The following is a 113,222-nucleotide window of genomic DNA, read 5'->3' as shown; positions in this document are numbered from 1 at the left end:
ACATGGCGGCGGTGGTCGGGCCCAATGGCTGCGGCAAGTCGAACATCATCGATGCCGTGCGCTGGGTGATGGGCGAGAGCTCGGCGAAAAACCTGCGTGGCGAGTCGATGACCGACGTCATCTTCAACGGCTCCACCAGCCGCAAGCCGGTGAGCCAGGCCAGCATCGAACTGGTGTTCGACAACTCTGACGGCACCCTGGTCGGCGAATACGCGGCCTACGCGGAAATTTCCATCCGCCGCAAAGTGACGCGCGACAGCCAGAACAGTTACTTCCTCAACGGCACCAAGTGTCGCCGTCGGGACATCACCGATATCTTCCTCGGCACCGGCCTTGGCCCGCGCAGCTACTCGATCATCGAACAGGGCATGATCTCCAAGCTGATCGAAGCCAAGCCCGAAGACCTGCGTAACTTTATCGAAGAAGCTGCCGGCATCTCCAAGTACAAGGAGCGCCGTCGTGAGACCGAAAACCGTATCCGCCGCACCCATGAAAACCTCGCCCGCCTGACCGACCTGCGCGAAGAGCTGGAGCGCCAGTTGGAGCGCCTGCACCGCCAGGCCCAGGCCGCCGAGAAGTATCAGGAATACAAGGGCGAAGAGCGTCAGCTCAAGGCACAACTGTCGGCCCTGCGCTGGCAGGCGCTGAACGATCAGGTCGGCCAGCGCGAAGCGATCATCGGCACCCAGGAAATCAGCTTCGAAGCCCTGGTGGCCGAACAACGCAACGCCGACGCCAGCATCGAGCGCCTGCGCGACGGGCATCATGACCTGTCCGAGCGCTTCAATCTGGTGCAGGGCCGCTTCTATTCGGTGGGCGGCGACATCGCCCGGGTTGAGCAGAGCATCCAGCACGGCCAGCAACGTCTGCGCCAGTTGCAGGACGATCTGAAGGAAGCCGAGCGCGCGCGCCTGGAGACCGAGTCCCACCTCGGCCACGACCGCACCTTGCTGCTGACCCTCGGCGAAGAGCTGGACATGCTCACCCCCGAACAGGAAATCACCAGCGCCGCTGCCGAAGAAGCCGCCGCCACTCTGGAAGAATCCGAGACCACGATGCACGGCTGGCAGGAGCAGTGGGACACCTTCAACCTGCGCTCCGCCGAACCGCGCCGCCAGGCCGAGGTGCAGCAGTCGCGCATCCAGCAACTGGAAACCAGCATGGAGCGCCTGGCCGAGCGCCAGCGTCGCTTGCAGGAAGAGCGCGTGCTGCTCGCCGCCGACCCGGAAGACGCGGCGATCCTGGAGCTGAGCGAGCAACTCGCCGAAAGCGAAATGACCCTCGAAGAGCTGGAAGCCAGCGAAGAACAGCAAGTGGAGCGCCTGGAGCAATTGCGTCAGCAACTGCAACAGGCGACCCAGGCCCAGCAACAGGCCCAAGGCGATCTGCAGCGGCTCAACGGGCGCCTGGCGTCCCTCGAAGCCTTGCAGCAGGCCGCGTTGGACCCTGGCACCGGCACCGCCGAATGGCTGCGTGACCAGCACTTGGCCGAACGCCCGCGTCTGGCGGAGGGTTTGAAGGTCGAGGCCGGTTGGGAACTGGCGGTGGAAACCGTGCTCGGCGCCGACCTGCAAGCGGTGCTGGTGGATGATTTTGCCGGCTTCGACCTGGCCGGTTTTGCCCAGGGCGATCTGCGCTTGCTCAGCCCCGCCGCCGATGGCGCGCGCGTGCCGGGCAGCCTGCTGGATAAAGTCGAGGCCGCACTTGACCTGGCGCCGTGGCTGGGCCAGGTCAAGCCGGTGGAATCCCTGGAGCAGGCGCTGGCCCAGCGCGGTCAACTGGGCGCCGGCGAAAGCCTGATCAGCCGCGACGGCTATTGGGTCGGCCGCCACTTCCTGCGGGTGCGCCGCGCCAGTGAGGCGGAAAGTGGCGTATTGGCCCGTGGCCAGGAAATCGTCAAGCTGATCGCCGAGCGTGAAGAGCGCGAAGCCACCCTGGAAAGCCTGGAAACCGAACTGCAGACCCTGCGCGCCACCCAGCGCCAGCAAGAGACCGGCCGCGAACACCTGCGCCGCCTGTTGCAGGACGAAGCGCGCCAGCAGGGCGAATTGAAAGCCCAGTTGTCGGCGAGCAAGGCCAAGGTCGAGCAACTGACCCTGCGCCGCACTCGCCTCGACGAAGAAGTGGCCGAGATGGGCGAGCAGCGCGCCCTCGAACACGAACAGATCGGCGAGGCGCGCCTGCAATTGCAGGAAGCCCTCGACAGCATGGCCGTCGACACCGAGCAGCGCGAATTGCTGCTGGCCCAGCGCGACAGCCTGCGCGAACGCCTCGACCGCGTCCGCCAGGAAGCGCGCCAGCACAAGGACCACGCCCACCAGTTGGCGGTGCGCCTCGGCTCCCTGCGTGCCCAGCACGATTCCACGCGCCAGGCCCTGGAGCGCCTGGAGATGCAGTCCGAGCGCCTGACCGAAAAGCGTGAGCAACTGAGCCTCAACCTGGAGGAGGGCGAAGCGCCCCTGGAAGAGTTGCGGCTCAAGCTCGAAGAACTGCTCGACAAGCGCATGACCGTCGACGAAGAACTCAAGACCGCGCAAATCGCCCTGGAAGACGCCGACCGCGAACTGCGCGACGCGGAAAAACGCCGCACCCAGGCCGAGCAGCAATCCCAACTGATTCGCGGCCAGCTCGAGCAACAGCGCATGGAATGGCAGGCCCTGACCGTGCGGCGCAAAACCCTGCAGGACCAACTGCTCGAAGACGGCTACGACCTGCACGGCGTGCTCAACACCCTGACCGCCCAGGCCAACGAGAAAGACGCCGAAGAAGAACTTGAGCGGATTGCCGCGCGTATCCAGCGACTCGGTGCGATCAACCTCGCTGCCATCGACGAATACCAGCAACAGTCCGAGCGTAAACGTTATCTGGACGCCCAGGACGCCGATCTGGTGGAAGCCCTGGACACCCTGGAAAACGTGATCCGCAAGATCGACAAGGAAACCCGCAACCGCTTCAAAGATACCTTTGATCAGATTAACGGCGGTTTACAGGCGTTATTCCCAAAAGTTTTCGGTGGCGGCAGCGCTTACTTGGAACTGACGGGCGAAGATCTACTCGATACAGGGGTAACGATCATGGCGCGGCCTCCGGGCAAGAAGAACAGCACCATCCATTTGTTGTCCGGCGGCGAAAAAGCCCTGACCGCATTGGCCCTGGTGTTTGCCATCTTCAAGTTGAACCCGGCGCCGTTCTGCATGCTCGATGAAGTTGACGCGCCACTGGATGACGCTAACGTTGGACGTTACGCACGCCTGGTCAAAGAGATGTCCCAGACCGTGCAGTTCATCTATATCACCCACAACAAGATCGCCATGGAAATGGCGGATCAGTTGATGGGGGTGACGATGCACGAGCCGGGCTGTTCGCGATTGGTGGCGGTGGATGTCGAAGAGGCGATGGCGATGGTGGATTCCTGAGCCATGCCGGCAACGAAGATTATCAGCGCGATGTAGGGCGGTTTACCGGTCTGACGAAAGTGGCAAATTGGCATATTTGTTCAAGGCATTTTGACAGACGGTGTAAAGTTATCTTTGGTCGTGCTAGTTTAATGTCAATTTTTCGTATGCGTGGGCAAAACGTCAGTCAGAACATAGAGTTGGCGCCACGTTTTAAAGCGGTTTGCACGGTGCTAAACCCCTTATTTTTCAGCATTTTTTATTAGAGGCACGGGATTACATGGAAATCGGTCTGCGCGAGTGGCTGATCGTCATCGGCATTATTGTCATTGCCGGTATTCTTTTTGATGGCTGGCGCCGTATGCGCGGCGGCAAGGGCAAGCTCAAGTTCCGTCTGGACCGCAACCTGTCCAACTTGCCCGACGACGACGGCAGCGCCGAGCTGCTGGGGCCGCCCCGTGTGCTGGATACCCACAAGGAACCGCAACTGGACGAACATGACTTGCCGTCCATGAGCGCCCCTGTGCGCGAAGCCCGCGAGCCGTCCTCCAAGCGTGGCAAACGTGGCAGTGCCGCCGCCGCCGAGCCGCATCAGGGCGACCTGAACCTGGGCGTGGACGACGGCCCGAGCTTCAGCAGCCGCGATGACGATTTCCCTGACGAGAGCCCGGCCAAGAGTGCGCCGCGCCAGTCGGTGAACGATCAGCCGGCCGCCGAAGAAGTCCTGGTGATCAGCGTGATCTGCCGCGACGCCGCTGGCTTCAAGGGCCCGGCACTGTTGCAGAACATCCTGGAAAGCGGCCTGCGCTTTGGCGAGATGGATATCTTCCACCGCCACGAAAGCATGGCCGGTAATGGCGAAGTGCTGTTCTCGATGGCCAACGCGGTCAAGCCGGGCACCTTCGACCTGGACGACATCGACCTGTTCAGCACCCCGGCCGTGAGCTTCTTCCTCGGCCTGCCGGGTCCGCGTCATCCGAAACAGGCTTTCGACGTGATGGTTGCCGCAGCGCGCAAGCTGTCCCAGGAGCTCAACGGCGAACTGAAGGACGATCAGCGCAGCGTCCTGACCGCCCAGACCATCGAACACTACCGTCAGCGCATCGTCGAGTTCGAGCGTCGCGCCCTGACACAGAAACGCTGAGGTTTGGCCTCAAGCGTTGTCGATAGAATAAGCGCACCAACATTTGAGCAGCTTCGGCTGCTCTTTTGCTTTATGAGAGAACACCCATGACCGCCGCCCACACCCGCATCCTCGAATTGCGCGCTGAACTGGATCAGCACGACTACCGTTATTACGTCCTCGACGAGCCGAGCATCCCGGACGCCGAGTACGATCGCTTGTTCCAGGAACTCAAGGCCCTGGAGGCCGAGCATCCGGAGCTGGTCACGCGTGATTCGCCGACGCAGCGGGTCGGCGGTGCGGCGTTGTCGGCGTTCACTCAGGTCAAGCATGAGATTCCGATGCTCAGCCTGGGCAACGCCTTCGATGAAACCACCATGCTCGAGTTCGATCGCCGGGTGACCGAAGGCCTCGACCTGCCGACCGGCGACCTGTTTGGCGGCGGTGCTGTGGTGGAATACAGCTGCGAGCCGAAGTTGGATGGCCTGGCGGTCAGCCTGCTGTATCTGAACGGCGAACTGGTGCGCGGCGCCACCCGGGGCGACGGCACCACCGGCGAAGACATCAGCGTGAATGTGCGTACCGTGCGCAATATCCCGTTGAAGCTGCACGGCAGCGGCTGGCCGGCGACCCTGGAAGTGCGCGGCGAGGTGTTCATGTCCAAGGCCGGTTTCGAGCGCCTGAACGCCTCGCAACTGGAAGTCGGCGGCAAGACCTTCGCCAACCCGCGCAACGCCGCCGCCGGCAGCCTGCGCCAGCTGGATTCGAAAATCACCGCCAGCCGCCCGCTGGAGTTCTGCTGCTATGGCATTGGCCAGGTGACGGCGGATATCAGCGACACCCACATCGGCAATTTGCAGCAGTTGCAGAAGTGGGGCATGCCGATCAGTCATGAGCTGAAACTGGCCAAGGGCATCCAGGAATGCCTGGACTACTACCGCGATATCGGCGAGCGGCGTAGCAACCTGCCCTATGAAATCGACGGCGTGGTGTTCAAGGTCAACAGCATTGCCTCCCAGCGCGAACTGGGTTTCCGCGCTCGCGAGCCGCGGTGGGCGATCGCGCACAAATTCCCGGCCATGGAAGAGTTGACCGAGCTGCTCGACGTGGAATTCCAGGTCGGCCGCACCGGCGCCGTCACCCCGGTGGCGCGTCTGAAACCGGTCAAGGTCGCGGGTGTGACCGTGTCCAACGCCACCCTGCACAACATGGATGAAGTGGCGCGGCTGGGCCTGATGATCGGCGACACTGTGATCATCCGCCGCGCGGGGGACGTGATCCCGCAGGTCGTCTCGGTGGTCACCGAGCGCCGCCCGGCACACGCCCGCGCGGTGCATATTCCGGAAAGCTGCCCGGTGTGCGGCTCCCACGTCGAGCGCACGCAACTGGTCAAGCGCAGCAAGGGCAAGGAAACCGTCAGCGAAGGCGCGGTGTACCGCTGCGTCGGTCGCCTGGCCTGCGGGGCGCAGCTCAAGCAGGCGATCATCCATTTCGTCTCGCGCCGGGCGATGGACATCGACGGCCTGGGCGACAAGACCATCGAGCAATTGGTCGACGAAAAACTCATCGCCTCGCCGGCGGATCTGTACATGCTCAAGTACGAACAGATCATCGACCTGGAAGGCTTCGCCGATGTCTCCAGCAAAAAGCTGATCAGCGCCATCGAACACAGCAAGACGCCGACCCTGGCGCGTTTCATCTACGCCCTGGGCATTCCCGACGTGGGCGAGGAGACCGCCAAGGTGCTGGCGCGCTCCCTGGCGTCCCTGGAGCGCGTGCAGCGCGCTTTGCCGGAAGTGCTGACGTACCTGCCGGACGTGGGCCTGGAAGTGGCGCACGAGATCCACAGCTTCTTTGAAGACCGCCACAACCAGGACGTGATCGGCGCGCTGTTGGCGCCGGACAAGTGCGGCCTGCAACTGCAGGACCAAGGCGACCTGAGCGCGGAGTTCGCCGCCAGCACCACCCTCGGCGGTTTGCTCGACAAACTCAACGTGCCCAGCGTCGGCCCCGGCGCCGCGCAGAAACTGGCGGACAAGTTCGGCTCCCTCGAAGGCGTGATCAAGGCCGACTGGCTCGATATGCGCCAGGCGCTGCCCGAGAAGCAGGCCAAGGCCGTGCGCGAGTTCTTCGATAACCCCGACCACGCCCAGCGTGCCCTGGCCATCGAGCAGCAACTCGAGGAATTCGGCATGCACTGGCAGAGCGCGAAAAAAGTGATCGAAGGTTTGCCGGAGGCGGGGCACACCTGGGTGCTGACCGGCTCGCTGGAGCGGATGAGCCGCGACGTGGCCAAGGACAAGCTTGAAAGCCTCGGCGCCAAGGTGGCCGGTTCGGTGTCGGCGAAAACCTATTGCGTGGTGGCCGGGCCGGGTGCCGGTTCGAAGTTGGCCAAGGCCAGCGAACTGGGCCTGAAGGTTCTGGACGAAGACGCCTTCGTGGACTTTCTGGCTCGGCACAACATCACCGTCTGACAACTTCTTGTGGTGCGGGCGCTTGCTCCCGCTGGGCTGCGAAGCGGCCCTTCGAAGAAAGTGGAACGATCCCGGGCGCGAAATGATCTAGTCTTCGTCACCCCGGGAGAGATCGCCATGTACCGCTTCTTCGAGCAACTCAGTTCGCGCATCGCCGCACCGTTCACGGCCGAATCCTCGCGCAACAGCAAGGTCTGGCAGTGCCGGTGTGGCCAGTCGCTGTTCTTTCGCAACAGCCAATGCCTGGCCTGCTCGGCGCTGCTCGGCTACCCACCGCAACAAAGCCGCCTGTCTTCATTGCACGCGGGCCCGGTCGCCGACACTTGGCTGCTGGACGACAACCCCGACGCCGGCGCTTTCCGCCGCTGCGCCAACCTCGACAGCCCGGCCGCCTGCAACTGGCTGATTCCCGCCCACAGCACCGCCGCGCTGTGCGTGGCGTGCAGCCTGAATCGCACCATTCCCGACCTGTCGATCGCAGAAAACCCCGAGCGCTGGGGCAAGGTCGAGACCGCCAAGCGCCGGCTGGTGGCGCAACTGATCAGCCTGGGCCTGCAGGTCGTGCCCAAAAGCGTCGACGAAGACAACGGCCTGGCCTTCGACTTCGTCGGCATCGACCTGGAAGGCAATGCGCCGACCACCGGCCATGCCAACGGCCTGATCACCCTCGACATCAAGGAAGCCGACGACGCCCACCGCGAAAAAATCCGCGTGCAGATGCGCGAGCCGTACCGCACCTTGCTCGGCCACTTTCGCCATGAAGTCGGCCATTACTATTGGGATCGGCTGATCGCCAACAGCCACTGGCTTCCAGCGTTTCGCCACCTGTTCGGCGACGAACGCGCCAGTTACGCCGACGCCCTCGACCAGCACTACCAGAACGGCCCGCGCGCGGATTGGCACCACACCTGCGTCAGCGCCTACGCCACCATGCACCCCTGGGAAGACTGGGCCGAAACCTGGGCGCATTATCTGCACATGATGGACGCCGTCGACACCGCCCTGGGCTTCGGCATGAGCGCCCGCGAAATGGACCTGGATTACCAGCCGTTCCCCCGCACCACCCTCTACGACCCCGAACACCCCGGCGGCGCGGCGTTCCTGTCATTCGTCAACGCCTGGATCGAACTGGCCGGCATGCTCAACGAACTGTCCCGCGCCATGGGCCAGCCGGATTTCTACCCCTTCGTACTGCCACCGGCAGTGATCGCCAAGCTGCACTTCATTCACCTGGTCATCCAGGAAGAGGGCGGCAGGGCGGATGAGGCCCTGCAGGCACAGGCATGAAGGAGAGATCCGGGCGGTTAGGGCAAGTGCTTGAACCTCTTCATTTTTTAATCCCGCACTAACGGTTGTAACTTCCGATCAGATCGGTACAATGGCGCGGCTTGCCGAGAGGCCAGCGTCGTTATGGTGACCCCATCGGTCCCCCCGCAACGATTACCCGTGAACCTGGTCAGAGCCGGAAGGCAGCAGCCACAGCGGGAACATTGTGTGCCGGGGTGTGGCTGGTGGGGTTGCCTCCATAACGCTCCTCCTTGCCGTACCTCTTCTGTTTCACATCCTTCCAGCTTCTTTTCAGTCATCTGCCGTTGTTTTACTGCGCAGCGTATGACGGCTATTCCACACCGTTAAAAAGCCCTGCTGGACAACCTCAAAGCACCTTGTTAGTTTCCGCCGGCCACTTGTTTCAGAGTATGACAATGGTGCTGATTTGATATTGAAGTGCTATCACTTCTTTAACTAACAAGGATGTCTGTGATGAAAAGCCTGCAAGGGTTACCCCGTCTTATCAGTGCTTCAGTTGGCGCGCCCGGTAAAGCCCGTAACTTGCCCGCCGATGTTCAGTGCATTCAGTATTTATTCAATTTGATCATCCCCAAGATGGGGTTTCCGTTGGCTGAAAACGGCAAGTGCGACGGCCAATTGGTGCAGTGCATCAGCCAGTATCAGTTCCGCCATCTCAAGTACGCCCATCCCGATGGCGTGATCGACCCCACCGGCCGCACGTTCAACAGCCTGATCGAGGAAGCGGTGAAGGTGCCGGTGAAGGCCTTCCCGACGATGCGTATCCCGAGCTTTCTCAATGTGTTCGGCAACAACAGCGGCGATGCGGTGCAGGCCACGGTCAATGTGTACCTGGACCGCATGCGCGCGATGGTCGAGGCCGAGCGGCGCAATCGGCAGTTGATACTTCAGGCCACGTGCGACGGGGGCATTACCCTGAGCGATAGCGACTTCCAGAACGCCGCTACGCAGTTGGGCAATGGTATTTCCGTCAATATCATCAGGGCCTTCGCCACCGTGGAATCGGGTGGGCGTTCCGGGTTCGGCCCGGCCAAGTTGCCGGTGATCGCCTTTGAGGGGCACCAGTTTCGCAAGTACACCAAGCGTATCTACGACCAGGCGCACCCGTTGCTGTCGTACCCCTACGTCAGAAAGGCCGGGCCGCAGTGGCAGGTCAATAACAAGGATCAGATCAAGGCCTGGGAAACCATGGCCACCGCATTTGCGCTGAATCAGGAAGCTGCCTTGATGTCGGCGTCATGGGGCATGTTTCAGATCATGGGGTTCAATTTCGCGGCATGCGGTTACACAAGCGTATTTGAGTTCGTTGCCGCATTAAAAGTTAATGCCGGTAATCAACTAAAGGCTTTCCTCGCCTTGTGCAGCCACAGCCCGGCATTGATGAAAGCCATGAAAGCCAAAGACTTTACCGCCATGGCCCGTAACTATAACGGCGAGGACTACGGCAACTATGATGACCTCATGAAAAAAGCCTACGACGCACTTGAGAGGAAAAAATAAGATGATCCGTTATCTCGCGATGGGTGTGTTGTCGTGGTGTGCCGTGGCGCCGGTATTCGCCGGTTCCGCTGTGTTGCATTCGGGCAAGTACGAAGGGTTGATGCTGGCGGTGACGCCCGAGCATCAGGTCGAAGGTTTCTACGCCGAAGAACTGGGCGAGGGCGTGACCCGTGGTTGCGCATTCTACCTGCAGGGCCAGCCCGACGCGTTGACCACCTGGCTTGACGATGCCTACCCCGGCAGCGTGGCGCCTTCGTCCGACGGCGTGACCCTGACCGTCGAACAGGGTCGTCAGCATCCCGGTTGCATCAGTGTGTTGATGCCGGAAATCGCCACCGGCCTGGACCTGAGCCAGACTGCCAACAAGCCATGGATCGGCCTGGTGACCGTGTCCGCCGACAAGGCCTACTTGCTGAAGACCCCGGGCGCCAAGGCGGCCAAGCGTGCGTATATCGTCAAAGGGGATGTGGTCGGCGTGCTGGCGTTCAAGGACGGCTGGGCCCAGGTCGAGTTCGTCAATGCTCAGGATCGGTCGTTCATCGGCTGGATCAGCCAGGATCAGTACGCGCGATTGGCTGCCCCGAAAAGCTGATGTTCGCTCAGGGTTGGCCGAAGGTTTCGCGCAGCAGCCCTGCGAATGCATCACGGGCCAGATGTCGCTGGGTGTCCTTGTGCCAGAACAGCAGGTTATCCACGGCCGCCAGTTCTTCGAACCGGTATGACGCCAGCTGATTGGCCTGCTCATAGCGCGCCAGAATGCCCTCCGGCGCCAGCGCCACGCCGATCCCCGCGCTGACGCAGCCGATGATCGTGCCCCAACTGGCATAGCTGGCGATGGTCGGCTTGAAGTCATGGGGCTTGACCCAGTTTTCCAAGGCGGCGCGATAAGGGCAGCCAGGCGGCCAGACGAGCAGGGTACGCCCTGCCAGGTCCTCGGCACGCTTGATCGGTGCGCTGCAGGCGCTGGCGATCAGCACCAGGCGTTCGCTGTAGACCACGCTGTTTTCGAGCTTGGAGCGTTTGTTGCCGGCGGCCACCAGCGCCACGTCCAGGCGGTGGTGTTGCAGGTCGTCGAGCAGTTGGCCCCAGGCGCCGGTCACCAGTTCGAGGCTGACGTCGGGGTAGCGTCGATGGTATTCCGCCAGCAGCGGTGGCAGGCGGCCGCTGGCGCAGGACTCCACCGCGCCGATCCGCAAGGTGCCCCGCGGGATAGCGTTGGCGTCCACCGCGCGTTTGGATTCGTCCACCAGGGCCAGGATGCGTTCGCAGTAATCGAGGAAGATTTCACCGGCGGCGCTGATCGCCAGCCCGCGTCCGGCACGGATGAACAGCGGCGTGCCCAATTCGCTTTCCAGCTGTTTGATGCGCGTGGTGATGTTCGACGGCACGCAATGCAATTGCGCCGCGGCCTGAGCCACGCTGCCGGTTTGCGCCACGGCTCGCACCATCTTCAGTTGGGCCATTTCCATTGCTCAGTTCCACTGATTTCAGAAGTCAGAAACGCTTAATTGTCCTACGACGTGACCCGGCCAAGACTGGCGGCATTCCTTCTCTGTTTCTGGATGCCGTTGATGAATTCCCCGTCACGCCTAAAGCTTACGCTAGTCATCGCCAGCGTGATCCTCTGCTGGGCCTATTCGCCGATTGGCGTACACATGGGGTTGCGCAGCTACAGTCCGGGTCAACTGGCGTTGCTGCGATTTTTGATTGCCTCGGTGTTTATGGGCGGCGTCGCGTTGGTGCTGGATATCGGTCGGCCGCGCCTGCGAGATGTGCCGTGGTTGCTGGTGCTGGGTTTTTTCGGGGTGTTCCTGCATCACACTTGCCTCAACTATGGGCAGCAATGGGTCACGGCGGCGGCGTCCAGTGTGTTGGCGCAGTCGGCGCCGCTGTTCAGTGTGCTGATCGCGTTTTTTTGCTTGAGGGAGCGGGTCAGTGTCTGGCGCTGGAGCTGTGTGTTACTGGGGTTGCTTGGCGTGCTGGTGGTGATCTGGGGTGAGCAGGGCGTGGGCGACATCGACCCGCGTGGCCTGTTGATCCTGCTGGCGGCGGTGTCATGGAGCGTGTATTTCGCCATCCAGAAACACTGTGCCCACCGCTACAGCCCGCTGACCCTGGCGTGCTACATGGTGTGGTCGGGCACCTTGATGCTCTGCGTGAACCTGCCAGGCCTGCCCGCCGCCGTGGCGCAGGCGCCCTGGCCGGAAAACCTGGCGGTGCTGGTGCTGGGCATTTTCCCCAGTGCCTTGGCGTACCTGGCCTGGGCTTATGTGTTGAAGCATGTCGAGGTCACCCGTGCATCGGTGGCGATGTACTTGATTCCGCCGGTGGCCATGGCGATGGCGGCGATACTGCTGGGCGAGCACGTCGCCGGGCAGGTGATGCTCGGCGCGATGATCGTGCTCGCCAGTGTGGCGGCCATCAGCCTGGAAGGCCGTTGGCGGCGCGGCTCAGTTGCTCATGCAGAACGCGCGCAACCGATGACCGTCGAGGTCCTGGGCGACAAAGGTGTAGCCAAAGTCCAGGACGGTCGGTGACTGGATGATCGTGGCGCCCCGCGCCAGCCATTGGGCATGCAGGGCATCCACGGCGGCGTTGTCGGGCAGGGGGAAACCCAATTCGCCGCCACCGCCCGTGACCTGGGTGGCCGGCTCTACGCTGTGGCGCGACCACAGGCCGAGCTTGACGCCATTATCGAGAATGAACAGGGCGAAGGTCGGGTTCAATTCAACCGGTGGCTTGTCCAGCAGGCGGCTGTAGAAGTTGGCGCTGGTGGCGGGGCTGTCGACATACAGCAGGAAGTATTGGGCGACGGCGTTCATGGAGGCTCCTTGAGGACGGGGTGGTTGAGCCCAGTCTAAAAGGCGGCGCTGTCAGTTCTTGTCAGGAGCGTGCAGGGGCACGGCGTTTTCGCCGGTGTACAGCTGGATGATGTCGTCGATTTCGCCTGACATCTTCATCCGCAGCAGGGTGCGCAGGATTTGTTGCACCGGCAGGTCCGGGTCGTTGCGCACGGCGCAGCCCAGGCTTTGCTCCTCGATGACGGCGACTTTGTGCAGTCGCTGTTCCATCGGCAGGTGCTGGTTGAAGCGGTCGACGATCCATTCATTGCTCACCGCATACTTGAAGCGCCCGGCCACCAGTTTGTGCAGCACTTGTTCTTCGCTGCGGGCGTCGTCGCGCCTCAGTTGGCCTTTGGCGAACAATGGGTCGAGCGTGGGGTAGCGGTAATTGAGCACCGTTCCGATCGACTGCGGCGCCAGCCGGGCCAATTGCACCGGCTGGTTGCGGACGCTGACCAATACGTTGCGCTGGACCAGCAACGGCAGGCTCCAGAGGTAGTCGCCAGACAGGTTGTCGAGCCAGGCCTGGGCGACATAACAGCGCACATCGATGTCGCCATGGGCCATGGCTGCGGCAATGCGCGCCCGCGCCAGTACGTGGAACTCGGCCGGGCGGCCGACCTGGGTGGCCAGGCTCGACATCAGGTCATACAAAATACCCTGGGTGGGCTGGCCGTCCTCCACTTGCACCATAGGCATCGCCCAACTGTCGGAAACCGAGAAACGCAACGGTGCGGGCGCCGCAAGGCTGGCGGTGGTGAGCATCCATAAGGCGCCCAGGACTACGCGCATACACTCTCCGGGTTCAGGCCTTTTCGGGGCCGCTCAGGCAATCTTAGGCAGATAAGGCAAGCGTGCCGGATGCAATTTCCCCCTTGCTCCGCTAGCATTACCGGCTTCCGCTTCTCAGTTGCGACGGTTTTCGATGAGTTATCAGGTTCTTGCACGTAAATGGCGCCCGCGCTCGTTCCGCGAAATGGTCGGCCAGACCCATGTGCTCAAGGCTCTGATCAATGCCTTGGACAGCCAACGGCTGCACCACGCCTACCTGTTTACCGGTACTCGCGGTGTCGGCAAGACTACCATTGCCCGAATCATTGCCAAGTGCCTGAACTGTGAGACGGGCATCACCTCGACGCCCTGCGGCACCTGCTCGGTATGCCGCGAGATCGACGAAGGGCGTTTCGTCGACCTGATCGAGATCGACGCCGCGAGCCGCACCAAGGTCGAAGACACCCGCGAGCTGCTCGATAACGTGCAGTACGCGCCGAGCCGTGGCCGCTTCAAGGTCTACCTGATCGACGAAGTCCACATGCTTTCCAGTCATTCGTTCAACGCATTGTTGAAAACCCTGGAAGAGCCGCCGCCCTACGTCAAATTCATCCTGGCGACCACCGACCCGCAGAAACTCCCTGCAACGATTTTGTCGCGGTGCCTGCAGTTCTCCCTGAAAAACATGACCCCGGAGCGCGTGGTCGAGCACTTGACCCACGTGCTGGGTGTCGAAAACGTACCGTTCGAAGACGACGCGCTGTGGCTGCTCGGCCGTGCCGCCGATGGTTCGATGCGTGACGCCATGAGCCTCACCGACCAGGCCATTGCCTTTGGTGAAGGCAAGGTCATGGCCGCCGATGTGCGTGCCATGCTCGGTACCCTCGACCACGGCCAGGTGTTCGACGTGCTGCACGCGCTGATCGAAGGCGACGCCAAGGCGTTGCTCGAAGCCGTGCGCCACTTGTCGGAACAGGGTCCGGACTGGAACGGCGTGCTCTCGGAAATCCTCAACGTGCTGCACCGCGTCGCCATCGCCCAGGCCCTGCCCGAAGGCGTCGACAACGGCCACGGCGACCGCGACCGCGTGTTGGCCCTGGCCCAGGCGTTGCCGGCCGAAGACGTGCAGTTCTACTACCAGATGGGCCTGATCGGTCGCCGCGACTTGCCCCTCGCACCAGACCCGCGTGGCGGCTTCGAAATGGTCCTGCTGCGCATGCTGGCCTTCCGCCCCGCCGACGCGACGGACGCGCCGAGACAGCCGCTAAAGCCAGTGGGGATCAGCCAGGCCACAGTTGATTCCGCCAAATCAGTGGCTGGCGCGGCGGTGGTCGCGCCAGCGGTTGCTGCGCCTGCGCCGGTTGCGCCGGTGCCTGAGCCGGTGGTTGTCGCGCCGGTGATCGCGCCGGTGCTGGTCGTCGAGCCCGAACCGGCCCCGGTGGTCGACCTGCCCTGGAATGCCCCGGCAGAGGCTGAACCCGAGGTTGAGCTGCAGCCCGCCGTGGAGCCCGTGCTGGAAACCGCCGGCGAGCAGCCCGAGCTGACGCCGATGCCTACGCCAATGCCGGACAGCGTGGTACCGGATGCGCCGGAATGGGTCAGTGCGCCCGTCCCCGAGCCGACCGTCGCCCAGGTGGACGCCGCAACGCCCGGCATCGACCTGGACGACGAACCGCCGCTGGACGAAGACTACATCGAGCCGGACATCGATTCGGCCTACAGCTACCTCGACGAACTGGCCAGCGAACACACCGCCGAGCCGGCCCCCGAGCCCGAAGCGGAACCCGCTGCCGCGCCGGCCACCGGCCTGGCCCTGCAATGGCTGGAGCTGTTCCCGAAACTGCCGATTTCCGGCATGACCGGCAGCATCGCCGCCAACTGCACCCTGATCGCCATCGAGGGCGACCACTGGTTGCTGCACCTGGACCCGGCCCACAGCGCCCTGTTCAACGCGACCCAGCAGCGCCGGCTCAACGATGCCCTCAACCAGTATCATGAGCGCACGCTGAGCATCACCATCGAGTTGATCAAGCCCGAGCAGGAAACCCCGGCCCAGGCCGCGACCCGCCGACGCCTCAATCGCCAGCGCGAGGCTGAGGAGTCGATCCACGGTGACCCGCTCATCCAACAATTGATGCAACAGTTCGGCGCGGTCGTCCGTCACGATACTATTGAACCTGTCGAAGCCCCGGTGCCCCAGGCGTCATGACACCGGGCTACTTATTGATCCACGTACTTTTGAGGTGATTCCCATGATGAAAGGTGGCATGGCCGGCCTGATGAAGCAGGCACAGCAGATGCAGGAAAAGATGGCCAAGATGCAGGAAGAGCTGGCCAACGCCGAAGTCACCGGTAAAGCCGGTGGCGATATGGTCAGCGTGGTGATGACCGGTCGTCACGACATCAAGCGCGTGAGCATCGACCCGAGCCTGCTCGAAGGCGTCAGCGATGACGACCGTGAAGTGCTGGAAGATCTGTTCGCCGCGGCCGTCAATGACGCAGTGCGCAAGATCGAAGCCAACAGCCAGGACAAAATGTCCGGCGTGACCGCTGGCATGCAACTGCCACCGGGCATGAAACTGCCGTTCTGATCGGCCAGCCTTGGCTAGACTGGAATGCCAGGCATCGCGCCTGGCATTTTTTTTTGGCTGTTTTCCCCTGCGTAGCGGCTACGCAAGGGTAACTTTGTCGAACCTCGGTGCCTTGGCCAGTGTCTGCACTTGATGCCATTGAATTCGACCCTCGATAACGGAGCCCCCCGATGCCTCAAGAACCGATGCTTAACCAGCGCATTGTCCTGGTCTCGCGCCCTCACGGCGCGCCAACCGCGGAAAACTTCCGCCTCGAACGTGTGACCCTGCCGGAACTGGCAGACGGCCAAGTCCTGTTGAAGACGCTGTACCTGTCCCTCGACCCCTACATGCGCGGGCGCATGAGTGATGCTCCGTCCTACGCCGCTCCGGTGGAAATCGACGAAGTGATGACGGGTGGCGCTGTCAGCCGTATCGAGCAGTCGCGCAACCCGAAATTCGAAGCGGGCGACCTGGTGGTCGGCTCCACCGGCTGGCAAAGCCACAGCATTAGCGACGGTCGCAACCTGATGCCGGTGCCCAACGGTCTGGCCAGCCCGTCGATGGCGTTGGGCGTGCTGGGCATGCCGGGCATGACCGCCTACATGGGCCTGATGGACATCGGCCAGCCCAAGGCCGGCGAAACCCTGGTGGTGGCGGCCGCGTCCGGTGCGGTGGGCTCGGTGGTGGGCCAGGTGGCCAAGCTCAAGGGCCTGCGCGTGGTGGGTGTCGCGGGCGGGGCCGACAAGTGCCGTTACGTGGTGGATGAGCTGGGCTTTGATGCCTGCATCGATCACAAAAGCGAGAACTTCGCCGATGAATTGGCCCTGGCCTGTTTCAAGGGCGTGGATATTTACTTTGAAAACGTCGGCGGCAAGGTGTTCGATGCCGTGCTGCCGCTGCTCAACCCCAAGGCGCGGATCCCGCTATGCGGGCTGATCGCCGGCTATAACGCCCATGAAGCGCCCAGCGGCCCTGATCGACTGCCGGCGCTGCAACGCACCTTGCTGACCAAACGCGTGCGTATCCAGGGCTTTATCGTGTTCGATGACTACGGCGATCGCCAGCCGGAATTCCTCAGCGCCATGGCGCCGTGGGTACGCGACGGCAAGATCAAGTTCCGCGAAGACATGGTCGACGGCCTGGAACACGCGCCTCAAGCCTTTATCGGTTTGCTCGAAGGACGCAACTTCGGCAAGTTGGTGGTGCGCGTCGCGCAGGATTGAGCATTTGACGCTAATCCGGGGCGCGGGTATAAACCGCGTCTCGTTGTTTTGTCGGACCCTTCGCCCATGAGCTTCAGCCCCCTGATTCGCCAACTGATCGACGCCCTGCGCACTTTGCCCGGTGTCGGCCAGAAAACCGCCCAGCGCATGGCGCTGCAACTGCTGGAGCGTGATCGCAGCGGCGGCACCCGGTTGGCCCAGGCCTTGAGCCAGGCCATGGAGGGCGTTGGTCACTGTCGCCAGTGCCGCACCCTCACCGAGGAAGAACTCTGCCCGCAATGCGCCGACCCGCGTCGCGATGACACGCTGTTATGCGTGGTGGAAGGGCCGATGGACGTGTACGCGGTGGAACAGACCGGTTATCGCGGGCGCTATTTCGTGCTCAAAGGCCATCTGTCGCCGTTGGACGGCCTGGGCCCGGAAGCCATCGGCATTCCGCAATTGGTGGCGCGGATCGAAGCGCAGGGCACGTTTACTGAAGTGATCCTGGCCACCAACCCGACCGTGGAGGGTGAAGCGACCGCGCATTACATCGCCCAACTGCTGAGCAACAAAGGCCTGGTCACCTCGCGGATCGCCCACGGTGTGCCGCTGGGTGGCGAGCTGGAGTTGGTGGACGGCGGCACCCTGGCGCATTCGTTTGCCGGTCGCAAACCCATCGCGCTTTAAGCCACGCGGCAGGTCAAGGTGTGGGAGGGGGCTTGCTCCCACATGGGTTGTGTGGTGTCGGTGATAATCCTCAACGCTCGCTCAGCGCAAATTGCGTCAGGCAAAACGTCGGAATCCCCATATCTTCCAGGCGTTGCGTGCCACCCAGTTCCGGCAGGTCGATAATCGCCGCCGCTTCGAACACCTTCGCGCCCATGCGCCGCACCAGGTTCGCTGCGGCGATCAGCGTGCCGCCAGTGGCGATCAGGTCATCGAAGATCAGCACCGAGTCGCCTTCACACAGGCTGTCGGCATGCACTTCGAGGAAGGCTTCGCCGTATTCGGTCTGGTAACCCTCGGCCAACACGTCGGCCGGCAGCTTGCCCTGTTTGCGGAACAGGATCAGCGGTTTGTTCAATTGGTAGGCGATGATCGAGCCGATCAGGAAACCCCGGGCATCCATCGCACCGATATGGCTGAAATCGGCTTCGACGTAGCGGTGGACGAAGGTGTCGGCCACCAGGCGCAGGGCCTTGGGCGACTGGAACAGTGGCGTGATGTCACGAAAGATCACCCCAGGCTTGGGGAAGTCGATGACAGGGCGGATCAGGGATTTGATGTCGAACGAATCGAAGGTCATCGTCGCAGAGTCCAGGGGCGGAAAACGGACTCGAAGTATACCTTGCGGCCTGGCCGATTGGCGCGGCCGCAAGTGTCTGGATCAGCCCTCCAGGGAGCCGCCCGCCAACGCACACAGCTGGATCGGGTCGAGGATGTGTACTTCCTTGCCTTCGGCGGCAAGCAGTTCGTTCTGCTGGAAACGGGTAAATACCCGGGACACGGTTTCCACCGCCAGGCCCAGGTAATTGCCGATTTCATTGCGCGACATGCTCAGGCGGAACTGGTTGGCCGAGAAACCACGGGCACGGAACCGCGCCGACAGGTTGACCAGGAAGGTGGCGATGCGCTCGTCGGCGGTTTTCTTCGACAACAGCAGCATCATTTGCTGGTCGTCCCGGATCTCGCGGCTCATGACACGCATCAGTTGGCGGCGCAGCTGCGGCAGTTGCAGGGCCAGTTCGTCCAGGCGTTCGAAAGGAATTTCGCACACCGATGTGGTCTCCAGTGCCTGAGCCGACACCGGATGAATCTCGGTGTCCATCCCCGACAACCCGACCAGCTCGCTCGGCAGGTGGAAGCCGGTGATCTGCTCTTCGCCACTGTCGCTCAGGCTGAAGGTCTTCAATGCACCCGAACGTACTGCATAGACAGAATCGAACTTGTCGCCCTGGCGATATAGAAACTCGCCTTTTTTCAGTGGGCGTCCACGTTTAACGATTTCGTCCAGCGCATCCATGTCTTCCAGATTCAATGAAAGTGGTAAGCAGAGGGGGGCCAGGCTGCAATCCTTGCAATGGGCCTGGCTGTTAGCGCGCAGCTTAACGGGCTCGGACATTTCTTAAATCCTTGTGGGAAAACACACATAAGACATAAGGGTAACGCACTGTGGGTAGAAGAGGCCAGCATGGACGAAAAACCGATGCCGGGATAAAGATTATTGTATCGATGCCGATACAAGTCAGTGTCCCTTAGAGCCTGGAGGCTCACATCATGCTTTCCATCGGTGAAAACTCTGCTGCCAAGCTGCCGGTTCCGGCGGTTCGCGAGCCCAAGGACCTGGTGGCGGAGGCTAAAGAAGCCAAGGCCGCCAAAGCACTTGAGGACGCCACCTCGGCGCCGCTGCGTCCGGCCAAGGCGGTCGAGGGCGTGACCGTGACTATTTCCGGAGCGGCGTTGAAGGCGGCGGGTACCGCGAAGAAAGCCAACAGCGATATCGAAGAGAGTGGCCTGCCGGATAACATTCAGCAGACGCTGAAAATGATCCGTCAGATCAAGGAGCAGATCGCCAAGAAACAGGCCGAGCTGGCCGCAGTGATGGCGGACACGAGCCTGACGCCTGACCAGGCGCGGGTCAAGGCCAGCAACCTGCAAGCCTCACTCAGCGCACTGCAGGCGAGCCTGGTGACCGCGCAAGCCTCGCTGGCCAAAGCCATGAAAGGCCTGAGCGGCGAAGACGCCATGAAGGCGGCCTCCCTGGCGATGGCATAGAACCTTCAGATCACCCGCGAAAAGCGCTGCCGGTTCTGATGTTCCAGGTAGGCATCGAACACCATGCACACCGAGCGCACCAGCAGCCGCCCGGCCGGTAGAACGCGAATGCCTTGTGCGTCCAGTTCGATCAGGCCGTCGTCGGCCATCGTTTCGAGTTGCGGCCAGATCTCGTCGAAGTAGCCGCGAAAATCGATATTGAACGCCTGTTCGATCTGCTCGAATGTCAGGCTGAAATTACAGATCAATTGCTGAATCACTTCCCGCCGCAACCGATCGTCCGTGGTGCAGACCAGGCCGCGGTTGGTCGCCAGTTGCGCGTCGGCCAGGGCGTTCTGGTAGCTATTGAGGTCGCTGGTGTTCTGGCAATACAGATCGCCGATCTGGCTGATGGCCGACACCCCGAGCCCGATCAGGTCGCAATGGCCGTGGGTGGTGTAGCCCTGGAAGTTGCGTTGCAGGGTGCCTTCTTCCTGGGCAATGGCCAATTCGTCGTCCGGTAGCGCGAAGTGGTCCATGCCGATGTAGCGGTAGCCGGCGTCGGTCAACTGTTCGATGGTGGTTTGCAGCATCTGCAGTTTTGCCGCCGGGGACGGCAGGTCATCGGCGTTGATCCGCCGCTGAGGCATGAAGCGTTCCGGCAAGTGCGCGTAGTTGAACACCGACAGGCGATCCGGTTGCAACTTGATCACTTCTTCCACGGTGCGCGCGAAGTTGATCGGGGTTTGTTTGGGCAGGCCGTAGATCAGGTCGATATTGATCGAGCGGTACTGCAAGGTGCGCGCGGCATCGATCACGGCGCGGGTTTCTTCCAGGCTTTGCAGGCGATTGACCGCCCGTTGCACTTCCGGGTCGAGGTCTTGCAGACCGATACTGACGCGGTTGAAGCCCAGCTCGCGCAGCAGGCCCATGGTTGCCCAGTCGGCTTCGCGCGGGTCGATCTCGATGCTGTAGTCGCCGGAATCGTCATCGAGCAGGTTGAAATGCTTGCGCAGGCAGGCCATCACCTGGCGCAGTTCGTCATGGCTGAGAAAAGTCGGGGTGCCACCGCCGAAATGCAGCTGCTCCACGGTCTGTTTCGGATCGAGGTGGCAGGCGATCAGTTGGATCTCTTGTTCCAGGCGCTGCAGGTAGGGCTGGGCGCGGCCGCGGTCCTTGGTGATGACTTTGTTGCAGGCGCAGTAGTAGCAGATGTTGGCGCAGAACGGCACGTGCACATACAGCGACAACGGGCGTGCAGCCTTGCGGCTGTCGCGCAGGGCGTGGAGCAGGTCGAAGGAGCCGACCTGGCTGTCGAATTGCACTGCGGTGGGGTAGGACGTGTAGCGTGGCCCCGCCAAATCGTAGCGATGAATCAGGTTGCTGTCCCAACGAATGGCGTCGAGCATGCGGGCGTTCCCCCGGATAGACTAGTCGGCCGAGTCTAGGGGCGTGGCGGATATGGCATCTTGATTTGCGTCAACGGGGAGCGGCGCTATGCCACATGGCCTTTTAGTGGCCCATTAGCCAGTGCTGATGGGGGCCGGGCAAGGTCCAGATACCGAACAGAATCACCAGCACGCCGCCGGCGGTACGCACACTGCGTTTGCGCAATAATGCCGTGACGCGTTCGGCGGCCAGCCCGGTCGCCAGCAGCACTGGCCAGGTACCCAGGCCGAACGCCAGCATCAGCACCGCACTGTCCAGCGCATTGCCTTGGCTGGCGGCCCACAGCAGGGTGCTGTAGACCAACCCGCACGGCAACCAGCCCCACAGCGCGCCCAACAGCAGGGCGCGGGGCAGGCTGGACACCGGCAGCAAACGGTTGGCAACCGGCTGGATGTGCCGCCACAGGCCGCGACCGAGGCTTTCGATGCGGGTGAGGCCGCTCCACCAGCCGGCCAGGTACAGGCCCATGCTGATCAGCAGCAGGCCGGCCAGCCCGCGCATGAACATCGCCGCCGGGCTGTTGGCCACGGCCCAGCCGGCCAGGCCGATCAGCAGGCCGGCGGTGGCGTAGCTGAGGATGCGCCCCAGGTTGTACGCGAGCAGCAGGCGGAACCTGCGGCTGCGTTGCTCCTTGGGGATCGCCAGGGTCAGCGCACCCATCAGGCCGCCGCACATGCCCAGGCAATGGCCGCCCCCCAGCAGGCCAAGGATCAGCGCGGAGACCAGCAGCGGCGCCAGATCAAGCATGGGGCGGATCTTTCGGGGCGGCCGGGGGCTCGGGGCTGTTGGCCTCGTCGACGGCGGCCAGGTGGTTTGGGTCCTGATCGTCGAACAGCACGCTGTGGGCCGGGCCGTCGAGGTCGTCGTACTGGCCGCTGTCCACCGCCCAGAAGAAGATGTAGATGGCGATGGCCACAATCAGCAGCGCCGCCGGAATCATCACGTATAAAGCTGGCATCTGCACTCCATGCCCGCGCGGCTCAAGCCGGCAACGGGCGGGTTACTGAGGGGGTGCTGGCGGTCGGCGCGCTCGGCAGGCGAGTCAGGCGCAGGGCGTTGAGCACCACGGTCAACGAACTGAGGGACATGCCGACCGCGGCCCAGATCGGCGTGATCCAGCCGAGCGCGGCAAACGGCAGCATAAGGCCATTGTACAGCCCGGCCCACAGCAGATTCTCCATGATCACCCGACGGGTGCGCCGCGCCAAGGTAAACGCTTGCACCAGGGCGTCGAGGCGGTTGGACAGCAGCACCGCGTCGGCGCTGGTTTTTGCCAGGTCGGTGGCCGAGCCCATGGCCACGCTGATATCGGCGGCGGCCAGCACCGGCACATCGTTCACCCCATCGCCGAGCATCAGCACTTTGCGCCCTTCTTTGTGCAGTTGTTGCAGCACTTGCAGCTTGTCATCGGGGCGCAGACCGCCGTGGGCTTCGTCGATGCCCAGTTCGGCGGCGACGCTGGCGACCATCGGCGAACTGTCGCCCGACAGCAGCAGCGTGCGCCAACCGCGTGCCTTGCAGGCCGCCAGCAGGGCCGGGGCGTCGCTGCGCAGGCGGTCATCCAGGACGAACCAGGCGAGGGCGCCGTCGCGGTCGCCCAACAGCAGCCATTGCCCGGCTTCATCCGGCGCGGCGGGGATCGGGCAGCCGCTGAGTTCACACACATAGCCCGGCTGGCCGATGCGCAGTTGACGTTCGCCCACCCAGCCTTCCAGGCCGAGGCCGGGGGAACTGAGCACTTCGTCGGCGGCCAGGGGCGCGCGCCCGAAGGCGCGGGCGATCGGGTGTTCTGAGCGATTTTCCAGGGCGGCAGCGAGGCCCAGGCACTGGTCGCTGTTCAACGCTCCCAGGGGGCGGATCGCACGCAGCGCCAGGCGCCCTTCGGTGAGGGTGCCGGTCTTGTCGAAAATCACCGTGTCGATCTGGTTCAGGCCTTCCAGCACATGGCCGCGGGTCAGCAGCAGGCCGAGTTTGTGCAGGGTGCCGGTGGCGGCCGTCAGGGCGGTCGGCGTGGCCAGCGACAGCGCGCACGGGCAGGTCGCCACCAGCATTGCCAGGACGATCCAGAACGCCCGCGACGCGTCCAACTGCCACCACAACAGGCCGATCAGCACGGCGGCGACCAGCGAGCCGAGCAGGAACCACTGTGCGGCGCGATCGGCGATTTGCGCCAGGTGCGGTTTCTCGGCCTGGGCCCGCTCCAGCAGGCGCACGATGGCGGACAGGCGCGTGTCATGGCCCAGGGCGCGCACTTCGACGGTCAGCGCGCCCTCGACGTTGAGGGTGCCGGCCGTTACCGCATCGCCGACTTGACGCGGTTGCGGCAGGTATTCGCCGGTGAGCAGGGATTCGTCGATGCTCGACTGGCCGTCGAGAATCACCCCGTCCGCCGGCAGCACGGCACCGGGATGAACCAGCACGCGGTCGCCCAGGGCCAGCTCGGGGAGCAGGATGCGTTCGCTCTGGCCTTCAGCGTTCAAACGCAGGCATGAGGCAGGCAGCAGGTTGACCAACTGCGCGGTAGCGGCGGCCGTGCGTTCGCGGGCCCGCCGCTCCAGGTAGCGGCCGGCCAGCAGGAACAGCGCGAACATGCCCACCGCATCGAAATACAGTTCACCGACGCCGGTGATCGCGGTCCAGATGCCGGCCAGGTAAGCCCCGCCAATGGCCAGGGATACCGACACGTCCATGGTCAGGTGGCGGGTGCGCAGGTCGCGCATGGCGCCCTTGAAAAACGGCGCACAGCTGTAGAACACGATGGGCGTGGTCAGAAACATCGCGACCCAGCGCAGGATGACGTGCAGTTCGGCGCTCAGGTCGATATTGAATTCCGGCCAGGTGGCCATGGTCGCCATCATCGCCTGGAACCACAGCAACCCGGCAACGCCGAGTTGGCGCAAGGCCAGACGGTTTTCGCCGGCCAATTGCTCGGCGGCGCGATCTGCCTGATAGGGGTGGGCGGCGTAACCGATATGGCGCAGCTCACTGAGCAGTTGGCTCAGCGGCAGTTGCCCGTCGGCCCAGCGTACCTGCAGGCGATGGTTGGACAGGTTCAGGCGCGCCTCGGCCACGGCGGGCAGGCTGCGCAGGTGTTTTTCGATCAGCCAGCCACAGGCCGCGCAACTGATGCCTTCCATCAACAGCGTGGCTTCGGCCAGTTCGCCATCGTGGCGCACGAAGGGTTTTTGCACATCGGCGCGGTCGTACAGCGCCAGTTCGTCGACCAATTGCACCGGCAGTGCCTCGGGGTTGGCCGAGGCTTCGCTGCGGTGCTGGTAATAGCTTTCCAACCCGCCCGCCACGATCGCTTCGGCCACGGCCTGGCAGCCCGGGCAGCAGAGTTCGCGGCGCTCGCCGAGGATCACGGCGGTGAAGCGGCTACCGGGTGGAACGGGCAGGGCGCAGTGGTAGCAGGGGGTTGGGGTGGTCATGGCGTTAGATCTTTGGTGGCGGGTAGGGCCTCATCGCGGGCAAGCCCGCTCCCACAGTGGATCGCGGTGTCCATGTGGGAGCGGGCTTGCCCGCGATGCGTGAAGCGCAGCCTGTTTACTTCTTCAGGTCTTCAGCACCCTGCAGCGGTTCATCCCCGAGCAGCAAGTCCTTGTCGTGGTTGACCTGTTCTTCTTCGAACAAGCGCCAGGTCCTGTCGCCTTCCACGCCGAGCAGTTCGACGAAGCGCCGACCTTCGACCTTGTCGGTGACCTGGCCGATGTAGCGACCGGGTTCGCTGTCGCTGCGGGCCAGGTTGATCTTGCGGTCCTTCTCGGGCTGAGTCGGCGAAATCAGGTTCAGTTCCAGGGTGCTCGGGTTGCTGTAGCCGGTGAGGTGCAGTTCGACTTCACCGGTCAGCTCATCCAGATGCACCTTGGCGCGCAGTTGCAGGGTCTGGGCCAGGCGTTCGCGGTCCAGGGAGCGGTTGATGCCTTTGCCGGCCTCGTAGTAGTTGTCGTTGACCAGATTGTCCGGGTTGTTCACTGCAATGGTCACCATGGACAAGGTCAAGGTCACCGAGCAGGCCAGGATACCAATGATGATCCAGGGCCAGAGGTGCTTGTACCAGGGGCTTGCGGCAGTGGCTACGGGCATTGTTCAGCTCTCTCGTTAACGAACTTGTGGGCCGATGAATCGGCTCTTGGCTTCAATGTGGACGCTGGCGTCATCGGCATCCTTGAGGATGAATTTCACCTCGTTGGTGCTCGACGGCAATTGCTCCGGCGCACTCGACAGTTCGACCGGCATGCTGACGATGTCGCCGGCAGCCACCTTGATTTCGCGGCGGCCTTGCAGCTTGAGGTCCGGCAGCCCGGCAGCATCAAGCACATACGTGTGGTCGCGCTGGTCTTTGTTCATGATTTTCAGGCTGTAGACGTTCTCGATCCGTCCTTCAGCGTTTTCGCGGTACAGCACACGGTCTTTGCTGACGTCGAAACCCACCAGCGGACGCATGAAAAATGCCGTGGCCAACAGGCTCATCATCGCCAGCAATACCAGCGCATAGCCGATCAGGCGCGGACGCAGCTTGTGGGTTTTCTGCCCCGACAGGTTGTGCTCGGTGGTGTAGCTGATCAGGCCGCGCGGGTAATCCATCTTGTCCATGATGTTGTCGCAGGCGTCGATACACGCGGCGCAGCCGATGCATTCGATCTGCAGGCCATCGCGGATGTCGATGCCGGTCGGGCACACTTGCACGCACATTGTGCAATCGATGCAATCGCCGAGGCCCTGGGCCTTGTAGTCGGCGCCTTTTTTACGCGGGCCACGCACTTCGCCACGACGTGGGTCGTAGGAGACGATCAGGGTGTCTTTGTCGAACATCACGCTTTGGAAGCGCGCATAGGGGCACATGTAGATGCACACCTGCTCGCGCAGCCAGCCGGCGTTGCCGTAGGTGGCGAGGGTGAAGAAACCGACCCAGAAATACGACCAGCCATCGGCCTGGCCGGTGAAGAAGTCGAACACCAGTTCGCGGATCGGCGAGAAATAACCGACGAAGGTCATGCCGGTGACAAAACCGATCAGTAGCCACAGCGTGTGTTTGCTGAACTTGCGCAGGAACTTGTTGGCGCCCATCGGCGCCTTGTCCAGCTTGATGCGCTGGTTACGGTCGCCTTCGGTGACTTTTTCGCACCACATGAAGATCCACGTCCACACGCTTTGCGGGCAGGTATACCCGCACCAGATGCGCCCGGCGTACACCGTGATGAAGAACAGGCCAAAGGCCGCGACGATCAGGATGCCCGAGAGGAGGATGAAGTCCTGGGGCCAGAAGGTCGCCCCGAAAATGAAGAACTTACGTTCCGGCAGGTCCCACCACACGGCCTGGTGGCCACCCCAGTTCAGCCACACCGTGCCGAAGTAGAGCAGGAACAGACCGGCGCCGCCAAGCATGCGCAGGTTGCGGAACAGGCCCGTGAAGGCGCGGGTGTAGATTTTCTCTCGCGACGCGTAGAGGTCGACACCGTTGTTGGAGTTTTTGGCAGGTGGAGTAACGTCTTGTACCGGTATTTGGTTGCTCATCATTGCATCCCACGGCGGTGGAGATTTGCCTCGGCCAGTACGTGCCGGTCGGGGTCAAATGAAGGGTCTTGCAGTGGCGTAATGATACGCCCCCGATGACGCGCAAAGGGTGCGACCTTTGGTCGCGTTGGGGGAAATCAATTGATGGTGTAGGTGACGTGGATCAATTGACTTGTGAAGTATGGACGGTTTTTGCGCGTGGAGCGGTCATTCGTCCCATGGGTTAATCAGTGAAACGCCGCTGGATTTGAATTCACTGACATTGCGCGTAACGACGGTTAACCCATGAACCAGAGCAGTAGCGGCGATCAGCGCATCGATTTCATTGGCCCGGTCAGGAACATGCAGATGTGCACAACGTACATGGGCAGGCTTGCCGCGATCGGTGATAAAAACCGGCCCTATGCGGGCGGCTTTTTTGGCACCGCTTGTGTCTTGGTTGAATTCGCGGCTTGAGATGGTAGTGATGGTCATGGGATCGCCCTCCCTTCGTTAGACTCTATGTAGCTACGTAACTACCGGTGTGCCGCGCGTGGCAAGCCCGGTGCAGCAAGCGGTGGGTGTATTTCATTCTGGCGATCTATCGCAGTGGCAAAAATTATTGCCGAGGCTGCCTTTGACATGTTCTCTGTACAGCATGTGATCAATTTCTACGTCTAAAGCCCTCGCTAAATTATGAGGAGTCAAATACCCCAAAATGTGCGATCTCCGAAATATATCGATGTAGGTTGAATGCTACTGCGGTTGTAGGAAATATTTATATACAGATGCTTTTTTGTTGAAAAGGAACGGAGCGGGCGTTTGTGCCACAAATAATATGCACATAAAAAGTGGTCATTTACTTGAGGTTTTTAATGAGTAATATTAACGGGGTTTCTAATAGTCCTGTAGTTACAGTGCCTCGCGCTTCGGCACCTTCGATAACTCCAGCTCCCACAAATCATCTCAAAACCTCCACCAGTGAAGGTTTGGTTTTTCTTCTGCGTACTTCTTTTGAGAAATTTTCCGATCCGAGTGAGCCGGGCGTTATCAGCAGGGAGTCGCTGGCGAAGAAAGCGTATTCTCCTGAAGGTAACAGTGACAGTATCTACGAATCACAACTGGCACGGGAGGTTTTAGAGCGGAATCGCCTGTTTGAACAGTTAGATGGATTTGGCGAGCATAAACAAGATGGGAAGATCACCCAAGAAAGTCTGGGTGCTTTTGAGGCAAAAGAAAACGGACGATTCAGTACCATGAACGATAAGGATATTGGGAGGTACTTTTTTGATAATTTTAATGATTTTAGATATCTGGATCCCCTGAGCGAAAGTTATCGCGAAGAGCTGGGAGTACCAACGTTGGAGAGTGCCGCAACTTCGTCGACGTCCGGTTCAGAAAAAAAGATGTTCGCACGTGAACTCTTAGGTCGTCCTGAACTGCTGGAGCAGTTGGGACTCGGATATAGGAGTGCGAGGGTTACACGCGGTGATGTCGAGCAAGCTCTTCCAACTATCAAGTAGGTGCGTGAAAAACTTAGATAGTTGCTGAGCGAGGCAGTTATAGCTGCCAGAAAAAAGCCCCGCCAGTTTGTACTGTACGGGGCTTTTGTGTTTCTGATGAAGCTTACTGCTCTTGAGCCTTCTTATCCCCATGGGACAAGCTGTAAACATATGCGGCCAGCAAATGCACCTTGTCGTTACCTTGCAGTAGTTCCTGTGCAGGCATCTGGCCCTGGCGGCCGTAACGGATGGTCTGCTGCAGTTGGGCGAAGCTTGAACCGTAGATGAACGCGCCCGGGTGAGTCAGGTCGGGTGCGCCCATGGCGGGCGTGCCTTTACCGGCCGGGCCGTGGCAGGCCACGCAGTTGGCGGCGAAGAGTTTCCCGCCGTTGGCCACATCGGCCTTGGCGCCTTCCGGCAGTTTGCGGCCGTCGAGGTTGGTCACCACGAAGCCCGCCACGTCGGCCACGCCCTGTTCGCCGATGACTTCGGCCCAGGCCGGCATCACCGCGTGGCGGCCTTTCATGATGGTTTCCTTGATGGTCGCGGGCTCGCCGCCCCAGCGCCAGTCGGCGTCGGTCAGGTTAGGGAAGCCGTAGGCACCCTTGGCGTCCGAACCGTGGCATACCGAGCAGTTGGACGCGAACAGACGGCCGCCCATCTTCAGGGCCTGCGGGTCTTTGGCAACCTCCTCAATCGGCATCGCGGCGAATTTGGCGAAGATCGGCCCGAACTTGGCGTCCGACCTGGCCATTTCCTTTTCCCACTCATGCACGCCGGTCCAGCCGGTCTGGCCGTTGGCGAAGGCGGTCTGCTTGTCGTTGTCGAGGTAGTTGTAGCCCGGCAGCAGACCTTTCCAATTGCCCAGGCCGGGGTACAGCACCAGGTAGCCGAGGGCGAAGACGATGGTGCCGACGAACAGCATGAACCACCATTTCGGCAGTGGGTTGTCGTACTCCTCGATACCGTCGAACGAGTGGCCGACAGTCTCGTCCGTTTGCTCGGCGCGCTGGCCCTTGCGGGTCGACAGCAGCAGCCAGGTCAGGGCGAAAATGGTACCCAGACTGAGGACTGTGACGTACAGACTCCAGAACGTAGTCATTCTTTGTTACTCCTAGAAGCTTGCTCGACGTGCTTGATGGCTTCGGGGTCATCCGCAAAGGGCAGCATGGTTGCGTCGTCAAACTCCGACTTGCGCTTGGGGCTGAACACCCACAGCGCCAGGCCGATAAAGGCCACCATCACGACAACGGTGCCCAGGCCACGAATCATCCCGATATCCATGAAGAATCACCGTTTGCTTTTGATGATGGTGCCAAGGCCTTGCAGGTAGGCCACCAATGCGTCCATTTCGGTCTTGCCCTTCACGGCTGCGGCTGCACCGGCGATGTCTTCGTCGGTGTAGGGCACGCCCAGGGTGCGCAAGACTTCCATCTTCTTCGCGGTGTCCTTGCCGTCGAGCTTGTTTTCCACGAGGAACGGGTACGCCGGCATTTTCGACTCAGGCACAACGTTGCGCGGGTTGTACAAGTGCGCGCGTTGCCAGTCATCGGAGTAGCGTCCGCCGACACGGGCCAGGTCCGGCCCGGTACGCTTGGAACCCCACAGGAACGGGTGGTCCCACACGCTTTCACCGGCCACGGAGTAGTGGCCATAACGTTCGGTTTCGGCGCGGAACGGACGGATCATCTGCGAGTGGCAGCCGACACAGCCGTTGGCGATGTAGATGTCGCGGCCTTCCAGTTCAAGGGCGGTACGCGGTTTCATGCCTTCGACCGGCTTGTTGGTCACGTCCTGGAAGAACAGCGGAACGATCTGGGTCAGGCCGCCGATACTCACGGCGATGACCATGAAGAAGGCCAGCAGGCCGATATTCTTCTCGACTACTTCGTGCTTCATCAGTGGGCTCCCACAACGGCGATCTTGGCGGCGGCTTCGGCTTCTGCAGGGTCGGAGGCACGCACGGTGCGCCAGACGTTGTAGGCCATGAACAGCATGCCGGAGGCAAAGAACGCGCCGCCCAGGGCACGGACGATGTAGCCCGGGTGGCTGGCTTGCAGCGCTTCGACGAAGGAGTAGGTGAGGGTGCCGTCATCGTTGATCGCACGCCACATCAGGCCTTGGGTAATGCCGTTGACCCACATCGAGGCGATGTAGAGCACGGTGCCGATGGTGGCCAGCCAGAAGTGCGTATTGATCAACCCGACGCTGTGCATCTGCGCACGCCCGAAGATTTTCGGGATCATGTGGTACAGCGCGCCGATGGAGATCATCGCTACCCAGCCGAGCGCACCGGCGTGTACGTGGCCGATGGTCCAGTCGGTGTAGTGCGACAGCGAGTTGACGGTCTTGATCGCCATCATCGGCCCTTCGAAGGTCGACATGCCGTAGAACGCCAGCGAAACCACCAGGAAGCGCAGGATCGGGTCGGTGCGCAGCTTATGCCAGGCGCCCGAGAGGGTCATCATGCCGTTGATCATGCCGCCCCAGCTTGGCGCCAGCAGGATGATCGACATCGCCATGCCCAACGACTGTGCCCAATCCGGCAGCGCGGTGTAGTGCAGGTGGTGCGGACCGGCCCAGATGTACAGGGTGATCAGCGCCCAGAAGTGGACGATGGACAGACGGTAAGAGTAGATGGGACGTTCGGCCTGTTTCGGCACGAAGTAGTACATCATCCCCAGGAAACCGGTGGTGAGGAAGAACCCCACGGCGTTGTGGCCGTACCACCACTGGATCATCGCATCCGTCGCTCCGGCGTAGGCCGAATAGGACTTGAACAGGGTGACCGGCAACGACGCATGGTTGACGATGTGCAGCATCGCCGTCACCAGGATGAAGGCACCGTAGAACCAGTTACCCACATAGATGTGCTTGGTCTTGCGCTTGGCGATGGTGCCGAAGAACACCACCGCGTAGATCACCCAGACAATCGCGAGCAAAATGGCGATGGGCCATTCCAGCTCGGCGTATTCCTTGGTGGTGGTGTAGCCCAGCGGCAACGAGATGCCGGCCCCGACGATCACGGCTTGCCATCCCCAGAAGGTGAAGGCGGCGAGGCCGTCGGAAATCAGTCGCGTCTGGCAGGTTCGCTGCACGACATAGTAGGAGGTGGCAAATAATGCACATCCGCCGAAGGCGAAAATCACCAGGTTAGTGTGCAGCGGGCGTAGGCGGCCGAAGGTCGTCCATGGCAGGCCGAAATTCAATTCCGGCCAGACCAGTTGCGAGGCGATGAAGACCCCGAGCCCCATGCCAAGGATCCCCCAGACCACCGTCATGATGGCGAACTGGCGGACTACCTTATAGTTATAAGCAGTCGGACTGATTGCTGTGCTCATTCTAAGGTTCCACGGTTTAGGTTTTTTTATAGGTAAAAATCGGTCGCAAGTATGTAGAAACCGAGGTGCCATTGCAACGCAAGGGTGACCTGTGTCAATGCGTGCCACGCCAGATTCTGCGCCCTTTCCATGTTTGATGTAAGGACAAAATCCGAAATCAAAAACTGATCGATCGGACAGGAATTTTTGCGTGACGCGTCGGCGGGTGACTCGCTGTGTGTCGACACGCTGCTGAAGCGATGAACGGTCAGTGGCACGACAGCCGGTCGCTGCCAGCCTTTGCGCCTGTCATCCCTGCAGAAGTATGCAACCCAGCGCGTGCAAGTCGACCGTCGACCGGTCTGTACCGATCCGCTGTGCAGACAAGCGTAGACCCGAATGGCAGGAGGGGAAAGCAGTGCTTTGGAAGGGTGCGACACTTGGTCGCGTAGGAGGGTTGAGCTACCGCCCCCGGATCAGGGGCGGCAGTTCAGGGGTGGAGCGTTACTCTGCCTGGCGTTGCGGCGTTGCGCCGTCAGCGTTGTGGGAGAGGCTGTAAACATAAGCGGCCAGCAGGTGAACCTTGTCATTGCCTTGCAGCACTTCCTGCGCCGGCATCTGGCCTTGACGGCCGTGGCGAATGGTTTGCTGCAACTGCGCCAGGCTGGTGCCGTAGATAAAGCCGCTTGGCTCGGTCAGGTTCGGCGCGCCCATGGCTTCGGTGCCGTGGCCTTGCGGACCGTGGCAGGCCACGCAGGTGGTGTTGAACGTGGCTTGGCCGGCGACCAGGTCAGCGCCGCTGTCGGCTGGCAGTGGCAGCTTGGCCAGGTCGTGACGCACATAGGCCGCGACGTTTTTCACACCGTCTTCGCCCAGCACTTCGCCCCAGGCCGGCATCGCCGCGTGGCGACCGCCCATGATGGTGGTCTTGATCGCCTCGGCGGAACCGCCCCAGCGCCAGTTATTGTCCGCCAGGTTCGGGAAGCCATACGCGCCCTTGGCATCCGAGCCGTGGCACACCGCGCAGTTGGAGGCGAACAGGCGCCCGCCCATTTTCAGCGCTTGTGGGTCTTTGGCGACTTCTTCCACTGGCATGGCCGAGAATTTGGCGAAGATCGGCCCGAACTTGGCGTCGGCCTTGGCCATTTCCTTGTCCCATTCCTTGGTCGAGGTCCAGCCACCTTCATAGCCCGGCAGGACGCCTTTCCAGTTGCCCAGGCCCGGGTAGAGGATCAAGTAGCCGACGGCGAACAGCAGGGTGCCGGCGAACAACATGAACCACCACTGAGGCAGCGGGTTGTCGTATTCCTCAATGCCGTCGAAGGCGTGGCCCATGGTCTGGTCGACACTGCCCTTGGTCTCGCCCTTGCGGGTGCCGAACAGCAGCCAGGTCAGGCCGATCAGGCTGCCGATGGTCAGTACGCAGATCCATGTACTCCAGAAGGTAGTCATGGCCGATTGCTCCTTGTTGCAGGCGCTTCTTGAGCGTCGGATGGGGTGGCGGTGGGTTCGTCGGCAAACGGCAGCAGGCGTGCCTGCTCGAATTCCGCATTGCGTCGGTTGTTGAATACCCACAGCGAGAGGCCGATAAAGGCGATGGCGACGACTAGCGTGCCGAGGCCGCGGATGGTGCCCGCATCGAATTCAAATCCCATGGCTCACCTCTTGCTCTTGATGGCGGTGCCGAGGACTTGCAGGTACGAAACCAGTGCGTCGATCTCGGTCTTGCCCTTGAGGCTGGCCACTGCGCCGTTGATGTCGTCGTCGGTGTAGGGCACGCCGAGGGTACGCATCACTTTGAGCTTGGCTTCGGTGTGGCTGCTGTCGAGCGGTGCCGTCACCAGCCATGGGTAAGCCGGCATTTTCGACTCAGGCACTACGTTGCGCGGGTTGTACAAGTGCGCGCGGTGCCAGTCGTCCGAGTAGCGTGCGCCGACGCGCGCCAGGTCTGGCCCGGTACGCTTGGAGCCCCACAGGAACGGGTGATCCCAGACGCTTTCGCCCGCAACCGAGTAGTGCCCGTAGCGCTCGGTCTCGGCACGGAACGGACGGATCATCTGCGAGTGGCACTGTACGCAACCTTCGCGGATGTAGATGTCGCGGCCTTCCAGTTGCAGCGCGGTGTAGGGCTTCATGCCTTCCACCGGTTTGTTGGTCACGTCCTGGAAGAACAGCGGGACGATCTGGGTCAGGCCGCCGATGCTCACGGCAAGCACCATCAGCAGCATCAGCAGGCCGACGTTCTTTTCAATCGTTTCGTGTTTCATCACTGACTCCTCAGGCCGTCTGCGCGGCAGGGGTGGCTTCGACAGGTTGTGCCGAGCGCACGGTGCGCCATGTGTTGTAAGCCATCAGCAACATGCCGCTGAGGAACACCGCACCGCCCACCAGTCGCACGACGAAGCCAGGGTGGCTGGCCACCAGGGTTTCGACGAAGGAGTAGGTCAAGGTGCCGTCTTCGTTGATCGCACGCCACATCAGGCCCTGGGCGATGCCGTTGACCCACATCGAGGCGATGTAGAGCACGGTGCCGATGGTGGCCAGCCAGAAGTGCGCGTTGATCAGGCCGACGCTGTACATCTGCTCGCGGCCGAAGACTTTCGGGATCATGTGATACAGCGCGCCGATGGAGATCATTGCCACCCAGCCGAGCGCGCCGGCGTGTACGTGGCCGATGGTCCAGTCGGTGTAGTGCGACAGCGAGTTGACGGTCTTGATGGCCATCATCGGCCCTTCGAACGTCGACATGCCGTAGAACGCCAGCGAGACGACCAGGAAGCGCAGGATCGGGTCGCTGCGCAGCTTATGCCAGGCGCCCGAGAGGGTCATCATGCCGTTGATCATGCCGCCCCAGCTTGGTGCCAGCAGCACCAGGGACATCACCATGCCCAACGACTGTGCCCAGTCCGGCAACGCGGTGTAGTGCAGGTGGTGCGGACCGGCCCAGATGTACAGGGTGATCAGCGCCCAGAAGTGGACGATGGACAAGCGATAGGAATACACCGGACGTTCGGCTTGCTTGGGTACGAAGTAGTACATCATCCCGAGGAAGCCGGCAGTCAGGAAGAAACCTACTGCGTTATGCCCATACCACCACTGCACCATGGCATCCGTCGCACCGCCGTACAGCGAGTAGGACTTGGTCAGGCTGACCGGGATTTCCAGGTTGTTGACGATATGCAGGATGGCCACGGTGATGATGAACGCACCGAAGAACCAGTTACCGACATAGATGTGCTTGGTATTGCGCTTGGCCACAGTGCCGAAGAACACAATGGCATAAGCCACCCAGACGATAGTGATCAGGATGTCGATCGGCCATTCCAGCTCGGCGTATTCCTTGGAACTGGTGTAACCCAGTGGCAAGGTGATCGCTGCCAGGACAATGACCAGTTGCCAGCCCCAAAAGCAGAACTGCGCGACTTTCGGCGCGAACAGCTGGGTTTGGCAGGTGCGCTGCACCGAGTAGAAGGAGCTGGCAAACAGCGCACAACCCCCGAAGGCGAAGATCACCGCGTTGGTGTGCAGCGGGCGCAAGCGGCCAAAGCTGGTCCAAGGCAAGTCGAAGTTGAGTGCAGGCCACACCAATTGAGCCGCGAGAAAAACCCCGAGCCCCATGCCGACGATGCCCCACACCACCGTCATAATCGCGAATTGGCGGACCACCTTGTAGTTATAGGCGGTACTTAAAGTAGTGTTCATGGTTCCCCATCCACGGTTCAACCCAAGCAAATGCGACACTTGGGCTGGAGTTATAGGCAGACTAAAAAGCGAGGTAAGCATGGGCAAAGAGCACAAGGCCAGTATTGACGGGGATCAATGGGCACGGTGTGTGCAGGAGCATGGCTGGCTGTGGGATATCGCCTCGGGTGCGCCAGCACATACGCCTGTGACGCTGATCCTGGCCCACGGCGCTGGCGCACCGATGGACTCATCTTTCATGAACGACATGGCTGCGCGCCTTGCCAGGCATGGCGTCAATGTGGTGCGCTTTGAGTTTCCCTACATGGCCCAGCGCCGGTTGGACGGGGGCAAACGCCCGCCCAACCCGGCGCCGAAACTGCTGGAAAGCTGGCGCGAGGTGTATACCGAGGTGCGACGCCATGCCGCTGGGAAACTGGCCATTGGTGGCAAGTCCATGGGCGGGCGCATGGCCAGTTTGCTCGCCGATGAATTGGAGGCCGATGCCTTGGTGTGCCTGGGCTATCCGTTCTATGCGGTGGGCAAGCCGGAAAAGCCGCGAGTCGCGCATTTGGCCGGGTTGAACACGCCGACATTGATTGTGCAGGGCGAACGCGATGCCTTGGGTAATCGAGCCGCGGTGCAGGGATATGACTTGTCACCGAGCATTGAGGTGCTGTGGCTGGCGGCGGGGGATCATGATTTGAAACCGTTGAAGGCTTCAGGGTTCAGCCATGAGCAGCATTTGGAGGCGGCGGCGGTGCGAGTGGCTCAGTTTATCGGCGCCTGTTAGAGCGCTATCGGGGGCAAGCCCCCTCCCACATGAGGTGTACGCGGTTAAATGTGGGAGGAAACAAGCCCTCTCCCACATTCGACTGCATTCCAAGGTATGTACGCGGTTAAATGTGGGAGGGGGCTTGCCCCCGATAGCGGTTTAACGGTTAAAACGCTCTACCAGCGAATACTGAGTATTGGCGGTAACAGTAAGCTCTTCACTCAACTGCGCCGAGTTCAATGCCTGTTCCGAGGTCTGGTCCGCCAACAGCGCGATGGTGCTGATATTGCGGCTGATCTCTTCGGCCACCGAGCTTTGCTCTTCCGTGGCGGCGGCGATCTGGGTGGTCATGTCGGTGATGTTGGCCACCGCTTCGCTGATGCCCACCAGTGCCTGGTCCGCTTCCATCACCCGCGCCACGCCTTCTTCGGCCTGGCGATGCCCGGCGTCCATGGTTTGTACGGCAGCGGCGGCGGTCTGCTGCAGCTTGGCGATCAGGGTATGGATCTGCCCGGTCGATTCAGCGGTACGCTGCGCCAATTGGCGGACTTCATCGGCAACCACCGCAAAACCACGGCCCATCTCACCGGCACGTGCCGCTTCGATCGCGGCGTTCAAGGCCAGCAGGTTGGTCTGGTCGGCGATGCCTTTGATCACGTCGACCACGCCGCCGATTTCATCGCTGTCCTTGGCCAGTTGGGTGACCGTCACGCCGGTCTCGCCAACCGCGGCCGACAGCCGCTGAATCGCCTCGCGGGTTTCCCCGGCGATATCGCGGCCGCGCCCGGTCAGGCGATTGGCTTCCTGGGTGGCATCGGCCGTGCGCTGCACATGGCTGGCGACTTCCTGGGTGGTCGCCGCCATCTGGTTGACCGCGGTAGCCACTTGTTCGGTTTCCACACGCTGGCGTTCCAGGCCGCTGGAGCTGTTGTGCGCCAGGGTGTTGGACTGCGCCGCCTGCTCGTTGAGGTGTTCGGCGGTGTCCTGCAAGCGCGTGAGACAGGTCTTCAGACGTGCCTCCTGGCTGAGGATCGACATTTCCAGTCGCGCCTGGGCGCCACGGCTGTCGGTATACATCTGCGCGATCAACGGGTCGGAGGTGGTCTGTTCGGCCAGGCGCAGCAAACGCTTGAGGCCGCGCTGTTGCCAGCTCAGGCCCAGCAGGCCCAGCGGCACCGACAACCCTGCCGCGAGGGCAAAGCCCCAGTGGGAATTGAGCGATGCGCCAATCATGAAGCTCAATTGGCTGACCAGAATAAACGGCAGCCAGTCCTGCAGCACCGGCAGCCACTTGTCCCGCCGGGGAATGGCGGGCTTGCCCTGATTGATGCGGTGGTAGAGCGCTTCGGCCCGGCGGACCTGCTCGGCGGTGGGCTTGACGCGCACCGATTCATAGCCGACCACCTGGTTGCCATCGAACACTGGCGTTACATAGGCGTTGACCCAGTAGTGATCGCCGCTCTTGCAGCGGTTCTTGACGATGCCCATCCATGGCAAGCCTTGCTTGAGCGTGGACCACATGTGTGCGAACACAGCCGCCGGAACGTCCGGGTGGCGTACCAGGTTATGCGGGGCACGCACCAATTCGTCGCGGGAGAAACCACTGATTTCGACGAAAGCGTCGTTGCAATAAGTGATGACACCCTTGGCATCTGTGGTGGAGATCAACCGTTGCTGAGCGGGGAAGGTACGTTCGCGCTGGGTAACGGGCTGGTTATTACGCATGGTTATTCAATCCGCAAGGCTTTCAAGGGGTATCGGCGGTGGCGATCATTTATTTAACTTATTTTCGTAATAATCAGCCGGCGAGCATTGGGTAGGAAAACAGTCCGAAATGCAGCAAATTCAGGCCGAAATGCGTGGCAATTGCCGCACCCAGGCCGCCAAAACGATAAGCAAGGCCATAACCGGTCCCGGCGATGCTGGCCAGCAGCACCCACTGCCAGCCCGCGCTCAGGTGCGCCAGGCCGAACAGCAGCGAGGCCAGCAGCAATGCGAGGTTTTCGCCGTAGGGCAAGTGTTTGAGGCGCTGGCTCAGGCCGCCCTGAATGTAGCCGCGAAACAGCGCTTCTTCCACCAGCGTCACCAGCAACAGGTTATTCAGCACCCACAGCCACGCCTGCTCCGGCCACTTCGGCGCCCAACTGATGATCCCCAGCAACGCCGCGCCGCCCAGGGCTGCGATGGCCGTCAGCGCCAGCGCCAGGGCGGTGACGCAGATCGACAGGCGCAATGAACGCCGCGCCACAATCCACGGGCAGGCCAGCAACAGCCAGAAACCGATCAGTGGTTTGTCCTGGTTGAGGTACATCGAGAAGGGCACGGCATCGGCGCTGAAACGCTGGGGTGCGATACCGCGCCCGTTGTAGAACCCCGGCAGCCAGTGCATCGCCAGGCCCAAGGCCAAGACGATGAACAACCCGTGGCCGACGTAGCGCGCCCACGGGGTACGTTGTTGGCGTACCGCATACCCGGCGATCAACAACAGCGCCACGGAGATGGCCGCGAGCACACCCAGTTGGCCGTAGAGCAACGCCAGTGCATAGCCGATGGACAGGAGGACGAGATACACCCAGGGCAATGCGGTCATGTGACATCCTTGGAAAAAACTGCTCGGTAGTATAGCGAGTGGGTTCCGGCGCCAAAATGAAAATGCCGTCACGCGAAAAGGGCGCTGCCGGAGCGATTGCAAAATATGTCGGCGGTTGGTTATAGTCGCCGCGTCTTCACCTCCTCAAAAGATCAGCCCATGCCTGCATTCCTGTGCATAGCGGTAGTCGATTCAGCGTCCAGCGCTGTGGTCGTGCCGTGCGGGAACCTGCAGCCTGCGCAGATCAGCCACTACCCCCCACCTGTCAGTAGCACGCCGGTGTACGCAGTCGTATCACCGCCGGGTGTTGGCATTTCGGGCTGATCAGCTGATTGCTGTTGCCCTATGCCCGCCTGAAAAAAACCTACTGAGTTTCAGCCTTGCTTGGCTGAATCGGCTTTTTTGCCTGATTACAGGTGGTAACCATGTCTGTTATGTCGAAACAATCCGTGGCCGCGGCGGCCTCGACGAGCCTGTTCGTATTGCTGTGGAGCAGCGGGGCGATTTTCTCCAAGTTGGGCCTGGCCCATGCGTCGCCCTTTGCCTTTTTGCTGATCCGTTTTGCCATCGCCCTGGCGGGGTTGGTGATGCTGGTACCGATCCTCAAGCTGAGGCTGCCACAACCCGGCAAGCCGCTGTGGTATGCGGCGGCGACGGGGCTGGTGTTGTTGGGGGCGTACCAGATTTTCTATCTGCTGGCCCTGGACCTCAACGTCACGCCGGGGATGATGGCGACCATCATGGGCGTGCAACCGATCCTGACCGTGGTGCTGATGGAGCGCCAGCGTTCCTGGCGCCGGATGTTCGGCCTGGGCCTGGGATTGGCCGGCTTGATCATGGTGGTGTACCAGGGCATCGGGTTGTCGCGGATGTCTCTGGCCGGGATGTTGTTCGGTTTGCTGGCCCTGGCAAGTATGACCTTCGGCTCGATCATGCAGAAGCGCATCACCGATAACCCGTTGGGCACGCTGCCCGTGCAATACCTGGCCGGGTTGGTGTTGTGCTCGGTGTTCGTGCCGTTCCAGCCGTTCCACTTCGAACACACCGCCAGTTTTTACCTGCCGGTGCTGTGGATGGGCCTGGTGGTGTCGCTGCTGGCGACGCTGTTGCTGTACCGCCTGATCGCCCGCGGCAACCTGGTCAATGTCACCAGCCTGTTCTACCTGGTGCCGGCGGTGACGGCGGTGATGGATTACCTGATCTTCGGCAATCGGCTCGCGTGGTTGAGCTTACTGGGGATGGGGTTGATCATCATTGGTCTGGTTTTTGTGTTCCGTCAACGCTAACCAGCGGACACGCTGTAGGGGCAGGCATGCTCCTACAGCGCTTTGGCCAATTTCCCCGGCCGCAACACCAACCACAATGCCCCCGCGATCAATATCCCGCCATACAGATGCGCCATCGACAGCGGCTCATCCAGCAGCAACGCACCCCACAGCACCCCGAACGGCGGGATCAGGAAGGTGGTGGTCATCGATCGCACCGGGCCAATGGCTGTCAGCAGGCGAAAGTACAGGACGTAGGCAAACGCCGTACACATCAGCCCCAACCCGAGCAACGACAACCACACGTGCCAGCCGCCCCAGCTTGCCGGCGGATGAACGATGGCGCTGTAGGCAAACAGCGGCAGCAGGAACAAGGTCGCGCCGAGCATGCTGCCCAGGGCCGCGAGCCGACTGTCGAGCCCGCCGCGCTGATCCAGCCAGCGGCGCGCGAGAAACCCGGCAAAGCCGTAGCAAGTGGTGGCCAACAGGCAGGCCAACGCGCCCATCAACAATTCCAGGTCAAACGCCACCGGCCCGGCGCGGGTCAGCACGCCCACGCCAAACAGGCCCAGGCACACCCCGGCGACTTTCGATGGCGTCAGACGTTCGCTGAAAAACAATCCGCCAATCAGCACGCCCATTAACGGCGTGGTGGCATTGAAGATCGCCGAGTAACCCGCCGGCAACACCTGGGCCGCCACGGAGTACAGGGTCGCGGGTATGCCGGAGTTGATCACGCCCAGCAGCAGGATGGTCTTGAACTTGCCTTGGAAGTCCCAGTTCACGCGCATCACCGCGAGCATCACCAGCAACCCGGCGGCGGCAATCGACACGCGGAAGAACGCGGTCGGCAGCGTGCCGATTTCCGGGGCGATAATACGCATGAACAGGAAACTCGCGCCCCAGATCGCGGCCAGCCCCAGCAGGTATAGGGTGTCGACAGGTCTCACGGAAAACTCCTACATCAATCGGACGGCGAGTGTTGCCCAGCCTCCGGCTCGACACAATCGCTGATTACCGGAAAAACCGCGTCACCGGCCTCTGCTGGCCAATTTGCGCGGGGGGCAGCGCTGAGTGTTTCCAGCAACGCCCATCAATCGGCGAAATGAACGAAAGTCCACAAACCAACATGCTAAATGACTGCTTCTCCTGCCTGCATTCACTGGCTAAGCTCTGGGCTTCCAGATACCCGTCCGAGGTTTCCCGCATGTCGCAGCGCACACCCGCCCTCGCTATCGCCCAGATGATCCTCGATGGCTTCGACGATTACCGCGAGCACTTCCGCCAGATCACCGATGGTGCCCGTGAACGTTTCGAAAAGGCCCAGTGGCAGCAGGGCCAGGCGGCTTCGGCGGCGCGTATCAACCTGTATGAGGAGAAAGTCAGCGAAGTGACGAGCCGCCTGCGGGCGAGCTTCGATGACGCCACCCTGATGGACATCGAGGCCTGGCCGTTGGTGAAAAGCGCCTACATCGGCCTGATCGACCTGCGCTTTGACGATGAGCTGTCCGAGACCTGGTACAACTCGATCTTCTGTGGCCTGTTCAGCCATGACCTGATCAGTGACGGCTGCATGTTCGTCCACACCACGCGGCCGAGCCTGCGCCGGGCGAGGGCGGCGCAAACCCGGGTCTACACCCCAGTCGGCAAAATTTCCGACATGCTGGCGCAGATTTTCGCTGATTACAGCTTCAGCGAACCTTACGCGGACCTGCCGGCCGACCTGCGCCGCCTCGAAGTGCAACTGCGCGAGAACCTGCCCGACTGGGTGTGCAAGGACCCTGAGCTGAAGGTCGAGCTGTTTTCCTCGGTGCTCTACCGCAATAAGGGTGCCTACCTTGTCGGACGCATCTACACCCGCGACGAGCAGTGGCCCCTCGTGATTCCGCTGCTGCACCGCGAAGGGCAGGGCATCCAGATCGACGCGCTGATCACCGACGAAGCCGATGTGTCGATCATTTTCTCCTTCACCCGCTCCTACTTCATGGTCGACGTGCCGGTGCCGGCGGAGTTCATCGGTTTTCTCAAGCGCATCCTGCCGGGCAAGCACATTGCCGAGCTGTACACCTCGATCGGCTTCTACAAGCACGGCAAGTCGGAATTCTATCGCGCGCTGATCAACCACCTGGCCACCACCGACGATCAGTTCATCATGGCTCCCGGTATCCGCGGCATGGTCATGAGCGTGTTTACGTTGCCGGGCTTCAACACGGTGTTCAAGATCATCAAGGACCGCTTCTCGCCGTCGAAAAACGTCAGTCGCGCCACCGTGATCGAGAAGTACCGCTTGGTCAAAAGCGTGGACCGCGTCGGGCGCATGGCCGATACCCAGGAGTTCGCCGATTTTCGCTTTCCGTTGAGCAAGTTCGAGCCCGAGTGCCTGGCCGAATTGCTCGACGTGGCCGCCAGCACCGTTGCCGTCGAAGGCGACACCGTGCTGATCCGCCACTGCTGGACCGAACGGCGCATGACCCCGCTCAACCTCTACCTCGACAACGCCAACCCCGCCCAGGAACGCGAAGCCTTGGAAGACTATGGCCTGGCGATCAAGCAACTGGCGGCGGCGAACATTTTCCCCGGCGACATGCTGCTGAAGAACTTCGGCGTCACCCGCCACGGCCGCGTGGTGTTCTACGACTACGACGAGATCTGCTACCTCACCGAAGCCAACTTCCGCCACATCCCCGCGCCCCGCACGCCGGAGGATGAAATGGCCTCGGAGCCCTGGTACTCCATCGGCCCGCTGGATGTGTTCCCCGAAGAGTTCCCGCCGTTCCTGTTCGCCGACGCCGGCCAACGCAAGCTGTTCGATCAACTGCACGGCGAGTTGTACGATGCCGACTACTGGAAGGGCCTGCAGGACGCGATTCGCGCCGGAAAGGTCATCGATGTGTTTCCGTACCGGCGCAAGGAACGCGAGAACGAATGAGGGGCGCGCATGCCGGCGGTTTTCTGCGACAATCCGCCCCCTGCATAAATAGACGACCAAAACGCACCTGATGACTGACCAAGCGCCCGCTATCGACCAACTGCTGAAAAACCTCGATCACGCCATGCTCGCCGACCGCCACCGTTTGCGGCGGCAGTTGCTCGAGCTGCGCAAGAAGCCCGATGAGGAGAAGCTGGCGCAGTGGGTGACGCGCATGCAGGCGTCCTGCGCCCAGGTCACGGCGCGGCGCGCCAGCCTGCCGCTGATCCGCTACGACGACAGCCTGCCGATCGCCGCCAAGCGCGACGAAATCAAGGCGGCGTTGCTCAAGCATCAGGTGCTGATCATCGCCGGCGAGACCGGTTCGGGTAAGACCACCCAGTTGCCGAAAATCTGCCTGGAGATCGGTCGCGGCCAATACGGCCTGATCGGCCACACCCAGCCACGTCGGATCGCAGCGCGCAGCGTCGCCAGCCGGGTTGCCGAAGAGTTGGCCACGCCGCTCGGCGCACTGGTCGGTTATCAGGTGCGCTTCGAAGACCAGAGTGATTCCAACACCCTGATCAAGCTGATGACCGACGGCATCCTGCTGGCGGAAACCCAGAACGACCGCTACCTCGAACGCTACGACACGATCATCGTCGACGAAGCCCACGAACGCAGCCTGAACATCGACTTCCTGCTCGGCTACCTGAAAACCCTGCTGCCGCGTCGCCCGGACCTGAAAGTCATCATCACCTCGGCGACCATCGACCTGGAGCGCTTCTCCAAGCATTTCGACGATGCGCCGATTGTCGAAGTGTCGGGCCGCACCTTCCCGGTGGACACCTGGTATCGCCCGCTGACCCTGGAACAGGACGAGGAGGGCAACCGCGTCGAGGACGACTTGACCGTCGACCAGGCGATCCTCGCCACCCTCGATGAAATCGCCGCCTACGAGCGCAGCGAGCGGCGCAGCCCTGGCGACGTGCTGGTGTTCCTGCCGGGCGAGCGCGAGATTCGCGATGCCGCCGACATGCTGCGCAAGGCCCAGCTCAAGCACACCGAGATTTTGCCGCTGTATGCGCGCCTGTCACCGGCCGAACAGCAGCGCATTTTCCAGTCCCACCCCGGCCGGCGCGTGGTGCTGGCGACCAACGTCGCCGAAACCTCGCTGACCGTGCCGGGCATTCGTTATGTGATCGACAGCGGCACCGCGCGCATCAGCCGCTACAGCTACCGCGCCAAGGTGCAGCGACTGCCCATCGAGGCGATCTCCCAGGCCAGCGCCAACCAGCGTAAAGGCCGCTGCGGCCGGGTCGAGCCGGGGATTTGCATCCGCCTGTACAGCGAAGAAGACTTTATCGGCCGTCCGGAATTTACCGACCCGGAGATCCTGCGCACCAACCTGGCGGCTGTGATCCTGCAGATGCTGCACCTGCGCCTGGGCGAAATCAGCGACTTCCCGTTTATCGAACCGCCGGACGGCAAGGCCATCAGCGATGGTTTCAACCTGCTGCAAGAACTGTCGGCGGTCGACCGCAACAGCCAACTGACCCCGCTGGGCCGCCAGTTGGCGCGCCTACCGGTGGACCCGCGTATGGGCCGCATGCTGCTCGAAGCCGCCAAGCTGGGCAGCCTGCAGGAAGTGCTGATCGTGGCCAGCGCCATGTCGATCCAGGACCCGCGCGAGCGCCCGCCGGAACGCCAACAGGCCGCCGACCAGGCCCACGCACAATGGAAGGACGCCGATTCGGACTTCGCCGGGTTGGTCAATCTGTGGCGTGGCTTTGAAGAGCAACGCCAGGCACTGACCGCCAGCCCGCTGCGCAACTGGTGTCGCAAGAACTTCCTCAACTACCTGCGCCTGCGCGAGTGGCGCGATTCCCATCGCCAGTTGAGCCTGATCTGCCGCGACATGCAGCTGACCGTCAACAAGGAACCGGCCGACTTCGCGAAACTGCACAAAGCCGTACTGTCGGGCCTGCTCAGTCAGATCGGGCAGAAAACCGAAGACGGCGATTACCTCGGTGCGCGTCAGCGGCGCTTCTGGATTCACCCGTCGTCGGGCATCGGCAAGAAACGTCCGCAGTGGCTGATGACCGCCGAGCTGGTCGAAACCACCAAGCTGTACGCACGCATGGTGGCGAAGATCGATGCCGACTGGATCGAACCGCTGGCCGGGCACCTGATCAAGAAAAACCACTTCGAACCGCATTGGGAGAAGAAGCGCGGCCAAGTGGTGGCGTTCGAGCAGATCACCCTGTTCGGGCTGATCGTGGTCGGGCGCCGGCCGGTGCATTACGGGCCGGTCGACCCAGTGGTGTCGCGCGAGCTGTTTATCCGCGAAGGCCTGGTGCGCGGCGAAATCCAGTCCCGGGCCAAGTGCCTGACCGCCAATCAGCAGTTGCTGGAGCAGCTCGACGAGCTGGAAGCCAAGGCGCGTCGGCGCGACATCCTGGCCGACGAAGAGACGCTGTACGCGTTCTACGATGCGCGCTTGCCGGCGGAGATCCACCAGACCGCGACGTTCGACAGCTGGTACAAGGTCAACAGCCAAAAAGACCCGCAATTGTTGATCATGCGCGAGGAAGACGTGCTGGCCCGCGACGCCAGCGAAGTCACCGCAGCGCATTACCCGGACACCCTGCACCTGGGCGATCTGGCGCTGGCCTTGAGTTACCACTTCGAACCCAATCACCCGCGTGACGGCGTGACCTTGCGCGTGCCGGCGCCGCTGTTGCCGGCCTTGCCCGCCGAACGCCTGGAATGGCTGGTGCCGGGGGTGATCGAAGCCAAGTGCATCGCCCTGGTGCGCAACCTGCCCAAGGCCCTGCGCAAGAATTTCGTGCCGGTGCCGGACTTCGTCAGGGCCGCCCTGCAACGTATCGAATTCGCCCAGGGCTCGCTGCCCCAGGCGCTGGGGCGCGAACTGCTGCGCATGACCGGCGCGCGCGTCAGCGATGAAGCCTGGGCCGAGGCCGCGCAGCAGGTGGAAAGCCACCTGAAGATGAACCTGGAAGTGGTCGACGGCCAGGGCAAGTTTCTCGGCGAAGGCCGCGACCTGGCCGAACTGACCGCGCGCTTTGCCGAGGCCAGCCAGGCCGCGTTGGCCGTGCCGCAAACGGCAAAAAGCCAACAGCCGGTGGAAGCCAAGGTGTTCGCGGCGGTGGCCGAGAAGACCCAGCAAAAGATCGCCGGGCTGTCGATGACGGTGTACCCGGCGCTGGTGGAAGAAAACGGCACGGTCAAGGAAGGACGTTTCTCCACCGCCGCCGAGGCCGAGTTCCAGCACCGTCGCGCCTTGCAGCGCCTGCTGATGCAGCAATTGGCCGAACCGGCAAAATTCCTGCGCGGCAAATTACCCGGCCTGACCGAGCTGGGCCTGATGTACCGCGAGCTGGGGCGCATCGAGGCGCTGGTGGAAGATATTTTGCTGGCCAGCCTCGACAGCTGCGTGCTGGAAGGCGAAGCCAGCCTGCCGCGTGACGGCGCCGGGCTGGCGGCGCTGGCCGAGCGCAAGCGTGGCGGTTGGACCGAACACGCCGAGCGCCTGGCGCGCTTGACCCTGGACGTGTTGAAACTCTGGCACGGCCTGCAAAAGCGCTTCAAAGGCAAGATCGACCTGGCCCAGGCGGTGGCCTTGAACGATATCAAGCTGCAACTGAGCAATCTGGTTTATCCCGGCTTTGTGCGGGAAACTCCGGCGCAGTGGTTCAAGGAGTTGCCGCGTTTCCTCAAGGCGATCGAGCTGCGTCTGGAAAAACTGCCCAGCCAGGTGCAAAAAGATCGGGTGTGGAGCGGCGAGCTGGCGGGCCTGTGGGCGCAGTACCAGAACCGTTTGAACAAGCATGCCCAGGAAGGCAAGCACGACCCCCAGCTAGCGCTCTATCGCTGGTGGTTGGAGGAATATCGGGTGTCGTTGTTTGCCCAGCAGTTGGGCACCCGGGTGCCGATTTCCGACAAGCGCCTGAGCAAGCAATGGAGCCTGGTCGAAGCGTAATCACACCAATGGGCAATGGCGCTTATCCGGGATATGGCGCCAAATCCCCAGGGTTGTGGCAAACTTCGCGGTTATAAATGCCGGGAGCGTCGTGATGGGCTGGTGTGCAGCCGCGGCGCGATGGAATAAAGCGTTGCCAGTTTGATGCCCGCTGGACGGAATCAAACGACTTACAGTTTGGTACGACGGTACCAATATCTTCTGCCTGACAGATTTAGAGGAACGACCGTGCATAACGTCGTCATCAGCGGCACTGGCCTGTACACCCCGGCCAACAGCATCTCCAACGAAGAGCTGGTGCAGTCTTTCAATACCTACGTGCAGCAGTTCAACACGGAGAACGCCGCCGCCATCGAACGCGGTGACGTGCAGGCGCTGACCGAGTCCAGCGCAGCCTTCATCGAGAAGGCGTCGGGCATCAAGAGCCGTTTTGTGATGGACAAGGACGGCATCCTGGACCCGCAGCGCATGACCCCGCGCCTGCCCGAGCGCAGCAACGACGAATGGTCGGTGCTCTGCCAGATGGCCATCGGCGCCGCCGAACAGGCCCTGCAGCGCGCCGGCAAGACCGCCGCCGACATCGACGGGGTGATCGTCGCCTGCTCCAACCTGCAACGCGCCTACCCGGCCATCGCCATCGAAGTCCAGGAAGCCCTGGGCATCGCCGGTTTCGGCTTCGACATGAACGTGGCGTGTTCCTCGGCGACCTTCGGCATCCAGAACGCCGCCAACAGCATCAAGCTGGGCCAGGCCCGGGCGATCCTGATGGTCAACCCGGAAGTCTGCACCGGCCACTTGAACTTCCGCGACCGCGACAGCCACTTCATTTTCGGTGACGCGGCCACTGCGGTGATCCTCGAGCGCGCTGACCTGGCGACCTCCGAGCACCAGTTCGACGTGGTCAGCACCAAGCTGCTGACCAAGTTCTCGAATACCATCCGCAACAACTTCGGCTTCCTCAACCGCGCGGCGGAAGAGGGCATCGGCGCGCCCGACAAGCTGTTCGTGCAGGAAGGCCGTAAAGTCTTCCGGGATGTCTGCCCGATGGTCGCTGAGTTGATCGGCACGCACCTGGCGGAAAACCAGTTGAACGTGAACGACGTGAAGCGCTTCTGGTTGCACCAGGCCAACCTGAGCATGAACCACCTGATCGTGAAGAAGCTGCTGGGGCGTGAAGCCACGGTGGAAGAAGCACCGGTGATTCTCGACACCTACGCCAACACCAGTTCGGCGGGTTCGGTGATCGCGTTCCACACTTACCAGGACGACCTGCCCAAAGGCGCCGTGGCGGTACTCAGCTCGTTTGGCGCCGGCTATTCGATCGGCAGCGTGATCCTGCGCAAACGCTGATCCTGCGGCTCGCCGCGGTCAAATGTGGGCGCTGGCAAACCAGCCCCCACACCGATCGCGTTCTCACTTGGAAACCGAGGTCTCGAATGGCAGTAGCGGACGACGCGCACCTGCTTGAACGCTTGCTCAAGGGCGAGCAGCGGGCCTACAAGGAATTGGTCAGCCAATACCAAAGCGCCATGCGCGCGGTGGCCTATGCGATTGCCGGTCAGCGTCATGCCGACGAAGTGGTACAGGACGCCTGGCTGTCGGTGGTACGCAACCTGCCAAAGTTCGAAGGGCGCTCCAGCCTCAAGACCTGGCTGCTGACCATCACCGCCAATGCCGCCAAGAGCCGCTACAAACAGAATCGTCGCGAAGTGTTACTCGATGATTTGCCCTCGCCCCACGGCACGATCGGCGATGAGCGTTTCAGCGCGGATGACGGTCACTGGGCGGTCGCCCCTTTTGCCTGGCACCAGGACACCCCGGAAGCCCTGCTTACGGAGGACGAACTGCGCAAATGCCTGGAACATACGTTGCTGAGTTTGTCGGAATTGCAAAGCAGCGTACTGGTGCTGCGTGAACGCCAGGGCCTGGAGTTGGAGGAGATTTGTAATCTTCTGACGCTTTCGCTCTCCAATGTGCGGGTGCTGTTGCATCGCGCACGGCTTAAAGTCTTCGCCACGGTGGAGCATTTTGAGGAAACCGGCGAATGTTGACGTGTAAAGAGCAAGTGGCGCGTTCCAGTGACTTTCTCGATGGTCAGTTGACCTTTCGCGAGCGGCTGCTGGTGCGTCATCACTTGATGTTCTGCCCTAATTGCCGGCGTTTTATCCGTCAGATGCGCTTGCTGCAGGCCACATTGCGGATCATGCCGCAGGCGCCGGTACAGGATGTGGATGCCTTGGCTGAACGGCTGGCCGCCGAGCGGCGCAAGGATCAGTAACGGCGGGGGGAAGACAGACTCGCGTGGGGGAATCGGACGGATGATGGGGACCGATTCACCCACGCCAGGCTGTTACAGCCACCCCGGGCCATCCTGGCCCAAGGCGTGTCGCACTTACAGTTAGAACTTGGCTTCAGCATCCAACTGCAGGGTGTTGGTGTTGGCATCACGCTGCGTGCGGCTGGCGTAGTCAGCCTTGGTCAGGAAGTACGTGGCGCCGACAGCGAAGTTCTTGTCGATGTCGTAGCTGACCTTCATCTTATGACCGCGCGAACCGGTGGTGCCGTTGGCGAAGTCCGAATCGGTGAAGGCGCCTACCACAGCGTTACGTTGTGTATCGCGGTAGTTGTAGTCCAGGTTGAAACCGAACACCTTGGACTTGGCACCCAGCAACCAGGCGGTGTCCTGATCGTTGGAAGCATCGTTGTTCTTCACGTACTGACCGTAGAACGCCAGCGGCACGGCCAGGCCACCGATGTCGGCTTGGGCAAAACCTTCGTACAGACGGAATTGTTCGTTCGCCGAGTTGCCGTTGACCGCCAGTGCACAAGGCGTGGTGCTGCTCGTACAGGTGCTGTTTTCGTCGTTCTGGTAGGCGTAGATACTGCCGCCCAGGGTCATTTTCAGGTTGTCGGTCACCGAGAAACGCGTGCCCAACTGGCCGGAAGTCAGGCGCAGGTCGTGGCGGAACTGCACGCCGTCGCCGTCGACGTTGTCCTTGAGGTTGTAGTTACCGAGGCTGCCGAACAGCTCGGCGCTGCTACCCAGCGGGTATTTGTAGGTCAGGGCCAGACCTTCCGGGTTGATATCGCTATCCCAGATCACGTCGCCCATGTTCACCCATGGCTGGAGCATCTTGCCGCCGATGACGTGCAGGTTCTTGATCTGCTTCGGGTGGTAGTCGATGTAGCCGAGGTCCAGCCAGATCGACTTCTTGTCGAAGTAGTTGTCCTGGTCCTGGTTGGTGGAGCGCGCATCGTCGCTGCTGCCGGTGGCGATACGAATGCCGGTGTCGACCTGGTCGTTGATCTCGGTGTAGGCGCCGAGACGGGCACGGATACGCTGACGGTCCTTGTCACGGCCACCGTTGTTGGATTCGCCCTGGATCTTCACGGTTTCCTGACGGAAGCGCACGTCACCCTTGAACTGGGTCTTGGCGGCCCAGGCAAGTTTCTGGTCGAACACGCTCAGGTCGTTGGCTTTTTTCGCGGTGGCCGCGATCTGTTCGTTGGTCTCTTGTTGAGCTTGCTGTGCGATCTGCTTTTCTTTCTGATCCTTGGCCAGCTCAGCTTGCAGTTCAGTGTACTGCGATGCCGAGATTTGACCGTTGGCCTTGAGCATGTCGAGCAATTTAGCGTCGACTGCAGCGCTGGCCGGAACGCTCAGGGCCAGCAGCAAGCCGCCACAAAGGGCCGCCGCAGTTTTAGTGGAAGCAAGACGCATATCAATCTCCGAAAGTGAGGAGGGATGGCAAACCATCCAGGACACAACCGACCGATGACGGACGGAAAAAATAACTGCCGGGGTAGAACCAGGCGCGCTAAAAACAGGCGTCAGTATCGCGATCGTTTATGACGGCGCAGTGGCGAACTGATGTCAGGTAGATGACAAATTATTTATGAACGGAACTATTGGTTTAGAGCCTTGTCCGGCGATTTGGAGGTGTGTCGGCAGCGGCGATAAGCGATACTCGCGAGGCTTTCACGCCCTGAAGTAGTGAGGATGCCGATGCCGCTGCAACGCCTGGACAGCCTGTCCGAAATCGCCCCGCAGGCCTGGGACGCCCTGGTGCCGCAGGCCCAGCCCTTTGTGCGACATGCGTTCCTGAGCGCGCTGGAAGACAGCGCCAGCCTCAGCCCGCATTCGGGTTGGCAGCCTGAGCATTTACTGCACTGGGACGGTGATCGGCTGGTGGCGGCATTGCCCGGTTATCGCAAATGGCATTCCTCTGGCGAGTACGTCTTCGACCACGGTTGGGCGCAGGCCTGCGAGCGGGCCGGTATCGATTACTACCCCAAGCTGTTGGTCGCCGTGCCGTTCAGCCCGGTCAGCGGCCCGCGCCTGTTGGCCGCCAGCGCCGAAGACGGTTTCGAGTTGCTTGGTAGCCTGCCCGGTTACCTGGAAATCGAAGGGCTCTCCAGCGCCCATATCAACTTCACCGACCCGCTGGCGGATGACGCCCTGGCCCGACAGCCGGGCTGGTTGCCGCGCCTGGGCTGTCAGTTTCACTGGCAGAACCGCGGCTACCGGGATTTCCAGGACTTCCTTGACGCCTTGAGTTCGCGCAAGCGCAAACAGATGCGCAAGGAACGCGAACAGGTGGCGGGGCAGGGCATCGAGTTCGAATGGTTGCAAGGCCATGAACTGAGCGAGGCGCAGTGGGATTTCGTCTACGCCTGCTACGCCAACACCTACGCGGTGCGCCGCCAGGCGCCGTACCTGACCCGTGCGTTTTTCAGCCTGCTGGCCGAACGCATGCCCGAAGCGATCCGCGTGGTGCTGGCCAAACAAGGCACGCGCCCGGTCGCGATGGCGTTCAGCTTGATCGGCGGCGACAGCTTCTTTGGGCGTTACTGGGGCTGCCTGGCGGAATTCGACCGCCTGCATTTCGAAACCTGCTTCTACCAAGGCATGGATTACGCCATCGCCCACGGCTTGCAGCGCTTCGATGCCGGTGCCCAGGGCGAGCATAAATTGATTCGTGGGTTCGAGCCGGTGATCACCCGGTCATGGCACTACCTGCGTCATCCAGGGTTGAAGACGGCCGTCGAAGACTTCCTGGAGCGCGAGCGGGTGGGGATTCTGGCGTATGCCGAAGAGGCGAGGGCAGCCCTGCCGTATCGGCAGGGCTGAACCCGTTTTGCCTCAGGCCGGCTCCTCCTTGCCCAACCATCGATAGACCACGCCGCCGATCACCGCGCCGAGGATCGGCGCGAGCCAGAACATCCACAATTGCTGGATCGCCCACCCGCCCACGATCAGCGCCGGTCCCGTACTGCGGGCCGGGTTGACCGAGGTGTTGGTCACGGGAATCGAGATCAGGTGGATCAAGGTCAGCGCCAGGCCGATGGCGATGGGGGCGAGGCCCTTCGGGGCACGCGGGTCGGTGGCGCCGAGGATGATCAGCACGAACATCGCTGTCATCACCAGCTCACAGACAAACCCCGCTGTCATTGAATAGCCGCCAGGCGAATGCTCGCCATAGCCGTTGGAGGCCAGGCCTGACGCCAGTTCGAACCCCGGTTTGCCGCTGGCGATCACATACAACAGCGCCGCGGCGACAATGCCGCCAATGACCTGGGCAACGATGTACGCCGGTAACTCCCTGGCTGGAAACCTGCCGCCCACGACCAGCCCCACCGATACCGCCGGGTTGAGGTGACAACCGCTGATGTGCCCGATGGCGACCGCCATGGTCAGTACCGTGAGCCCGAAGGCCAGGGCCACCCCCAACAACCCGATGCCGACTGCGGGAAACGCCGCGGCCAACACCGCACTCCCGCAACCGCCCAGCACCAGCCAAAACGTACCTAAACCTTCTGTGACTGAACGCTTGAACAAAGACATGTACCCGTCCTTGATAGATCGCTCTACCGAATCAGTAAATCAGTGATGCTCCCTGCGATTTACTTCAGCGCCCGTCTTGGCACTGCACTGAGTACAGCACGGTTGCGGCACAAATCCAGGACACCCATGTGGGAGCAAGCCCCCTCCCACCTTTTGAGTTGTGTAGGCCCGGCAGTTTCAGTCGATGCCGACGAAGCCTCCGGTCTGGTGCTGCCACAGCCGCGCATACAACCCGCCGTGGGCGAGCAACTGGGCATGGCTGCCGGTCTCGGCGATCTGGCCTTTCTCCAGCACCACCAGGCGGTCCATCCGCGCAATGGTCGACAACCGGTGCGCAATCGCAATCACTGTCTTGCCTTGCATCAGGGTTTCCAGGCTTTCCTGGATCGCCGCTTCGACTTCCGAATCCAGCGCCGAGGTGGCTTCGTCCATGATCAGGATCGGCGCATCCTTGAGCAGCACCCGCGCGATGGCGATGCGCTGGCGTTGCCCGCCGGACAGTTTCACGCCGCGCTCGCCCACATGGGCATCCAGCCCGGTGCGGCCTTCGGCGTCCGACAGCTGCGGGATGAACTCATCGGCACGCGCCTTGCGTATGGCCGCCCAGAGCTCCTCGTCGCTGGCGTCCGGCTTGCCATACAACAGGTTCTCGCGGATCGAGCGGTGCAGCAGCGACGTGTCCTGGGTGATCATGCCGATCTGTTCGCGCAGGCTTTCCTGGGCGACCTCGGCGATGTTCTGGCCGTCGATCAGGATGCGCCCGCCTTGCAGGTCGTACAGGCGCAGCAGCAGGTTGACCAGGGTCGATTTGCCTGCGCCGGAGGGGCCGATCAGGCCGATTTTTTCACCGGCCTCGATGGTCAGGTTCAGGCCGCCAATGATCCCGCTCTTCTTGCCGTAGTGGAAATCCACCTGCTCGAAGCGCACTTCGCCATGGGGCACGGTCAGGCGTGGAGCGTTGTCGCGGTCGACCACGGCCAGCGGCTGGGCGATGGTTTTCAGGCCGTCCTGCACCATGCCGATGTTTTCGAAAATGCCATTGACCACCCACATGATCCAGCCGGACATGTTGACGATGCGAATCACCAGGCCGGTCGCCAGGGCAATCGCGCCCACGGAAATCAGCGAATGGGTCCACAACCACAGGGCCAGGCCGGTGGTGGTGACGATCAGCAGGCCGTTCATGGTGGTGATCACCACGTCCATGCTGGTCACCACGCGGCTGGCCAACTGGGTTTTTTCGGTCTGCTCGATGATCGCTTCCTTGGCGTATTCCTGCTCGGATTGGGTATGCGCGAACAGCTTCAAGGTGGTGATGTTGGTGTAGCCATCGACGATGCGGCCCATCAACTTGGAGCGCGCCTCGGAGGAAATCACCGAACGCGCTTTCACCCGCGGCACGAAGTAGCGCAATGCCAGGCTGTAGCAGACGATCCAGGTCACCAGCGGGATCATCAGGCGCCAGTCGGCTTCGGCAAACAGCACCAGGGAACTGATGGCGTAGATCGCCACGTGCCAGATCGCATCCACGGCCGCCACGGCGGAATCGCGCAGGGAGTTGCCGGTTTGCATGATGCGCTGGGCGATGCGCCCGGCGAAGTCGTTCTGGAAGAAGTTCAGGCTCTGCTTGAGCACGTAGCTGTGGTTTTGCCAACGGATCAGGCTGGTCATGCCGGGGCTGATGGTCTGGTGGACCAGCAGGTCATGCAGGGCGCCGAAGATCGGGCGCAGCAGCAGGGCGACCACGCCCATCCAGATCAGCTCGGTGCTGTGGATCTGGAAAAAGTTCGCGGGCGGTGTGCCCTGGGCCAGGTCGATGATGCGGCTCAGGTAGCTGAATAGCGCGACTTCGATCAGTGCGCCGATCAGGCCCACCACCAACAGCGCGGCGAAACACGGCCACACCTGACGCAGGTAGTAGAGGTAGAAAGGCAGGACTTTATCGGGAGGGGCGGCGCTGGGCGCGTCGCGGAAAATATCGATCAGTTGTTCGAAACGACGATAGAGCATTAGGGTTGACGCCCGCCCGGCGGGCTCTCCTGTTCAAAGGCGCGCGACGCCTTGTGAGCGCCGCGCGGAACTACCTGCGGACCTCAGTCGATGCGCTTGGCCGACTTGATCAGGACAGGATCGATTGGCACGTTCTGCATGCCTTGTTTGGTGGTGGTCTGCGAGTTGACGATGATGTCGACCACGTCCATGCCTTTGACCACTTTGGCGAACACGGCATAACCGGCATCGCGGCCTGGATCGAGGAAGGCATTGTCCGCGACGTTGATGAAGAATTGGCTGGTGGCCGAATCCGGGTTCGAGGTGCGGGCCATCGACAGCGTGCCACGCACGTTATGCAGGCCGTTGCTGGCTTCGTTCTTGATTGGTGGGTTGGTGTCTTTTTGCGCCATCTGCGCGGTGAACCCGCCGCCCTGGACCATGAAGCCCGGGATCACACGGTGGAAAATCGTGTTGGTGTAGAAGCCCTTGTCGACGTAGGCCAGGAAGTTCTTGCTACTGATCGGCGCCTTGACCGGGTCCAGTTCGATTTCAATGTCGCCGTTGGTGGTGGAGATCAATACGTGGGGCGCCTTGGCGGGCTCGGCGGCCATCAGGTTGGCAGCGAACAGAACGGAACCGGCAAAGAAGGCGATTTTTTTCAGCATGGGTCAGTGATCCTGGGTAGTGGTTTCGACTGTCTTTAGAAAATCGAGCAGGGTAGCGTTAAAGACATCGGGTTGATCCAAGGGTGTGGCATGGCGGGAATCTTCGATGACCACCAGCCGCGCATCGGGCAGCAGTTTTACATAGATTTCTTTGTGCGCCACAGGGGTGTAGTCGTGGTCGGCGCTGATGACCAGGGTTGGACAGGCAATTCTGCAAAGTCGTTCCTGCACGCCCCAGCCCACAATTGCATCGAAGCTGGCGAGATAAGCACGTTTGTCGTTTTTTGCCCAGCGTTCGGCCATCTTGCGGCGCAGGTCGGCTTGCTGCGGTTTGGGAAACAGCCGGTCGCCCAGGGCCTTGCCGATGGTGGCCAGGCTGAGGACGCGTGCCAGGGTCCAGCGCTTGGCCCATTGCCAGTAATCGTCGGCGCTGCGCACCTTGACCTCGGGCGCGCTGTTGACGATGCACAGGCTCTTGACCCGCGCCGGTTCGTCCACCGCCAGTTGAAACGCGATCATGCCGCCCATGGACAAGCCCACCACGTGCGCGGCGGGCAGGTCCAGGTGTTCGATCAGGGCGATCAGATCGAGGGTGAAACCTTTGATGCTGTAGCGCTCCCGGGGTTTGTCGGAACGCCCATGGCCACGCACGTCCACCACGATCAGGCGGTAATGCCGGGCCAGCACCGGAATCTGCAGTTCCCAATCCTGGCTGCTGGAGCCCAGGCCGTGGATCAGAATCAGCGGGGTGCCGTGACCATATTCCTCATAATGCAGGCTGCACCCTTCATGTTCGAACCAGGCCATGCATGAACTCCGTTTCAGGCTTGCTGCGGTGCGGCGAAAGGCGCATCCAGGGGGGCGGTGTCAAATGTGCGCAGCAGCTCCACGAGGATCTGCGTCGCTGGCCCCAAGGGTTTGTCCTTGTTCGAGTACAGGTAGAACGTGGGGTGACGGCTGCCACCCTGCTCCAAGGGTAGCTGCTTGAGCACGCCTTCGGCGAGTTCGCGCTCGATCATGTGCCGGGGCAACCAGGCAAAGCCCAGGCCGCTGCCGACGAAACTGGCGGCCGTGGCGAGGCTGCCGACGGTCCAGCGCTGTTCGGCGCCGAGCCAGCCGACATCGCGCGGCTGCTGGCGCCCGGAGTCGCGGATCACCACTTGCATCTGGCTTTCCAGGTCCTGGAAGCTCAGTTCGCGGTTCATGCGGTGCAAGGCATGCTCGGGGTGAGCGACGGCGACAAACTCCACGTTGCTCATCTCCGTGCCGAGATAGCCGGGGATGTTGAAGCTGCTGATCGCCAGGTCGGCCACGCCTTCGATCAACAGCTCTTCAACCCCCGACAACACCTCTTCGCGCAGGCGCACGCGGCAGCCGCGGCTTTGCGGCATAAACGCGGTCAGGGCGCGCACCAGGCGTGCATTCGGGTAGGCGGCATCGACCACCAGGCGTACTTCGGCTTCCCAGCCCTGTTCCATATGGTGGGCGAGGTCTTCGAGTTGGCTGGCGTTTTTCACCAACTGCCGGGAGCGGCGCAACAGCACTTCGCCGGCGTCGGTGAGCACGGCCTTGCGCCCGTCGATGCGCAGCAGCGGCACCCCGAGCTGGTCTTGCATGCGGGCCACGGTGTAGCTCACCGAGGACTGCGAACGGTGCAGCGCTTCGGCCGCCTGGGCAAAGCCGCCATGGTCGACCACGGCTTGCAGCGTGCGCCATTGATCGAGGGTAACGCGGGGCGCTTTCAAGATGAGCTCCTCTTGTCCTAAGCTGACAGTCCTTATTGGAGACTGCCGAATGAGAAAATTGTGTTGTGTGGTGCTGGCACTGCTGCCGCTCAGTGCGTTTGCCTACCCCATCGATGTGACAAAAAAGATCGACGGCGTGAGCGTGGATTACACCGCGTCCGACGTGGACGGTGACATCAGTTCGATCCAACTGAACAACTACGGCACGCGCGACGCGCTGTGTTCGGTGACTTTCACCAACGGCCCGGAATCACCCCGTCGCCGTACTGTCAGCGTGCCGGCGGGCAAAAGCACCAACACCACCGTCAAGTTCAACCGCGCGATCATCAAGATGCGTATCGCACTGGAATGTGCACCGAAATAAAGCGACAGCGGAGCATGCCTACAGCAATACTCCGCTTATAAACAAATTTCTAGATGGGTTGTAGCAGTTTTTTGCGCTTTTTTATCGAATTGGCTCTGGTTAATCTTTTCTCCATCGACTTACAGCAATTACAGATGGAGCCTACGCAGCCATGTCCAACGTACTGATCATCGAAAGCAGCGCCCGCCAGCAGGATTCGATCTCCCGCCAACTGACCCGGCAGTTCATCAGCCAATGGCAGGCTGCGCACCCGGCGGATCAGATCACCGTGCGCGACGTGGCGCTCAACCCGCTTCCGCACCTGGACGCCAACCTGCTCGGCGGCTGGATGAAACCGGCGGATCAGCGCAGCGCCAGCGAACAGGCATCCCTGGATCGCTCCAACACCTTGACCGACGAATTGCTCGCCGCCGACGTGTTGGTGATGGCGGCACCGATGTACAACTTCGCCATCCCCAGCACCCTCAAAGCCTGGCTGGATCACGTGTTGCGTGCAGGTGTGACCTTCAAGTACACCGCCACCGGCCCCCAGGGTTTGTTGATCGGTAAGCGGGCCATCGTGCTCACCGCCCGGGGCGGGATTCACACCGGCGCAAGCTCCGATCACCAGGAACCTTACCTGCGTCAGGTGATGGCATTCATCGGGATTCATGACGTGACGTTCATTCACGCCGAAGGGGTGAACCTGAGCGGCGACTTCCAGGAAAAAGGCATCAACCACGCCAAGGCGTTGCTGGCGCAAGTCGCGTGATCCTTTAATCGTCACATAATCGCGCGGTGTTTATATCTCACCACGCAAACCCTTCAAGTCCGCGTAAAAACCTCCCTTTGCACTTGTTGCTCCTGAGTGCTCCTGCCCGACTGCCGCTATCGCGAGGTCGGGTTTTTTTTGCGCCGAGTTTCGTGAGCCGCCGAAAACCTTTAATGTCCCGCCCATTCGATACGAGGCGCGCATGGGCTACTTACTGGTTGTCACCCTGATACAGGCATTTTCCTTCAGCTTGATCGGCGAATACCTTGCCGGTCACGTCGACAGCTACTTCGCGGTGCTGGTGCGCGTGCTGCTGGCCGGGCTGGTGTTCATTCCGCTGACGCGCTGGCGCTCGGTGCAGCCGACCTTCATGCGCGGCATGCTGGTCATCGGTGCGCTGCAATTTGGCGTGACCTACGTTTGCCTGTACCTGAGCTTTCGCGTGCTCACGGTGCCCGAGGTGCTGCTGTTCACTATCCTCACGCCGCTGCATGTGACCCTGATCGAAGACGCCCTCAACCGACGCTTCAACCCCTGGGCCCTGGTCGCCGCGCTGGTCGCGGTGGCGGGTGCGGCGGTCATCCGCTTCGATCAAGTCACCCCGCACTTCCTTGGGGGCTTCCTGCTGCTGCAACTGGCCAACTTCACCTACGCCGCCGGGCAAGTCATGTACAAGCAGTTGGTGGCGCGCTACCCCAGTGATCTGCCGCACTACCGGCGCTTCGGTTATTTCTACCTCGGTGCGCTGCTGGTGGTGTTGCCGGCATTCCTGGTGTTCGGCAAGGCTGATTTCCTCCCCGAAGCGCCGCTGCAATGGGGCGTGCTGGTGTTCCTCGGGCTGGTCAGCACGGCCCTGGGCATGTACTGGTGGAACAAGGGCGCGTGCCTGGTCAACGGCGGGACCCTGGCGGTGATGAACAACCTGCATGTGCCGGTGGGGCTGTTATTGAACCTGTTGATCTGGAACCAGCACGAGCCGTTGGGCCGTCTGGCCCTGGGCGGTTTGGTGATTCTGGCGGCAGTGTGGATCAGTCGGTTGGGCATAAAGCCCGGGCCTGGCGTACAGTCTGCGAGGTGATAGGCCCAGGGCAGGCGTGAGCGGGAATGAAAGTCTGTTATAGAAGAGAAAAGTGTGGGGGCGGCAGAGTGGACAAGGTTGACGAACAGATCATTGCTGCCTTGAAGGACGACTCCCGGGTCAGCCTGGCGCAGCTGGCGCGACAAGTTCACAAGTCGCGAACCGCCGTGGAATCGCGGGTTCAGAAACTGATCGAGAAGGGCATTATCCTCGGCTTCACCATCAACGTCGCCGCCGATGAAGAAGCCCAGCAATCGGCGTTTTTGATGCTCACGCTCAATGGCAGCAACTGCCACCTGGTGTTTCCGAAGATCTACCAGTTCCGTGAAGTGGTTCAGGCTTATTCGCTGTTCGGCGACGTCGACATGATGCTCGAGGTCAAATACCGCAACTTTGAAGAGCTGATGGTGTTCAAGGACAACCTGCTGAAGATCGAGCATGTGCGCGAGGTGGTGGTCAACCCGGTGCTCAAGGCCTGGCGGTAGCCGCTGCTGTTCTGGCAGCGGCTATGCGGTTCCAGCCTCAGGCGTGATCGTGTACGGTCTCGAGAAAGTGATGACTCAAGGCCGGCATTCGCTGGCGCAGGGTGTCGACGAACTCTTCGATGACGGCCTGGTTGAAGGCCAACGGCGTATCGTCGTGCCCCAGCACCACCACCAGCAGGCTCGACGAGTCCTTCGTCAGCCTGAAGTCATGGGCGTCGGCGTCGACCTTGCCGATGCTCGCCAGGGGCACGTCACCGCAGGTATAGACGATATCGCCCGCTGGAATCGTAATCTCCTTCTTGGCGAACAGCGGGCGGAAAGCCCTGGGCGCCTCCGAGCGCATGACGTAGATGTCGTCCCGCCGATGGTAGGTGTGTACGCCGATGCTGACCCCATGCCGGATCGCCACGGCGTTATAGGCATCGACGATGTTGTTGATGGGGTATACGCCCTTGGCGATGAAGCGCCGCAACAGTTTCTCGTTGGCGCTCACGGTGTTTTCGTAGCCGAGCTTCTTGAGTTGCTTGGCAAAGCCTTCGTAAATGACGTTGGAGTCCAGCTCGTTGAGGTGGGACGCAACGTGATTCAGGTTGCTTTGCAGGACACTGACGAAGCTCTGGTCGTCCGACACGGTAATGTCTTCGATAACCGCCGCGCACGCGTTGTTGATGCCCAGATCACTGGCTGACTTTCGGATGATCAAACGACTTTTCATGGTCTTAACACCACAGCTGTTTACGTAGATTGGCGCTGCTGATGTCCAGTTGCGGCGCCGAGAGGTGTTGCAGCCAGAACAGCCCCGGGCAGGTGGCGAAGTCGATCGTGACCGGCGTGGTGTCGCCCGGGCGGATGAAGTAGCGGTGGCCGCAATAGGCCTCGTCCTCCATTACGCTCTGCAGGGCCTGCGGCGAGGGCGTGGCGAAGGTGCGTTGTTCATCGGAGCAGAAGAACCCGATCCGACCGTGGCTGATCTGGCTGACCGCATCGGCGCGCGGGCGTGGGCGGCCGAGGTAGCTGTCGATGGCCAGCGAGAGCAAATCCGGGTGATACACCTGTTGAAACAGCAGCGGTGCGATGCCGCCATGCAAGCGGCCGCCGGCTTCAATCATCACCGGGCCGTGGGCAGACCAGATGATCTCCATATGAATCGGGCCGACCTCGATGCTCAGCGCCGCGGCCGCCTGGCGGGCATAGTCGGTCAGCGGTTGCAGGTCTTCGGCGCGGGGGTCGAGGGTGTCCAGGCTTTCGTAGACAAACATGCTGCCGTTTCTCTGGACCTTGGTGTACCTGCACACCGAGGCAATGATGTACACGCCGTCAAAGGCGACCATATCCACCACATATTCCGGGCCCGACACGAACGGCTGCACGATGAAACCGAGGTTGATTTCCCCCAGGTCGTTTTTGCGCTGCCAGGCCGCAGTGTCCAAGGCACTCTTGACGCCGGCCCGGCCTTGGGCGAACACCACGCCTTCGGTGGCGGCGGAATTGAGCGGCTTGACCACGTAGGTGGTCTTGTCGTCCAGCGTGGCAACCACCTCTGCAATGCGCGTCGGTGAGCTCAGCAGTTGCGATTCGATGTTCGCCAGCCCGTGTTTTTTCAGGGCGTGCTGCATGGAGAACTTGTTGCGACGCAGGTCGCTGGTGACGCGGCTGTTGCCGGGAACGCGCAGGACTTCGGTGAGGTAGTCGGTCAGGTAGATCGCGGTTTCGCAACCGGCGATCACGGCGCTCAGTGACAGCGGTTCGAGGATCTCCAGCAAACCCTCTTCCCAGTGGTAGACCGCCTCGAAGTTTTCCCTGATCAGGTCATCGGTGAAATGCGCGGGCAAGCTGTCGGTGGAAATCACGGCAAAGCACCTCACGCCCTGAGCCTTGAGCAAGGGCGCGTAGAGTTTACCTGTGGAGAACGGGTCAACGATCAGTACGGTTTCCAAAGCAGGTACTCCTATTTTGTGGTGGCGGTGGCCGCGACGGCAGGGGTGAGGTTCCACGCCAGTACGGCAGCGGCCAACAGCGCGGCGGAGACGATCATCAGCACGCGCGCACCTTCGAGGCCGAGGAAGCTTGTGGTGGTGAAGAACGTCAGGATCATCGGCGCCGAGCCACTGACCAGCAGGTAGTAGAGTGAGCTTTTGGCGGCGATCACGTCGGCGATCCGTGCGTTGGGCGCCGACTCGATCAGGGTTTTACGCAATTGGATGCGCAGGCTGTTGATGCAGAAACCCAGCAGGAAAGCGGCGGCCATCATCACGTAGAGGTTATGGAAATAGACGATTGCCACGTCGGCCAGGATCACCAGCAGGATCGCGCTGTAGCTGTTGAGCTTGATCCGTGGCAGCACCGCGGCACTGAACGCACCGAGGCCCGCCAGGCCGCTGGCGACGCCAAACAGGGTGGCGTTCCATTCGTTGAGCTTCTGGAACACGATCGGCACCAGGCTGTTGAAGGCGCCGATATGGAAGCCGATCATGCTCAACACGATGATCAGGATGTACAGGTTGCGCGGCAACTGTAGGGACTGCGCCGTGTGGGTGTCGACGACTTGCTCGGTGGCGTCGGCGGTGGGCGTGGCCGCGACAAAAAGAATCGCCGCCAACGACAGGATCGCCCCCAGGCTGATGATCTGCAGGGTCTGGTTGACCGTGAACACATCCACAATCACCCCGCCCAGCAGCGCACCGCCAAAGGCCCCGATCTGGATGGAGGTTTGCATCAAGCGCGCCGAGGTGTCGCTGTTGGTCAGCCCGGCCAGCACCAGCTTGGTGTTTTTCGATTCCAGGGTACTGATGGTGAAGTAGTCGGTGACCCCCACCACGAAGGCAATCGCCAGGAAACCGATCGGCAACAGCGCCGCGTCGGTAAACGACAGTCCCAGCACGGCGGCGAACGCGGTCAGGCGAATGTACAACAGCCGTTTCATGCTCAGTTCAATGGTGAAGAAACGGCCGATGTACTGCTCGCACAGATACGGCACCACGGTCGCCACGCATAAGGTGGCGCCCACCAGGAAGGTCGAGCCGGTGGTCTCCAGGCCGAACCAGACCATGGCAATCACAATCGCCATGTCCAGGCCGGTGAAGAGGGTCACGATCGAATAAAACGCAGCAAGGGTCGATTTATTATTCATGGGCACCATCAGTCGTAACGAGAGAGTTTAAGGAGAGGCACGCACCGCTCGGTGTCACCAATGACGGTGCTGATCTGGTTTCTGACGCGAACGGTGGGCAGCGACTTCTTTTCCAGGTTGCAGACCTTGTAGGCGTTGTCGTGCCAGGGGCAGATCACGCTTTGCCCGTCACCCGTCACTTCTCCCATGTGCAGCGGGCCGCCGCGATGGGGGCAGGCGGTCGGCAGCAGTTGAGTCGAATGTGCATGGCGCTTGAGAAAGTAGGTTTTCCCTTCCACCGCCACATAGTGGGTATGGCTGAGGTTCAGGCTGATGGCTTTCATGGGGCGGCGTCCTCAAATGGCCGTGACGGTGTAAGTGCAGGACGGGCTGACGACGCGGGTGCCATGCAGCATGCCCTTGGGAATCACCACGCCTTCCCCGGCCTTGAGGCGCACGCTCAGTTCGGGGCTGGCGACGAAATCCAGCTCGCCGGACTCGACCCAGAACAGCTCGTCGTTGGGGTGGGTGTGCAGCACCGAAAGCTCGTGTTCAGGCTCGGTGATCGTCAGGTCCACTGGCTTGCGGCCTTGGAGGGCGCTGGCTTGGGCACGGTGTTCGTCCAACTCGTCATGCCACTTGATATGGGCATACAGCTCTTCGTCGGCGATGTCCTGCAGTAAGCGGAACTCCTCGAAACCGCGGATAAGGTCGGGGATGATCGCGTTGCCGAACTGCTTGATCATCGGCAGGATGAGGCGTTGCAGGGCCATTCTTCCGTGATGCACATCGATGTGTGAGTGCTCGTCGAAGTATTCGGTGGAGACCGTGCCGTTGAAGATGGTCTTGATGGCGCGCGACTGATGCTGGGTGGTCAGGGCCAGCGTGGCTTCGGTGTAGTACATGGCGCCGATATAGCGGAACAGCTCGCCATGGTTGGCCGACACGTAGTGGAAGTAGTTGGTGAGCGACAGCGAGGCCGGGGTATAGAACTGCCAGTAGTGATGCACGTGAGGGGACATGTCCATGTCTTTGAGCATGTCTTCAAAAATGGTGCTGTGCTTTTTCTTGTCGATGCCGTAGCCGTATTCGTCGATCAGGATCTTGAACAGCTCGCTGGTGTACACGCCGCTGTTGCCCAGCACATTGCGCGCCATGGCCGAGGCTTCACTGAGGAAGTCGCCGGCGCATTGCGTCATGAAGAACCGCGCGGCACGTTCGGGATGGCGGCTGGTGGTCAGGACCTCATGGAGTTTTGAGTCGGAGCGGGCCACATCGTCCAAGACCTTGTCGGTGTGGGCGACAAAGGCGTCCAGGCACCAGGGGCCGTTGATGTGCACCTCTTCCTTGAGCCAGTTGTAGAGGTAGTGCTCCAATAACGGACGAATCTTTTTACCCGACGCGGCATGCAATGGGTCATAAAATTCCTTGAATACCTTGAGATCCAGCGCCATGGGCGGCTTGGGTAAAAAGACCAAGTCTTGCTCATAGATATTCAATAATAAACGTTGCGCCAAAAGATGCTGGCTGTGTGAGAGTTGCTCGCTTGTCAGGCAACTGCTGATAATCGAATCGGTCACGTCCTGCGGCCTTGAAGGCCGCTGGTAGGGGCTGTCGGTATAAAAGTCGCGAGGTTGAGAAAAGGCAGTTGCACCGCAGTAATGAGTCAATGCTTCCGCATCCGAACTTAATACAAAGTGTGCCGCATCATCTGAAAGCTTAGTTGTCCATAACATAAGTAACGCCTTCTCACAGAGTTGTTCGATGGCCAGATGCTATAGCTTTGGTTTTTCTAAAAACAGATTAAAAACCGGGTGCCTGAATAGTGAAATTCACTAAACGTATAGGTAGAGTTTTCTTAGTTGCGGCGGCGGTTTGATTTTGCCGCGTGCGGCAACTAGACATGTTCCTCGGTTATTTACCGAGTTGGCCTGGCCTGTAACGCAAGGCCTGATTGGGCGCAGGGGCGTGTGGTGATTCGACAGGCGAGGGGCACGCGAGCCCCGCGCCGTCTGCCTTGTCAGCGCTCCAGCGCTTGGGCGGTCGTGGTGTTCTGCGTCATTGCGAACAGCCCGCTGCGCAGGTCCGTGCCGCTCGGCTGTTGATACAGGCTCAAGCCGAATTCCGGCAGCACCGCCAGCAGGTAGTCGAAGATATCCCCTTGAATCCGCTCGTAATCCGACCACGCCGTGGTGCGGGTGAAGCAGTAGATTTCCAGCGGCACGCCCTGGGCGGTGGTTTGCATCTGACGCACCATGCAGGTCATGTTCGGCTGGATGTCCGGGTGGCTTTTCAGGTAAGCCAGGGCATACGCGCGGAAGGTGCCGAGGTTGGTCATGCGCCGGCGGTTGGCCGACAACTGCGCGCTTTGGCCCTGGGCTTCGTTCCAGGCCTTGAGTTCGGCCTGCTTGCGGCTGATGTAGTCGGTGAGCAGGTGGACCTGGGTCATGCGGACTTCTTCATCGTCGCGCAGGAAGCGCACGGCGCTGGCATCGATAAACAGGCTGCGCTTGATCCGACGCCCGCCGGAGGCCTGCATGCCGCGCCAGTTCTTGAACGACTCGGACATCAGGCGCCAGGTCGGAATCGAGACGATGGTCTTGTCGAAATTCTGCACCTTGACCGTGTGCAAGGTGATGTCCACCACGTCACCGTCCGCGCCGACCTGGGGCATTTCGATCCAGTCGCCGACCCGCAGCATGTCGTTGCTGGTCAACTGCACGCTGGCGACGAACGACAGCAAGGTGTCCTTGTAGACTAACAAGATAACCGCCGACATCGCACCCAGGCCGGACAGCAGCAACAGCGGCGAGCGGTCGATCAGGGTGGCGACGATGATGATTGCGCCAAACACGAACAGAATCATCTTCGCCAACTGCACATAGCCCTTGATCGAGCGGGTACGTGCATGTTCGGTGCGCGCATAGATGTCCAGCAGGGCGTTGAGCAGCGCACTGATGGCCAGCACCACGAACAGGATGGTGAACGCCAACGCCACGTTGCCGATGAACAGCGTTGCGGTCTTGCTCAGGTCCGGCACCAGGTGCAGGCCGAACTGGATCACCAGCGACGGGGTCATCTGCGCCAGGCGATGGAAGACTTTGTTGTGGCGCAGGTCGTTGAGCCAGTGCAGGGCCGGTTGCCGGCCGAGCAATTTGACCGCATGCAGGATGAGGTAACGCGCCACCCGTCCGAGCAACAGCGCCACCACCAACAACACCAGCAAGCCCAGGCTGGAATGCAGCAGCGGGTGTTCATCGAGGGCATTCCAAAGGTCTTTGACGTTGAGCCAGAGCTGTTTGATATCCATGGGTGAAACCGATTCTTCTGTAAGACAAGACCGGTCGATTAGAGCATTTAAGTGCAGCTGCATTGGCGTTACAGACAAACGCCTTAACAAAAAAGCAGCTGATTAGCCCTGTTCGCGTAAAGAAACTCGGTTTGGACGCTCGAAACCGTTACCCTATGCAGCTGATATTTTGTATTTCTTCGAGGTAGCACCCGTGTTTTCCCAATTCGCCCTGCACGAACGCCTGCTCAAAGCCGTGGCCGAGCTTAAATTTGTCGAGCCTACGCCTGTGCAGGCAGCGGCCATCCCGCTCGCGCTCGAAGGGCGTGACCTGCGGGTGACGGCTCAAACCGGGAGTGGCAAGACGGCCGCTTTCGTCCTGCCTATTCTTAACCGCCTGATCGGCCCGGCCAAAGTCCGCGTCAGCATCAAGACCCTGATCCTGCTGCCGACCCGCGAGCTGGCCCAGCAGACCCTGAAAGAAGTCGAACGTTTCTCGCAGTTCACCTTCATCAAGTCCGGCCTGATCACCGGCGGCGAAGACTTCAAGGTCCAGGCCGCCATGCTGCGCAAGGTCCCGGACATCCTTATCGGCACCCCGGGCCGCATGATCGAGCAACTCAACGCTGGCAACCTCGACCTCAAGGAAGTCGAAGTGCTGGTGCTCGACGAAGCCGACCGCATGCTCGACATGGGCTTTGCCGATGACGTGCAGCGCCTGGTGGCCGAGTGCGTGAATCGTCAGCAGACCATGCTGTTCTCCGCCACCACCGGCGGTTCGACCCTGCGCGACATGGTTGCCAAGGTCCTGAACAACCCCGAGCACCTGCAGGTCAACAACGTCAGCGACCTGAACGCGACCACGCGCCAGCAGATCATCACCGCTGACCATAACGTCCACAAAGAACAGATCCTCAACTGGCTGTTGGCCAACGAGACCTATCAGAAGGCCATCGTGTTCACCAACACCCGCGCTGCGGCTGATCGCATCTACGGCCGCCTGGTGGCGCAGGACTACAAAGCGTTCGTCCTGCACGGCGAGAAAGACCAGAAGGACCGCAAGCTGGCAATCGACCGCCTCAAGCAAGGCGGGGTGAAGATCCTGGTCGCCACCGACGTCGCCGCGCGCGGCCTGGACGTCGACGGCCTGGACATGGTCATCAACTTCGACATGCCCCGCAGCGGCGACGAATACGTCCACCGTATCGGTCGCACCGGGCGTGCTGGCAACGATGGCCTGGCGATCTCACTGATCTGCCACGGCGACTGGAACCTGATGTCGAGCATCGAGCGCTATCTCAAGCAGTCGTTCGAGCGCCGCACCATCAAGGAAGTCAAAGGCACCTACACCGGGCCGAAGAAGGTCAAGGCTTCGGGCAAGGCCGTAGGCGTGAAGAAGAAAAAAGTCGACGGCAAGGGTGACAAGAAGAAGGCCGGTGCCAAGTCGCCGACCAAGCGCAAGATCGCCAACCGGCCGAAGACCGACAACCTGTCGTTGGTCAGCAAGGACGGCATGGCGCCGCTCAAGCGCCGCAAGCCAGAAGCACCGGCTGCCGAATAAGGCTGGGCCGCGATAAAAAAACCGGACGCTGTCCGGTTTTTTTTTGCCTGCGGTTTTTTGCCTTGGCCGCAGCTTCTTTCCGCCCAGTTGAGGCGGCGAACGTCTGGAAAGTACACAGAAGTGACGCCTGTCCATTCGGCTGAACGGCCGCTGACGAGACGTGTCCCAACTCTGAACGGGCTGCTTTTCCTTTTGGCCCGCAGGAGGAATCAGGATGACGACTTACAACTGGGATCTGATCGAACGGCTGTTGCATGAAGTGCAGAATGGCGAGGGCAGCTTTGCCCCGCGTAAGTACGCCGAGCAGGAGGCCGCCGAGAAGGTCATGGCGGGCGAGTCCACCGGCAATCTGGATGTGTTGAAAAAAACCGCTGCGGATTACGAGGCGCTGTTGCTCAAGCGCGGGTTTATCGAGTCGCGGCCCGAGGACGAGGGTGGTAATGGTGAGAACTTTATCCTGACGCCACGAGGAGCCCAATTGCTGGCGTTGATCGACAGCTCGATACCGGGCCACGCTCACCCGCGTCAGGTGCTCGATGAGCAGGCGGATGCGCTGGAACCGGCGACGTTCGACGACGTGGCGTCCAAGGCGGCGATTGCCTGAAGGGCCTGTGGGCGCGATGTTGCTCCCACGTTCTAGTCTGCGGCGGCGTTGAGGCATTTGAGCGCCTTGAAATCGCTGCGCACGCCCGCGATTTTGTGCGTCAATTTCTGGCGTTGTTGTACGCTGCTTTGCGCCATTAGATCCACGATCAGGCTGCGCGCCGCTGTTTCCGTCTGGGCATCGGCCTGCCGATATTCCGGGGTCCATGCGCGTTCGCGGTCCACCAACAATTGTTGCATTTTCTGCGCAAAGTCAGGGTCGTGGCGTTGTTGCACAGCGTCGATGAACTGCGCCTGCCAGCGGGCGCGGTTGTCGATCCACTGTTGGTTCTGGTCACCCAGCTCCGCAGACCAGGCCACCACCCGTTGCTGCTGGCTGGCGCTGAGCGGCCCGATCCACGCATCGAGGCGCTTGCTCATGCGCTCGGCACGCGCCTGGATCTGTCGCGGCAGGGGCGGTTTCAGGTATTCGTCCTGGCGCTTGCGCAGGTCTTTGGCCAGGGCGTCGTTCATGTCCTTGACCTGCTGGTCGTCCAGCCCGCGCAGCAAGTGGACCGCCGACGGCGTGATCGCGCGCGCGATCTCGCTCACCGCCTGTTTGGCTTCGTCGGTACGGCTCTGCAAGGCGTTGTCGCTGACCTGATGGTTGTCGACCATCTGTTGCAGGCGGTCGAGCCAGTCCAGATAACCCGGTAACTGCGTGGTGCAATGCCAGGCCAGGTGTTGCTGGAGGGTGTCGTTGAACCAGCGCTTCTGCCCGGCGTTCATGTCCAGGTAGTCACTGAGGGTCCACGGGATGATCACGTCGAGATTGCGGTAGGCCAAACCCACGCGGTTGCAGCCGCCAAGCACCAGGCTCAGGATCACGAATGGCAGCAGAAAATTGAGCCGGCTCAGCATGGGCGGGTCCTTGCGCAGAGGGGGTTAATGCATGTGAACCCGCGCTGGGTGCGACAGTTCAGCCCATCAATAAAACGTCCGCGCTGCCTTCAAGGTCAACAGCCCATCGCATTGCGAATTGTGTCCCGAGTAGGCCGAGCAGTCGCCGCCGTTGAGGCTGGAGTCGCTGTAGATCAAGTCAAGGTCAACGCCCATCCACGCCCGTGAGAATTGCACCGACCAGTCGCTGAAACTGCGGATCGAACCGCCGTCCACCGAGACCGGGCTGCCCAGTTGATGCGTGGTGTACTTCATGCTGACGCCGATACCGAACGGCTGTGTACCGCCAAGGTCGGCGAACAGGGTGCTGTCCTGGCGGTCGGGGTCGTTGCTGAAGGACGCGCCGAAGCGATTGCCCAGCAGGTTCAGGCCGCCATAGAACTCCTGGCTGTCAAGGGGGCTGAGCGAGGGATAGCTGTAGTGGATCAATCCCACTTCGTAGCCGAGCGTCTGGTCGAAGGGGTGTTTGAACCCCATGTACGAGTCGATTTCAAGGTTGCTCGCCGAAGACAGGCCCATGTTCGGTGAGAACTGGCCGACGTACAGGCCGCTGTCGTGGCTCAGGTCGAGGCCGCCGTGGAAGGCGTCGCTGCCCGGCGATGTCGGCTTGACCAGGCCCTGGGCCATGCTGCGGCTGGGCGTGGTGCCCAGTTTCAGATCGAAGTCGCCCAATTCGCGCTGGAAAATCTGCGCTTCGGCCAAAGGGCTGGCGGCGAGGGCGGCGATCAGGAAAATACAGGTTTTGAGCATGCTTCACTCCATGAAAAGCGAGGAGCAGTAACGGAAGGTATCAGGCAGATGCCCGTGCTAGACGTGTGCAAGCATACCGGCGAATGCCAGGCGGTGAGGTCCGTTGGTCGATTTTGTGTCGCGGGAGAAGCAATGGGGTGTTTCGGGCTCTAGTCCTAGCGCCTTGTTGGCAAGACGCTTAGGGACCAGGTGTGTTGCGCGGTCAGCTTACTTCTTGCCCAGGCTGATCTGCTTGGACGGGCCGAAAGTCTGGCCGCTGACGCCCTTGGCAATCTGCTGGATTTCGCCACCGGACTTGAGGAACGCAGCGATCTGGCTGTTGATCGACTCGCTGGTTTCGACGGCGGGAGCTGGCTTTGCTTTGCTGTTGGATGCTTTTACGCGCATGGCGGCCACTAACCTGTAGAAAATTAACTTGGCCAGGCATCGTACAGGAAATGCTTGACAATTGCTTGGTAAATATCCCCTTGTATTTGGTGCGCTGGCTGAAACCGGCAAAGTTCGTCGTCGAAATAAGCCTCTAACTTACTGTTTTAACTCGAAACCACGCGGTCTGTCGGGCGCCGCCGGCGCGGCGGAATTCAGCCGATTGATCAGACGAGCGGGGCGGTGCCGGTAGAATGCCATGCGAACCCGCGAATTTTCAGGCGTGCGCGCGTGCCGGACGCAACTCGGGTAGAATGCCGCCCACGCAATGAGGGTATTGGAAATGGCTTTAGTCGGGCGCTACAACAGCTTGCAAGTGGTTAAACACACTAACTTTGGTTTGTACCTGGATGGTGCGCAAGACGGTGAAATCCTCTTGCCTAATCGGTATATCCCCAAAGATATTCCCAGTGAAGATGAAGACTGGCTTAACGTATTCATTTATCTGGACAGCGATGACAAACTTATCGCCACCACTGAAAAACCAAAAGTTCAAGTTGGCGAATTTGCCAGTTTGAAAGTTGTGGAAGTCAACAGCATCGGTGTCTTCCTCGATTGGGGCTTGCCCAAGGATCTGTTGCTGCCGTATTCGGAAGAAAAGCGTCAAATGACCGCTGGCGAATATTGCGTGGTGCATGTCTATCTCGATAAACACACCAAGCGCATCACCGCCACCGCGCGCCTTGACCGCTACCTGGACAAGACGCCCGCCAACTACCAGGTTGGCCAGGAAGTCGACCTGCTGGTGGCCGAGGCCACGGACATGGGCTTCAAGGCGATCATCAACAACAAGCACTGGGGCCTGATCCACAAGAACGAAGTGTTCAAGTTCCTGCGCCCGGGCAAGGAAGAGAAAGGCTTTATCAAGGAAATCCGCGCCGACGGCAATATCAGCCTGAGCCTGCAACCGGTCGGCCAGGAAGCGGCTTCCAGCCTCAACTCGAAGATCCTCGCCAAGTTGCGCGAAAACAACGGCAGCCTGCCGGTCAGCGATAAAAGCGACCCGGCGGTGATCAGCAACTTGTTCGGCGTCAGCAAAGGCAACTTCAAGAAGGCCATTGGTGCGCTCTACAAGCAGGGCCAGATTGTGATTCATGCCGATCGCATTGAACTGAGCTGAGTGCGGTTTGCTCTTCTGTAGGAGCGAATCGCTCCTACAGAAGCTGTGCCGATACCCCGTAAATCCTTGTTCTGTCGGCCTACGGCGCAGATGACCTGAGCAACTTGAACACATTCCTCAGCGCCGCCTAGTGCGCAGTCAGGCACCTGTGTGCACAACGGGTGTGCAAGTGATTGTGTACAGGATTAAGGCGTGCACCGTTGCTGAGCGGTATACACCGATCTAACTCTCGATACATCCTTTGGCACCCCGCCCCGTGGGGATTGTGTGCCATTGGCACGCATTCTGCTGACTCTTTCGTATACAAACCGTGCCGCCTTCCGTATGCATCCCGTTACGGCAGCGCAGGCGGGTATTTCGAGGAGCCAAGCGATGACCGAACAATTGCCCAAAGGCTACAGCCCGCGCCTGTACAACCAGGACCTGGGCCCACTGCCGCAGAAGTGGACCTGGTATAACATCTTTGCCTTCTGGATGAGCGACGTACACAGCGTCGGCGGCTATGTCTTCGCCGCCAGCCTGTTCGCCCTCGGGCTGGCCAGTTGGCAGGTGCTGATTGCGTTGCTCGCAGGCATTTGCATCGTGCAATTGATCGCTAACCTGGTGGCCAGGCCGAGCCAGCAAGCGGCTGTACCGTACCCGGTGATCTGCCGACTGGCGTTTGGTGTGTTCGGTGCGAATATTCCGGCGGTGATACGCGGCTTGATCGCGGTGGCGTGGTACGGGATTCAGACGTATCTGGCGTCGAGTGCGCTGATCATCGTGGTGCTGCGCTTTTTCCCACAGATGGCCGTGTATGCAGAGCCGCACTTCGCGGGCCTGTCCTACCTGGGCTGGTTTGGTTTCCTCAGCTTGTGGGTGGTGCAGGCGGCCGTATTCTGGGCGGGCATGGAGTCTATCCGGCGCTTTATCGACTGGGCCGGGCCAGTGGTCTATGCGGTGATGTTCGCCTTGGCCGGCTGGATCGTGTGGAAGGCGGGCTGGGCGAATATCAGCTTTACCCTGGCGGAAAAGTCCTTGTCGGGCTGGCAGGCTTTTGGCCAGGTGATTGTGGCGACGGCGTTGGTGGTGTCGTACTTTTCCGGGCCGACGCTGAACTTCGGCGATTTCAGCCGCTACTGTCGCAGCATGCAGGATGTGCGTCGCGGTAATTTCTGGGGGCTGCCGGTGAATTTCCTGGCGTTCTCCCTGGTGACCGTGGTGATCGTCTCGGGCACCTTGCCGGTATTCGGTGAAATGCTCCACGACCCGATCGCCACCGTGTCGCGTATCGACAACAGCATGGCCGTGTTGCTGGGCGCCTTTGCTTTTGTCACGGCCACGATCGGCATCAATATCGTCGCCAACTTCGTGTCCCCGGCGTTCGACTTCGCCAACGTTGCGCCGAGCAAAATCAGCTGGCGCGCCGGCGGCATGATTGCAGCGGTGGCTTCAGTCTTTATCACCCCGTGGAACCTGTTCAACAACCCGCTGATGATCCACTACACCCTGGACATCCTCGCCGCGTTTATCGGGCCGTTGTTCGGGATTTTGCTGGTGGACTTCTACCTGATCAAAAAACAGCAGATCGACGTGGATGCGCTGTTCGATGACAGCCCGAGCGGGCGTTATTACTTCGACGGCGGCGTGAACTGGACGGCGGTCAAGGCTCTGTTGCCGGCGACGCTGGTGGGTGTCGCGATCACGTTCACCCCGGCCTTGCAGGGGATGGCCAACTTCGCCTGGTTCACCGGTTGCTTCCTGGGTGGGCTGTTTTTCCTGGTGCTCGCTCGGCGCGAACAGGCTCGCGTGCCAACGCCGCTGATGGCTGGCTGACTGCCGCGGCCGGGCGCAGCAACAGCGCGCCGGCCAATAACAACCCGCAACCGGCGATCACCAGCGCCGGTTGCAGGCCGCCGCTCAGGTGGCTGCTCACCGACGCGAGCAATGGGCCGCTCAGTTGTCCGATGGCAAAGCTCGCGGTCAGCACCCCAGTGCTGCGCTGGTAGCCGTGGGGCGCCACCTCGCGCAAGCGTGCCATCACCAACTGCATACACGCCAGAAACGGTGCGCCGCAGAGCAATACGCCCAGCGCCAGGCCCCAGCCGTTGCCGAGCAAGCAGGTAAATACGCCCGCCGCTTGCAACCATAAGGTTGTCATCAGCCAGCGGCGGGTTGTGTTCGCGGCCTTGCGGCGCAGGCTCGCCACGACCACCCCGAGCGCAGCCGCCAGGCCAAAGCATGGCCAGAACAGGTCTGCCTGCCAGGCGCCCTTGAACTGCGCGCTGGCCATCTGGGACAGAAAGGTCGCCGGGATGATGTAGCCGAGGCCGTAGAAGAAATAAACCCAACCCAGGTGCGCGATGCTCGCATTGCTGCTCGCGTCGCTGACGGGCGTGTCAGTGACGCTCGGTTGAGGCAGGAAAGGCAGGATCGCCAGCAGCATCAGCAGCGCCACCCCGCCGTAGACCAGCCACAGTGTTGCGGAGCTTTGTCCCAGCAGGTTCGAACCCAGCGCGAGCAGGCCGGTCAACAGAATCCCCAGGCCCGGCCCGGCAAACACCAGGGCGCCCAAGCGCGGCCGCCCGGCGGCAATCGCCAGCGGTTGGCTGAGGCTGGTGATCATCACCAGCGCCCAGGCGCTGGCCACGCCGGTGCCGAAGCGCAACAGCAGGTGCGGCCAGAACCCATGGGCCCAGTACGACGCCAGGGTCAGCAGCACGCACAACCACAACCCGCCGTACAAGCGACCGCGTACAGGGTGATGGCTGCGCGCGAAAATCGAATCCACCGCGCCGACGAAGTAGCCCAGGTAGTTGGCGGCGGCGATCAGCCCGGCACCGGTCAGATCAATCTGCCCCTCGCTGAGCAGATGTGGCATTTGCGGGGTGAGGGCGAAGCGGCCAATGCCCATGGCCATCATCAGGGCGATAAAGCTGGCGAGGAGGCGAGTCAACGGCGACATGTGCAAGGTTTCCTGCGGGAAAGCGAATGACATGCAGGCTAAGGCGGATTGACTTTCTGTAAAAATGAATAATAGTGAGCAACTTGTTCAGTTTTGGAGAAAGGTATGGAGTTCAGTCAATTGCGCATTTTCCAGGCCGTGGCGGAAGAGGGCTCCATCACCCGCGCTGCCGAGCGCTTGCACCGCGTGCCATCGAACCTGTCGACCCGGCTCAAGCAGATGGAGGAGCAACTGGGCGTCGAGTTGTTCGTTCGTGAACGTCAACGCCTGCAGCTTTCCCCTGCGGGCAAAGTGTTGCTGGACTACAGCACCCGTCTGCTGGCGCTGCACGACGAAGCCCACGGTGCCGTGCAAGGCGGGCAACCGGCCGGTGACTTTGTGCTGGGTAGCATGTACAGCACCGCCGCGATTCACTTACCGAAACTGTTGGCGCGCTATCACAAGGCGTATCCGATGGTGAATCTGCAGGTGCAATCGGCGCCCAGCGGCGAGCTGCTCGAAGGCTTGATCACCGGGCGTCTCGACGCGGCGCTGGTCGACGGCCCGCTGACTATCGCGTCCCTGGACGGTGTGCCCTTGTGCGACGAAAAGCTGATGCTGATTTGCGAAGCCGACCACCCGCCAGTACTCGGCCCTCAGGATGTTGCCGGCCGCGCAGTGTTCACCTTCCGACGCAGTTGTTCCTATCGCCGACGTTTGGAGACGTGGTTTTCCCACGAGCACGTGGCGATGGGCCGTGCCATTGAGATCGAGTCTTATCAAGGCATGCTCGCCTGCGTGATCGCCGGTTCCGGCGTGGCCTTGATGTCCGAATCCATGCTCGACAGCCTGCCAGGCAAGGACAGCGTGTCCGTTCATCCCCTATCTGAGCCTTTTGCCACTGCGACCACCTGGCTGATGTGGCGAAAGGGTATGCTCGGCGCTAATCTCAACGCATGGATCGAACTGCAGCGCGAAGGCCAGGCAGGGTTCCTGCAAGATATCCGGGCGATCGCCTGACCGATCTGTCGTATTTGCATGAATTTGGTAATAGTTCGTTGTGGTTTCGTTCATGCAATGTGTAGGAGTTAGGGCTACTATTTGTAGGAAGAGGCGAAAGAATTTCCGCCGACCCGCACTACCCTCAAAGGGGGCAATCATGAAAGAGAAAATCCAAACCTGGCTCCACGACCTTGGCGTTGCGCTGGGCCTGATCGAGCCCCCGCTGCAGCCGGTGCCCATTCGCACGGATGATGAGCAGCGTCGTCCACGTCGGCGTTGAACCGCAGTCGTCGGAACACCGCAGAATCTGTGTAGGAACGGGCTTGTGTGGGAGCAAGCAAACCCGTCCTCGCGATGCTTGGTACGCCACGCAAAAAAAAACGAGTGCGACATCCGACGTCGCACCCGCTGAAGAAAACCTGATTTCCCGCGTGCTTGTTCAGGCGGCTCGCGCCGGTTCCGTTTCAGGTCGGCGCGACAACAGGCTCACCCCGACAAAACTCACCAACGCCACCGCCAGGCTGTAGTAGATCGGCGTGTTCGCGTCCAAGCCGTCCTTGAACATGAACACCAACGCCGTCACGAAGCCCAGGGTCATGGACGTAATCGCCCCCGAAGTCGTCGCGCGCTTCCAGAAAATCGCCCCGATCAGCGGGATCAGCATGCCGCCCACCAACAGGTTGTAAGCCAGGGTCAGGGCACTGATCACATCGTTCACCACCAGCGCGATGCCCAGCACCGCGATACCGGTCAGCAGGGTGAACAGGCGGTTGATGTTCAGGCTCGACTGCTTGCCGCCGCGCAAACGTGGCAGCAGGTCCTCGGTCAACACGGTGGACGCCGCCAGCAAGCCGGCGCTGGCCGTCGACATCATCGCCGCCAACGCCGCCGCAATCACCAACCCACGAATGCCATCGGGCAGCGACACTTTGACGATCGCGGCGAACGCGTTGTTGACGTTATCCAGATCGGGAATCAGCACATGGGCCGCCATGCCGATCAACGCACAGGCCAGGCCGTAGAGAATGCAGTAGAAACCGGCGAAAGTGCCTGCGTACTGGGCGACCTTTTCGTCACGGGCGGTGAACACCCGTTGCCAGATGTCCTGGCCGATCAGGATGCCGAAAAAGTAGATCATGAAGTAGGTGATGATCGTGTCCCAGCCGATCGCGGTGAAGCTGAAGTTCGACGCCGGCAGCTTGGCCACCAGTTCGTCCCAGCCGCCGACGCGGTACAGGCAGATCGGCAGCAGGATAAACATCAGGCCGACGGTCTTGATCACGAACTGCACGATGTCGGTCAAGGTCAGCGACCACATGCCGCCGATGGTCGAGTACATCACCACCACGCCACCGCCGAGCAGCACCGAAATCCAGAAGGGCAGGCCGAACAGCACCTGCAGCACGGTGCCGATGGCCAGGATCGAGGTCACACCGATCATCAGCGCGTAGGCCAGCATGATCACCGCGCTCGCCTGGCGGGCCATGGGGTTGTAGCGCTTTTCCAAGACCTGGGTGACGGTGAAGATTTTCAGCTTGAGCAACGGCTTGGCCAGGAACAGGTTCAGCGCGATGATCCCCATGCCCAGCGCGGCGCACAGCCAGAAGCCGGAGATGCCGTGGACATACCCCAGGCGCACGGTGCCGACGGTGGACGCGCCGCCCAATACCGTGGCGGCCATGGTGCCCATGTACAGCGACGGGCCGAGATTGCGCCCGGCGACCAGGTAGTCTTCGTGGGTCTTGGCGCGGCGCATGCCGTAATAGCCGAGCACGAGCATGCCGGCGGCGTAGATGAGTACGACGAATAAATCCAAAGCCATGACGGCGGGTCTCCGATTATCTTTTTTATGGAAATCAGGCGGCTTTTTGCAGCGCCGGTTCAGCGTGCACGTCCGTGCGTTCGCTGCGTGGATCGGTAGGGCCGTACACGGCAGCCGGTTCCGGGAACAGGCGCAGCAAGCTCAGGTACACCACCGAGGCCAGCCCCAATGTCACCGGCAGGCTGATATCGATGCCCTCGGCGAGGTTGCCCAATGGCCCGACAAACTGCCCCGGCAGGTTGACGAAGCACAGCCCCACCAACGCGCTCGGAATCCAGGCCCCCAGGCCGCGCCAGTTCCAGCCGTGGCTGAACCAGTAGCGCCCGCCGCGTTCGCCGCGGGTAAATACTTGCAGGTCGTCCGGGCAGTAGAAGCCGCGACGCACGATCAGACCGATGATCATCATCACCATCCACGGGGTGGTGCAGGTGATGATCAGCACCGCGAAGGTCGACACGCTCTGCACCAGGTTGGCGGCGAAACGTCCGATAAAGATGAAGGCGATAGACATCACCCCGATCAGCAGCGTGGCCTTGACCCGCGACAGCAGGCGCGGGAACACGCTGGACATGTCCAACCCCGTGCCATACAGCGACGTGGTGCCGGTGGACATGCCGCCGATCACCGCGATCAGGCACACCGGCAGGAAGAACCAGCTCGGCGCCACCGCCAGCAGACCGCCGACGTAGTTGTTGGCCGCGATGTAGTCCGGTGCCCTGACCGCGACGATGGTCGCCGTGGCCAAGCCGAACAGGAACGGGATCAAGGTGGCGATCTGTGCCGCGACCACCGCCAGCATGATGCGAATTTTCGGCGTTTCACGCGGGATGTAGCGCGACCAGTCACCGAGGAACGCGCCGAAGGAGATCGGGTTGCTCATGGCCACCAGCGCCGCACCGATAAACGCGGCCCAGAAACCGCTCTGGCCGAGGGCCACGCTGCCGGCGAAGTGGCTGTCGAAGGTCGGCGCGAACGCGAAGATCCCCAGCAGAAACAGCAGGCTCGCCGCCCACACCGCGATGCGGTTGACCCACAGCATGAAGCGAAAGCCGTAGATACAGACCGTCAGCACCAGGATGGCAAACACGCCGTAGGCCAGGCCCAGGGTCAGGTCGGTTTCCGGCAGGCCGATCAGCCGCTTCGCACCGCCGACCAGCGCATCGCCCGAACTCCACACCGACAGTGAGAAGAAGGCAATCGCCGTCAGCAATGACAGAAACGAGCCGACGATCCGCCCGTGGACACCGAAGTGCGCCCCGGACGACACAGCATTGTTGGTGCCATTGATCGGCCCGAACAGGCCCATGGGCGCCAGGATCAGCGCACCCACCAGCACGCCCAGCACAATCGCCCAGACACCGGCCTGGAACGACAGGCCGAACAGCACCGGAAAGGCACCCAGCACCGCTGTGGCAAAGGTATTGGCACCGCCGAAGATCAGGCGAAACAGATCCTTGGGCCCGGCGGTACGTTCATGGTCCGGGATCTGTTCGACCCCGTTGGTTTCTATCTTGCGAATACTGTTTTCGTTGTTTTTATTATTCATGATCAGCTCCGATCACATTGGCTAAGGGGGCGGCAGCCCTTCCGGCATAGCGGACAAATGTTCGTGACAGGCCAGCCACAGGCCTTGTTTTTGTTGTACGTCCAACCCTTGCCGTCTGAAGACAATGGTCTCGCGTTCCTGGCTATTGAATTGCTCCCCGTTCATGCGCAGCTCGGTGGCCACGTCATGCATAAAAATCGCCACATCACCCTGCAGGCTGACAACGGCGTTGCTCGAGACGCAGGACAGCACCTCGAACCCCTCGTCCCGGCGCCAGCTGTCCCACAATGCCTGGTAGGCATCGCGACTGAGCAGCGGCTGGGGCAGGGTGTAGAACACGAAGCTGGCATCGGCGCTGAATGCGCCGAAGTAAGCCTCGCGGTCGTTGCGTGCGAAGGCCGACACTAGGTCGGCCGCCGCTTTCAACACCTCATGGGTGCTCATCAGCGGTGCGCCACGCCGGGCAGTACGCAGAGCATTTCGTACAGCAGGTTGGCGCCCAGCAACGAGGTGTTGCCGGTGGTGTCGTAAGGCGGCGAAACTTCTACCAGATCGCAACCAATCAGGTCGAGGCCCTGGCAGCCACGGATGATTTCGATCGCCTGGATAGTGGTCAGCCCGCCGATTTCCGGGGTGCCGGTGCCGGGCGCCCAGGCCGGGTCGATGCCGTCGATGTCAAAGCTCAGGTACACCGGGCCGCCACCGACTTTTTCGCGCACTTCGGCCATCAACGGCGCGAGGGAGTGGTGCCAGCATTCTTCGGCCTGCACCACGCGAAAGCCTTGCTTGCGGCTCCAGTTGAAGTCTTCGGCGGTGTAGCCCTGGGCGCGCAGGCCGATCTGTACCACGCGGTCGCAATCGAGCAGGCCTTCTTCCACTGCGCGGCGGAAGGTGGTGCCGTGGGCGATCTTCTCGCCGAACATGTGGTCGTTGACGTCGGCATGGGCATCGATGTGGACCAGCCCGACCTTGCCGTGTTTTTTGTGGATCGCCCGCAGGATCGGCAGGGTGATGGTGTGGTCGCCGCCCAGGGTCATGGGGATGACGTTGTGTTCGAGGATCTCGTCGTAGGCTTCTTCAATGATCCGCACGGCGTCGAGCAGGTTGAAGGTGTTGATCGCCACGTCGCCGATATCGGCCACCGACAGCGAATCGAACGGCGCGGCACCGGTGGCCATGTTGTACGGGCGGATCATCACCGATTCGGCGCGGATTTCCCGGGGGCCGAAGCGGGTGCCGGCGCGCAGCGAGGTGCCGATGTCCAGCGGCACGCCGATAAAGGCCGCATCCAGGCCCTTGGCCGATTGCAAATGGGGAAGACGCATCATGGTGGCGATGCCGGCGAAGCGCGGCATTTCGTTGCCGCCCAGTGGTTGGTGGAAAATCTTGTCCACGGGATTGCCTCATCGTGTTGTGTTTATTAGCGGCCGATTCTGCGAAAAGCCCGGGGTGGGAAGAATCGGCAGAGGCAAATACTTAGTTCAGATTTTTCTAAACTAATGCCGGCAGGTAGACTACTGCGATCACCTCCCCGGAGCCGACCATGGCCAACGCCTTGCCTGACCTGAAACTCCTGCGCATCTTCGTCAGCGTCGTGCGCCACCAGGGGTTCGCCAATGCACAGCACGAGCTCAACCTGTCGACCTCGGCGATCAGCACCTATATGAGCCAGCTCGAATCGGCGTTGGGCCTGGTGTTGTGCCACCGTGGCCGGGGCGGGTTCAGCCTGACCAGCAAGGGCGAGTTGTTCCATCAGGAGACCCTGCGGCTACTGGGCGAACTGGAAGGTTTCGAGCAATACGCTGCCGCGCTCAAAGGCGAGCTGCGCGGCACGCTCAAGCTCGGCGTGCTCGACTCCACCGTCAGCGACAAGGCCCTGCCGTTCGCCGAGGTGATCGGCGCCTACAGCCTGGAACACCCGGCGGTGCATTTGCATTTGTCGGTGCTGAGCCCTTACGAACTGCAACTGGGTGTGCAGGACAACCGCCTGGACCTGGCCATCGGCGCGTTTTCCAACCGCATGAGCGGGCTGATCTACATGCCGTTGTACCGTGAACAACACTGGTTGTATTGCAGCACCCGGCACCCGCTGTTCAATGAGCGGCGCATCCCCGAACAGGTGATCACCCAGCAGCGCATGGTCGGGCGCGGCTACTGGAGCCAGGCGGAACTGGCGCGCCACGGCTTCAAGCACAGCGCCGCCACCGTGGAAAGTATGGAGGCGCAACTGATCCTGGTGCTGTCCGGCGCCTACATCGGCTACCTGCCCGAACACTACGCCCAGGCCTGGGCCGACAAGGGCGACCTGCGCGTGCTGCTGCCGGCGACCTTCGGCTACCAGGCGCCGTTCTCGATGATCATGCGCCGTGGCCGTAGCCGCGAGCCGCTGATCCAGACGTTTCGCGACTTGCTCAAAACCCAGCTCAACCAGGCCTGAAAAACCATGTCCAGACCCCAGTGTTCCCGTTGCCTGCGGCCCGCCACCCATTGCCTGTGCGCGCTGATCCCCAGCCTCGACAGTCGCACCCGCGTGTTGCTGCTGCAGCACCCGAGCGAGGTCAACCATGCGCTCAATACCGCGCGGTTGGCGGCGTTGGGCTTGAACAATGCGCAGTTGGTGGTGGGCGAGGTATTCGACGATCTGCCGAGCTTGCTGAACCCGCCCGGCTATCAGGCGCGCCTGTTGTTTCCGGCAGACGATGCCCAGCCGCTGCAGGCTTATGGGCCGAGCGACGAGCCGTTGTTGTTGGTGGTCCCCGACGGCACCTGGCGCAAGGCGCGCAAGCTGTTGCACCTCAACCCGCTGCTGGCGGCGCTGCCCAGGGTGACGCTGGCCGCGGGCGCCGTCTCGCGCTACCGGCTGCGCAAGGCGCCGGGCCCCGGAGCCTTGTCGACGGTGGAGGCGATTGTGCAGGCGTTGCAGGTGTTGGAGGCGCCCACTTCTTTCGAGCTGTTACTCAAACCCTTCGATGCGTTGATCGAGGGCCAGATTGCGGCGATGGGACCGGCGGTTTTCGACAAGAACCACGGCTGATCCATGGCGCTACATAGCTACCTGAGACGCTGACGGCGAGGCGATAGGCTGAGCTTTTCAGGAGCAGAGCCATGAGCGAGCCGATTACCCCCACACCGCAGGACACGCTGAGCGCTTTTATCGCGCAGCAGCGCGCACCCTTGATGGCCGGCCTGGAGTGGTCAGTCCTGCAAGCCCTGGATGGCTTGAGAGCTGAGTTCGACGGCCTTCTCGGCGGGCTCGATCTTGCCGAAAAACGTGAGTACGTGCGCCTGCAAAGGGCCTGGATCGATGCCCAGCACACCATGGAGCAGGGCATCCGCCAACTCACCGAAGCGTTCGAGCTACATGCCCTGGAGTCGTTGCGCAGCGCGTTGATGACCCTGACCGGCCAGTACATCGACCCCAAGGTGGCGAAGATCAATACCCGCTACCTCAAGCACTCCGGTCGCGTCCGGCGCGAATTGAAAGGCGATGAGATCAAGATCTCTAGCGTGACCTTATGGGACGCCGCCTGTATGAACTATGACGGCCTGACCGGCTGGAGCTACCCCGGCCGCACCGGCCTGGCCGATGCCAGTTACCTCGACAGGAACATCAACGCGACCGCCGGCGAATTCATTGCGCTGGTGCGCCGGCTCGATCTCGGCGGGCAACTGCGTCGCCGTCTCGACCAGGCGCTGCAGGCCAACGCTTCGCTGGGCAGCAGCATCATGCAGTTGGCGAATGCCGAGTTTGAGTTCGCCCTCATCGAGGCCTTGAGAAACACCGAAGCCAGCCGCGTCGACCGGGACAAATACCAGCAGGTGAAACGTGCGCTGGCGGGAGAAGCGCGCTGGGAGCGCGTAGAGGAAATGCTGCTTTTCGTGCCCCATGGGACGGACAACATCAGTTGGTTACCACAATCGATCGGCTTGGTCGGGCATTACGCCGGCCAGCCTCCCGGCGACAGCTTGAGCATTCCCCACATCGTTTTTTCCGTCAGCGGTTGCAAGGGGGCTTTCAGTTTTATCCCGAATCGCCCCGGCGGGTCGCTGCGTCATCATGCCAGCCATCGGCAAGCCTGCGAGGTGTTTCATGCGGAGTTCCATGCGGCCTACCGCGCGGGGCGGGTCGATTGGCTGTATCAGATCATGTGGCTGCGTGACTGTGCGCGGCTCAAGCAAATCGGTAAAACCGCGCAGCCGCGTCGCGACCTTGAGGGGTTGGAAAAACTGGTCGACTGGCTGGCCCGTGTCATTCCGAGCGTCAATATCGTCGATAAAGTCGGCTATGTGCGCAACGTCGTGCAAAAGTCCCCGGCGCTGAGCCTGAACGATTTCTATCGCGAGCGCAGTCGCGCCAATCTGCAGGAATTGGCGCACCAGACGCCCGGTTTCATGCCCACCATGATCGAGCTGTTCCAGACCCTGATCGGTGAAATCCTCGATGTGCTGCTGATCCCGGTGCCGGGGGCGTTAAAAGGGTTGGGGCGGGTGAGGGCGTTTGCGATGTTCATAGCGATGGAGCAAGCGTTGGTCGAAGGGGGGCGGCAGGCGCTGCTCGGCGAGCCTGCCGAATTGCTCCAGGGGTTTGCCGACCTTGCCGATTTACTGATCAGTGGTCGATTGCATACGCGTTTGGGGCGCAGCGTGCTGCGTCGCCATCAGCACTTGTATCAACGCTTGTCCCAGCGCTACAGCGCCGTGCCTGAACACCGGCATCTGTCGAGCCCGCAGGTGCTCGAAAGAATGCTCGGCAGCCAGGACGTATTGCCACGGCAAATCGAGATTTTACTCGAAACGAGCGCGACCTCGGCACAGACCTTGAACCAGGTATGGGAGGGCGCGCCGGCGTCGGCGTCTTTGGTCGACGCCGTGCATCGGTTGCGCGCCGACCGGCTGATCGATTGGCTGGCCGCAGACGCCGACCCCAGCCGCCCCGCGCCCGTCGACGCGCTGGACGTCATGGCGCCGCTGCTCACTCAGTTGGAGGGTTGGCCGGCGGGAATGTCGTTGAGCATTGAAGACCATCAGGGCCTGGAGGTGCGTCGCTACAACAAGGAGGCAACGCGTGCGACAACGGCAGTGGTTACGCTGACCGCGCTGGAAAATCATGAGTTCGCCTATGCCACGCCGCGCCGCTTCACCGCCCATGTGGCACAGGCCATTGTGGCGTTGGTGCCGGCGCTTGTTTCGGGTGACGCGCTGTTGCTTCGCCAGCAATTGGCGACGAAAGCCAAGGCCTTGAGGAACGACCTGTTTGACGCGCTCACGCGGTTTGCCGACACCTGCCGTGCTGACGCGGTGGGCGCCAGTGCGTCGGTACTCAAATTGTTGCCCGAGCGCGTCAGCCCCGACCAGCCCGTACCGGCGGTGATTACCCAACTACGGGCCTTGCACCCCGAACTGAGCATGGCGCGGTTGCTCGAGGTGTTGCGCGAACACCCGTTATCGGAGCATCAGCAAACCCAGCTGCTGCAGTCGCAACTGCAACCCGAGGCGCTTTACGACGCATTGCGCGCCGCACGCCTGGTGACGCGCCGCGAAGCCATCGTCGATGGGCTTTTTCATCCGCGCCGATTTGACCGGCAAACCCAGGATTGGGCCGCGCATTTCGCCCACAGCGTGCTGCGCGACGGCAGCGCCCAGGCGTTGCTCGTCAGCCCGGCCACGCAAGCGCTACCCTATGTTTCGCAGGGGGCGCAGGACCGCAGCGTGGTGGTCATTGATCAGGGCCAAGGGCGATTTTCGCCGTATTACCACCGTGAGTCGCGCACCGGCGCCATGCTGAGTGGCGCCAACGGTTTCTATCTGGCGATCATGCGCCAGCTGTCCGACGATGACCGGCGTCTACTCGGCTTGAGCGCGGAGCACAGCGTTGCCGACTTTCGGCGTCAGGTCGCTCGCGCCCTGTTGCGCCATCGTGCGCCGGATGGCGCGTTTTATCCCGACCGGCGCGAGATCGCGCACTACGTCAGTCACGTCGATACCGCCCGTATCGCCGCAGAGCCCGATGCCCTTGGCCTTTACCACTTGGGGGCGGAGCGCTACCTGTGGCTGGACGATGCTTATTTCAAGGTGGCGGAGCAGCCATGGCGCCTATTGCACCCGTCCCTGAACGATGCGTATGCCCCGCTGTTGAGCCACAACGGTGCCGGCGCCTGGCGGCACGAATGGGAAAACCCGCTGACGTGGGACGGCGCCAAGGCGTTCCAGCGCCTGGGGCCGTTTACCCGTGCAGTGCCGGCGGATGCCATCGAGCAGATTCAGCAGATCAGCGGGGTGACAGCGGACGTCCTGCGCCGGATACATCTGCGCAATGAGCGCGCGCCGGCAATCGTGGTGGAGACCGTCGAGCGCTTCATGCGGCATCAACGGATCAACACCGGCGTGGATACGGGGCGGGATTTTTTCGACAGGCTGCTCGGCGAGGTCGGTGCCGACAGCGCCGAAACGTTGGTGGGGCAGGCGGCCACCCGCGCCGAGCAGGTCGCGGTGCTCGAGGCCGAGGTCGCGCGCAACCGGCCCCACATGGAGCGCCTGTTTTTCAAGGCGCTGGGCCAAAAACAGCAGCCATCGGGCGATCCATTGGCGCAGGTGCTGCAGCGCGATTTTCCCAGTTTGACGGCGGCACTCGCCGAAGAGCTGGTGCGCGACGTCACCGCGCAGGAGCGCCTCAGCCTGCAGGCCGGCCGCATCCCCTTGAGCCTGATGTCGGCCGCGCGTTGGCGGGTGAGCGTCGCGCGCAAGATGAGGGCGCTGGAGGGATTGTATCTGCCGGCTGCAGCGAGTGAAGACACCTCGAGACTGATCCTGCATACATTGCCGGACATCGACGGATGGCCGAATCACCTGCGGGTCGAGGTGTGGGAGCGCGGTCGCCTGATCGATAGCATCGGCCCGGTCGACGGCGCGCTCAGACGGATACTGGAAGCGGTCGACGTGGATTATCAGGCCTACATTCTTCAAGCGAACGGTGAACGGCAACCGACCGGGCGTCCCGGGGCGTTCCTGGCGGTGCTGTTGGACGCATTACCGTCGATTGAACGTGAAGCGCTGCACTACACCCACGATGCGCTGCGCCGGGAGATCGAACAGCGTTCGCAACGCGCCCTCAGCCTGTTCGACCCACAGCGACGCCCCTGGTACGTCCCGCCACGGCGCCTGGCGGATGGGCGCATGGGTTACCCGTTGAGCGGCGGTGATCATTGGGGTCCGGTGGACCGTGAACACGTCGCCAAGCTGCGGCAGCTGTTTCCGGCGAAAACCGATGAGCAGGCCTTCGCGCTGCTCCAGGGCCTGAGTGATTCCGTCCGAGAGCGGGAAAGCGCGATCAACTTCATGTTCAGAGAGCGCGCCGTCTTGAATGCCAACCTTGAACGATGGTGCCGACAGGGTAAGCCCGAGGACTTGCCCGCACAACGTGAGGCGGCGGCGCGCATTCAGCGCTGCTGGGCTAAAGAAGACTCCGTTCGCGGGGTACCGTATGAACTCATCCTGGATGACTTGGCATTAAATGATTTGCCGCCGCTGGGCGCCTATTTCGGTCATGTAAAACTGTTGAGCCTGAAAAACAATCGGCTGGAAACCATTCCAACCAGTTTTTTCAGGTGTTTTCCGCAGCTTCGCTGGGTGTTTTTCAACGGTAATCATCTGCAGCGCCTTCCCGTCGGGTTGGCACAGCTGGGCTATTTATCGCTGCTCAACCTCTCGAATAATCGGCTCAAGCTTCAACTGGGGGACGTAATACTGCTCGCTGAAATGACCAGCCTGGTGACACTGGATTTATCGGTAAACCCACTGAGACTGGGGCAGCGCTTGAAGCTGCATGGGTTGAAGAAGTTGCGCGTGCTTAACCTGCGCAATACGCAAATTGAAAGCCTGCCCCTTGGCGCCGCCATCTTGCGATCACTGGAGGTCTTTGATTTGCGTGACAATCGAATATCGATCTTGACCAGCCTCGATTTGTTCATTTACCCAAATGTTCATCGAGCGATGAATTTGCAGGGCAACCCGCTTTCACAGGGCTCCCTGCAAATGATGCGCCGCTACCGTGAGTGGCCGGGGCAGGCGGATATCGATTTTGGCCTGGGCGCCCAGCCCGCAGCGGCATCCACACGCCCCGACACATGGTTGGCGGTGCTGCCTTTCGCTGAGGTTCCCCACTACCAGGCACTTTGGGCGCAACTGCAGCAACGCCCGATGTCTGATCGCTTTTTTGAGCTGCTGGCATGTATCGCGGCCTATCCGTCGCTCATCGCCACCGGCTTTCGGGCGCTGCGAGAAGACCTGACGCGCCGCGTGTGGCAGTTGATCGAGAGTGCAACCCATAACGAGCAACTGGCCGTGATCCTGTTTCAGCACCGCTTCGAGCTCAATCGCGGGGTGGATGGCTGGCTGCTATCACTCAATGCGCTGGAGCTTGAGTTCCTGCCGATCGAACTGCTCGCCCGCGACACGGACGGTGATGCGGCGCCACTCTTGAATTACTTTCGAGCCCTGAAACGGTTGCAGGCCATCGATGAGATGGTGTTGCGTTTCGACCGCCATCAAACGTGGGATGTGGTGAGCAGCATGATCCTTGCCAGCCGCATTGCGTTGGCGCACAGCCTGGATTTACCCCTTGGATTCGAAGAGCGTTTGGCCAGGACACTGGGCGGTCCCAATGCGAACTCAATCACCAGGATGCACGGAATGATCGTGGCCGCCGAAGCTCAGTTCGACTGGCCGGCTTTATTGGTGCAAGCAGAATATTGGCGGCAGTTTCTGGCGCGTAAATACCGATCGAGGTTCGACGCGCGCCTTGGGCAATACGATCGAGAAATGGAGCGTGCGCAGGCGCAAGTCGAAAGCGCGGAGATGAGCGAAGGCGCGTACCTGCTGCTGGTGCGTAAGGTGCAAGCCTTGAGGGCGCACGACGAGGAGCAATTGATTGAGCAACTGACGCGCGAGGAATGGACCCGCTTCGTGACCGGCTGATTGCGTGCTTATGCCTTTAAGCCATAAGCACCGCACTTTGCGTGATATGGCGCGCCAGGCTTTCCCGGTATGATGTTCGCCCCGCAGTCTGGATTGCGAATACGCCATGACCTTGCAGTACCCTACAATCGCCGATTGCGTCGGCAACACGCCCCTGGTCCGCTTGCAACGCATGGCGGGTGAAACCAGCAATACCCTGTTGCTCAAGCTCGAAGGGAACAACCCGGCCGGTTCCGTCAAGGACCGTCCGGCGCTGTCGATGATCACGCGCGCCGAGCTGCGCGGGCAGATCAAGCCGGGCGACACCCTGATCGAAGCCACCTCCGGTAACACCGGGATTGCCCTGGCCATGGCCGCGGCGATCAAGGGTTACAAGATGGTGCTGATCATGCCCGACAATGGCAGCGCCGAGCGCAAGGCCGCGATGACCGCCTACGGTGCCGAATTGGTCCTGGTCAGCCAGGAAGAAGGCATGGAAGGCGCCCGCGACCTCGCCGAGCGCATGGCCGCCGAAGGCCGTGGCCAGGTGCTGGACCAGTTCGCCAACGGCGACAATCCCGAGGCGCACTACACCACCACCGGCCCGGAAATCTGGCGCCAGACCCAGGGCACGATTACCCATTTCGTCAGCTCCATGGGCACCACCGGCACCATCATGGGCAACTCGCGCTACCTCAAGGAGCAGAACCCGGCGATCCAGATCGTCGGCCTGCAACCGATGGAAGGCGCGTCGATCCCCGGGATTCGCCGCTGGCCCGAAGAGTATTTGCCGAAGATCTACAACGCCACGCGCGTGGATCGCATCATCGACATGGCCCAGCGTGAAGCCGAAGACACCACGCGCCGCCTGGCCCGTGAAGAAGGCATCTTCTGCGGTGTGTCCTCCGGCGGCGCCGTGGCCGGCATGTTGCGATTGTCCAAGGAAGTGGAAAACGCGGTGATCGTCGCGATCATCTGTGACCGTGGCGACCGTTACTTGTCGACCGGCATTTTCGACGAACCCAACTGATGGCCAAGCACGAGAGAGGCCTGCGCTTCCAGCCGACGGGCGGCAGCCGTACCCCACAGATTCCGGTGGGCAAGAAGCAACGCCTGACCATCGAGCGCCTGGCCAATGACGGCCGTGGCATCGTGTTCTTTGAAGGCCGCACCTGGTTTGTCAACGGTGCACTGGCCGGTGAAGAGGTCGAAGCGCGGGTATTGGGCGCCCACGGCAAAGTGGTCGAGGCGCGCACCGAGCGTGTGTTCAAGCCCAGCGAACTGCGGCGCCCGGCGCCATGCGCGCACTTCGGCCGTTGCGGCGGTTGCAGCGTGCAGCACCTGCCCCATGCTGAACAACTTGCCCTGAAACAGCGCATGCTCGCCGAGCAACTGTCGCGTGTGGCAGGGGTCGAACCGCAGGCGTGGGCGGCACCGTTGAGTGGCCCGGAGCTGGGCTATCGGCGTCGCGCCCGCGTGGCGGTGCGCTGGGACGCCAAGGCCAAGACCCTGGAAGTGGGCTTTCGCGCCGTGGCCAGCCAGGACATCGTCGCCATCGACGATTGCCCGGTGCTGGTACAGGCCTTGCAACCGATCATGCAGCGTTTGCCCAACATGCTGCGGCGCTTGAGCAAACCGCAGGCATTGGGGCATGTGGAGCTGTTCAGCGGGTCGTCCATCGCCGTATTGCTGCGCCATATGGCGCCGTTGTCCGACGCCGATCTGCTGATCCTCAAAGAATTCTGCGCCTTCCATGAGGCCCAGTTGTGGCTGCATGGCGAGGGCCAGCCGGAGCCGGTCGAGCCTGACCAGGCCCTGGGTTATCGGTTGGAACCGTGGGCTCTGGAGCTGGCGTATCGGCCGGGCGATTTTGTCCAGGTCAACGCCGGGGTCAACGCGGCGATGGTGGCCCAGGCCCTCGAATGGCTGGCGCCGCAAGCCGATGAGCGCGTGCTGGACCTGTTTTGCGGGCTGGGCAACTTCGCCCTGCCACTTGCGCGCCAGGTGCGCGAAGTGGTCGCGGTGGAAGGCGTGCAGGCCATGGTCGAGCGTGCGGCGCTGAATGCCGTCAGCAATAATTTGCATAATGTGCAGTTTTTTCAGGCCGATTTGTCCCAGTCGTTGACTGACGCGGAATGGGCCAAACAGGGCTTTTCTGCGGTACTCTTGGACCCACCTCGCGACGGTGCCCTGGAGGTTGTGCGCAAGCTCGCCAGCCTGGGGGCCAAGCGCCTGGTGTACGTGTCCTGCAATCCGGCGACGCTGGCGCGGGACACGGTTGAGTTGGTCAAGCAGGGTTACCGGCTAAAACGTGCCGGGATCCTCGACATGTTTCCGCAAACCGCGCATGTCGAGGCGATGGCGTTATTTGAGGCGGGCTAGGATGCCCGTTTAATCCGACTGGCCTGCATTCTCCTGGGCCGTGACCTGCCAGGGAGTGTGTGAGCTTTAGTGATAAAGCAGGTCAGCGATGATTTTTGGCGCATCGAAGGTGCGTCGTAGGGAAGGTAAGCAAGATGGTACAGGTGAGAGCACACCAGCCGATCAACACCGACGGCAGTATCAATCTCGAGGCATGGCTGGATCATGCCATCAGTGTCGACCCGGCACTGGACCGTGAAGCCTTGAAAGCAGCCTGCGAGTTCGCTCGTGAGTCTGAACAGCAAGACAATGCGGCCAAGAACCTGTGGGCCGAAGGCACTTCGAGCTTTCGCACCGGCTTGGAAATCGCTGAGATCCTCGCCGATCTCAAGCTCGACCAGGATTCGCTGATCGCTGCCGTGCTCTATCGCGGCGTGCGTGAAGGGCATATCCCGTTGGCCACCGTGGGCCAGCGCTTCGGCTCCGTGGTGGCCAAGCTGATCGACGGCGTGCTGCGCATGGCCGCCATCAGCGCCAGCCTCAGCCCGCGCCAGTCCATGGTGCTGGGCACCCAGGGCCAGGTGGAAAACCTGCGCAAGATGCTGGTGGCGATGGTCGACGACGTGCGCGTCGCCTTGATCAAGCTGGCCGAACGCACCTGCGCGATCCGTGCGGTGAAAACCGCCGACGACGAAAAGCGCAACCGCGTGGCCCGCGAAGTCTTCGACATCTACGCACCGCTGGCGCACCGCCTGGGTATCGGTCATATCAAATGGGAGCTGGAGGACTTGTCCTTCCGCTACCTCGAACCCGACCAATACAAACAGATCGCCACGCTGCTGCATGAGCGCCGGCTCGACCGCGAGCGTTTCATCACCGACGTGATGGGCCAGCTGCGCGCCGAGTTGCAGGCTACCGGCGTCGACGCCGACATCAGCGGCCGCGCCAAGCACATCTATTCGATCTGGCGCAAAATGCAGCGCAAGGGCCTGGCCTTCAGCCAGATCTACGACGTGCGCGCCGTGCGCGTGCTGGTGCCGGAAATGCGCGACTGCTACACCGCGCTCGGTATCGTCCACACCCTGTGGCGGCACATCCCCAAGGAGTTCGACGACTACATCGCCAACCCCAAGGAAAACGGCTATCGCTCGCTGCACACTGCAGTGATCGGCCCCGAGGGCAAGGTGCTGGAAGTGCAGATCCGCACCCACGCCATGCACGAAGAGGCGGAGCTGGGGGTGTGCGCGCACTGGCGCTACAAGGGCACCGACGTCAAGGCCGGGTCCAACCAGTACGAAGAGAAGATCTCCTGGCTGCGCCAAGTGCTGGAGTGGCACGAAGAACTCGGCGACATCGGCGGCCTGGCCGAACAACTGCGGGTGGATATCGAGCCGGACCGGGTCTACATCTTCACCCCCGACGGCCACGCCATCGACCTGCCGAAGGGCGCCACGCCGCTGGACTTCGCCTACCGCGTGCACACCGAAATCGGCCACAACTGCCGGGGCGCCAAGATCAACGGGCGCATCGTGCCGCTCAACTACAGCCTGCAGACCGGCGAGCAGGTCGAGATCATCACCAGCAAGCACGGTACGCCGAGCCGCGATTGGCTGAACCCGAACCTGGGTTACATCACCACCTCGCGGGCGCGGGCGAAGATCGTCCACTGGTTCAAGCTGCAGGCGCGCGACCAGAACGTCGCCGCCGGCAAAAGCCTGCTCGAACGCGAACTGGCGCGCCTGGGCCTGCCTCAGGTGGACTTCGACAAGCTGGCCGAAAAGGCCAACATGAAGATCGCCGAAGACATGTTCGCCGCCCTCGGTGCCGGCGACCTGCGCCTGGCGCAACTGGTCAACCTGGCCCAGCAACTGGTGGAGCCGGAACGCGGCAACGAACAGCTGGAGCTGATCCCGCGCAAAGCTACCGGCTACAAGCCCGGCAAGCGTGGCGATATCCAGATCCAGGGCGTCGGCAACCTGATGACGCAAATGGCCGGTTGCTGCCAGCCGCTGCCGGGCGACGCCATCGTCGGCTACATCACCCAGGGCCGTGGCGTGAGCATTCACCGCCAGGACTGCGCCTCGGTGCTGCAACTGGGCGGGCGCGAGCCGGAGCGGATCATCCAGGTCAGCTGGGGCCCGGTGCCGGTGCTCACCTATCCGGTGGACATCATCATCCGTGCCTACGACCGTTCCGGTCTGCTGCGCGACGTGTCGCAAGTGCTGCTCAACGAGCGGATCAACGTGCTGGCCGTCAACACCCGCTCGAACAAGGAGGACAACACCGCGTTGATGTCCCTGACCATCGAGATTCCGGGGCTGGACGCGTTGGGGCGGTTGCTGGGGCGGATTTCCCAGTTGCCGAACATCATCGAGACGCGGCGCAACCGTACCCCATGAGCATCTGGATGAACACAGTCTGAAAGGTGGGAGGGGGCTTGCCCCCGAAAGCGGAGTGTCAGGTACCAGATTCTTGGTTGATCCACCGCAATCGGGGGCAAGCCCCCTCCCACAGTTGATCGGCGGTGTTCATACCTGATCGGAAATAGAAAGATGTATTCACTTGAAGACCTGCTGCACCTGATGAATCGCCTGCGCGACCCGCAATACGGGTGCCCGTGGGACATCAAGCAAACAGGAGGACAACACCGCGTTGATGTCCCTGACCATCGAGATTCCGGGGCTGGACGCGTTGGGGCGGTTGCTGGGGCGGATTTCCCAGTTGCCGAACATCATCGAGACGCGGCGCAACCGTACCCCATGAGCATCTGGATGAACACAGTCTGAAAGGTGGGAGGGGGCTTGCCCCCGAAAGCGGAGTGTCAGGTACCAGATTCTTGGTTGATCCACCGCAATCGGGGGCAAGCCCCCTCCCACAGTTGTTCGGCGGTGTTCATACCTGATCGGAAATAGAATGATGTATTCACTTGAAGACCTGCTGCACCTGATGAATCGCCTGCGCGACCCGCAATACGGGTGCCCGTGGGACATCAAGCAAACAGGAGGACAACACCGCGTTGATGTCCCTGACCATCGAGATTCCGGGGCTGGACGCGTTGGGGCGGTTGCTGGGGCGGATTTCCCAGTTGCCGAACATCATCGAGACGCGGCGCAACCGTATCCCATGAGCATCTGGATGAACACAGTCTGAAAGGTGGGAGGGGGCTTGCCCCCGAAAGCGGAGTGTCAGGTACCAGATTCTTGGTTGATCCACCGCAATCGGGGGCAAGCCCCCTCCCACAGTTGATCGGCGGTGTTCATACCTGATCGGAAATAGAATGATGTATTCACTTGAAGACCTGCTGCACCTGATGAATCGCCTGCGCGACCCGCAATACGGGTGCCCGTGGGACATCAAGCAAACCTACGCGAGCATCGTCCCGCACACCCTGGAAGAGGCCTACGAAGTCGCCGACGCCATCGAGCGCGGCGACTTCGATCACCTGCAAGGCGAGTTGGGCGACCTGTTGTTCCAGGTGGTGTATTACAGCCAGCTGGCACAGGAAGAAGGGCGCTTCGAGTTCGCCGGGGTGATCGACAGCATCACCCGCAAGCTGATTCGACGTCATCCCCATGTGTTCCCCACCGGCGATCTGTACGCGCCGCTGGATATCCCGCAGTTGAGCGAAGAGCAGGTCAAGACGCGTTGGGAGCAGATCAAGGCCGAGGAGCGCGCGGAAAAGTCCGACGCCCCCGAGCAACTGTCCCTGCTCGACGATGTGCCCACCGCCTTGCCGTCGCTGTCCCGTGCCGCCAAATTGCAGAAGCGTGCCAGCCAGGTCGGTTTCGATTGGCCCGCTGCGTTGCCGGTGGTGGATAACGTGCGCGAAGAGCTGGATGAAGTGCTCGAAGCCATGGCCGATAACGATGCAGTGGCCATCGCCGATGAAGTCGGTGACCTGCTGTTTGCTGCGGTCAACCTGGCCCGTCACCTCAAGGTCGACCCGGAAACCGCCTTGCGCGGTGCCAATGCCAAATTCGAGCGACGTTTCCGATTTATCGAACAGGCATTGCGCGATACGCGTCAATCCATGGAAGATTGCACCCTCGAAGAGTTGGACGCCCTGTGGGGCGAAGCCAAACGCCAGGAAAAGAACGTGTCCAGCTGCGGTTGAGCAGTTGCCTAAGTGAGTAAGCACCATGAGCCTTTCCCTTCGCGACCAGTTGCTCAAAGCAGGTCTGGTCAACCAAAAGCAGGCCAAGCAGGTCGGCAAAGAGAAACAGAAACATCAACGTCTGGTCCACAAAGGCCAGGCCGAGGCCGATGACACCCAGGCACGCCTGGCCCAGGAAGCCATGGCCGAGAAGGTCAAGCGCGACCAGGAGCTGAACCGCCAGCAGCAGGAGAAAGCCGAGGCCAAGGCCCGCACGGCCCAGGTCAAGCAACTGATCGAGACCTCGCGCCTGCCCAAGCTGACCACCGAGGACTACTACAACTTCGTGGATGACAAGAAGGTCAAGCGCCTGTCGGTCAACACGCTGATGCGCAACAAGCTGAGCAACGGCTCCCTGGCGATCGTGCATCACGCCGGCGGTTACGAGGTGATCCCGCGCGAAGCGGCGCTGAAGATCCAGGAGCGCGCGCCGGAGCGTATCGTCCAGCTCAATATCCTCACCGAAAGCCAGGTGCCGGATGAGGATGATCCTTACGCCGCCTACCAGATCCCGGATGATCTGATGTGGTAAGGCTGTAAAACAACAAACCCCGCTCACCGGCGGGGTTTTTGTTTTCAGGCAACCAGGCTGCGTGGGCCTGGCGCCTGAGTCTGGCAAATAGTCAGGAGCTTTGTGCCTGGCGTTTCATCTCAAGGGTTTCGAGCTCGTTTTTATAGTTATGAGCGTCGCTCTCGTTATGAAACATGCCGACCAGCAGGTCTTGTTGGTGTACGTCCCAGATGTGAATCCCATGGCCCAATGCTTCGTGGGACATATGTTCGTCGTCGCGCTCAGTCACTTTTACAGTCATCTGCTTGCTCCAATCTCTGGTTGATCTGCGGCAAGTCGTCGCAGGCATTTGTTATATGTTTTGTTAGCTTGCTAAGTAAACCGATTTTTCCTGCAACAGTCCTTTACATAAATAGCAACAATTGTGCAGGCCGCGTAAACCGCGACATTGCGCCACAGGCGGCTGGGTTTTATGAAAAAAGCTTCATGATTGCGTCAGGCAATAACGGCCTTGCCTGAATATTCCAGGCGAAAAAAAGCCCCGCATTGCGCGAGGCTGTTTTCCAACGTATCAGTTCAATCAGCTGCCTTTGACAGGCTGACCGTCAACCGTGCCGTCTTGCAGCATGATGTTGTATTCCTTGCCGTCGGTTTCCACCTGACGCAGGGCAACCAGGATGCCGCCCCAGTCCTTGGCAAACCACATCTGGGTGATGCGCTTGCTTTGGGTCGGGTCACGCACGCGCTCGACCTTGATCGCGTCGATGGAGCCGGCTTTGGTCTGGACCTTTTCCGGGCCGATCACGCGAAAGTCGTAGGTGTCGACGTCGGTGCCTTCAACCACGTTGTAGCTCATGCTCTTCTTGCCGGCCGCGACATCGCGCTGCAGCGCCAACTGGTAGGTCGACTTGTCGAGCATGCCGCTTTGCAGGGCAACGTTGACCGGGTCTTTGTTTTCAAAGCCGGTGACTTTCTTGGCGGTCTGGTCGAAGTCCAGGTTGATCCTTTTCGCCTTGCCCAGGCCGCCGCGTTCGAAGGTGTAGCTCTTTGGCTGCAGGGCGTCCTTGTCGAATTGGATCACGCTGGTTTCGGTGAGGCTGGCAATCATCATGGAAGCCTTGAAGTTCAAGGTCCAGGTGCCATCGCCATTGTGGGTCAGGCTGCGCTCGGCCGAACCGCTCATAGGCAACTGTTTCCAGTCGGCGGTGTAGCTGGCGGAGAAAGGATGTAAATCTGCTGCTTGCACCGCAGGCAAGGCGAACAGCGCAAAAGCGAAGAGCAAGGCGCGACGCATAAAATCTCCTAGGTTCGAATCAAGTGGCCGCTGGCCGCGAGTAACTGACCGTCCAATAATGCACCCTGTTTACCAAGAATCAACCGCCCCTCGGCAAACCAGCGAACAGCCAGCGGGTAAATCCTGTGTTCCTGCGTATGAACCCGTTGCGCAAGCGTCTGCGCCGAGTCGTCAGACTCTACCGGAACCACTGCCTGTACGACCAGAGGCCCGCCATCGAGTTCCTCGGTGACAAAATGCACGCTGCAGCCATGCTCGCTGTCGCCCGCGTCGAGGGCGCGCTGATGGGTGTGCATGCCTTTGTACTTGGGCAGCAGGGAAGGGTGGATATTCAACAGCCGCCCGGCGTAGTGCCGCACGAAATCAGCGCTGAGGATACGCATGAAGCCGGCCAGTACCACGAGTTTGGGGTTGAAGGCGTCGATCAGTTCGACCAGGGCGCTGTCGAAGGCCTCGCGACCTTCGAAAGCCTTGTGATCCAGGGTGCGCGTGGCAATGCCTGCCTCCCTGGCGCGTTGCAGGCCATAGGCGTCGCTGCGGTTGGAGATCACCGCAGCGATGCGCGCCGGGCTGTCGCCGGTGCGCGTGCTGTCGATCAGGGCCTGCAAGTTACTGCCGGTGCCGGAGAGCAGCACCACGACATCACAGGTTGCAGACATCAGTGCGCCTTAAGGTTCTTCAGTTCAACCTGAGCCGCGCCTTCGGCGGCAGCAGCGATCTGGCCGATGACCCAAGGCTGTTCGCCGGCTTCGCGCAGCACGTTCAACGCGCTTTCCACGTGCTCTTGCGCCACGCAGATCACCATGCCCACGCCGCAGTTCAGCACGCGGTGCATTTCGGTTTCGTTGACGTTGCCTTTCTCTTGCAGCCAGTCGAATACCGCAGGACGCTGCCAGCTGGCCACGTCGACAATCGCCTGGGCGCCTTTGGGCAGGACGCGCGGGATGTTGTCCAGCAGGCCGCCGCCGGTGATGTGGGCCATGGCTTTGACCGCGCCGGTGTCCTTGATCAGCTTGAGCAGTGGCTTGACGTAGATGCGTGTCGGCGCCATCAGCAGGTCGGTCAGGGGCTTGCCGTCGAGCTGGATGTTCTCGATGTCGGCGCCGGACACTTCGATGATCTTGCGGATCAGCGAGTAGCCGTTGGAGTGCGGGCCGGACGACGGCAGGGCGAGCAGGGCGTCGCCGGCAGCCACTTTGGAGCCGTCGATGATCTCGGCTTTTTCGACCACGCCGACGCAGAAGCCGGCCAGGTCGTAGTCTTCGCCTTCGTACATGCCTGGCATTTCAGCGGTTTCGCCGCCGACCAGAGAGCAACCCGACAATTCGCAGCCGGCGCCGATGCCGGTGACCACTTGGGTCGCGGTTTCGACGTTGAGCTTGCCGGTGGCGTAGTAGTCCAGGAAGAACAACGGCTCGGCGCCGCACACCACCAGGTCGTTGACGCACATGGCGACCAGGTCGATGCCGATGCTGTCGTGTTTGTTCAGGTTCAGGGCCAGGCGCAGTTTGGTGCCCACGCCGTCGGTGCCGGAAACCAGCACGGGCTGTTTGTAGCCGGCCGGGATTTCACAGAGGGCGCCAAAACCGCCCAGGCCACCCATGACTTCGGGGCGCGCAGTGCGCTTGGCGACGCTCTTGATGCGTTCGACCAATGCTTCACCGGCGTCGATGTCTACACCGGCGTCCTTGTAGCTCAGGGAGGGTTGCTTGCTCATGATCCAGGCCTTTAGGGGGGATTCAGGGGTAACGACCGATTGGGCAAGGGCTCTTGTGAAAAGGCCCAGCCATTGACGGTCTGCGAAGGCGCGCGATTTTATCAGGCTTGAGGGTCAGCGGCCATCCTCGGGCCGACGGGCAGAGCCACATAGATAAAAAAGCCGGTTAAAAAAATGCTAATCGGGTCTGCCCAGCTCCGTATTAAGGTATAGCCTTGAACCCGCTATCGTTATGACAGTAGGAAAACTTACCGAGACCCCGTGAATGTTTTACCGATCGCTGTGGTCACAGCCTTGGCAAACCGAGATCACGCGGTCTGTTCCAGCCGCTAATTTTGTCGTTCGGGAATCTTCCATGCGTCTGTGTAATGTGTTTTTTGTAGGCTGCTTGTCGTTGGTCAGCCTGGCGAGTCATGCCGAAACCCTCAATGGCCTTTATCAAGTACTGGAGCCGGTCAGCAGCCAGTCACCGCAAGAACGCGACCAGGCGACCCAGCGCGCCGTACAGACCCTGGTGATCCGCCTCACTGGCGACGCCAAGGCCGCCGAAGGCCCCGGCCTGGCGGCGGTGCGCAAGGACCCGCAACAAATCATCACGCAATACGGCTACGACGCCGGCCCGCCGGAAAGCCTGCAAGTGGATTTCGACCCCGTCAGCACCGATCGCGCCTTGCGTGAGGCCGGCTTGTCGATCTGGGGCAGCAATCGGCCGTCGATCCTGGGTTGGTGGCTGAATGACTCCACCGACGGCAGCAACCTGGTCGGGGATGGCCAGGCCGTCGCGCAGGCGCTGCGCCGTGCGGCGCAACATCGCGGCTTGCCGCTGCGCCTGCCGTTGGGTGATTTGGATGAACAGGTGGTCGCCACCGCGCCCAACCTCGAAAGCGCGGACGCCACGCCGTTGCGTGCAGCCTCGGAACGCTACGGCGCCGATGCGATGCTCGCAGTGCATGCGCGCCAGGAAGGCAGCCAATGGCAGGCCAAATGGCGCCTGTGGTTGGGCGACAAGAGCGAGCAGGGCACCGCGCAAGGCGCCGACACCGCCGCCGTGGCCGATGCCGTGATGCTGGCGGTCAGCCAGAAACTGGCGCCGCGCTTTGTGGTCAAGCCGGGCGCGAGCACCGAGCAATTGCTCGAAGTGCAGGGCATGACCCTGGAGCGCTACGCCGCGTTGGGCCACTTGCTCGAGCCGTTTGGCGGCCAGCCGCAGCGCGTGGATGGCAATCGTATTGTGTATCGCGTCAATGGCAGCGCCGATCAGTTGCGTACTCAACTGAGCCTGGCCAGGTTGCAGGAGATTCCCGCGGGTGAAGCACTGGCTGCGCAACCGCCAGTGGACGGCACGCAGCCGGTCGCCGCCCCTGAGCCGCAGGCGCAACTGCGTTTTCGTTGGTAAATGTTCTGCTTTATATAGCAGCCGATAAAAGATGGAGTGGTGTATGGCGGATACGCGTCGTTGGGTGTGGCTTGGCGGGATCGCCCTGCTGTGCGTTTTTGTGTTCTTGCTGCATTCGATCCTGACGCCGTTCCTGGTCGCGCTGTTGCTCGCCTATCTGTTCGATCCCGTTGTGGATCGCCTGGAGAAAGCCGGCCTGTCGCGGACTTTGGGGGTGGTCACGGTGTTTGCGCTGTTTACGCTGATCATCACGGCGTTGGTGCTGGTGCTGGTGCCGATGCTGGCCAAGCAGTTGTTCCGTCTGTATGAACTGGCGCCGCAGATGCTCGACTGGCTGCAGCACACGGCGATGCCGTGGGCCCAGGCCAAGCTGGGGCTGGCGGATGGCTTCTGGAAGTTCGACAAGGTCAAGGCTGCGATCAGCGAGCATATGGGCCAGACCACCGACATCGTCGGCGTGGTTCTCAGCCAGGCAACGGCATCCAGCCTGGCGCTGATCGGCTGGCTGACCAATCTGGTGTTGATCCCGGTGGTGGCGTTCTACCTGTTGCGGGACTGGGACATCATGATGGCCAAGATCCGCAGCCTGCTGCCGCGTGACCGTGAAGCGCGCATCGTGTCCCTGGCTGGGGAGTGTCATGAGGTCTTGGGGGCGTTCGTGCGCGGCCAGCTGCTGGTGATGCTGGCCCTGGGGATTATCTATGCCGCCGGCTTGATGGCGATCGGCCTGGAGCTGGGCCTGTTGATTGGCTTGATTGCCGGTCTGGCCGCGATCGTGCCGTACATGGGCTTTGTGATCGGTATCGGTGCGGCGCTGGTGGCCGGGCTGTTCCAGTTTGGCGGTGACCTGTACCCGATGCTCGGGATTGTCGCGGTGTTCATGGTCGGCCAGGCCCTCGAAGGCATGGTGCTGACCCCGTTGCTGGTGGGTGATCGCATCGGCCTGCACCCGGTCGCGGTGATCTTTGCGATCCTGGCTGGCGGTGAGTTGTTCGGCTTTACCGGCATCCTGCTCGCGCTGCCGGTGGCGGCGGTGATCATGGTGCTGGTGCGTCATGTCCACGATCTGTACAAGGATTCGGATATGTACGGGGGCGTTGAAGACCCCGATTTGTAATCGCGGTGTCACAAACCCGGCCCAGGCCGGGTTTGTTGTTTCTGGCGCTGTGGCGTCAAACAATTTGCGTAAATCCAACAAGTTAACGCAAACCTTTGATTTTGCTTATGGTCTGCTGCATTGTGCGCCCGGCGTCACGGGTATAAACTTTGCAAACTTTTCACAGAGGCCACTAACGGTTCGATCGGAGCCGTTCAGTCAGCATGAAACCGATTCAGCTGCCCTTAGGTGTGCGTCTGCGTGACGACGCCACCTTTATCAATTACTACCCAGGCGCCAACGCCGCAGCACTCGGCTATGTCGAGCGGCTCTGCGAAGCCGACGCCGGGTGGACTGAAAGCCTGATCTACCTGTGGGGCAAGCAAGGCGTGGGGCGCACCCACCTGTTGCAGGCCGCGTGCCTGCGCTTCGAGCAGATGGGCGAACCGGCGGTTTACCTGCCGTTGGCGGAGTTGATGGACCGCGGGATCGGGATTTTCGACAACCTCGAACAATACGAACTGGTGTGCCTGGACGATCTGCAGGCCGTCGCCGGCAAGGCGGATTGGGAAGAGGCGCTGTTTCATCTGTTCAACCGCCTGCGCGACAGCGGGCGCCGCCTGTTGATCGCGGCTTCGACCTCGCCCCGTGAGTTGCCGGTCAAGCTGGCCGACCTCAAGTCGCGCCTGACCCTGGCGCTGATCTTCCAGATGCGCCCGCTGTCCGACGAGGACAAATTGCGTGCCCTGCAATTGCGTGCATCCCGTCGCGGCCTGCACCTCACCGACGAGGTCGGGCACTTTATCCTCACCCGCGGCACCCGCAGCATGAGCGCATTGTTCGATTTGCTCGAGCAGCTCGATCAGGCCTCTTTGCAGGCCCAGCGCAAGCTGACGATTCCCTTCCTCAAGGAAACCCTCGGCTGGTAGCCAGCCCTTGTATTTCGGGGGCTTCGGCAAATTTCAGGCGCCAGGAAACCTGCGTTTTGGCCGGCTTGACCACGCAAAACACGCGCAAAGGGTATTAAGGGCTTAGATGTCATAACGCAAACAGTAAGTCACATGGATCACGATTGAATTTGCAAATCGATGTGATAGAAGGCATAGTCTCGACTTCTTTACACATCAGCCACGGTCGTGCCCATGCTAAATCGCTTCGCACCCCTCGTGCCTCTCGCACTTGTCGCTCTGTTGTTTGGTTGCGCCTCCCACCCTCAACAAGTGGCCGAGCAGCACAATCAACAGTATAAAAATCAGGCAAAATTCGTTGCTGCGCAGTCTTCCACTGTTTATGAGGAAGAGCTGGCAACCGAAAAAGAACTGGCCGCCTTCGCTGGCAACAAGCCTTATCAGCTTCCCGTTCTGGCCGACAGCATCCTCGAACGCGGCATGTCCCTGATCGGGACCCGTTACCGTTTCGGCGGTACCTCTGAAGCCGGTTTTGATTGCAGCGGTTTTATCGGTTACCTGTTTCGCGAAGAAGCTGGCATGAACCTGCCACGCTCCACCCGCGAAATGATCAACGTGAATGCACCGTTGGTCGCGCGTAACAACCTCAAGCCTGGGGATCTGCTTTTCTTCAGTACCAGTGGCCGCGGTCGCGTCAGCCACGCCGGTATCTACCTGGGAGATAACCAGTTTATCCACTCCAGCAGCCGCCGCAGCGGTGGTGTTCGAGTCGACAGCCTGGGCGACAGCTACTGGAGCAAAACCTTCATCGAAGCCAAGCGCGCACTTGCCATGGCCCCGACGACGATTACCGCTAGCAAGTAAAGTTAAAGTGATACTTGAAGTTTGACGTGTAAGCGCTAGAATCTCTGGACATTGTTGTAATCCGTTCGCGCAAGCCATGCTTGCGCGTTCTGGTTTTCAGCGTTCGGCAGCGAAAGCCGCATCCAGACCAGGATTGTTCTGCACATGTCGACCTCGGCCCGCCTGATTCTTATTGTTTGCGCCGCGCTGCTCAGCGCCTGCGCAAGCCGCCCGCAGCCTGCGCCCGTAGCGGCCAAGCCTAAACCAGTGTTCAACTATTCCAGCCAGAGTTCGCCGGTCGCTGAAGACGTGCTGTTCCGCGCGCTGGGCCTGGTCGGTACGCCTTATCGTTGGGGCGGCAATACGCCGGACTCCGGTTTCGATTGCAGCGGGTTGATCGGGTTTGTCTACCGTGATGCCGCGGGTATCTCTCTGCCGCGCACCACGCGCGAACTGATCGTGATGCGCGCCCAGGACGTCAGCGCACAGAACCTGCAAACCGGTGACCTGCTGTTCTTCGCCACGGGTGGCGGCTCGCAGGTCAGCCACGCCGGGATCTATGTCGGCGAAGGGCGCTTTGTGCATGCGCCGCAGACGGGCGGTACGGTGAAGCTGGACACCTTGTCCAAAGCCTACTGGCAGAACGCCTACCTGAGCGCCAAGCGCGTGTTGCCGGCTGAGCACTTGGCCCGCAACCCCTAAGCCAAAGCAGGATCCAAATGTGGGAGGGAGCTTGCTCCCGATGAGGGCGTGTCAGTCCATGCATTCAGTGACTGACCCACCGCTATCGTGGGCAAGTCGAATCGTCGCACCGCCCCTCCCACATTTGTAATAGTTACTTAGCCGCAGAAACCCGCCACACCTTATTCCCCACATCGTCCGCCACCAGCAAATCACCCTGCTTGTCGATGACCACGCCAACCGGTCGTCCCATGGCTTGTTCTTCGCTGTTGAGGAACCCGGTCAGCACGTCCGCTGGCGGCCCCTTCGGTTTGCCGCCCTCGAACGGTACGAAGATCACCTTGTAGCCGCTGTGCGGCTTGCGGTTCCACGAGCCGTGCTGGCCGATAAACGCGCCGTTGATAAAGGGCGCCGGGAGTTTGCTGCCCTCGGCGAAGGTCAGGCCCAGCGAGGCGGTATGTGGGCCTACGGCGTAGTCCGGCGCAATGGCTTTGGCCACCAGGTCCGGGTTCTGCGGTGTGACGCGTACATCCACGTGCTGCCCGTAATAGCTGAAGGGCCAGCCATAAAAGGCGCCATCCTGGACCGAGGTGATGTAGTCCGGCACCAGGTCGCTGCCGATCTCGTCGCGCTCGTTCACTGCCGTCCACAGCTTGCCGCTCTGCGGTTCCCAGGCCATGCCGTTCGGGTTGCGCAGGCCGGAGGCGAAGATACGGTGCTGGCCGCTGGCGCGGTCGACTTCCCAGATCGCCGCGCGGCCTTGTTCCGCTTCCAGGCCGTTCTCGGCGACGTTGCTGTTGGAACCGACGCTCACATACAACTTGCTGCCGTCCTTGCTGGCCACCACGTTTTTCGTCCAGTGATGGTTGATGCTGCCCGCTGGCAGGTCGATGACCTTGCTGCCGGCGGCCTTGATCGCGGTTTCGCCGGTCTGATAGGGAAAGCGCAACAGCTTGTCCGAATCGGCCACGTACAGGTCATTGCCCACCAGCGTCATGCCGAAGGGCGAGTTGAGGTTTTCCAGGAACACGGTGCGGGTCTCCGCGACCCCGTCATGGTCGGCATCGCGCAGCAGGGTGATGCGGTTCGGGCTCGGCACACCGGCACCGGCGCGGCCCATGACTTTCTGCATTACCCAACCCCGCAGGCCTTTGGCGTCGTCCGGCTTGGGCGGCGCGTTGGTTTCCGCCACCAGCACATCGCCATTGGGCAGTACATACAGCCAGCGCGGGTGGTCCAGGCCTTCGGCGAACGCCGCCACCTGGGTGCCGGCGGCGGCCGTGGGCTGGGTGCCCGCCGGCCAGCCGATGGCCGGAGCGATGTTCACGGTGGGGATCAGGGTCTTGTTCGGCTCCGGCAGCTGCGGTGAAGGCCCGGTGCCATCGGACACCTTCAGGGTCGAGCTTTCGCCGCAGGCGGCGAGGGTGCCCGCGAGCATGATCAGTAAGGCGAGTCTTGTTTTATGCATGGTTTTCTCCTGGATGTCTGTAAGGGTAGAGGCGCCCGATGCGGCGATGGTTCAAGTGCAAGGCCAGCTTTAATTGACGCTCCACCCCCAACCCACTAACCTTCGCCGCTTGTTCCAGGTGCTCTGTGACCCACGGGTCGACTGAGTGAAACAGGGAAGCCGGTGAGTGAGCGCACTTGTACACAGTGCTGCCGCGATTCCGGCGCTGCCCCCGCAACGGTAAATGAGTCAAGACGGTGCTGTTTGCCACTGTATCGCCTGCGATATGGGAAGGCGCGCCGTCGGCGTGCGCTCTAGCGCGCCACTCATGAGCCCGGAGACCGGCCTGGATCATCCAACAGCATCACGGTGGGCGATGCTTGGCTGTCTGTTGTTGTTTTTTCCTGCCCGCCGTTTTTTGTCCAGCCCCAACGGAGAGCTGCCATGACCGATTCCCCCGAGCGCGACGAACGCCATCTGGCGCGCATGCTGCGCAAAAAAGCCGTGATCGATGAACGCATCGCCAATTCCCCGAACGAATGCGGCTTGCTGCTGGTGCTGACCGGCAACGGCAAAGGCAAGAGTAGCTCGGCGTTTGGCATGCTGGCCCGCGCCATGGGCCACGGCATGCAGTGCGGCGTGGTGCAGTTCATCAAGGGGCGCAACAGCACCGGCGAAGAATTGTTCTTCCGCCGTTTCCCCGAGCAAGTGCGTTTCCATGTAATGGGCGAGGGCTTTACCTGGGAAACCCAGGACCGCCAGCGCGACATCGCGGCCGCCGAGGCCGCCTGGGCGGTGTCCCGCCAATTGCTGCAAGACCCGAGCATCGGCCTGGTGGTGCTGGATGAGCTGAACATCGCGCTCAAGCACGGCTACCTCGACCTCGATCAGGTCCTCAGCGACCTGCAGGCCCGCCCGCCGATGCAGCACGTGGTGGTCACCGGCCGTGGCGCCAAACCTGAACTGATCGAAATGGGCGACACCGTCACCGACATGGGCATGCTCAAGCATGCGTTCCAGGCCGGTATCAAGGCACAGAAAGGCGTCGAACTTTGAATCAGCCCCGCCATTGCCCGGCTGTCTTGATCGCCGCACCGGCGTCCGGCCAGGGCAAAACCACGGTCACCGCCGCGCTGGCGCGCTTGCACCGCAACCTGGGGCGCAAGGTGCGTGTGTTCAAATGCGGCCCGGACTTCCTCGACCCGATGATCCACGAGCGCGCCAGCGGTGCGCCGGTGTATCAATTGGACATGTGGATGGTGGGCGAGCAGGAAAGTCGCCGCCTACTGTGGGAAGCAGCGGGGGAGGCGGACCTGATCCTGATCGAAGGCGTGATGGGGCTGTTCGACGGCACACCTTCCAGCGCCGACCTGGCGCGGCACTTCGGTGTGCCGGTGCTCGGCGTGATCGATGGCACGGCCATGGCGCAGACCTTCGGCGCCCTGGCCCTCGGCCTGGCACGCTATCAGCCGGACTTGCCGTTCGCCGGCGTGCTGGCCAACCGCGTCGGCACCCTGCGCCATGCGCAATTGCTCGAAGGCAGCCTCACCGAAGGCCTGCGCTGGTATGGCGCGCTGTCCCGCGAGACCGCTATCGAATTACCCAGCCGCCACCTGGGCCTGGTGCAAGCCAGCGAACTGAATGACCTCGACCTGCGCCTGGACGCCGCCGCCCAAGCGTTGGGCAGCAGCTGCGAGGTTGCGTTGCCGCCGCCGGTCACCTTTGCCGCACCGCCGGTAACCCGCACTGAACCGTTGCTGGCTGGCGTGCGGATCGCCGTCGCGCGTGACGAAGCCTTCGCCTTCACTTACGGTGCCAGCCTCGATTTGCTGCGGGCGATGGGCGCCGAGTTGAGCTTCTTCTCGCCGATCCATGATCGCCAATTGCCAGACGCCGACAGCCTCTATCTGCCTGGTGGTTACCCGGAATTGCATCACCAGGCACTGTCGGAAAACACCGCGATGCTGGAGGCGATCCGTGCCCATCACGCTGCCGGCAAACCGCTGCTCGCCGAGTGTGGCGGCATGCTCTATCTGCTGGACTCGCTCACCGATGTCGACGGCCTCCGCGCCGGACTGGTCGGCCTGCTGCAGGGCGCTGCGGTGATGCAAAAGAAGCTCGCGGCGCTGGCTCTGCAAAGCGTCGAATTGCCCGAGGGCGTGTTGCGTGGGCACACCTATCACCACTCGCTGACCAGCACCGACTGGGTGCCCATTGCCCGTGGCGTGAGCCCCAATGGCGGGCGCGGGGCCGAGGCGGTGTATCGACAGGGGCGGCTGACCGCTTCCTACGTTCACTTCTACTTCCCCTCCAACCCCCGGGCCGTGGCCGCGCTGTTTGCGCCCGAGCGAGTCGCACCGCACGCTGCGCCACAGCACGAATCCACGGTGGGAGCGGGCTTGCCCGCGATAGGCTCATGACCGACAACGCTTTCCCCCAGGCCGAGCGCGACGCCGTCTACCGTGCCATCGCCGAACGCCGCGACATGCGTCACTTCAGCGGCGGTGACGTGGCTCCCGAACTGCTGCAGCGCTTGCTCCAGGCCGCACACCAGGCGCCGAGCGTCGGCTTGATGCAGCCGTGGCGTTTTATCCGCATCAGCGACCGCCTATTGCGTGGGCGGATTCAACAGTTGGTGGAGGAAGAACGCATACGCACCGCCGAGGCCTTGGGCGAGCGTTCCGATACGTTTATGAAGCTCAAGGTCGAAGGCATCCACGACTGCGCCGAAGTGCTGGTGGCGGCGCTGATGGATGAGCGCGAGCGACATATCTTCGGCCGGCGTACCTTGCCGGAAATGGACATGGCCTCGCTGTCCTGCGCGATCCAGAATCTGTGGCTGGCCGCGCGGGTCGAAGGCCTGGGCATGGGCTGGGTGTCGTTGTTCGAACCGCAGGCCCTGGCCGACCTGCTGGGCTTGCCGCCCGGCGCGAAACCCTTGGCGGTGTTGTGCCTGGGGCCGGTCGAGGCGTTCTATCCGGCACCGATGTTGCAGCTCGAAGGCTGGGCCGAACCGCGCCCGCTGAGTGACATGTTGTATGAAAATACCTGGGGAGTGCGTCAATGAGTGTGGCCTTGCTGTGTGTCGCTGCGGTGGCGCTGGATGCGCTGCTGGGCGAGCCCAGGCGCTGGCATCCGCTGGTGGCGTTCGGCAACTTCGCCGCGCGCATCGAGCAGCGTTTCAACAGCGGTGGCCGTGGCTGGCGCAGCCACGGCGTGACCGCCTGGTTTATTGCGGTGGTGCCGTTGACGCTGTTGGCCACCGCGTTGTCGTGGGCGCCTTACATCGGCTGGGTGCTGGAGATCCTCGCGTTGTACTGTGCCCTCGGCATGCGCAGTCTCGGCGAGCACGTGATCCCGGTGGCCCAGGCCCTGCGCGGCGATGACCTGGACGAAGCCCGGCGGCGCGTGAGTTACCTGGTGAGTCGCCAGACCAGTGAACTGGATCGCACTGAAGTCGCTCGCGCCGCCACCGAATCGGTGCTGGAAAACGGCAGCGACGCGGTGTTTGCCGCACTGTTCTGGTTTGTCGTCGCGGGTGTGCCGGGCGTGGTGCTGTACCGCTTGAGCAACACCCTCGACGCCATGTGGGGCTATCGCAACGAACGCTTCGAGCGTTTCGGATGGGCGGCGGCCAGGATCGACGATGTACTGAACTATATTCCGGCACGCCTGGTGGCGTTGACCTACGCCGTACTCGGTAAAACCAGGCTGGCCATCAAATGCTGGCGCCGTCAGGGCCCGACCTGGGACAGCCCCAACGCCGGTCCGGTGATGGCGGCGGGGGCAGGTGCCTTGGGCGTCGAGTTGGGCGGTGCCGCGATCTATCACGGTGAGCTGCACCAGCGTCCGCCACTGGGCGAAGGCCCGGCGGCGGATGCGGACGCCATCGACCGCGGCTGGCAACTGGTGCAGCGCGGCGTATGGTTGTGGCTGCTGATCCTATGCGTCGGGGGGCAATTGTATGCTTGAGCACGGTGGCCGGCTGCGTAAGGCGGCGATTGAATATGGGATTGCCGAGGCCGAATGGCTCGACCTGTCCAGCGGCCTGGCGCCCTGGCCGTGGCCGGTCCCCGAGATTCCGTTGCGCGCCTGGGCGCGTCTGCCGGAAACCGACGACGGTCTGGAGCAAGCCGCCAGCGAATACTATGGCACCGCGCATTTATTGCCAGTGCCGGGTTCCCAGGCGGCGATCCAACTGCTGCCGCGCTTGCGCCGGGGCGGCAAGGTCGGCGTGCTGTCACCTTGCTATGCCGAGCACGCCGAGGCCTGGCGTCGCGCCGGCTACGTGGTGCGCGAAGTGCAGGAGCAGGAGGTCGACTTCTTTCTCGACAGCCTGGACGTGCTGGTGGTGGTCAACCCGAATAACCCCACGGGCCTGAGCCTGACCCCGCAACGGCTGCTCGACTGGCATGCGCGGCTGGCCCAGCGCGGCGGTTGGCTGGTGGTGGACGAAGCGTTCATGGACGTCACGCCGCACCTGAGCCTGGCCGGCCAGGCCCATCAGGTCGGCCTGATCGTGCTGCGTTCGTTCGGCAAGTTCTTCGGCCTGGCCGGTGTGCGCCTGGGGTTTGTGCTGGCGGAGCGCAAGTTGCTCAAGCTGTTGGCCGAACAGGTCGGGCCGTGGGCGGTCAGCGGGCCGACGCGGGTGATCGGCCAAGCGTGTCTGCGCGATACCGCCGGGCACACCCGGCAACGCAACCGTTGCCTGGAAGCCGGCCAGCGCTTGTTCGATTTGCTTGAGCGCCAAGGTTTCCAACCCCAGGGCGGCTGCGCCCTGTTTCAATGGCTGATCACCCCTCACGCCGAACGCATGCACAACTTCATGGCCCAGCGCGGCATTCTGCTGCGCCTGTTTGTCCACGACAGCAGCCTGCGTTTTGGCCTGCCCGACACCGACGCCGATTGGCAGCGCCTGGAACAGGCCCTGATCGCCTACAAGGACGCGGTATGAGTACGCTGATGGTGCAAGGCACGACGTCCGATGCCGGTAAAAGCACCCTGGTCACCGCCTTGTGCCGCTGGCTGGTGCGCCAGGGCGTGGCGGTGGTGCCGTTCAAGCCGCAGAACATGGCGCTCAACAGCGCGGTGACGGCCGAAGGCGGCGAAATCGGCCGCGCCCAGGCGGTGCAGGCGCAGGCCGCCAACCTGGCGCCGCACACCGACATGAACCCGGTGCTGCTCAAACCCAACAGTGACACCGGCGCCCAAGTGATCATCCATGGCCGCGCCGTGACCAGCATGAACGCAGTGGCCTATCACGACTACAAAGCCATCGCGATGCAGGCGGTGCTGGCGTCCCACACGCGTTTGAGCGACGCCTACCCGGTGGTGATGGTCGAAGGCGCAGGCTCCCCGGCGGAGATCAACCTGCGCGCCAATGACATCGCCAACATGGGCTTCGCCGAGGCCGTGGATTGCCCGGTGCTGCTGATCGCCGACATCAATCGCGGCGGCGTGTTCGCGCATCTGGTGGGCACCCTTGAATTGCTTTCGCCGACCGAACAGGCACGGGTCAAAGGCTTCATCATCAACCGTTTTCGCGGCGATATCGCCTTGTTGCAGCCAGGGCTGGATTGGCTGGAAGCGCGCACCGGCAAACCGGTGGTCGGCGTATTGCCCTACGTGATGGACCTGCACCTGGAGGCCGAAGACGGCATCGACCAGCGTCAGATCGACAAGGCGGCCGAGGTGCTCAAGGTGGTCGTGCCGGTGTTGCCGCGCATCAGCAACCACACCGACTTTGACCCGCTGCGCCTGCATCCCCAGGTGGACTTGCAGTTCATCGGCCCGGGCCAGCCGATTCCCGCCGCCGACCTGATTATTCTGCCGGGCTCGAAAAGCGTGCGCAGTGACCTCGCGTACCTGCGCGCCAATGGCTGGGACACTGCGGTGGCGCGGCACTTGCGCTACGGCGGCAAGGTGCTGGGAATTTGCGGCGGGTTGCAGATGCTCGGCGAGCAGGTGCATGACCCGCTCGGGCTCGAGGGGCCGGCCGGCTCCAGTGACGGTCTGGGGCTGCTGGCGTTCAGTACGACGCTGGCGCAAGAGAAGCAGTTGCGCAATGTGCGTGGGCGCCTGTTGCTGGAGGACGCCGAGGTCAGTGGGTATGAGATCCATGCGGGCGTGACGTCCGGCGCGGCTCTGGAACGTCCTGCTGTGCATCTGGACGATGGCCGACATGACGGCGCCCAGAGCGCCGACGGGCAAATCCTCGGGACTTATCTGCACGGTGTATTCGAAACCCCGGCCGCGTGCAGCGCCTTGTTGCGCTGGGCCGGTGTGCAGGCGGTGCAGGAGGTCGATTACCACGCCCTGCGCGAGCGCGACATCGAACGGTTGGCCGACCTGGTGGAACAGCATCTGGATACCGCGCTGTTGCGCAGGTTGTGTGGGATTTGAGGGCTTGCCTGAGACACCGAGGTGTCTGCATCGCTGGCACGCCAGCTCCCACCGTTGACCGAGCCCGGCTCGAATACCGAGGTGCCATCCCATGCTCCAACTGATTCTCGGCGGCGCCCGTTCCGGCAAGAGCCGCCTGGCGGAAAAACTCGCCAGCGACAGCGCGTTGCCCGTCATTTATATCGCCACCAGCCAACCGCTGGACGGTGAGATGAACCAGCGTGTCGCCCTGCATCGCCAGCGCCGCCCGGATCACTGGGGCCTGATCGAAGAACCGATCGAACTGGCACGGGTGCTGCGCGAAAACGCCACGCCCGAGCGCTGCCTGCTGGTGGATTGCCTCACGCTCTGGCTGACCAATCTGCTGCTGCTCGATAACCCCGAGCGCCTGGCTTTTGAGCGTGACCAATTGCTCGAAAGCCTGGCCTCATTGCCAGGTGAAATCCTGTTTGTCAGCAACGAGACCGGTTTGGGTGTCGTGCCGCTGGGCGAATTGACTCGCCGCTATGTGGATGAAGCCGGTTGGCTGCATCAAGCCTTGGCCGAACGGTGTCAGCGCGTTGTCCTGACCGTTGCCGGCCTGCCCCTGACTTTGAAAGGTACTGCGTTATGACGGAAACCTGGTGGCTCAACCCGTGCAAGGCCAGCGACGCTTCGGCGTATCAACACGCCTTGGCGCGCCAACAGCAATTGACCAAGCCGGCCGGCTCCCTCGGCCGCCTGGAAGCGTTGGCGGTGCAGTTGGCCGGCCTGCAAGGCCGGGTCAAACCGGCGATGGAGCAGGTGTGGATCGCCATCTTTGCCGGCGACCACGGCGTGGTGGCCGAAGGTGTGTCGGCGTATCCCCAGGCAGTCACCGGGCAGATGCTGCATAACTTTGTCGCCGGCGGTGCGGCCATCAGCGTATTGGCGCAGCAACTGGCGGCGCAGTTGGAAGTGATCGACCTCGGCACGGTGACGCCGTCGCTGAACCTGCCCGGCGTGCGTCACTTGAATATCGCAGCGGGCACCGCCAACTTCGTCAACGGCCCGGCGATGACCGAGGCGCAGGGGCGGCTGGCGCTGCAGGCCGGTCGCGACAGCGCGCGCCGTGCGTTGGCGAGCGGCGCGCAGCTGTTTATCGGCGGCGAGATGGGGATCGGCAACACCACCGCCGCCAGCGCGTTGGCGTGTGCCTTGCTCGATTGCCCGGTGAGCGATTTGACCGGGCCGGGTACCGGCCTGGATGCCCAAGGTGTCAGCCACAAAGTCATCGTCATCGAACGCGCACTGGCGGTGCATGCCGCGCAACGCGGTGATGCGCTGCACACCCTGTTCAACCTCGGCGGGTTGGAGATCGCGGCGTTGGTCGGTGCCTATCTGGCCTGCGCCCAGGACGGCATCGTGGTGCTGGTGGACGGCTTTATCTGCAGCGTCGCGGCGTTGGTCGCCACGCGGCTGAACCCGGCGTGCCGGGAGTGGCTGGTGTTCGGCCATCGCGGCGCCGAGCCTGGCCATCGCCACGTGCTGCACTGCCTCGACGCGCAACCGTTGCTCGAACTCGGCCTGCGGCTCGGCGAAGGCAGCGGCGCGGCGTTGGCGGTGCCACTGCTGCGCCTGGCCTGCGCGCTGCACGGGCAGATGGCGACATTCGCCGAAGCCGCCGTGGCGGACCGCCCGGCATGACCTTGCACCTGGACCTGTTGCGCCACGGCGAAACCGAATTGGGCGGTGGCCTGCGCGGCAGCCTCGACGATGCGCTCACTGAAAACGGCTGGGCGCAGATGCGTGCTGCGGTGGCCGGGCAGGGCCCATGGGACCGATTGATCAGTTCGCCGCTGCAACGGTGTGCGCGGTTCGCGCAAGAACTGGGCGCAACACTCAAGGTGCCGGTGAGCCTGGAAAAGGCCCTGCAGGAACTGCACTTCGGCGCCTGGGAAGGGCAGAGCGCGGCGGCGTTGATGGAGACCGACGCCGACGGGCTGGGCGCGTTCTGGGCCGACCCCTATAGCTTCACGCCACCTGACGGTGAACGTGTCAGCGACTTTTCCGATCGGGTTCTCGGCGCGGTCTCACGCTTGCATCAGGCTTATGCCGGACAGCGTGTGTTGTTGATCAGCCACGGTGGCGTGATGCGTCTGCTGCTGGCCCGGGCGCGCGGTTTGCCCCGAGCGCAGTTGCTGAATGTCGAAGTCGCCCATGGCGCACTGTTCAGCCTGCAGGTTGCGGCTGACGGCGCGTTGAAGGAAGGGCGCTGAACATGCTGCCGTTCTGGATCGCCTTGCAGTTCCTGAGCAGCCTGCCGATTCGTCTGCCGGGCATGCCGCAACCCCAGGAACTGGGGCGCTCACTGCTGTTTTATCCGCTGGTGGGCCTGTTGTTCGGCCTGCTGTTGTGGGGCCTGAACCTCGCGCTGGCGGGCGCGCCGTTGTTGCTGCACGCCGCGTTGTTACTGACGGCCTGGGTGTTGCTCAGCGGCGGCTTGCACCTGGACGGGCTAGCGGACAGCGCGGACGCCTGGCTCGGTGGGTT

The 113,222-nt window shown here is 61.8% G+C and carries 102 protein-coding genes, 1 other RNA gene, 4 pseudogenes and 1 riboswitch (2 of these 108 running past the window's edge); of the genes and pseudogenes, 59 read left to right on the top strand and 48 right to left on the bottom strand.

Annotated elements, in window-relative coordinates; genetic code table 11:
- The 7 genes from smc to LQ249_RS23240 all read left to right on the top strand — a co-directional run.
- On the top strand, positions 1–3,416 hold the 3' portion of the coding sequence (smc, locus tag LQ249_RS23270; RefSeq protein ID WP_046489415.1) for a chromosome segregation protein SMC. The gene continues 73 nt to the left of window position 1, outside the view; the window shows 3,416 of its 3,489 coding nt (coding positions 74–3,489); the start codon falls outside the window, past its left edge; the stop codon is at positions 3,414–3,416.
- A 259-nt stretch (positions 3,417–3,675) separates the two neighbouring features.
- Entirely contained in the window at positions 3,676–4,539 is an 864-nt protein-coding gene (gene zipA, locus LQ249_RS23265) for a cell division protein ZipA (protein ID WP_017845234.1), read from the top strand.
- Between the two features lie 86 nt (positions 4,540–4,625).
- Positions 4,626–6,992: an NAD-dependent DNA ligase LigA gene (ligA, locus tag LQ249_RS23260; protein ID WP_232565932.1), complete on the top strand. Its 2,367-nt coding sequence runs from the start codon at positions 4,626–4,628 to the stop codon at positions 6,990–6,992.
- 117 nt (positions 6,993–7,109) lie between these two features.
- Positions 7,110–8,279: a zinc-binding metallopeptidase family protein gene (locus LQ249_RS23255; RefSeq protein WP_057003816.1), complete on the top strand. Its 1,170-nt coding sequence runs from the start codon at positions 7,110–7,112 to the stop codon at positions 8,277–8,279.
- A gap of 133 nt (positions 8,280–8,412) precedes the next feature.
- Positions 8,413–8,509: signal recognition particle sRNA small type (ffs, locus tag LQ249_RS23250), an RNA gene on the top strand.
- Between the two features lie 244 nt (positions 8,510–8,753).
- Positions 8,754–9,800 carry an N-acetylmuramidase family protein gene (locus LQ249_RS23245; RefSeq protein WP_046382448.1) on the top strand — a complete coding sequence of 349 codons (1,047 nt, stop codon included), beginning with the start codon at positions 8,754–8,756 and terminating at the stop codon, positions 9,798–9,800.
- Position 9,801: 1 nt separating this feature from the next.
- On the top strand, positions 9,802–10,392 hold the full coding sequence (locus tag LQ249_RS23240; RefSeq protein ID WP_017845240.1) for a hypothetical protein: 591 nt from the start codon (positions 9,802–9,804) through the stop codon (positions 10,390–10,392).
- A gap of 7 nt (positions 10,393–10,399) precedes the next feature.
- Here the strand turns inward: LQ249_RS23240 and LQ249_RS23235 are convergent, their stop codons facing one another.
- Positions 10,400–11,269, bottom strand: coding sequence for a LysR family transcriptional regulator (locus LQ249_RS23235; protein WP_108524735.1), 870 nt, complete (start codon positions 11,267–11,269; stop codon positions 10,400–10,402).
- A gap of 102 nt (positions 11,270–11,371) precedes the next feature.
- Between LQ249_RS23235 and LQ249_RS23230 the strand changes: the two genes are divergently transcribed.
- A complete protein-coding gene (locus tag LQ249_RS23230) occupies positions 11,372–12,337 on the top strand; it encodes a DMT family transporter (protein WP_232565931.1) in 966 nt (321 codons plus the stop codon).
- On the opposite strand, the gene LQ249_RS23225 is transcribed toward LQ249_RS23230, so the two are convergent.
- Together LQ249_RS23225 and LQ249_RS23220 are read right to left on the bottom strand one after the other, a co-directional pair.
- The gene (locus tag LQ249_RS23225) at positions 12,251–12,622 is read right to left on the bottom strand and encodes a VOC family protein (protein WP_057003821.1); all 372 of its coding nucleotides are present in this window, start codon (positions 12,620–12,622) and stop codon (positions 12,251–12,253) included. The genes LQ249_RS23230 and LQ249_RS23225 overlap by 87 nt on opposite strands.
- A 51-nt stretch (positions 12,623–12,673) precedes the next feature.
- Positions 12,674–13,435 carry a substrate-binding periplasmic protein gene (locus LQ249_RS23220; protein WP_057003822.1) on the bottom strand — a complete coding sequence of 254 codons (762 nt, stop codon included), beginning with the start codon at positions 13,433–13,435 and terminating at the stop codon, positions 12,674–12,676.
- Positions 13,436–13,568: 133 nt separating this feature from the next.
- On the opposite strand from LQ249_RS23220, the gene dnaX reads away from it, so the two are divergent.
- The 4 genes from dnaX to recR all read left to right on the top strand — a co-directional run bounded on the left by dnaX (position 13,569) and on the right by recR (position 17,879).
- A complete protein-coding gene (gene dnaX, locus LQ249_RS23215) occupies positions 13,569–15,623 on the top strand; it encodes a DNA polymerase III subunit gamma/tau (RefSeq protein ID WP_169865472.1) in 2,055 nt (684 codons plus the stop codon).
- Positions 15,624–15,666: 43 nt separating this feature from the next.
- A complete protein-coding gene (locus LQ249_RS23210) occupies positions 15,667–16,005 on the top strand; it encodes a YbaB/EbfC family nucleoid-associated protein (RefSeq protein ID WP_017527493.1) in 339 nt (112 codons plus the stop codon).
- 170 nt (positions 16,006–16,175) lie between these two features.
- On the top strand, positions 16,176–17,210 hold the full coding sequence (locus tag LQ249_RS23205; protein ID WP_046382453.1) for an NADP-dependent oxidoreductase: 1,035 nt from the start codon (positions 16,176–16,178) through the stop codon (positions 17,208–17,210).
- 66 nt (positions 17,211–17,276) lie between these two features.
- Entirely contained in the window at positions 17,277–17,879 is a 603-nt protein-coding gene (gene recR, locus LQ249_RS23200) for a recombination mediator RecR (RefSeq protein WP_017845247.1), read from the top strand.
- Between the two features lie 70 nt (positions 17,880–17,949).
- On the opposite strand, the gene LQ249_RS23195 is transcribed toward recR, so the two are convergent.
- Together LQ249_RS23195 and fnr are read right to left on the bottom strand one after the other, a co-directional pair.
- Positions 17,950–18,498 carry an adenine phosphoribosyltransferase gene (locus LQ249_RS23195; RefSeq protein ID WP_128192304.1) on the bottom strand — a complete coding sequence of 183 codons (549 nt, stop codon included), beginning with the start codon at positions 18,496–18,498 and terminating at the stop codon, positions 17,950–17,952.
- 81 nt (positions 18,499–18,579) lie between these two features.
- On the bottom strand, positions 18,580–19,314 hold the full coding sequence (gene fnr / locus LQ249_RS23190) for a fumarate/nitrate reduction transcriptional regulator Fnr (RefSeq protein ID WP_017845249.1): 735 nt from the start codon (positions 19,312–19,314) through the stop codon (positions 18,580–18,582).
- Positions 19,315–19,469: 155 nt separating this feature from the next.
- Between fnr and LQ249_RS23185 the strand changes: the two genes are divergently transcribed.
- Positions 19,470–19,967, top strand: a complete 498-nt coding sequence (locus LQ249_RS23185) for a hypothetical protein (RefSeq protein WP_079444494.1) — start codon at positions 19,470–19,472, stop codon at positions 19,965–19,967.
- Between the two features lie 5 nt (positions 19,968–19,972).
- Here LQ249_RS23185 and hemN read toward each other — a convergent pair whose 3' ends face one another.
- From hemN to LQ249_RS31625, 7 genes are all read right to left on the bottom strand, one after another.
- On the bottom strand, positions 19,973–21,355 hold the full coding sequence (gene hemN, locus LQ249_RS23180; protein ID WP_017845251.1) for an oxygen-independent coproporphyrinogen III oxidase: 1,383 nt from the start codon (positions 21,353–21,355) through the stop codon (positions 19,973–19,975).
- A gap of 103 nt (positions 21,356–21,458) precedes the next feature.
- Positions 21,459–22,142 carry a sulfite exporter TauE/SafE family protein gene (locus LQ249_RS23175; RefSeq protein ID WP_108524731.1) on the bottom strand — a complete coding sequence of 228 codons (684 nt, stop codon included), beginning with the start codon at positions 22,140–22,142 and terminating at the stop codon, positions 21,459–21,461.
- On the bottom strand, positions 22,135–22,353 hold the full coding sequence (gene ccoS, locus LQ249_RS23170; protein WP_017845253.1) for a cbb3-type cytochrome oxidase assembly protein CcoS: 219 nt from the start codon (positions 22,351–22,353) through the stop codon (positions 22,135–22,137). Before ccoS ends, LQ249_RS23175 begins: the two co-directional genes overlap by 8 nt.
- A gap of 22 nt (positions 22,354–22,375) precedes the next feature.
- A complete protein-coding gene (locus tag LQ249_RS23165) occupies positions 22,376–24,826 on the bottom strand; it encodes a heavy metal translocating P-type ATPase (protein WP_017845254.1) in 2,451 nt (816 codons plus the stop codon).
- A 115-nt stretch (positions 24,827–24,941) separates the two neighbouring features.
- The gene (locus tag LQ249_RS23160; RefSeq protein ID WP_017845255.1) at positions 24,942–25,481 is read right to left on the bottom strand and encodes a FixH family protein; all 540 of its coding nucleotides are present in this window, start codon (positions 25,479–25,481) and stop codon (positions 24,942–24,944) included.
- Between the two features lie 15 nt (positions 25,482–25,496).
- The gene (ccoG, locus tag LQ249_RS23155) at positions 25,497–26,912 is read right to left on the bottom strand and encodes a cytochrome c oxidase accessory protein CcoG (RefSeq protein ID WP_057003825.1); all 1,416 of its coding nucleotides are present in this window, start codon (positions 26,910–26,912) and stop codon (positions 25,497–25,499) included.
- Between the two features lie 207 nt (positions 26,913–27,119).
- Entirely contained in the window at positions 27,120–27,386 is a 267-nt protein-coding gene (locus tag LQ249_RS31625; RefSeq protein WP_315968195.1) for a hypothetical protein, read from the bottom strand.
- A 380-nt stretch (positions 27,387–27,766) separates the two neighbouring features.
- On the opposite strand from LQ249_RS31625, the gene LQ249_RS23145 reads away from it, so the two are divergent.
- Positions 27,767–28,414 (top strand): hypothetical protein, encoded by a 648-nt coding sequence (locus LQ249_RS23145; protein ID WP_134939457.1) that lies wholly within the window; start codon positions 27,767–27,769, stop codon positions 28,412–28,414.
- A 103-nt stretch (positions 28,415–28,517) separates the two neighbouring features.
- On the opposite strand, the gene ccoP (LQ249_RS23140) is transcribed toward LQ249_RS23145, so the two are convergent.
- From ccoP (LQ249_RS23140) to ccoN (LQ249_RS23105), 8 genes are all read right to left on the bottom strand, one after another.
- Positions 28,518–29,495 carry a cytochrome-c oxidase, cbb3-type subunit III gene (gene ccoP, locus LQ249_RS23140; RefSeq protein WP_017845257.1) on the bottom strand — a complete coding sequence of 326 codons (978 nt, stop codon included), beginning with the start codon at positions 29,493–29,495 and terminating at the stop codon, positions 28,518–28,520.
- Positions 29,492–29,677 carry a CcoQ/FixQ family Cbb3-type cytochrome c oxidase assembly chaperone gene (locus tag LQ249_RS23135; RefSeq protein WP_016775513.1) on the bottom strand — a complete coding sequence of 62 codons (186 nt, stop codon included), beginning with the start codon at positions 29,675–29,677 and terminating at the stop codon, positions 29,492–29,494. Before LQ249_RS23135 ends, ccoP (LQ249_RS23140) begins: the two co-directional genes overlap by 4 nt.
- A gap of 6 nt (positions 29,678–29,683) precedes the next feature.
- The gene (gene ccoO, locus LQ249_RS23130; protein ID WP_017845258.1) at positions 29,684–30,292 is read right to left on the bottom strand and encodes a cytochrome-c oxidase, cbb3-type subunit II; all 609 of its coding nucleotides are present in this window, start codon (positions 30,290–30,292) and stop codon (positions 29,684–29,686) included.
- On the bottom strand, positions 30,292–31,734 hold the full coding sequence (gene ccoN, locus LQ249_RS23125; RefSeq protein ID WP_017845259.1) for a cytochrome-c oxidase, cbb3-type subunit I: 1,443 nt from the start codon (positions 31,732–31,734) through the stop codon (positions 30,292–30,294). Before ccoN (LQ249_RS23125) ends, ccoO (LQ249_RS23130) begins: the two co-directional genes overlap by 1 nt.
- A gap of 483 nt (positions 31,735–32,217) precedes the next feature.
- Positions 32,218–33,165 (bottom strand): cytochrome-c oxidase, cbb3-type subunit III, encoded by a 948-nt coding sequence (ccoP, locus tag LQ249_RS23120; RefSeq protein ID WP_057003828.1) that lies wholly within the window; start codon positions 33,163–33,165, stop codon positions 32,218–32,220.
- Positions 33,162–33,368, bottom strand: coding sequence for a cbb3-type cytochrome oxidase subunit 3 (locus LQ249_RS23115; RefSeq protein ID WP_017845261.1), 207 nt, complete (start codon positions 33,366–33,368; stop codon positions 33,162–33,164). The genes ccoP (LQ249_RS23120) and LQ249_RS23115 overlap by 4 nt, the downstream gene beginning before the upstream one ends.
- A gap of 3 nt (positions 33,369–33,371) precedes the next feature.
- Positions 33,372–33,980, bottom strand: coding sequence for a cytochrome-c oxidase, cbb3-type subunit II (ccoO, locus tag LQ249_RS23110; protein WP_017845262.1), 609 nt, complete (start codon positions 33,978–33,980; stop codon positions 33,372–33,374).
- Between the two features lie 10 nt (positions 33,981–33,990).
- Complete coding sequence (gene ccoN, locus LQ249_RS23105; protein WP_017845263.1) at positions 33,991–35,415, bottom strand: cytochrome-c oxidase, cbb3-type subunit I; 1,425 nt, start codon at positions 35,413–35,415, stop codon at positions 33,991–33,993.
- 79 nt (positions 35,416–35,494) lie between these two features.
- Between ccoN (LQ249_RS23105) and LQ249_RS23100 the strand changes: the two genes are divergently transcribed.
- Positions 35,495–36,187 (top strand): alpha/beta family hydrolase, encoded by a 693-nt coding sequence (locus LQ249_RS23100; protein WP_232565930.1) that lies wholly within the window; start codon positions 35,495–35,497, stop codon positions 36,185–36,187.
- A gap of 141 nt (positions 36,188–36,328) precedes the next feature.
- Here the strand turns inward: LQ249_RS23100 and LQ249_RS23095 are convergent, their stop codons facing one another.
- Positions 36,329–37,894, bottom strand: a complete 1,566-nt coding sequence (locus LQ249_RS23095; RefSeq protein ID WP_232565929.1) for a methyl-accepting chemotaxis protein — start codon at positions 37,892–37,894, stop codon at positions 36,329–36,331.
- Between the two features lie 73 nt (positions 37,895–37,967).
- Entirely contained in the window at positions 37,968–38,759 is a 792-nt protein-coding gene (locus tag LQ249_RS23090; RefSeq protein WP_232565928.1) for a CPBP family intramembrane glutamic endopeptidase, read from the bottom strand.
- A 425-nt stretch (positions 38,760–39,184) separates the two neighbouring features.
- On the opposite strand from LQ249_RS23090, the gene LQ249_RS23085 reads away from it, so the two are divergent.
- Positions 39,185–40,045: a DMT family transporter gene (locus LQ249_RS23085; RefSeq protein ID WP_169866079.1), complete on the top strand. Its 861-nt coding sequence runs from the start codon at positions 39,185–39,187 to the stop codon at positions 40,043–40,045.
- A 32-nt stretch (positions 40,046–40,077) separates the two neighbouring features.
- On the opposite strand, the gene LQ249_RS23080 is transcribed toward LQ249_RS23085, so the two are convergent.
- Positions 40,078–40,974 carry a DMT family transporter gene (locus tag LQ249_RS23080; protein ID WP_017845268.1) on the bottom strand — a complete coding sequence of 299 codons (897 nt, stop codon included), beginning with the start codon at positions 40,972–40,974 and terminating at the stop codon, positions 40,078–40,080.
- A 257-nt stretch (positions 40,975–41,231) separates the two neighbouring features.
- Between LQ249_RS23080 and aceK the strand changes: the two genes are divergently transcribed.
- The 5 genes from aceK (at position 41,232) to LQ249_RS23055 (ending at position 49,213) form a co-directional block, all read left to right on the top strand.
- Positions 41,232–42,953, top strand: coding sequence for a bifunctional isocitrate dehydrogenase kinase/phosphatase (aceK, locus tag LQ249_RS23075; RefSeq protein WP_057003832.1), 1,722 nt, complete (start codon positions 41,232–41,234; stop codon positions 42,951–42,953).
- Positions 42,954–43,023: 70 nt separating this feature from the next.
- On the top strand, positions 43,024–46,935 hold the full coding sequence (gene hrpA, locus LQ249_RS23070) for an ATP-dependent RNA helicase HrpA (protein WP_232565927.1): 3,912 nt from the start codon (positions 43,024–43,026) through the stop codon (positions 46,933–46,935).
- Positions 46,936–47,163: 228 nt separating this feature from the next.
- Entirely contained in the window at positions 47,164–48,285 is a 1,122-nt protein-coding gene (locus tag LQ249_RS23065; RefSeq protein ID WP_017845271.1) for a beta-ketoacyl-ACP synthase III, read from the top strand.
- Positions 48,286–48,371: 86 nt separating this feature from the next.
- A complete protein-coding gene (locus LQ249_RS23060; RefSeq protein WP_017845272.1) occupies positions 48,372–48,986 on the top strand; it encodes an RNA polymerase sigma factor in 615 nt (204 codons plus the stop codon).
- Positions 48,980–49,213: an anti-sigma factor family protein gene (locus LQ249_RS23055; RefSeq protein WP_017845273.1), complete on the top strand. Its 234-nt coding sequence runs from the start codon at positions 48,980–48,982 to the stop codon at positions 49,211–49,213. Before LQ249_RS23060 ends, LQ249_RS23055 begins: the two co-directional genes overlap by 7 nt.
- Before the next feature lie 120 nt (positions 49,214–49,333).
- Here the strand turns inward: LQ249_RS23055 and LQ249_RS23050 are convergent, their stop codons facing one another.
- On the bottom strand, positions 49,334–50,656 hold the full coding sequence (locus LQ249_RS23050; protein WP_057003834.1) for a putative porin: 1,323 nt from the start codon (positions 50,654–50,656) through the stop codon (positions 49,334–49,336).
- Between the two features lie 285 nt (positions 50,657–50,941).
- Between LQ249_RS23050 and LQ249_RS23045 the strand changes: the two genes are divergently transcribed.
- A complete protein-coding gene (locus tag LQ249_RS23045; protein ID WP_108524727.1) occupies positions 50,942–52,066 on the top strand; it encodes a GNAT family N-acetyltransferase in 1,125 nt (374 codons plus the stop codon).
- A 12-nt stretch (positions 52,067–52,078) separates the two neighbouring features.
- On the opposite strand, the gene aqpZ is transcribed toward LQ249_RS23045, so the two are convergent.
- From aqpZ to LQ249_RS23020, 5 genes are all read right to left on the bottom strand, one after another.
- The gene (aqpZ, locus tag LQ249_RS23040; protein ID WP_232565926.1) at positions 52,079–52,780 is read right to left on the bottom strand and encodes an aquaporin Z; all 702 of its coding nucleotides are present in this window, start codon (positions 52,778–52,780) and stop codon (positions 52,079–52,081) included.
- Between the two features lie 177 nt (positions 52,781–52,957).
- Positions 52,958–54,790, bottom strand: a complete 1,833-nt coding sequence (locus tag LQ249_RS23035; protein ID WP_046382464.1) for an ABC transporter ATP-binding protein — start codon at positions 54,788–54,790, stop codon at positions 52,958–52,960.
- An 83-nt stretch (positions 54,791–54,873) separates the two neighbouring features.
- On the bottom strand, positions 54,874–55,437 hold the full coding sequence (locus LQ249_RS23030) for a peptidylprolyl isomerase A (protein ID WP_017845278.1): 564 nt from the start codon (positions 55,435–55,437) through the stop codon (positions 54,874–54,876).
- 3 nt (positions 55,438–55,440) lie between these two features.
- The gene (locus tag LQ249_RS23025) at positions 55,441–56,244 is read right to left on the bottom strand and encodes an alpha/beta fold hydrolase (RefSeq protein WP_017845279.1); all 804 of its coding nucleotides are present in this window, start codon (positions 56,242–56,244) and stop codon (positions 55,441–55,443) included.
- 14 nt (positions 56,245–56,258) lie between these two features.
- A complete protein-coding gene (locus LQ249_RS23020; RefSeq protein ID WP_017845280.1) occupies positions 56,259–57,182 on the bottom strand; it encodes a LysR family transcriptional regulator in 924 nt (307 codons plus the stop codon).
- A gap of 49 nt (positions 57,183–57,231) precedes the next feature.
- Here LQ249_RS23020 and LQ249_RS23015 point away from each other — a divergent pair, with 49 nt between their 5' ends.
- From LQ249_RS23015 to LQ249_RS23000, 4 genes are all read left to right on the top strand, one after another.
- Positions 57,232–57,546, top strand: coding sequence for a hypothetical protein (locus LQ249_RS23015; protein ID WP_026139816.1), 315 nt, complete (start codon positions 57,232–57,234; stop codon positions 57,544–57,546).
- A 151-nt stretch (positions 57,547–57,697) separates the two neighbouring features.
- Positions 57,698–58,297, top strand: a complete 600-nt coding sequence (locus LQ249_RS23010; protein ID WP_017845282.1) for an FMN-dependent NADH-azoreductase — start codon at positions 57,698–57,700, stop codon at positions 58,295–58,297.
- A gap of 202 nt (positions 58,298–58,499) precedes the next feature.
- Entirely contained in the window at positions 58,500–59,375 is an 876-nt protein-coding gene (locus tag LQ249_RS23005; protein WP_017845283.1) for a carboxylate/amino acid/amine transporter, read from the top strand.
- Positions 59,376–59,443: 68 nt separating this feature from the next.
- Positions 59,444–59,860 carry an Lrp/AsnC family transcriptional regulator gene (locus tag LQ249_RS23000; protein ID WP_017845284.1) on the top strand — a complete coding sequence of 139 codons (417 nt, stop codon included), beginning with the start codon at positions 59,444–59,446 and terminating at the stop codon, positions 59,858–59,860.
- A 37-nt stretch (positions 59,861–59,897) separates the two neighbouring features.
- On the opposite strand, the gene LQ249_RS22995 is transcribed toward LQ249_RS23000, so the two are convergent.
- The 6 genes from LQ249_RS22995 to LQ249_RS22970 all read right to left on the bottom strand — a co-directional run bounded on the left by LQ249_RS22995 (position 59,898) and on the right by LQ249_RS22970 (position 66,279).
- A complete protein-coding gene (locus tag LQ249_RS22995) occupies positions 59,898–60,575 on the bottom strand; it encodes a phenylalanine--tRNA ligase beta subunit-related protein (protein ID WP_017845285.1) in 678 nt (225 codons plus the stop codon).
- A gap of 4 nt (positions 60,576–60,579) precedes the next feature.
- On the bottom strand, positions 60,580–61,797 hold the full coding sequence (locus LQ249_RS22990; RefSeq protein WP_079444485.1) for an ATP-grasp domain-containing protein: 1,218 nt from the start codon (positions 61,795–61,797) through the stop codon (positions 60,580–60,582).
- Between the two features lie 11 nt (positions 61,798–61,808).
- Positions 61,809–62,990 carry a hypothetical protein gene (locus tag LQ249_RS22985; RefSeq protein ID WP_057003839.1) on the bottom strand — a complete coding sequence of 394 codons (1,182 nt, stop codon included), beginning with the start codon at positions 62,988–62,990 and terminating at the stop codon, positions 61,809–61,811.
- Positions 62,991–62,998: 8 nt separating this feature from the next.
- Entirely contained in the window at positions 62,999–63,313 is a 315-nt protein-coding gene (locus tag LQ249_RS22980) for a Rieske 2Fe-2S domain-containing protein (protein ID WP_017845288.1), read from the bottom strand.
- Between the two features lie 12 nt (positions 63,314–63,325).
- Entirely contained in the window at positions 63,326–64,549 is a 1,224-nt protein-coding gene (locus tag LQ249_RS22975; protein ID WP_227778707.1) for an iron-containing redox enzyme family protein, read from the bottom strand.
- Positions 64,550–64,989: 440 nt separating this feature from the next.
- Positions 64,990–66,279, bottom strand: a complete 1,290-nt coding sequence (locus LQ249_RS22970; RefSeq protein WP_046382470.1) for a mechanosensitive ion channel family protein — start codon at positions 66,277–66,279, stop codon at positions 64,990–64,992.
- A 193-nt stretch (positions 66,280–66,472) separates the two neighbouring features.
- On the opposite strand from LQ249_RS22970, the gene LQ249_RS22965 reads away from it, so the two are divergent.
- Positions 66,473–67,819, top strand: coding sequence for a DEAD/DEAH box helicase (locus tag LQ249_RS22965; protein WP_017845291.1), 1,347 nt, complete (start codon positions 66,473–66,475; stop codon positions 67,817–67,819).
- 214 nt (positions 67,820–68,033) lie between these two features.
- Positions 68,034–68,423 (top strand): hypothetical protein, encoded by a 390-nt coding sequence (locus LQ249_RS22960; RefSeq protein ID WP_046382471.1) that lies wholly within the window; start codon positions 68,034–68,036, stop codon positions 68,421–68,423.
- Positions 68,424–68,455: 32 nt separating this feature from the next.
- Here LQ249_RS22960 and LQ249_RS22955 read toward each other — a convergent pair whose 3' ends face one another.
- From LQ249_RS22955 to LQ249_RS22945, 3 genes are all read right to left on the bottom strand, one after another.
- Positions 68,456–69,322 (bottom strand): DUF6279 family lipoprotein, encoded by an 867-nt coding sequence (locus LQ249_RS22955; RefSeq protein ID WP_232565925.1) that lies wholly within the window; start codon positions 69,320–69,322, stop codon positions 68,456–68,458.
- A 66-nt stretch (positions 69,323–69,388) separates the two neighbouring features.
- The gene (locus tag LQ249_RS22950) at positions 69,389–70,111 is read right to left on the bottom strand and encodes a TorF family putative porin (RefSeq protein ID WP_046382473.1); all 723 of its coding nucleotides are present in this window, start codon (positions 70,109–70,111) and stop codon (positions 69,389–69,391) included.
- 207 nt (positions 70,112–70,318) lie between these two features.
- Positions 70,319–70,498, bottom strand: coding sequence for a hypothetical protein (locus tag LQ249_RS22945; RefSeq protein ID WP_003193095.1), 180 nt, complete (start codon positions 70,496–70,498; stop codon positions 70,319–70,321).
- A 322-nt stretch (positions 70,499–70,820) separates the two neighbouring features.
- On the opposite strand from LQ249_RS22945, the gene LQ249_RS22940 reads away from it, so the two are divergent.
- Both LQ249_RS22940 and LQ249_RS22935 read left to right on the top strand, forming a co-directional pair.
- Positions 70,821–71,657 (top strand): CvfB family protein, encoded by an 837-nt coding sequence (locus tag LQ249_RS22940; protein ID WP_017845295.1) that lies wholly within the window; start codon positions 70,821–70,823, stop codon positions 71,655–71,657.
- 372 nt (positions 71,658–72,029) lie between these two features.
- The gene (locus tag LQ249_RS22935) at positions 72,030–73,472 is read left to right on the top strand and encodes an NCS1 family nucleobase:cation symporter-1 (RefSeq protein ID WP_017845296.1); all 1,443 of its coding nucleotides are present in this window, start codon (positions 72,030–72,032) and stop codon (positions 73,470–73,472) included.
- Here the strand turns inward: LQ249_RS22935 and LQ249_RS22930 are convergent.
- Complete coding sequence (locus LQ249_RS22930; RefSeq protein WP_232565924.1) at positions 73,384–74,601, bottom strand: YbfB/YjiJ family MFS transporter; 1,218 nt, start codon at positions 74,599–74,601, stop codon at positions 73,384–73,386. The genes LQ249_RS22935 and LQ249_RS22930 overlap by 89 nt on opposite strands.
- 105 nt (positions 74,602–74,706) lie before the next feature.
- On the opposite strand from LQ249_RS22930, the gene ptrR reads away from it, so the two are divergent.
- Both ptrR and LQ249_RS31545 read left to right on the top strand, forming a co-directional pair.
- Entirely contained in the window at positions 74,707–75,600 is an 894-nt protein-coding gene (gene ptrR / locus LQ249_RS22925; protein ID WP_232565923.1) for a putrescine utilization regulator PtrR, read from the top strand.
- A 139-nt stretch (positions 75,601–75,739) separates the two neighbouring features.
- Complete coding sequence (locus LQ249_RS31545; protein ID WP_017737772.1) at positions 75,740–75,862, top strand: PA1414 family protein; 123 nt, start codon at positions 75,740–75,742, stop codon at positions 75,860–75,862.
- Between the two features lie 159 nt (positions 75,863–76,021).
- Here the strand turns inward: LQ249_RS31545 and LQ249_RS22920 are convergent, their stop codons facing one another.
- Genes LQ249_RS22920 through speB form a run of 4 tightly spaced genes read right to left on the bottom strand, consistent with a single transcriptional unit; the run spans position 76,022 to position 80,344 of the window.
- Positions 76,022–77,404, bottom strand: a complete 1,383-nt coding sequence (locus tag LQ249_RS22920) for a sodium:solute symporter (protein WP_017845299.1) — start codon at positions 77,402–77,404, stop codon at positions 76,022–76,024.
- Between the two features lie 34 nt (positions 77,405–77,438).
- A complete protein-coding gene (locus LQ249_RS22915; protein WP_057003842.1) occupies positions 77,439–78,950 on the bottom strand; it encodes a purine-cytosine permease family protein in 1,512 nt (503 codons plus the stop codon).
- 21 nt (positions 78,951–78,971) lie between these two features.
- Positions 78,972–79,394 carry a YybH family protein gene (locus tag LQ249_RS22910; RefSeq protein WP_057003843.1) on the bottom strand — a complete coding sequence of 141 codons (423 nt, stop codon included), beginning with the start codon at positions 79,392–79,394 and terminating at the stop codon, positions 78,972–78,974.
- Positions 79,394–80,344, bottom strand: coding sequence for an agmatinase (gene speB / locus LQ249_RS22905; RefSeq protein ID WP_017845302.1), 951 nt, complete (start codon positions 80,342–80,344; stop codon positions 79,394–79,396). The genes LQ249_RS22910 and speB overlap by 1 nt, the downstream gene beginning before the upstream one ends.
- Before the next feature lie 149 nt (positions 80,345–80,493).
- On the opposite strand from speB, the gene LQ249_RS22900 reads away from it, so the two are divergent.
- The 12 genes and pseudogenes from LQ249_RS22900 (at position 80,494) to LQ249_RS22855 (ending at position 94,948) form a co-directional block, all read left to right on the top strand.
- Positions 80,494–81,387 carry a LysR family transcriptional regulator gene (locus tag LQ249_RS22900; RefSeq protein WP_017845303.1) on the top strand — a complete coding sequence of 298 codons (894 nt, stop codon included), beginning with the start codon at positions 80,494–80,496 and terminating at the stop codon, positions 81,385–81,387.
- 6 nt (positions 81,388–81,393) lie between these two features.
- The gene (locus LQ249_RS22895) at positions 81,394–81,984 is read left to right on the top strand and encodes a tRNA-uridine aminocarboxypropyltransferase (protein ID WP_057003844.1); all 591 of its coding nucleotides are present in this window, start codon (positions 81,394–81,396) and stop codon (positions 81,982–81,984) included.
- A gap of 71 nt (positions 81,985–82,055) precedes the next feature.
- On the top strand, positions 82,056–87,923 hold the full coding sequence (locus tag LQ249_RS22890; RefSeq protein WP_232565922.1) for an NEL-type E3 ubiquitin ligase domain-containing protein: 5,868 nt from the start codon (positions 82,056–82,058) through the stop codon (positions 87,921–87,923).
- A gap of 106 nt (positions 87,924–88,029) precedes the next feature.
- Complete coding sequence (gene cysM, locus LQ249_RS22885) at positions 88,030–88,932, top strand: cysteine synthase CysM (protein ID WP_017845306.1); 903 nt, start codon at positions 88,030–88,032, stop codon at positions 88,930–88,932.
- The gene (gene rlmD / locus LQ249_RS22880) at positions 88,932–90,284 is read left to right on the top strand and encodes a 23S rRNA (uracil(1939)-C(5))-methyltransferase RlmD (RefSeq protein WP_046382479.1); all 1,353 of its coding nucleotides are present in this window, start codon (positions 88,932–88,934) and stop codon (positions 90,282–90,284) included. Before cysM ends, rlmD begins: the two co-directional genes overlap by 1 nt.
- Positions 90,285–90,418: 134 nt before the next feature.
- The gene (relA, locus tag LQ249_RS22875) at positions 90,419–92,662 is read left to right on the top strand and encodes a GTP diphosphokinase (protein WP_017845308.1); all 2,244 of its coding nucleotides are present in this window, start codon (positions 90,419–90,421) and stop codon (positions 92,660–92,662) included.
- 153 nt (positions 92,663–92,815) lie between these two features.
- A pseudogene (locus LQ249_RS22870) lies at positions 92,816–92,899 on the top strand (nucleoside triphosphate pyrophosphohydrolase); the annotation flags it as partial.
- Positions 92,892–93,026 (top strand): annotated as a pseudogene (locus tag LQ249_RS31830) (hypothetical protein); the annotation flags it as partial. The pseudogenes LQ249_RS22870 and LQ249_RS31830, both read left to right, overlap by 8 nt.
- A gap of 153 nt (positions 93,027–93,179) precedes the next feature.
- Positions 93,180–93,263 (top strand): annotated as a pseudogene (locus LQ249_RS22865) (nucleoside triphosphate pyrophosphohydrolase); the annotation flags it as partial.
- Positions 93,256–93,390, top strand: a pseudogene (locus LQ249_RS31825) (hypothetical protein); the annotation flags it as partial. The pseudogenes LQ249_RS22865 and LQ249_RS31825, both read left to right, overlap by 8 nt.
- 153 nt (positions 93,391–93,543) lie before the next feature.
- On the top strand, positions 93,544–94,377 hold the full coding sequence (gene mazG, locus LQ249_RS22860; RefSeq protein WP_017845309.1) for a nucleoside triphosphate pyrophosphohydrolase: 834 nt from the start codon (positions 93,544–93,546) through the stop codon (positions 94,375–94,377).
- Positions 94,378–94,402: 25 nt separating this feature from the next.
- Complete coding sequence (locus LQ249_RS22855; protein WP_017845310.1) at positions 94,403–94,948, top strand: DUF2058 domain-containing protein; 546 nt, start codon at positions 94,403–94,405, stop codon at positions 94,946–94,948.
- A gap of 91 nt (positions 94,949–95,039) precedes the next feature.
- On the opposite strand, the gene LQ249_RS22850 is transcribed toward LQ249_RS22855, so the two are convergent.
- From LQ249_RS22850 to purM, 4 genes are all read right to left on the bottom strand, one after another.
- Positions 95,040–95,228: a hypothetical protein gene (locus LQ249_RS22850; protein ID WP_017845315.1), complete on the bottom strand. Its 189-nt coding sequence runs from the start codon at positions 95,226–95,228 to the stop codon at positions 95,040–95,042.
- Positions 95,229–95,507: 279 nt separating this feature from the next.
- The gene (locus LQ249_RS22845) at positions 95,508–96,221 is read right to left on the bottom strand and encodes a DUF3108 domain-containing protein (protein ID WP_046382480.1); all 714 of its coding nucleotides are present in this window, start codon (positions 96,219–96,221) and stop codon (positions 95,508–95,510) included.
- Positions 96,222–96,229: 8 nt separating this feature from the next.
- The gene (gene purN / locus LQ249_RS22840; protein ID WP_017845317.1) at positions 96,230–96,880 is read right to left on the bottom strand and encodes a phosphoribosylglycinamide formyltransferase; all 651 of its coding nucleotides are present in this window, start codon (positions 96,878–96,880) and stop codon (positions 96,230–96,232) included.
- Positions 96,880–97,938 (bottom strand): phosphoribosylformylglycinamidine cyclo-ligase, encoded by a 1,059-nt coding sequence (purM, locus tag LQ249_RS22835; RefSeq protein WP_017845318.1) that lies wholly within the window; start codon positions 97,936–97,938, stop codon positions 96,880–96,882. The genes purN and purM overlap by 1 nt, the downstream gene beginning before the upstream one ends.
- A 355-nt stretch (positions 97,939–98,293) precedes the next feature.
- Here purM and LQ249_RS22830 point away from each other — a divergent pair, with 355 nt between their 5' ends.
- From LQ249_RS22830 to LQ249_RS22810, 5 genes are all read left to right on the top strand, one after another.
- The gene (locus LQ249_RS22830; RefSeq protein ID WP_128192295.1) at positions 98,294–99,334 is read left to right on the top strand and encodes a DUF2066 domain-containing protein; all 1,041 of its coding nucleotides are present in this window, start codon (positions 98,294–98,296) and stop codon (positions 99,332–99,334) included.
- Positions 99,335–99,377: 43 nt separating this feature from the next.
- Positions 99,378–100,451: an AI-2E family transporter gene (locus LQ249_RS22825; RefSeq protein WP_046382482.1), complete on the top strand. Its 1,074-nt coding sequence runs from the start codon at positions 99,378–99,380 to the stop codon at positions 100,449–100,451.
- Positions 100,452–100,654: 203 nt separating this feature from the next.
- The gene (gene hda, locus LQ249_RS22820) at positions 100,655–101,359 is read left to right on the top strand and encodes a DnaA regulatory inactivator Hda (protein WP_017845321.1); all 705 of its coding nucleotides are present in this window, start codon (positions 100,655–100,657) and stop codon (positions 101,357–101,359) included.
- A 213-nt stretch (positions 101,360–101,572) separates the two neighbouring features.
- Positions 101,573–102,202, top strand: coding sequence for a C40 family peptidase (locus LQ249_RS22815; RefSeq protein ID WP_046382483.1), 630 nt, complete (start codon positions 101,573–101,575; stop codon positions 102,200–102,202).
- A gap of 144 nt (positions 102,203–102,346) precedes the next feature.
- Entirely contained in the window at positions 102,347–102,883 is a 537-nt protein-coding gene (locus LQ249_RS22810; RefSeq protein WP_017845323.1) for a C40 family peptidase, read from the top strand.
- A gap of 133 nt (positions 102,884–103,016) precedes the next feature.
- Here LQ249_RS22810 and LQ249_RS22805 read toward each other — a convergent pair whose 3' ends face one another.
- Positions 103,017–104,330, bottom strand: a complete 1,314-nt coding sequence (locus tag LQ249_RS22805) for a PQQ-dependent sugar dehydrogenase (protein ID WP_057003847.1) — start codon at positions 104,328–104,330, stop codon at positions 103,017–103,019.
- 99 nt (positions 104,331–104,429) lie between these two features.
- Positions 104,430–104,673, top strand: a riboswitch (cobalamin riboswitch).
- An 80-nt stretch (positions 104,674–104,753) separates the two neighbouring features.
- Here LQ249_RS22805 and cobO point away from each other — a divergent pair.
- The 10 genes from cobO to LQ249_RS22755 form a co-directional block, all read left to right on the top strand.
- A complete protein-coding gene (gene cobO / locus LQ249_RS22800; RefSeq protein ID WP_046382485.1) occupies positions 104,754–105,365 on the top strand; it encodes a cob(I)yrinic acid a,c-diamide adenosyltransferase in 612 nt (203 codons plus the stop codon).
- Positions 105,362–106,729 (top strand): cobyrinate a,c-diamide synthase, encoded by a 1,368-nt coding sequence (locus LQ249_RS22795; protein ID WP_017845326.1) that lies wholly within the window; start codon positions 105,362–105,364, stop codon positions 106,727–106,729. The genes cobO and LQ249_RS22795 overlap by 4 nt, the downstream gene beginning before the upstream one ends.
- Positions 106,726–107,376, top strand: coding sequence for a 5,6-dimethylbenzimidazole synthase (bluB, locus tag LQ249_RS22790; protein ID WP_017845327.1), 651 nt, complete (start codon positions 106,726–106,728; stop codon positions 107,374–107,376). The genes LQ249_RS22795 and bluB overlap by 4 nt, the downstream gene beginning before the upstream one ends.
- Positions 107,373–108,281 (top strand): adenosylcobinamide-phosphate synthase CbiB, encoded by a 909-nt coding sequence (cbiB, locus tag LQ249_RS22785; protein ID WP_017845328.1) that lies wholly within the window; start codon positions 107,373–107,375, stop codon positions 108,279–108,281. Before bluB ends, cbiB begins: the two co-directional genes overlap by 4 nt.
- Positions 108,274–109,263 carry a threonine-phosphate decarboxylase CobD gene (gene cobD, locus LQ249_RS22780; protein WP_017845329.1) on the top strand — a complete coding sequence of 330 codons (990 nt, stop codon included), beginning with the start codon at positions 108,274–108,276 and terminating at the stop codon, positions 109,261–109,263. Before cbiB ends, cobD begins: the two co-directional genes overlap by 8 nt.
- Complete coding sequence (locus LQ249_RS22775; protein WP_017845330.1) at positions 109,260–110,711, top strand: cobyric acid synthase; 1,452 nt, start codon at positions 109,260–109,262, stop codon at positions 110,709–110,711. Before cobD ends, LQ249_RS22775 begins: the two co-directional genes overlap by 4 nt.
- 91 nt (positions 110,712–110,802) lie before the next feature.
- The gene (gene cobU / locus LQ249_RS22770; protein ID WP_079444470.1) at positions 110,803–111,324 is read left to right on the top strand and encodes a bifunctional adenosylcobinamide kinase/adenosylcobinamide-phosphate guanylyltransferase; all 522 of its coding nucleotides are present in this window, start codon (positions 110,803–110,805) and stop codon (positions 111,322–111,324) included.
- Positions 111,321–112,376 (top strand): nicotinate-nucleotide--dimethylbenzimidazole phosphoribosyltransferase, encoded by a 1,056-nt coding sequence (gene cobT, locus LQ249_RS22765; protein ID WP_232565921.1) that lies wholly within the window; start codon positions 111,321–111,323, stop codon positions 112,374–112,376. Before cobU ends, cobT begins: the two co-directional genes overlap by 4 nt.
- Positions 112,373–112,948: an alpha-ribazole phosphatase family protein gene (gene cobC / locus LQ249_RS22760; protein ID WP_057003851.1), complete on the top strand. Its 576-nt coding sequence runs from the start codon at positions 112,373–112,375 to the stop codon at positions 112,946–112,948. Before cobT ends, cobC begins: the two co-directional genes overlap by 4 nt.
- A 2-nt stretch (positions 112,949–112,950) precedes the next feature.
- Positions 112,951–113,222, top strand: partial view of an adenosylcobinamide-GDP ribazoletransferase gene (locus LQ249_RS22755; RefSeq protein WP_017845334.1) — the start only. 457 nt of this gene lie beyond the right edge of the window; the window shows 272 of its 729 coding nt (coding positions 1–272); its start codon is at positions 112,951–112,953; the stop codon falls past the right edge of the window.

This window comes from Pseudomonas sp. 7-41, assembly GCF_021233075.1.
Classification (GTDB): Bacteria; Pseudomonadota; Gammaproteobacteria; order Pseudomonadales; family Pseudomonadaceae; genus Aquipseudomonas; species Aquipseudomonas veronii.
Note: the sequence above shows the minus strand (reverse complement) of the source record. Positions and strands in the feature narration are given on the sequence as shown.

Bases quoted from the DNA above. Each gene is read 5' to 3' on its own strand.
- zipA (WP_017845234.1), top strand. From the start codon at position 3,676: ATGGAAATCGGTCTGCGCGAGTGGCTGATCGTCATCGGCATTATTGTC.
- ligA (WP_232565932.1), top strand. From the start codon at position 4,626: ATGACCGCCGCCCACACCCGCATCCTCGAATTGCGCGCTGAACTGGAT.
- LQ249_RS23255 (WP_057003816.1), top strand. From the start codon at position 7,110: ATGTACCGCTTCTTCGAGCAACTCAGTTCGCGCATCGCCGCACCGTTC.
- LQ249_RS23245 (WP_046382448.1), top strand. From the start codon at position 8,754: ATGAAAAGCCTGCAAGGGTTACCCCGTCTTATCAGTGCTTCAGTTGGC.
- LQ249_RS23240 (WP_017845240.1), top strand. From the start codon at position 9,802: ATGATCCGTTATCTCGCGATGGGTGTGTTGTCGTGGTGTGCCGTGGCG.
- LQ249_RS23235 (WP_108524735.1), bottom strand. From the start codon at position 11,269: ATGGAAATGGCCCAACTGAAGATGGTGCGAGCCGTGGCGCAAACCGGC.
- LQ249_RS23230 (WP_232565931.1), top strand. From the start codon at position 11,372: ATGAATTCCCCGTCACGCCTAAAGCTTACGCTAGTCATCGCCAGCGTG.
- LQ249_RS23225 (WP_057003821.1), bottom strand. From the start codon at position 12,622: ATGAACGCCGTCGCCCAATACTTCCTGCTGTATGTCGACAGCCCCGCC.
- LQ249_RS23220 (WP_057003822.1), bottom strand. From the start codon at position 13,435: ATGCGCGTAGTCCTGGGCGCCTTATGGATGCTCACCACCGCCAGCCTT.
- dnaX (WP_169865472.1), top strand. From the start codon at position 13,569: ATGAGTTATCAGGTTCTTGCACGTAAATGGCGCCCGCGCTCGTTCCGC.
- LQ249_RS23210 (WP_017527493.1), top strand. From the start codon at position 15,667: ATGATGAAAGGTGGCATGGCCGGCCTGATGAAGCAGGCACAGCAGATG.
- LQ249_RS23205 (WP_046382453.1), top strand. From the start codon at position 16,176: ATGCCTCAAGAACCGATGCTTAACCAGCGCATTGTCCTGGTCTCGCGC.
- recR (WP_017845247.1), top strand. From the start codon at position 17,277: ATGAGCTTCAGCCCCCTGATTCGCCAACTGATCGACGCCCTGCGCACT.
- LQ249_RS23195 (WP_128192304.1), bottom strand. From the start codon at position 18,498: ATGACCTTCGATTCGTTCGACATCAAATCCCTGATCCGCCCTGTCATC.
- fnr (WP_017845249.1), bottom strand. From the start codon at position 19,314: ATGTCCGAGCCCGTTAAGCTGCGCGCTAACAGCCAGGCCCATTGCAAG.
- LQ249_RS23185 (WP_079444494.1), top strand. From the start codon at position 19,470: ATGCTTTCCATCGGTGAAAACTCTGCTGCCAAGCTGCCGGTTCCGGCG.
- hemN (WP_017845251.1), bottom strand. From the start codon at position 21,355: ATGCTCGACGCCATTCGTTGGGACAGCAACCTGATTCATCGCTACGAT.
- LQ249_RS23175 (WP_108524731.1), bottom strand. From the start codon at position 22,142: ATGCTTGATCTGGCGCCGCTGCTGGTCTCCGCGCTGATCCTTGGCCTG.
- ccoS (WP_017845253.1), bottom strand. From the start codon at position 22,353: ATGCCAGCTTTATACGTGATGATTCCGGCGGCGCTGCTGATTGTGGCC.
- LQ249_RS23165 (WP_017845254.1), bottom strand. From the start codon at position 24,826: ATGACCACCCCAACCCCCTGCTACCACTGCGCCCTGCCCGTTCCACCC.
- LQ249_RS23160 (WP_017845255.1), bottom strand. From the start codon at position 25,481: ATGCCCGTAGCCACTGCCGCAAGCCCCTGGTACAAGCACCTCTGGCCC.
- ccoG (WP_057003825.1), bottom strand. From the start codon at position 26,912: ATGAGCAACCAAATACCGGTACAAGACGTTACTCCACCTGCCAAAAAC.
- LQ249_RS31625 (WP_315968195.1), bottom strand. From the start codon at position 27,386: ATGACCATCACTACCATCTCAAGCCGCGAATTCAACCAAGACACAAGC.
- LQ249_RS23145 (WP_134939457.1), top strand. From the start codon at position 27,767: ATGAGTAATATTAACGGGGTTTCTAATAGTCCTGTAGTTACAGTGCCT.
- ccoP (WP_017845257.1), bottom strand. From the start codon at position 29,495: ATGACTACGTTCTGGAGTCTGTACGTCACAGTCCTCAGTCTGGGTACC.
- LQ249_RS23135 (WP_016775513.1), bottom strand. From the start codon at position 29,677: ATGGATATCGGGATGATTCGTGGCCTGGGCACCGTTGTCGTGATGGTG.
- ccoO (WP_017845258.1), bottom strand. From the start codon at position 30,292: ATGAAGCACGAAGTAGTCGAGAAGAATATCGGCCTGCTGGCCTTCTTC.
- ccoN (WP_017845259.1), bottom strand. From the start codon at position 31,734: ATGAGCACAGCAATCAGTCCGACTGCTTATAACTATAAGGTAGTCCGC.
- ccoP (WP_057003828.1), bottom strand. From the start codon at position 33,165: ATGACTACCTTCTGGAGTACATGGATCTGCGTACTGACCATCGGCAGC.
- LQ249_RS23115 (WP_017845261.1), bottom strand. From the start codon at position 33,368: ATGGGATTTGAATTCGATGCGGGCACCATCCGCGGCCTCGGCACGCTA.
- ccoO (WP_017845262.1), bottom strand. From the start codon at position 33,980: ATGAAACACGAAACGATTGAAAAGAACGTCGGCCTGCTGATGCTGCTG.
- ccoN (WP_017845263.1), bottom strand. From the start codon at position 35,415: ATGAACACTACTTTAAGTACCGCCTATAACTACAAGGTGGTCCGCCAA.
- LQ249_RS23100 (WP_232565930.1), top strand. From the start codon at position 35,495: ATGGGCAAAGAGCACAAGGCCAGTATTGACGGGGATCAATGGGCACGG.
- LQ249_RS23095 (WP_232565929.1), bottom strand. From the start codon at position 37,894: ATGCGTAATAACCAGCCCGTTACCCAGCGCGAACGTACCTTCCCCGCT.
- LQ249_RS23090 (WP_232565928.1), bottom strand. From the start codon at position 38,759: ATGACCGCATTGCCCTGGGTGTATCTCGTCCTCCTGTCCATCGGCTAT.
- LQ249_RS23085 (WP_169866079.1), top strand. From the start codon at position 39,185: ATGTCTGTTATGTCGAAACAATCCGTGGCCGCGGCGGCCTCGACGAGC.
- aceK (WP_057003832.1), top strand. From the start codon at position 41,232: ATGTCGCAGCGCACACCCGCCCTCGCTATCGCCCAGATGATCCTCGAT.
- hrpA (WP_232565927.1), top strand. From the start codon at position 43,024: ATGACTGACCAAGCGCCCGCTATCGACCAACTGCTGAAAAACCTCGAT.
- LQ249_RS23060 (WP_017845272.1), top strand. From the start codon at position 48,372: ATGGCAGTAGCGGACGACGCGCACCTGCTTGAACGCTTGCTCAAGGGC.
- LQ249_RS23055 (WP_017845273.1), top strand. From the start codon at position 48,980: ATGTTGACGTGTAAAGAGCAAGTGGCGCGTTCCAGTGACTTTCTCGAT.
- LQ249_RS23050 (WP_057003834.1), bottom strand. From the start codon at position 50,656: ATGCGTCTTGCTTCCACTAAAACTGCGGCGGCCCTTTGTGGCGGCTTG.
- LQ249_RS23045 (WP_108524727.1), top strand. From the start codon at position 50,942: ATGCCGCTGCAACGCCTGGACAGCCTGTCCGAAATCGCCCCGCAGGCC.
- aqpZ (WP_232565926.1), bottom strand. From the start codon at position 52,780: ATGTCTTTGTTCAAGCGTTCAGTCACAGAAGGTTTAGGTACGTTTTGG.
- LQ249_RS23035 (WP_046382464.1), bottom strand. From the start codon at position 54,790: ATGCTCTATCGTCGTTTCGAACAACTGATCGATATTTTCCGCGACGCG.
- LQ249_RS23030 (WP_017845278.1), bottom strand. From the start codon at position 55,437: ATGCTGAAAAAAATCGCCTTCTTTGCCGGTTCCGTTCTGTTCGCTGCC.
- LQ249_RS23025 (WP_017845279.1), bottom strand. From the start codon at position 56,244: ATGGCCTGGTTCGAACATGAAGGGTGCAGCCTGCATTATGAGGAATAT.
- LQ249_RS23015 (WP_026139816.1), top strand. From the start codon at position 57,232: ATGAGAAAATTGTGTTGTGTGGTGCTGGCACTGCTGCCGCTCAGTGCG.
- LQ249_RS23010 (WP_017845282.1), top strand. From the start codon at position 57,698: ATGTCCAACGTACTGATCATCGAAAGCAGCGCCCGCCAGCAGGATTCG.
- LQ249_RS23005 (WP_017845283.1), top strand. From the start codon at position 58,500: ATGGGCTACTTACTGGTTGTCACCCTGATACAGGCATTTTCCTTCAGC.
- LQ249_RS22995 (WP_017845285.1), bottom strand. From the start codon at position 60,575: ATGAAAAGTCGTTTGATCATCCGAAAGTCAGCCAGTGATCTGGGCATC.
- LQ249_RS22985 (WP_057003839.1), bottom strand. From the start codon at position 62,990: ATGAATAATAAATCGACCCTTGCTGCGTTTTATTCGATCGTGACCCTC.
- LQ249_RS22980 (WP_017845288.1), bottom strand. From the start codon at position 63,313: ATGAAAGCCATCAGCCTGAACCTCAGCCATACCCACTATGTGGCGGTG.
- LQ249_RS22970 (WP_046382470.1), bottom strand. From the start codon at position 66,279: ATGGATATCAAACAGCTCTGGCTCAACGTCAAAGACCTTTGGAATGCC.
- LQ249_RS22960 (WP_046382471.1), top strand. From the start codon at position 68,034: ATGACGACTTACAACTGGGATCTGATCGAACGGCTGTTGCATGAAGTG.
- LQ249_RS22955 (WP_232565925.1), bottom strand. From the start codon at position 69,322: ATGCTGAGCCGGCTCAATTTTCTGCTGCCATTCGTGATCCTGAGCCTG.
- LQ249_RS22950 (WP_046382473.1), bottom strand. From the start codon at position 70,111: ATGCTCAAAACCTGTATTTTCCTGATCGCCGCCCTCGCCGCCAGCCCT.
- LQ249_RS22945 (WP_003193095.1), bottom strand. From the start codon at position 70,498: ATGCGCGTAAAAGCATCCAACAGCAAAGCAAAGCCAGCTCCCGCCGTC.
- LQ249_RS22940 (WP_017845295.1), top strand. From the start codon at position 70,821: ATGGCTTTAGTCGGGCGCTACAACAGCTTGCAAGTGGTTAAACACACT.
- LQ249_RS22935 (WP_017845296.1), top strand. From the start codon at position 72,030: ATGACCGAACAATTGCCCAAAGGCTACAGCCCGCGCCTGTACAACCAG.
- LQ249_RS22930 (WP_232565924.1), bottom strand. From the start codon at position 74,601: ATGTCGCCGTTGACTCGCCTCCTCGCCAGCTTTATCGCCCTGATGATG.
- ptrR (WP_232565923.1), top strand. From the start codon at position 74,707: ATGGAGTTCAGTCAATTGCGCATTTTCCAGGCCGTGGCGGAAGAGGGC.
- LQ249_RS31545 (WP_017737772.1), top strand. From the start codon at position 75,740: ATGAAAGAGAAAATCCAAACCTGGCTCCACGACCTTGGCGTTGCGCTG.
- LQ249_RS22920 (WP_017845299.1), bottom strand. From the start codon at position 77,404: ATGGCTTTGGATTTATTCGTCGTACTCATCTACGCCGCCGGCATGCTC.
- LQ249_RS22915 (WP_057003842.1), bottom strand. From the start codon at position 78,950: ATGAATAATAAAAACAACGAAAACAGTATTCGCAAGATAGAAACCAAC.
- LQ249_RS22910 (WP_057003843.1), bottom strand. From the start codon at position 79,394: ATGAGCACCCATGAGGTGTTGAAAGCGGCGGCCGACCTAGTGTCGGCC.
- LQ249_RS22900 (WP_017845303.1), top strand. From the start codon at position 80,494: ATGGCCAACGCCTTGCCTGACCTGAAACTCCTGCGCATCTTCGTCAGC.
- LQ249_RS22895 (WP_057003844.1), top strand. From the start codon at position 81,394: ATGTCCAGACCCCAGTGTTCCCGTTGCCTGCGGCCCGCCACCCATTGC.
- LQ249_RS22890 (WP_232565922.1), top strand. From the start codon at position 82,056: ATGAGCGAGCCGATTACCCCCACACCGCAGGACACGCTGAGCGCTTTT.
- cysM (WP_017845306.1), top strand. From the start codon at position 88,030: ATGACCTTGCAGTACCCTACAATCGCCGATTGCGTCGGCAACACGCCC.
- rlmD (WP_046382479.1), top strand. From the start codon at position 88,932: ATGGCCAAGCACGAGAGAGGCCTGCGCTTCCAGCCGACGGGCGGCAGC.
- relA (WP_017845308.1), top strand. From the start codon at position 90,419: ATGGTACAGGTGAGAGCACACCAGCCGATCAACACCGACGGCAGTATC.
- mazG (WP_017845309.1), top strand. From the start codon at position 93,544: ATGTATTCACTTGAAGACCTGCTGCACCTGATGAATCGCCTGCGCGAC.
- LQ249_RS22855 (WP_017845310.1), top strand. From the start codon at position 94,403: ATGAGCCTTTCCCTTCGCGACCAGTTGCTCAAAGCAGGTCTGGTCAAC.
- LQ249_RS22850 (WP_017845315.1), bottom strand. From the start codon at position 95,228: ATGACTGTAAAAGTGACTGAGCGCGACGACGAACATATGTCCCACGAA.
- LQ249_RS22845 (WP_046382480.1), bottom strand. From the start codon at position 96,221: ATGCGTCGCGCCTTGCTCTTCGCTTTTGCGCTGTTCGCCTTGCCTGCG.
- purN (WP_017845317.1), bottom strand. From the start codon at position 96,880: ATGTCTGCAACCTGTGATGTCGTGGTGCTGCTCTCCGGCACCGGCAGT.
- purM (WP_017845318.1), bottom strand. From the start codon at position 97,938: ATGAGCAAGCAACCCTCCCTGAGCTACAAGGACGCCGGTGTAGACATC.
- LQ249_RS22830 (WP_128192295.1), top strand. From the start codon at position 98,294: ATGCGTCTGTGTAATGTGTTTTTTGTAGGCTGCTTGTCGTTGGTCAGC.
- LQ249_RS22825 (WP_046382482.1), top strand. From the start codon at position 99,378: ATGGCGGATACGCGTCGTTGGGTGTGGCTTGGCGGGATCGCCCTGCTG.
- hda (WP_017845321.1), top strand. From the start codon at position 100,655: ATGAAACCGATTCAGCTGCCCTTAGGTGTGCGTCTGCGTGACGACGCC.
- LQ249_RS22815 (WP_046382483.1), top strand. From the start codon at position 101,573: ATGCTAAATCGCTTCGCACCCCTCGTGCCTCTCGCACTTGTCGCTCTG.
- LQ249_RS22810 (WP_017845323.1), top strand. From the start codon at position 102,347: ATGTCGACCTCGGCCCGCCTGATTCTTATTGTTTGCGCCGCGCTGCTC.
- LQ249_RS22805 (WP_057003847.1), bottom strand. From the start codon at position 104,330: ATGCATAAAACAAGACTCGCCTTACTGATCATGCTCGCGGGCACCCTC.
- cobO (WP_046382485.1), top strand. From the start codon at position 104,754: ATGACCGATTCCCCCGAGCGCGACGAACGCCATCTGGCGCGCATGCTG.
- bluB (WP_017845327.1), top strand. From the start codon at position 106,726: ATGACCGACAACGCTTTCCCCCAGGCCGAGCGCGACGCCGTCTACCGT.
- cbiB (WP_017845328.1), top strand. From the start codon at position 107,373: ATGAGTGTGGCCTTGCTGTGTGTCGCTGCGGTGGCGCTGGATGCGCTG.
- cobD (WP_017845329.1), top strand. From the start codon at position 108,274: ATGCTTGAGCACGGTGGCCGGCTGCGTAAGGCGGCGATTGAATATGGG.
- LQ249_RS22775 (WP_017845330.1), top strand. From the start codon at position 109,260: ATGAGTACGCTGATGGTGCAAGGCACGACGTCCGATGCCGGTAAAAGC.
- cobU (WP_079444470.1), top strand. From the start codon at position 110,803: ATGCTCCAACTGATTCTCGGCGGCGCCCGTTCCGGCAAGAGCCGCCTG.
- cobT (WP_232565921.1), top strand. From the start codon at position 111,321: ATGACGGAAACCTGGTGGCTCAACCCGTGCAAGGCCAGCGACGCTTCG.
- cobC (WP_057003851.1), top strand. From the start codon at position 112,373: ATGACCTTGCACCTGGACCTGTTGCGCCACGGCGAAACCGAATTGGGC.